The organism is Pseudoclavibacter sp. RFBI5, assembly GCF_002931395.1.
In the GTDB taxonomy this organism is placed as follows: domain Bacteria; phylum Actinomycetota; class Actinomycetes; order Actinomycetales; family Microbacteriaceae; genus Pseudoclavibacter.
Genome location: NZ_PSYA01000003.1, coordinates 1 through 115343 on the forward strand (window position 1 = coordinate 1; position 115343 = coordinate 115343).

The 115343-nt window shown below is 68.3% G+C and carries 100 protein-coding genes and 3 tRNA genes (1 of these 103 running past the window's edge); 58 read left to right on the forward strand and 45 right to left on the reverse strand.

All coding sequences use genetic code 11. The features are described 5' to 3' along the window. Window positions 1-141 precede the first annotated feature (141 nt). From C5E06_RS01960 to C5E06_RS01985, 6 genes are all read right to left on the reverse strand, one after another. Entirely contained in the window at window positions 142-1716 is a 1575-nt protein-coding gene (locus C5E06_RS01960) for an AMP-binding protein (protein ID WP_219820172.1), read from the reverse strand. 156 nt (window positions 1717-1872) lie between these two features. After that, window positions 1873-2286: a RidA family protein gene (locus C5E06_RS01965; protein ID WP_104244985.1), complete on the reverse strand. Its 414-nt coding sequence runs from the start codon at window positions 2284-2286 to the stop codon at window positions 1873-1875. 274 nt (window positions 2287-2560) lie between these two features. Continuing rightward, window positions 2561-3595: an ABC transporter permease gene (locus C5E06_RS01970; RefSeq protein WP_104305845.1), complete on the reverse strand. Its 1035-nt coding sequence runs from the start codon at window positions 3593-3595 to the stop codon at window positions 2561-2563. Beyond that, a complete protein-coding gene (locus C5E06_RS01975) occupies window positions 3592-4611 on the reverse strand; it encodes an ABC transporter permease (protein ID WP_104305846.1) in 1020 nt (339 codons plus the stop codon). The genes C5E06_RS01970 and C5E06_RS01975 overlap by 4 nt, the downstream gene beginning before the upstream one ends. Further along, window positions 4608-6296, reverse strand: coding sequence for a sugar ABC transporter ATP-binding protein (locus tag C5E06_RS01980; RefSeq protein WP_104305847.1), 1689 nt, complete (start codon window positions 6294-6296; stop codon window positions 4608-4610). Before C5E06_RS01980 ends, C5E06_RS01975 begins: the two co-directional genes overlap by 4 nt. A gap of 75 nt (window positions 6297-6371) precedes the next feature. Then, window positions 6372-7454, reverse strand: coding sequence for a substrate-binding domain-containing protein (locus C5E06_RS01985; RefSeq protein WP_104244993.1), 1083 nt, complete (start codon window positions 7452-7454; stop codon window positions 6372-6374). 317 nt (window positions 7455-7771) lie between these two features. Here C5E06_RS01985 and C5E06_RS01990 point away from each other — a divergent pair, with 317 nt between their 5' ends. After that, the gene (locus tag C5E06_RS01990; RefSeq protein ID WP_104305848.1) at window positions 7772-8560 is read left to right on the forward strand and encodes a hypothetical protein; all 789 of its coding nucleotides are present in this window, start codon (window positions 7772-7774) and stop codon (window positions 8558-8560) included. Window positions 8561-8711: 151 nt separating this feature from the next. On the opposite strand, the gene C5E06_RS02000 is transcribed toward C5E06_RS01990, so the two are convergent. Next, window positions 8712-10046: a uracil-xanthine permease family protein gene (locus C5E06_RS02000; RefSeq protein ID WP_104305849.1), complete on the reverse strand. Its 1335-nt coding sequence runs from the start codon at window positions 10044-10046 to the stop codon at window positions 8712-8714. Window positions 10047-10340: 294 nt separating this feature from the next. Here C5E06_RS02000 and C5E06_RS02005 point away from each other — a divergent pair, with 294 nt between their 5' ends. Together C5E06_RS02005 and C5E06_RS02010 are read left to right on the forward strand one after the other, a co-directional pair. Then, window positions 10341-11801: an NCS2 family permease gene (locus C5E06_RS02005; protein ID WP_104240336.1), complete on the forward strand. Its 1461-nt coding sequence runs from the start codon at window positions 10341-10343 to the stop codon at window positions 11799-11801. Window positions 11802-11937: 136 nt separating this feature from the next. Continuing rightward, complete coding sequence (locus tag C5E06_RS02010) at window positions 11938-13527, forward strand: carboxylesterase/lipase family protein (protein WP_104240256.1); 1590 nt, start codon at window positions 11938-11940, stop codon at window positions 13525-13527. 24 nt (window positions 13528-13551) lie between these two features. Here the strand turns inward: C5E06_RS02010 and C5E06_RS02015 are convergent, their stop codons facing one another. Both C5E06_RS02015 and C5E06_RS02020 read right to left on the reverse strand, forming a co-directional pair. After that, the gene (locus tag C5E06_RS02015; RefSeq protein ID WP_104305850.1) at window positions 13552-14085 is read right to left on the reverse strand and encodes an NINE protein; all 534 of its coding nucleotides are present in this window, start codon (window positions 14083-14085) and stop codon (window positions 13552-13554) included. 104 nt (window positions 14086-14189) lie between these two features. Next, complete coding sequence (locus C5E06_RS02020) at window positions 14190-15110, reverse strand: DUF368 domain-containing protein (protein ID WP_104305851.1); 921 nt, start codon at window positions 15108-15110, stop codon at window positions 14190-14192. A 222-nt stretch (window positions 15111-15332) separates the two neighbouring features. On the opposite strand from C5E06_RS02020, the gene C5E06_RS02025 reads away from it, so the two are divergent. Further along, window positions 15333-17015 (forward strand): molybdopterin-dependent oxidoreductase, encoded by a 1683-nt coding sequence (locus tag C5E06_RS02025; protein WP_104305852.1) that lies wholly within the window; start codon window positions 15333-15335, stop codon window positions 17013-17015. A 143-nt stretch (window positions 17016-17158) separates the two neighbouring features. Further along, window positions 17159-17788, forward strand: a complete 630-nt coding sequence (locus C5E06_RS02030; protein WP_146081274.1) for a hypothetical protein — start codon at window positions 17159-17161, stop codon at window positions 17786-17788. A 37-nt stretch (window positions 17789-17825) separates the two neighbouring features. On the opposite strand, the gene C5E06_RS02035 is transcribed toward C5E06_RS02030, so the two are convergent. From C5E06_RS02035 to C5E06_RS02045, 3 genes are all read right to left on the reverse strand, one after another. Continuing rightward, window positions 17826-17898, reverse strand: a tRNA-Phe gene (locus C5E06_RS02035). A gap of 79 nt (window positions 17899-17977) precedes the next feature. Continuing rightward, window positions 17978-18054: transfer RNA gene (locus C5E06_RS02040), tRNA-Asp, on the reverse strand. A 92-nt stretch (window positions 18055-18146) separates the two neighbouring features. After that, window positions 18147-18219, reverse strand: a tRNA-Glu gene (locus C5E06_RS02045). A gap of 360 nt (window positions 18220-18579) precedes the next feature. On the opposite strand from C5E06_RS02045, the gene C5E06_RS02050 reads away from it, so the two are divergent. Continuing rightward, window positions 18580-20364 carry a peptidoglycan DD-metalloendopeptidase family protein gene (locus tag C5E06_RS02050; RefSeq protein WP_104240266.1) on the forward strand — a complete coding sequence of 595 codons (1785 nt, stop codon included), beginning with the start codon at window positions 18580-18582 and terminating at the stop codon, window positions 20362-20364. A 499-nt stretch (window positions 20365-20863) separates the two neighbouring features. On the opposite strand, the gene ppa is transcribed toward C5E06_RS02050, so the two are convergent. Then, on the reverse strand, window positions 20864-21352 hold the full coding sequence (ppa, locus tag C5E06_RS02055) for an inorganic diphosphatase (protein WP_104240267.1): 489 nt from the start codon (window positions 21350-21352) through the stop codon (window positions 20864-20866). Window positions 21353-21588: 236 nt separating this feature from the next. On the opposite strand from ppa, the gene C5E06_RS02060 reads away from it, so the two are divergent. From C5E06_RS02060 to ftsH, 4 genes are all read left to right on the forward strand, one after another. Next, a complete protein-coding gene (locus C5E06_RS02060; RefSeq protein ID WP_104240337.1) occupies window positions 21589-21849 on the forward strand; it encodes a PLDc N-terminal domain-containing protein in 261 nt (86 codons plus the stop codon). A 95-nt stretch (window positions 21850-21944) separates the two neighbouring features. After that, on the forward strand, window positions 21945-22973 hold the full coding sequence (gene tilS, locus C5E06_RS02065) for a tRNA lysidine(34) synthetase TilS (protein WP_104240268.1): 1029 nt from the start codon (window positions 21945-21947) through the stop codon (window positions 22971-22973). Between the two features lie 61 nt (window positions 22974-23034). After that, window positions 23035-23592 (forward strand): hypoxanthine phosphoribosyltransferase, encoded by a 558-nt coding sequence (gene hpt, locus C5E06_RS02070; protein ID WP_104240269.1) that lies wholly within the window; start codon window positions 23035-23037, stop codon window positions 23590-23592. Between the two features lie 154 nt (window positions 23593-23746). Next, the gene (ftsH, locus tag C5E06_RS02075) at window positions 23747-25723 is read left to right on the forward strand and encodes an ATP-dependent zinc metalloprotease FtsH (protein WP_104240270.1); all 1977 of its coding nucleotides are present in this window, start codon (window positions 23747-23749) and stop codon (window positions 25721-25723) included. 117 nt (window positions 25724-25840) lie between these two features. On the opposite strand, the gene C5E06_RS02080 is transcribed toward ftsH, so the two are convergent. Continuing rightward, the gene (locus C5E06_RS02080; RefSeq protein ID WP_104305854.1) at window positions 25841-26047 is read right to left on the reverse strand and encodes a hypothetical protein; all 207 of its coding nucleotides are present in this window, start codon (window positions 26045-26047) and stop codon (window positions 25841-25843) included. A 189-nt stretch (window positions 26048-26236) separates the two neighbouring features. Here C5E06_RS02080 and folP point away from each other — a divergent pair, with 189 nt between their 5' ends. From folP to C5E06_RS02130, 11 genes are all read left to right on the forward strand, one after another. Next, entirely contained in the window at window positions 26237-28111 is a 1875-nt protein-coding gene (gene folP, locus C5E06_RS02085) for a dihydropteroate synthase (protein ID WP_104305855.1), read from the forward strand. Then, the gene (gene folK / locus C5E06_RS19535) at window positions 28104-29333 is read left to right on the forward strand and encodes a 2-amino-4-hydroxy-6-hydroxymethyldihydropteridine diphosphokinase (protein WP_181062861.1); all 1230 of its coding nucleotides are present in this window, start codon (window positions 28104-28106) and stop codon (window positions 29331-29333) included. Before folP ends, folK begins: the two co-directional genes overlap by 8 nt. After that, entirely contained in the window at window positions 29330-29929 is a 600-nt protein-coding gene (locus C5E06_RS02095) for a DUF3180 family protein (RefSeq protein ID WP_104305857.1), read from the forward strand. The genes folK and C5E06_RS02095 overlap by 4 nt, the downstream gene beginning before the upstream one ends. Window positions 29930-30073: 144 nt before the next feature. Further along, window positions 30074-31159, forward strand: a complete 1086-nt coding sequence (locus C5E06_RS02100) for a response regulator (RefSeq protein WP_181059684.1) — start codon at window positions 30074-30076, stop codon at window positions 31157-31159. Beyond that, window positions 31156-32118 carry an ATP-grasp domain-containing protein gene (locus tag C5E06_RS02105; RefSeq protein ID WP_104240276.1) on the forward strand — a complete coding sequence of 321 codons (963 nt, stop codon included), beginning with the start codon at window positions 31156-31158 and terminating at the stop codon, window positions 32116-32118. The genes C5E06_RS02100 and C5E06_RS02105 overlap by 4 nt, the downstream gene beginning before the upstream one ends. Then, complete coding sequence (locus C5E06_RS02110; protein WP_104305931.1) at window positions 32111-32890, forward strand: PHP domain-containing protein; 780 nt, start codon at window positions 32111-32113, stop codon at window positions 32888-32890. The genes C5E06_RS02105 and C5E06_RS02110 overlap by 8 nt, the downstream gene beginning before the upstream one ends. After that, window positions 32887-34386 (forward strand): glycosyltransferase family 2 protein, encoded by a 1500-nt coding sequence (locus tag C5E06_RS02115; RefSeq protein ID WP_258067463.1) that lies wholly within the window; start codon window positions 32887-32889, stop codon window positions 34384-34386. The genes C5E06_RS02110 and C5E06_RS02115 overlap by 4 nt, the downstream gene beginning before the upstream one ends. After that, entirely contained in the window at window positions 34383-34523 is a 141-nt protein-coding gene (locus C5E06_RS19130) for a hypothetical protein (RefSeq protein ID WP_160071101.1), read from the forward strand. The genes C5E06_RS02115 and C5E06_RS19130 overlap by 4 nt, the downstream gene beginning before the upstream one ends. Beyond that, the gene (locus C5E06_RS02120; protein ID WP_104305858.1) at window positions 34520-34879 is read left to right on the forward strand and encodes a response regulator; all 360 of its coding nucleotides are present in this window, start codon (window positions 34520-34522) and stop codon (window positions 34877-34879) included. The genes C5E06_RS19130 and C5E06_RS02120 overlap by 4 nt, the downstream gene beginning before the upstream one ends. A gap of 14 nt (window positions 34880-34893) precedes the next feature. After that, entirely contained in the window at window positions 34894-35247 is a 354-nt protein-coding gene (locus tag C5E06_RS02125; RefSeq protein ID WP_181062863.1) for a response regulator transcription factor, read from the forward strand. Continuing rightward, the gene (locus tag C5E06_RS02130) at window positions 35244-36974 is read left to right on the forward strand and encodes a cell wall metabolism sensor histidine kinase WalK (protein WP_104305859.1); all 1731 of its coding nucleotides are present in this window, start codon (window positions 35244-35246) and stop codon (window positions 36972-36974) included. The genes C5E06_RS02125 and C5E06_RS02130 overlap by 4 nt, the downstream gene beginning before the upstream one ends. A 42-nt stretch (window positions 36975-37016) precedes the next feature. Here the strand turns inward: C5E06_RS02130 and C5E06_RS02135 are convergent, their stop codons facing one another. Further along, window positions 37017-38093 carry a GTP-binding protein gene (locus C5E06_RS02135; protein ID WP_104305860.1) on the reverse strand — a complete coding sequence of 359 codons (1077 nt, stop codon included), beginning with the start codon at window positions 38091-38093 and terminating at the stop codon, window positions 37017-37019. 43 nt (window positions 38094-38136) lie between these two features. Here C5E06_RS02135 and ykgO point away from each other — a divergent pair, with 43 nt between their 5' ends. Together ykgO and galE are read left to right on the forward strand one after the other, a co-directional pair. Then, window positions 38137-38259 (forward strand): type B 50S ribosomal protein L36, encoded by a 123-nt coding sequence (ykgO, locus tag C5E06_RS02140; RefSeq protein ID WP_104240281.1) that lies wholly within the window; start codon window positions 38137-38139, stop codon window positions 38257-38259. Between the two features lie 177 nt (window positions 38260-38436). Then, window positions 38437-39426, forward strand: a complete 990-nt coding sequence (gene galE, locus C5E06_RS02145) for a UDP-glucose 4-epimerase GalE (RefSeq protein WP_104305933.1) — start codon at window positions 38437-38439, stop codon at window positions 39424-39426. On the opposite strand, the gene C5E06_RS02150 is transcribed toward galE, so the two are convergent. After that, entirely contained in the window at window positions 39416-40591 is a 1176-nt protein-coding gene (locus tag C5E06_RS02150) for an acyltransferase (RefSeq protein ID WP_104305861.1), read from the reverse strand. The two genes, galE and C5E06_RS02150, sit on opposite strands and share 11 nt — an antisense overlap. Window positions 40592-40620: 29 nt before the next feature. Continuing rightward, window positions 40621-41706 carry an acyltransferase gene (locus C5E06_RS02155; RefSeq protein ID WP_104305862.1) on the reverse strand — a complete coding sequence of 362 codons (1086 nt, stop codon included), beginning with the start codon at window positions 41704-41706 and terminating at the stop codon, window positions 40621-40623. 355 nt (window positions 41707-42061) lie between these two features. On the opposite strand from C5E06_RS02155, the gene C5E06_RS19135 reads away from it, so the two are divergent. From C5E06_RS19135 to C5E06_RS02185, 6 genes are all read left to right on the forward strand, one after another. Continuing rightward, window positions 42062-42667, forward strand: coding sequence for an SGNH/GDSL hydrolase family protein (locus C5E06_RS19135; RefSeq protein ID WP_181057711.1), 606 nt, complete (start codon window positions 42062-42064; stop codon window positions 42665-42667). A 212-nt stretch (window positions 42668-42879) separates the two neighbouring features. Further along, window positions 42880-44343 (forward strand): polysaccharide biosynthesis tyrosine autokinase, encoded by a 1464-nt coding sequence (locus C5E06_RS02165; protein ID WP_104240285.1) that lies wholly within the window; start codon window positions 42880-42882, stop codon window positions 44341-44343. A gap of 123 nt (window positions 44344-44466) precedes the next feature. Then, window positions 44467-45768, forward strand: a complete 1302-nt coding sequence (locus C5E06_RS02170; protein ID WP_104240341.1) for a UDP-glucose/GDP-mannose dehydrogenase family protein — start codon at window positions 44467-44469, stop codon at window positions 45766-45768. Window positions 45769-46296: 528 nt separating this feature from the next. Next, window positions 46297-48393, forward strand: coding sequence for a hypothetical protein (locus C5E06_RS02175; RefSeq protein ID WP_146081275.1), 2097 nt, complete (start codon window positions 46297-46299; stop codon window positions 48391-48393). Between the two features lie 60 nt (window positions 48394-48453). Further along, a complete protein-coding gene (locus C5E06_RS02180) occupies window positions 48454-49044 on the forward strand; it encodes a YdcF family protein (RefSeq protein ID WP_104240287.1) in 591 nt (196 codons plus the stop codon). A gap of 6 nt (window positions 49045-49050) precedes the next feature. Further along, window positions 49051-49752 (forward strand): PASTA domain-containing protein, encoded by a 702-nt coding sequence (locus C5E06_RS02185; RefSeq protein WP_146081276.1) that lies wholly within the window; start codon window positions 49051-49053, stop codon window positions 49750-49752. Here the strand turns inward: C5E06_RS02185 and C5E06_RS02190 are convergent. Further along, the gene (locus tag C5E06_RS02190; protein ID WP_104240289.1) at window positions 49732-50865 is read right to left on the reverse strand and encodes a glycosyltransferase; all 1134 of its coding nucleotides are present in this window, start codon (window positions 50863-50865) and stop codon (window positions 49732-49734) included. The genes C5E06_RS02185 and C5E06_RS02190 overlap by 21 nt on opposite strands. Before the next feature lie 316 nt (window positions 50866-51181). On the opposite strand from C5E06_RS02190, the gene C5E06_RS02195 reads away from it, so the two are divergent. Then, entirely contained in the window at window positions 51182-52264 is a 1083-nt protein-coding gene (locus C5E06_RS02195; protein ID WP_104240290.1) for a glycosyltransferase family 4 protein, read from the forward strand. Between the two features lie 5 nt (window positions 52265-52269). Continuing rightward, the gene (locus C5E06_RS02200; RefSeq protein ID WP_104240291.1) at window positions 52270-53331 is read left to right on the forward strand and encodes a glycosyltransferase family 4 protein; all 1062 of its coding nucleotides are present in this window, start codon (window positions 52270-52272) and stop codon (window positions 53329-53331) included. Between the two features lie 10 nt (window positions 53332-53341). Here C5E06_RS02200 and C5E06_RS02205 read toward each other — a convergent pair whose 3' ends face one another. From C5E06_RS02205 to C5E06_RS02225, 6 genes are all read right to left on the reverse strand, one after another. Beyond that, window positions 53342-54427: a hypothetical protein gene (locus C5E06_RS02205; protein ID WP_146081277.1), complete on the reverse strand. Its 1086-nt coding sequence runs from the start codon at window positions 54425-54427 to the stop codon at window positions 53342-53344. Window positions 54428-54438: 11 nt separating this feature from the next. Continuing rightward, window positions 54439-55269, reverse strand: coding sequence for a polysaccharide pyruvyl transferase family protein (locus C5E06_RS02210; protein WP_181062864.1), 831 nt, complete (start codon window positions 55267-55269; stop codon window positions 54439-54441). Between the two features lie 35 nt (window positions 55270-55304). Next, window positions 55305-56603 (reverse strand): O-antigen ligase, encoded by a 1299-nt coding sequence (locus C5E06_RS19140; protein ID WP_181062865.1) that lies wholly within the window; start codon window positions 56601-56603, stop codon window positions 55305-55307. 79 nt (window positions 56604-56682) lie between these two features. Then, window positions 56683-57504 (reverse strand): polysaccharide pyruvyl transferase family protein, encoded by an 822-nt coding sequence (locus C5E06_RS02215; RefSeq protein ID WP_104305864.1) that lies wholly within the window; start codon window positions 57502-57504, stop codon window positions 56683-56685. Then, complete coding sequence (locus C5E06_RS02220; RefSeq protein WP_104305865.1) at window positions 57495-58427, reverse strand: hypothetical protein; 933 nt, start codon at window positions 58425-58427, stop codon at window positions 57495-57497. Before C5E06_RS02220 ends, C5E06_RS02215 begins: the two co-directional genes overlap by 10 nt. A gap of 35 nt (window positions 58428-58462) precedes the next feature. Then, window positions 58463-59944: a lipopolysaccharide biosynthesis protein gene (locus C5E06_RS02225; RefSeq protein WP_181062866.1), complete on the reverse strand. Its 1482-nt coding sequence runs from the start codon at window positions 59942-59944 to the stop codon at window positions 58463-58465. Window positions 59945-60245: 301 nt separating this feature from the next. Here C5E06_RS02225 and C5E06_RS02230 point away from each other — a divergent pair, with 301 nt between their 5' ends. The 8 genes from C5E06_RS02230 (at window position 60246) to C5E06_RS02265 (ending at window position 69086) form a co-directional block, all read left to right on the forward strand. After that, complete coding sequence (locus C5E06_RS02230; protein ID WP_181062867.1) at window positions 60246-61199, forward strand: acyltransferase family protein; 954 nt, start codon at window positions 60246-60248, stop codon at window positions 61197-61199. A gap of 76 nt (window positions 61200-61275) precedes the next feature. Next, window positions 61276-63204: a hypothetical protein gene (locus C5E06_RS02235; protein WP_104305866.1), complete on the forward strand. Its 1929-nt coding sequence runs from the start codon at window positions 61276-61278 to the stop codon at window positions 63202-63204. Between the two features lie 81 nt (window positions 63205-63285). Further along, a complete protein-coding gene (locus tag C5E06_RS02240; protein ID WP_104240298.1) occupies window positions 63286-64203 on the forward strand; it encodes a UTP--glucose-1-phosphate uridylyltransferase in 918 nt (305 codons plus the stop codon). A gap of 173 nt (window positions 64204-64376) precedes the next feature. After that, on the forward strand, window positions 64377-65861 hold the full coding sequence (locus C5E06_RS02245; RefSeq protein ID WP_219820173.1) for a phosphatase PAP2 family protein: 1485 nt from the start codon (window positions 64377-64379) through the stop codon (window positions 65859-65861). A 187-nt stretch (window positions 65862-66048) separates the two neighbouring features. Then, window positions 66049-66435 carry a VOC family protein gene (locus tag C5E06_RS02250; protein ID WP_104305867.1) on the forward strand — a complete coding sequence of 129 codons (387 nt, stop codon included), beginning with the start codon at window positions 66049-66051 and terminating at the stop codon, window positions 66433-66435. An 8-nt stretch (window positions 66436-66443) separates the two neighbouring features. Further along, the gene (locus C5E06_RS02255) at window positions 66444-66974 is read left to right on the forward strand and encodes a DUF3995 domain-containing protein (RefSeq protein ID WP_104305868.1); all 531 of its coding nucleotides are present in this window, start codon (window positions 66444-66446) and stop codon (window positions 66972-66974) included. A gap of 10 nt (window positions 66975-66984) precedes the next feature. Further along, window positions 66985-67704 carry a response regulator transcription factor gene (locus C5E06_RS02260; protein WP_104240302.1) on the forward strand — a complete coding sequence of 240 codons (720 nt, stop codon included), beginning with the start codon at window positions 66985-66987 and terminating at the stop codon, window positions 67702-67704. Continuing rightward, complete coding sequence (locus C5E06_RS02265; RefSeq protein WP_104305869.1) at window positions 67704-69086, forward strand: HAMP domain-containing sensor histidine kinase; 1383 nt, start codon at window positions 67704-67706, stop codon at window positions 69084-69086. The genes C5E06_RS02260 and C5E06_RS02265 overlap by 1 nt, the downstream gene beginning before the upstream one ends. A gap of 16 nt (window positions 69087-69102) precedes the next feature. On the opposite strand, the gene C5E06_RS02270 is transcribed toward C5E06_RS02265, so the two are convergent. Genes C5E06_RS02270 through C5E06_RS02280 form a run of 3 tightly spaced genes read right to left on the reverse strand, consistent with a single transcriptional unit; the run spans window position 69103 to window position 70638 of the window. Next, on the reverse strand, window positions 69103-69360 hold the full coding sequence (locus C5E06_RS02270) for a type II toxin-antitoxin system RelE/ParE family toxin (protein WP_104298221.1): 258 nt from the start codon (window positions 69358-69360) through the stop codon (window positions 69103-69105). Further along, the gene (locus C5E06_RS02275) at window positions 69357-69620 is read right to left on the reverse strand and encodes a type II toxin-antitoxin system Phd/YefM family antitoxin (protein WP_104240305.1); all 264 of its coding nucleotides are present in this window, start codon (window positions 69618-69620) and stop codon (window positions 69357-69359) included. Before C5E06_RS02275 ends, C5E06_RS02270 begins: the two co-directional genes overlap by 4 nt. Window positions 69621-69675: 55 nt before the next feature. After that, window positions 69676-70638 (reverse strand): TAXI family TRAP transporter solute-binding subunit, encoded by a 963-nt coding sequence (locus tag C5E06_RS02280; RefSeq protein ID WP_146081278.1) that lies wholly within the window; start codon window positions 70636-70638, stop codon window positions 69676-69678. Between the two features lie 151 nt (window positions 70639-70789). Between C5E06_RS02280 and dctA the strand changes: the two genes are divergently transcribed. After that, the gene (gene dctA / locus C5E06_RS02285) at window positions 70790-72349 is read left to right on the forward strand and encodes a C4-dicarboxylate transporter DctA (protein WP_104305871.1); all 1560 of its coding nucleotides are present in this window, start codon (window positions 70790-70792) and stop codon (window positions 72347-72349) included. Between the two features lie 559 nt (window positions 72350-72908). Here the strand turns inward: dctA and C5E06_RS02290 are convergent. Together C5E06_RS02290 and kduI are read right to left on the reverse strand one after the other, a co-directional pair. After that, window positions 72909-73691 carry an IclR family transcriptional regulator gene (locus tag C5E06_RS02290; RefSeq protein ID WP_104305872.1) on the reverse strand — a complete coding sequence of 261 codons (783 nt, stop codon included), beginning with the start codon at window positions 73689-73691 and terminating at the stop codon, window positions 72909-72911. 26 nt (window positions 73692-73717) lie between these two features. Continuing rightward, a complete protein-coding gene (kduI, locus tag C5E06_RS02295) occupies window positions 73718-74551 on the reverse strand; it encodes a 5-dehydro-4-deoxy-D-glucuronate isomerase (RefSeq protein ID WP_104305873.1) in 834 nt (277 codons plus the stop codon). Window positions 74552-74647: 96 nt separating this feature from the next. Between kduI and C5E06_RS02300 the strand changes: the two genes are divergently transcribed. The 4 genes from C5E06_RS02300 to C5E06_RS02315 all read left to right on the forward strand — a co-directional run bounded on the left by C5E06_RS02300 (window position 74648) and on the right by C5E06_RS02315 (window position 78846). After that, window positions 74648-75397 (forward strand): SDR family oxidoreductase, encoded by a 750-nt coding sequence (locus tag C5E06_RS02300; protein WP_104298226.1) that lies wholly within the window; start codon window positions 74648-74650, stop codon window positions 75395-75397. After that, a complete protein-coding gene (locus tag C5E06_RS02305; protein ID WP_219820174.1) occupies window positions 75394-76035 on the forward strand; it encodes a bifunctional 4-hydroxy-2-oxoglutarate aldolase/2-dehydro-3-deoxy-phosphogluconate aldolase in 642 nt (213 codons plus the stop codon). The genes C5E06_RS02300 and C5E06_RS02305 overlap by 4 nt, the downstream gene beginning before the upstream one ends. Next, a complete protein-coding gene (locus C5E06_RS02310) occupies window positions 76032-76979 on the forward strand; it encodes a sugar kinase (protein WP_104305875.1) in 948 nt (315 codons plus the stop codon). The genes C5E06_RS02305 and C5E06_RS02310 overlap by 4 nt, the downstream gene beginning before the upstream one ends. A 64-nt stretch (window positions 76980-77043) precedes the next feature. Continuing rightward, complete coding sequence (locus C5E06_RS02315; protein ID WP_104305876.1) at window positions 77044-78846, forward strand: beta-galactosidase family protein; 1803 nt, start codon at window positions 77044-77046, stop codon at window positions 78844-78846. A gap of 166 nt (window positions 78847-79012) precedes the next feature. Here C5E06_RS02315 and C5E06_RS02320 read toward each other — a convergent pair whose 3' ends face one another. Both C5E06_RS02320 and C5E06_RS02325 read right to left on the reverse strand, forming a co-directional pair. Beyond that, window positions 79013-81928: a GH32 C-terminal domain-containing protein gene (locus tag C5E06_RS02320; RefSeq protein WP_219820175.1), complete on the reverse strand. Its 2916-nt coding sequence runs from the start codon at window positions 81926-81928 to the stop codon at window positions 79013-79015. A 149-nt stretch (window positions 81929-82077) separates the two neighbouring features. After that, window positions 82078-83130: a LacI family DNA-binding transcriptional regulator gene (locus C5E06_RS02325; protein ID WP_308471349.1), complete on the reverse strand. Its 1053-nt coding sequence runs from the start codon at window positions 83128-83130 to the stop codon at window positions 82078-82080. A gap of 101 nt (window positions 83131-83231) precedes the next feature. Between C5E06_RS02325 and C5E06_RS02330 the strand changes: the two genes are divergently transcribed. The 5 genes from C5E06_RS02330 (at window position 83232) to C5E06_RS02350 (ending at window position 87562) form a co-directional block, all read left to right on the forward strand. After that, window positions 83232-84341, forward strand: a complete 1110-nt coding sequence (locus C5E06_RS02330) for a substrate-binding domain-containing protein (RefSeq protein ID WP_104298231.1) — start codon at window positions 83232-83234, stop codon at window positions 84339-84341. 66 nt (window positions 84342-84407) lie between these two features. After that, window positions 84408-85442 (forward strand): ABC transporter permease, encoded by a 1035-nt coding sequence (locus C5E06_RS02335; RefSeq protein ID WP_104240321.1) that lies wholly within the window; start codon window positions 84408-84410, stop codon window positions 85440-85442. Further along, a complete protein-coding gene (locus C5E06_RS02340; protein WP_104305877.1) occupies window positions 85439-86239 on the forward strand; it encodes an ATP-binding cassette domain-containing protein in 801 nt (266 codons plus the stop codon). Before C5E06_RS02335 ends, C5E06_RS02340 begins: the two co-directional genes overlap by 4 nt. After that, complete coding sequence (locus tag C5E06_RS02345; protein WP_104305878.1) at window positions 86232-86561, forward strand: putative quinol monooxygenase; 330 nt, start codon at window positions 86232-86234, stop codon at window positions 86559-86561. Before C5E06_RS02340 ends, C5E06_RS02345 begins: the two co-directional genes overlap by 8 nt. Window positions 86562-86566: 5 nt before the next feature. Then, entirely contained in the window at window positions 86567-87562 is a 996-nt protein-coding gene (locus C5E06_RS02350) for a PfkB family carbohydrate kinase (protein ID WP_258067464.1), read from the forward strand. A gap of 19 nt (window positions 87563-87581) precedes the next feature. On the opposite strand, the gene C5E06_RS02355 is transcribed toward C5E06_RS02350, so the two are convergent. The 11 genes from C5E06_RS02355 to C5E06_RS02405 form a co-directional block, all read right to left on the reverse strand. Then, entirely contained in the window at window positions 87582-89027 is a 1446-nt protein-coding gene (locus C5E06_RS02355) for a glycoside hydrolase family 32 protein (protein WP_104305879.1), read from the reverse strand. Between the two features lie 32 nt (window positions 89028-89059). Further along, entirely contained in the window at window positions 89060-90562 is a 1503-nt protein-coding gene (locus C5E06_RS02360; protein ID WP_104305880.1) for a glycoside hydrolase family 32 protein, read from the reverse strand. Continuing rightward, complete coding sequence (locus C5E06_RS02365; protein WP_104305881.1) at window positions 90559-91497, reverse strand: ABC transporter ATP-binding protein; 939 nt, start codon at window positions 91495-91497, stop codon at window positions 90559-90561. The genes C5E06_RS02360 and C5E06_RS02365 overlap by 4 nt, the downstream gene beginning before the upstream one ends. Further along, a complete protein-coding gene (locus C5E06_RS02370) occupies window positions 91494-92399 on the reverse strand; it encodes an ABC transporter ATP-binding protein (RefSeq protein ID WP_104298238.1) in 906 nt (301 codons plus the stop codon). The genes C5E06_RS02365 and C5E06_RS02370 overlap by 4 nt, the downstream gene beginning before the upstream one ends. After that, the gene (locus tag C5E06_RS02375; RefSeq protein WP_104240329.1) at window positions 92396-93415 is read right to left on the reverse strand and encodes an ABC transporter permease; all 1020 of its coding nucleotides are present in this window, start codon (window positions 93413-93415) and stop codon (window positions 92396-92398) included. Before C5E06_RS02375 ends, C5E06_RS02370 begins: the two co-directional genes overlap by 4 nt. A 9-nt stretch (window positions 93416-93424) precedes the next feature. Further along, the gene (locus C5E06_RS02380; RefSeq protein WP_104240330.1) at window positions 93425-94402 is read right to left on the reverse strand and encodes an ABC transporter permease; all 978 of its coding nucleotides are present in this window, start codon (window positions 94400-94402) and stop codon (window positions 93425-93427) included. 124 nt (window positions 94403-94526) lie between these two features. Next, complete coding sequence (locus tag C5E06_RS02385; protein WP_104240331.1) at window positions 94527-96176, reverse strand: ABC transporter substrate-binding protein; 1650 nt, start codon at window positions 96174-96176, stop codon at window positions 94527-94529. 52 nt (window positions 96177-96228) lie between these two features. Then, a complete protein-coding gene (locus C5E06_RS02390) occupies window positions 96229-97284 on the reverse strand; it encodes a LacI family DNA-binding transcriptional regulator (RefSeq protein ID WP_104240332.1) in 1056 nt (351 codons plus the stop codon). A gap of 223 nt (window positions 97285-97507) precedes the next feature. Next, window positions 97508-98620, reverse strand: coding sequence for a TerC family protein (locus C5E06_RS02395; protein ID WP_104305882.1), 1113 nt, complete (start codon window positions 98618-98620; stop codon window positions 97508-97510). A gap of 219 nt (window positions 98621-98839) precedes the next feature. Continuing rightward, the gene (locus C5E06_RS02400; protein ID WP_104240334.1) at window positions 98840-99940 is read right to left on the reverse strand and encodes a substrate-binding domain-containing protein; all 1101 of its coding nucleotides are present in this window, start codon (window positions 99938-99940) and stop codon (window positions 98840-98842) included. Then, window positions 99937-102327 (reverse strand): heparinase II/III family protein, encoded by a 2391-nt coding sequence (locus C5E06_RS02405; RefSeq protein WP_258067465.1) that lies wholly within the window; start codon window positions 102325-102327, stop codon window positions 99937-99939. The genes C5E06_RS02400 and C5E06_RS02405 overlap by 4 nt, the downstream gene beginning before the upstream one ends. Window positions 102328-102476: 149 nt before the next feature. Here C5E06_RS02405 and C5E06_RS02410 point away from each other — a divergent pair, with 149 nt between their 5' ends. The 7 genes from C5E06_RS02410 (at window position 102477) to C5E06_RS02440 (ending at window position 110433) form a co-directional block, all read left to right on the forward strand. Further along, a complete protein-coding gene (locus C5E06_RS02410) occupies window positions 102477-104405 on the forward strand; it encodes a DUF2264 domain-containing protein (RefSeq protein ID WP_258067466.1) in 1929 nt (642 codons plus the stop codon). Between the two features lie 63 nt (window positions 104406-104468). After that, window positions 104469-105761: an extracellular solute-binding protein gene (locus C5E06_RS02415; protein ID WP_104305884.1), complete on the forward strand. Its 1293-nt coding sequence runs from the start codon at window positions 104469-104471 to the stop codon at window positions 105759-105761. Between the two features lie 66 nt (window positions 105762-105827). Beyond that, window positions 105828-106775, forward strand: a complete 948-nt coding sequence (locus tag C5E06_RS02420) for a carbohydrate ABC transporter permease (RefSeq protein WP_104240347.1) — start codon at window positions 105828-105830, stop codon at window positions 106773-106775. Continuing rightward, entirely contained in the window at window positions 106775-107692 is a 918-nt protein-coding gene (locus C5E06_RS02425; protein WP_228496633.1) for a carbohydrate ABC transporter permease, read from the forward strand. Before C5E06_RS02420 ends, C5E06_RS02425 begins: the two co-directional genes overlap by 1 nt. 2 nt (window positions 107693-107694) lie before the next feature. Continuing rightward, on the forward strand, window positions 107695-108357 hold the full coding sequence (locus C5E06_RS02430; protein ID WP_104240348.1) for a ferredoxin-NADPH reductase: 663 nt from the start codon (window positions 107695-107697) through the stop codon (window positions 108355-108357). Between the two features lie 32 nt (window positions 108358-108389). Beyond that, window positions 108390-109559: a glycoside hydrolase family 88 protein gene (locus C5E06_RS02435; RefSeq protein WP_104298285.1), complete on the forward strand. Its 1170-nt coding sequence runs from the start codon at window positions 108390-108392 to the stop codon at window positions 109557-109559. Between the two features lie 16 nt (window positions 109560-109575). After that, the gene (locus C5E06_RS02440) at window positions 109576-110433 is read left to right on the forward strand and encodes a fumarylacetoacetate hydrolase family protein (protein WP_104305885.1); all 858 of its coding nucleotides are present in this window, start codon (window positions 109576-109578) and stop codon (window positions 110431-110433) included. A gap of 22 nt (window positions 110434-110455) precedes the next feature. On the opposite strand, the gene C5E06_RS02445 is transcribed toward C5E06_RS02440, so the two are convergent. After that, window positions 110456-110677 carry a hypothetical protein gene (locus tag C5E06_RS02445; RefSeq protein ID WP_104305886.1) on the reverse strand — a complete coding sequence of 74 codons (222 nt, stop codon included), beginning with the start codon at window positions 110675-110677 and terminating at the stop codon, window positions 110456-110458. A gap of 227 nt (window positions 110678-110904) precedes the next feature. Between C5E06_RS02445 and C5E06_RS02450 the strand changes: the two genes are divergently transcribed. Further along, entirely contained in the window at window positions 110905-111753 is an 849-nt protein-coding gene (locus C5E06_RS02450; protein WP_104305936.1) for an endo alpha-1,4 polygalactosaminidase, read from the forward strand. A gap of 44 nt (window positions 111754-111797) precedes the next feature. Here the strand turns inward: C5E06_RS02450 and C5E06_RS02455 are convergent, their stop codons facing one another. Both C5E06_RS02455 and C5E06_RS02460 read right to left on the reverse strand, forming a co-directional pair. Continuing rightward, window positions 111798-112796 (reverse strand): AraC family transcriptional regulator, encoded by a 999-nt coding sequence (locus C5E06_RS02455; protein ID WP_104240352.1) that lies wholly within the window; start codon window positions 112794-112796, stop codon window positions 111798-111800. A 348-nt stretch (window positions 112797-113144) separates the two neighbouring features. After that, window positions 113145-114257, reverse strand: coding sequence for an LCP family protein (locus tag C5E06_RS02460; RefSeq protein WP_104240353.1), 1113 nt, complete (start codon window positions 114255-114257; stop codon window positions 113145-113147). Window positions 114258-114571: 314 nt separating this feature from the next. Between C5E06_RS02460 and C5E06_RS02465 the strand changes: the two genes are divergently transcribed. Further along, window positions 114572-115343: the start of a sugar transferase gene (locus tag C5E06_RS02465; protein ID WP_258063751.1), read on the forward strand. The gene runs 845 nt beyond the window's last position; only the first 772 of its 1617 coding nucleotides appear in the window; it begins with the start codon at window positions 114572-114574; the stop codon falls past the right edge of the window.

The following is a 115343-nucleotide window of genomic DNA, read 5'->3' on the forward strand; positions in this document are numbered from 1 at the left end:
CCTTCCCCCCTCCCCGCCCGCGCACTTCCCCCTCGCGCTGCTCTTCTCGCCGAGGGCTGAGTTGTGGTCGTTTTGCGGCCGTCTTGACGACCACAACTCAGCTCTCGGCGCGCGCGCGGGCGGGCGCGGCGCCCGTGCGCGTCAGCGGCCGCGGAGGTCCTTGCGCAGGATCTTCCCCGAGGCCGACTTCGGGATGACGTCGATGAACGCGACGGCCCGCACCTTCTTGTGGGGCGCGACGTGGCCTGCGACGAAGGCCTCGACGCCCGCCTCGTCGAGGGGTGAGCCCTCGCGGCGCACGACGAATGCCTTCGGGATCTCCTGCCCGTCCGCATCCAGCGCCCCGACGACGGCCGAGTCGGTGATGTCGGGGTGCGTGAGCAGCAGCGCCTCGAGTTCGGCGGGCGCGACCTGGTAGCCCTTGTACTTGATGAGCTCCTTGAGCCGGTCGACGATGGTGAACTCGCCGAGTGGGCCGACCGTGGCGATGTCGCCGGTGTGCAGGAAGCCGTCGCTGTCGACCGCCTCGTGGGTGGCGTCGTCGCGGCCGAGGTAGCCGAGCATGATCTGGGGTCCGCGCACCCAGATCTCGCCCGGCTCGCTCTGCCCGTCTTCGACTGCGTCGATCTCCTTGCCCGTGTCGACCGAGACGAGCTTCACCTCCGTGTTGGCGATGGGCACGCCGACGGACCCGAGCGACATGCCGGTCTCCGTGGGCGGCAGCACGTGCGTGACGGGGCTCGCCTCGCTCATCCCGTAGCCCTGCCTCGTGCGGGTCCCGATGCGGTCGGCGACGGCTTTCATGAGGGCGGCGTCGATGGGGGCTGCTCCGGAGAAGACGGACCGCACGCTCGACAGGTCGAACGTGTCGATGAGCGGATGCTTCGCGAGGGCGACTGCGATGGGCGGCGCGATGAACAGGTACGTGCATCGATGCGTCTCGATGATGCGGAGGAACTCGCCGAGCTCGAACTTCGGCATGGTGACGAGTCTGGCCCGCTTCTTGATGGCGATGTCGAGGAGCACGGTCATGCCGTAGATGTGGAAGAAGGGGAGGAGCGCCAGCACGACGTCGTCGTCCTCGACGTCGAGGACGGGGTAGGTCTGCACGACGTTGGCGACGAGGTTCGTGTGGCTGAGCATGACGCCCTTCGGCTTGCCCGTCGTGCCGGACGAGTAGGGGAGCACGGCGACGTGCGTGGCGGGGTCGAAGCTCACCTCTGGGGCGGGGAGTCCCGCGCCGAGCAGCTCGCGGAGGTCGTGGTAGCCCTCGGCGCCGTCGAGGACGATGATGGCGTCCTGCTCGAGGCCGGCGGCGATGGCGCCGGCGTGCGCCTGCTGGAGGAGGGGGCTCACCGTGAAGAGGAGCTTCGCGCCGGAGTCGCGCAGCTGCGTCTCGATCTCCTCCGCGGTGTAGAGCGCGTTGATGGTGGTGGCTGTCGCGCCGGAGCGGAGGATGCCGTGGAACACCGATGCGAAGGCGGGCACGTTCGGGCAGTGGAGGGCGACGACGTCGCCGAGTCCGAGCCCGCCCCCGGCGAGCGCGCCCGCGATGAGCTCGATGTGCTGCTTGAGGGTCCCGAAGGTCGTCTCGGCGCCGGTGGTGCCGTCGACGATCGCGGTGCGGGCGGCATCCGCTTCGCTGAGCTCGGAGAAGAGGAAGTCGAAGACCGAGACGTTCGGGATCTGCTCGTCTGGGTAGGGGCTCTTGAACACGGCGATCTCCTTTGATCGATACGCGGGCGGCACGGCGGGCGGATTGCGCCCGTCCGCGCCTGTCAGGTGGGTGCACGTCTCGCACCCGCTGCCCATACTGCTGACCGCAGATGGGAGCAACCCCAGCGACCCGCTCAGGAGGACGCCGACGGCGGGTTACTCCGCAGGCGCGACGGCGGCCACGGCTTCGATCTCCACGAGCTGGTGGTCGTAGCCGAGCACGGTGACGCCGAGGAGGGTGCTCGGGACGTCGTGGTCGCCGAACGCGTCGCGGACGACCTCCCACGCGGTGACGAGGTCGGCTTGCGAGGTGGATGCGACGAGCACGCGGGTGCTGGCGACGTCGCTGAGCTCGGCCCCGGCTTCGGCGAGGGCGACGCGCAGGTTCTCGACGCACTTGGCTGCCTGCCCGGCGTAGTCCCCGATCGCGGCGGTCGTGCCGTCGTCGTTGAGCGGGCAGGCGCCGGCGGGGAAGATGAGGCGGGCGCTGGGCTCGACGGCGGAGGCGTAGGCGTACTCGGCGGCGTCGCTGAGTGTGCTGGCTCGGATGAGGGAGACGAAGGTCGACACGGGTGTTCTCCTGCGCTGGATGCTGGTCGGACGGGGGAGACGCTTCGGGTCGGCGGTGCGACGGGGAGGTGCGCTTCGCGGACTTCCGGAGCACAGAGAGCGTACCCACGTTCTGGGGGCGACGCAGCCGGCACGCGAGGTTGGCGAACGGTCAGGGCTGCGGCGAGGGGAGTCCTCGCCGCACCACCCCACGGCAGAGTTGTGGCCTCCTGTCGCTCCCGGGGGCGGGAACAGCAGGAGGCCACAATTCTGCGCCAGCGAGGCGGAATGCGGGCTAGCCGCGCTTGCGCCCGTAGAGGGAGATCACGACGAGGATGATGGCGCCGTAGATGAGCTGCTGCACGTTGGAGCCCAGGTTGAGGACGGTGACGAGCGTCGCGACCTGGCCGAGCACGAGCGCGCCGCCGACCGTGCCGACCACCGATCCTCGGCCGCCGAAGATGGATGCTCCACCCACGACGACTGCGGCGACGGAGGAGAGCAGGTAGCTGTCGCCCATGGTCGCGGACGCCTGCTGGAAGTAGCCGACGATGACCATGCCGGCGAAGGCGGCGAGCATGCCCGAGATGACGTACCCGGTGATGCGGATGCGGTCGACGGGGAGGCCTGCGAGCCTCGCCGTCTCGGGGGCCGCACCGACGAGGAAGAGGGAGCGTCCCCATCCGGTGTAGCTGAGGACGAGCTGCAGCACGACCATGAGCACGAGTCCGAGGGGGAGGACCGCGGCCATGGAGAGGCCGAGGACGCTGATCTGCGCGGAGGTGATCGCCGTGATGAAGTCGGGGATCTGCGTCAGCTCGGAGAAGTTGAACTGCAGCAGGATCACGCCGAACAGGAGGCCGTTCATGGCGATCGTCGTGACGATGGGGGTGAGGCCGAGCTTCGCGATGACGAGACCGTTGAGGAGTCCGATGACGGCGCCTGCGAGGAGCGCGCCGAGGAATGCGCCGAACGGGCCGAGGGGGCCGACCATGGCGAGGAACGACAGCGCGGAGAACGCGATCGTGTTGGGGACGGACAGGTCGATGCCGGCCTGGATGACGGCGAACGTCTGCCCGAACGAGGCGATGGAGAGGATGATCGCGAAGGTCGCCGTGCCGATGAGCGACTCGATCGTGATGAGGTTCGGGCGGATGATGCCGCCGATGAGGAACAGCACGAGGAACGCGACCAGCGGCCACACGCTGCGTGGGACTCGCGCGAGCAGCGACTTGGACGGCGCGTATTCGACCTCGTGGTCGCCGGGGGCGGGGGCTCCCGCGCCTGCCGTCCCGGCATTGCCGACTGCGGCCGGAACTGTTGCGGTCATGACCGTGCTCCCTTCCGAGCGAACGACAGCTTTCGCCAGACGACGGGGATGCCCACGACCGAGACGATGATGAGCGCCGAGATGACGTACTGCCAGTACGAGTTGATGCCTGCGAAGAAGAGCAGGTTGCCGATGAGGCCGAGGGTGATGCCGGCGAGGATGGTGCCGATGATGCTGCCTCGTCCGCCCGTGAAGCTGGCGCCGGCGAGGGCGACGGCGGCGATCGAGGAGAGCAGGTAGGGGTCGCCGCTTCGCGGGTCGCCGGTCATGGTGGAGCCGGCGAGCATGATGGCGCCCGTGGCGGTGAGCACGCCGGCGATGCCGAAGGCGGCGAGCTTCGTGAGGCGGGCGTTGAGGCCCGCGGCGCGGATGCTGTCCATGTTCGATCCGACGCCGTAGATGTGCCTGCCGAGGGCGCTGCGCTGCAGGACGAACCAGAGCAGCACGGCGATGATGGTCAGCCAGACGAGGGCGACGGGCACGAAGGGGATGGCCTCGCCGCTCGTCGCCAGATGGAACTCGGTGGTGATGTTGCCGCCTGGCCTGTCCATGACCTCGCGGGCGAGCGAGCCGAAGATGAAGGCGCTCGCCAGCGTCACCGCGATGGCGGGGAGTCCCCCGTAGGAGACGAGGAATCCGTTGAAGAGGCCGCAGGCGAGGCCCGTCGCGAGGCCGAGGAGCACGGCGATGGGGATGGGCACGACCTCGGTCTGGGCCGCGAAGACCACGTTGGAGAGGCTCATGATGGCGCCGATGGAGATGTCGATGCCGCCGACGAGCACGATGAGCAGCTGGCCGAGCGCGACGAACGCGAGCGGCACGACGAGGTTCGCGGCCGTCTGCAGCTGGAAGCGCGTGAGCAGCTCCGGGTTGATGATGAGGTAGACGACCAGGAACACGACGAACGCCGCGGCGGGGGCGAACGCGCCCTCGCGTCGCAGCCTGACGAGTCCCTGTCGGTGCGCGACGGCCCGGGTGACCGGCTGCGCCGGTGGCGGGGTGACGGTGGCGGTCATCTGCTGCTCCTCGATGTCTTCTCCCGCGCTGCCCTGCCGCGCGTTGGCGTCTTCGCGGCTTCGCTCGCCGCTTCCTCGAGCTCGGCGACCGAGACGGTCTGGATGCTGCCCGTCACGCCGACAGCGGCGCCGACGATGGCATCCGCGGTCAGTCGCTCACCGGCGAGCTCGTCGGTGATCTGCCCGTTGTAGAGCACGAGCACCCGGTGGCACACGTGCACGAGCTCCTCGACCTCGGTGGAGAACCAGAGGACGCCGACGCCCTGCTTCGCGAGGTCGACGATCGCGCCGTACAGCTCCTGCTTGGCCCGCACGTCGATGCCGCGCGTGGGGTCGTGCAGCAGGATGACGGACCGGGAGCGGTTCATCCACCTGCCGAAGACGAGCTTCTGCTGGTTGCCGCCGGAGAGCGAGCCGGCCGCTTCGAGGGGGCCGCGCGTTCGCACGGAGAGGGCGGCGAGCACGCCGTCGAGCCAGCCGCGCTCGCGGGCGAGACGTGGTTTGCCGCCGAGCTGCCAGGCCTTGAACCAGGGCGCGAGGAGGTTCTCTCCGACGCCGAGCTCGAGCGCGAGCCCTTCCTTCTTGCGGTCTTCCGGCACGTAGCCGAGGCCGCGGCGCACGCCGCGGACGGGCGTGAGGCGGGTGACGGAGTCGCCGTCGATCGTCCACGAGTCTGCCGTGGCGGCGGATGCGCCGAACAGCGCGCGCAGCAGCTCAGCCTGCCCGTGCCCCGCGAGTCCGCCGATGCCGACGATCTCGCCCGCGCCGATGGTGAGCGAGATGCCGTGCACGCCTTCGGCTCGCAGCCCTTCCACGTCGAGGACGTCGCCCTCGCGGGTCCGGGCGGGCGGGTCGGGGAAGAACCGCTCGGCCTTGCGGCCGGCCATGAGCGAGATGAGCTCGTCGTCGGTCCAGGAGCCGCGAGAGAACTCTCCGGCGAGGCCGCCGTCGCGCAGCACGATGCCGCGGTCGGCGATCTCGGCGATCTCCCCGAGTCGGTGCGACACGTAGATGACGCTGCCGCCGCGTGCGGTGAGCTCGCGGATGCGGGTGAACAGCCACTCGACACCGGGAGGGGTGAGGGCGGATGACGCTTCGTCGAGGATGAGCAGCTTCGGCTCGCCGGCGAAGGCCCGCGCGATCTCGACGAGCTGCCGGTTGGCGAGCGACAGGTCGGAGACGAGCGCCCGAGGGTCGATCTGGGGGAGGTCGAGCGAATCGAGCAGAGCGCTCGCCGCGCTGATCGCCTTCTTCTGCGAGAAGCCGCGCAGCGGTGCCCCGTCCGGGAGGCTCAGGTTCTCGGCGACGGTCCATTCGGGCACCAGGGCCAGCTCCTGGAACGCGCAGCGCACGCCGGAACGACGCGACAGTCGCACGCTCCCTGAGGCGAGCGGCGCATCCTCGACCGTGATGGTGCCGGACGTGGGGGTGACCGCGCCCGCCAGCATCTTCGCGACGGTGCTCTTTCCCGCGCCGTTCTCGCCCACGAGGGCGAGCACCTCGCCGGGGTGGCAGACGAAGCTCACCCCCTGCACGGCCTTGACCGGGCCGTAGCTCTTCACCAGGTCGGTCGCGACGAGGAGCGCCTCGCCCGACCCCGCGTTCCCGGTGCGTGCCGGCCGGGTGGCTTCCGCCTGCCCGGGCGCCGCGGCGGCGTCCGCGGCGCCCACTTCACTTGCATTCATGACTCGATGTGTCCTCGCTGATCGATTCGAGTGAGAGCTGGCGGCAGCCCTGTTGGTGAGGGCTGCCGCGGTGCCCTAGGACCCGGAGTAGTACTCCATGACGTCCTCGAGCTTCAGGTCGAGGCCGGGGAAGTCGTAGCCGAGCTGGAAGTTCGCGGGGCGATCTTCGAGGCAGTAGTCGGCGGCGTTCTCCGTGGTGATCTCGAGCGGCGGGAAGAACTGCTCGCGTTCGATCTCCTGGCCTTCGAGGAGCAGGACGGCCTGCTCGAGGCCCTTCGCGTAGATCGACGGCTGGCCGAAGATCATGTTGCCCGTGAAGCCTTCCGGGGCGTACTCGACGAGGGCGCAGGCCTCGCCGTTGTAGCCGGAGCCGCCGACGGTGGGGACGAAGGGGATGCCGGCGGCCTTGTAGGCCTCGGCCACGCCCTGGCCTCCCGTGAGGAAGGAGTAGACGCCGCCGATGTCCGGGTTGGAGCGGAGGATGTTGGCCATCGACTCCTGCGCCGTGGCCTCGTTCCAGCCGTTGGTGTCCTGGGCGACGACGGATGCGCCGCCGGCCTCGAGCGCGTCGATGACGCCCGGCATGGAGCCCTCGTTGAGGGGGACGCCGGCGAGGCCCTCGAGCACCGCGACGTCCTTGTTGTCGGTGAGGTTCTCGAGCAGCCATTCGGCGCCGATGGTGCCGGCGCTCGCCCAGTCGGTGGAGACGGTGTAGACGTCCTCGCTCTCGTAGGGCCCGCCGTTGGCGATCACGGGGATGCCCTGCGCGGTCGCCTGCGCGATGGCGGGGTCCGCGCCGCTGGAGGAGGCCGGGTCGAAGAGGATGAGGTCGACGCCGTCGGCGATGAGGTTCTGCATGGCGGCGTTCTGCTGGGCCGCGTCGTTGTCGTCGGTGCGCACGATCTTGAGCTCGACCTTGTCGATGTACTCGGGGGAGTTCGCGAGCGCCTGGAGGGAGGCGAGGCCCATCTCGCGCCAGGCCTGGCCGCCGAGGGGCTGCTGGAAGCCGATGACGAACTTGCCGTCCTCGCCTCCTGCGGAACCGCCGCCACCTTCTGCCGGTGCGCTCGTGCACCCGGCGAGGAGGACCACGGCGGAGGCCGTGGCGACGAGTGCTGTGCCCATCCTGAAGCGCGATTTGGGTCGACGAGTGTGCATGATTTCTCCTTTGAAATCTGGCGGATGCTGCTGGCGGCGTGAGTGGGGTGGAGGGCCTCTGACCGAGATCCGGGGCTGTTCGCCAGCTTGCTTCGTGACACTAGCCCAAAAATGGCAGCGCTACCAGTAGCGCTGCCAAATTGGCTGTGGACAGTTATCCGAATGCGGTCGCCAAGCCGGTGGCGGGTCTCCGTGAGCTGTCTCACGCGTCTTGCCGCCCATGTCTGCTGGGGTGGGGGATGGGGCTGAGCGGATGAGGGGACTGCGGCCGGGCGGGGCTGCGCTGAGTAGTGTGACCAAGGACGAGGGGATGCGACGTGAGATCAGAAGCGGAGATTCCAGAGGCCGTCGGCGCGAAGATGCGAGCGCGGCTCCAGGAGACGCTCGCGCGACGTGCCGAGCTGCTCGGTGGCGGGGCGGATGCACGCGCCGAGTCGAGCGAGAATGCGGGTGCTGCCGCATCCACCGGAGCATCCACCGCGGCACCCACACACCCAGCGCCCGAGCCGACCTCGGGTGCCGCCGAGAGCATCGGCGAGGCGTCCCGGCACGAGTGGGTGGAGCCGCCGATGCACTCCGACGCGGCGATCCGCGCGCAGACCGGGCAGGGATGGGACGACTGGATCGACGCGATCGACGCGGGTGTGGGGCGCGACGCGGCGCATCCGCGCATCGTCGAGTGGGTCATGGCGAACTCGGCGCAGAACGGCTGGTGGAGCCAGGGCATCGCGGTCAGCTTCGAGCGCATGACGGGCCGGCGTCTCGCGGGGCAGATGCCGGACGGCACGTTCACGGCGAACCGCTCGCGAACGCTGCCCGTCGACCGCGAGGTGCTCAGGGCGCTGATCGCCGACGACGCGGCCCGGGATGCGCTGCTCGGCTTCGAGACGGAGTTCCGCTCCAAGGTCGCGTCGAAGACCTACAAGGTGCTCATCGCTCGCGACGCGCAGCCGTTCGGTGGGCTCCTGTTCACGTTCGACGCTGCACCGAACGGGCGCACGAAGCTCGCGATCGCGCACGAGAAGCTGCAGGTGGTCGACGAGATCGAGCTGTGGAAAGCCCACTGGGGCGCATGGCTTGACGCCCTCGAGCTGGCCCTCTCCTAGCCCCCTCCCTCCCTCCCTCCCTCCCTCCCTCCCTCCCTCCCTCCCTCCCTCCCGAACGTCGAAAGCGGACTTGTGGTCGTCAAACTCGAGGTTTGACGACCACAAGTCCGCTTTCGGCAGAGTTGAGGGGTGGGCGTAGCGAGGGATGCGGCTAGCGCGTTGTGCGCTCCGCATCCGCTGCCCCGTCGGCGCCGGCGACGAGGTCGTCACCAGCGTCGTCGGCGTCGGAGCCACGGAGCCGGGCGATGCCGCTCATGAGGTGGTAGACGACGAGCGTCGCCACGGTGCCGAGGACGATGCCGCCGAACGTGACCTGACCGCTGTTGATGGTGAAGTCGCCGATCGCGACGATGAGGCCGACGCCCGCCGTGAACTGGTTGGTCGGTGACGAGAAGTCGACCTTGTTCTCGAGCCAGATGCGCACGCCGATGATGCCGATCAGGCCGTACAGGGCGGTGGTGATGCCGCCGAGCACGCCGCCGGGGACGCTCGCGATGAGCACTCCCACCTTGGGCGAGAGGGCGAGGAGGATGGCGGCGATCGCCGCGACCCAGTATGCGGCCGTCGAGTAGACGCGGGTTGCCGACATGACGCCGATGTTCTCGCCGTACGTGGTCGTGGGCGAGCCGCCGCCGAAGCCGGAGAGCACGGTCGCGAGGCCGTCGGCGAGCAGCGCGCGGCCGGCCATGGGGTCGAGGTTGCGGTTCGTGAGCTGGCCGACGCCCTTCACGTGACCGACGTTCTCGGCGATGAGCGCGAGCACGACGGGCACGAACATGAGGTAAACGAGGAGGTGCTCGGCGGCGAAGACGGGGGCCGTGAACGTGGGGAGCCCGACCCACGCGGCCTCGTCGAGCCCGGCGAGGTCGACCTGGCCCATGAACGCGGCGACGATGTAGCCGACGACCACGCCGATGAGGATCGACAGGCGACCGATCATGCCCTTGAAGGCGACGGCGACGACGATGACCGTCAGCAGCGTGATGGAGGCGACGATCGGGGAGGCCTCGAAGTTGTTCTTCGCGGCGGGTGCCAGGTTGAAGCCGATGAGGGCGACGATCGTTCCTGCCACGACGGGCGGCATGAGCAGGTTGATCCAGCGCGTGCCCGCGAGGTTCACGATGAGGCCGACGACGGCGAGGAGCGCGCCGACGACGATGATGCCGGCGAGGGCGACGCCCTGCCCGTCGGATGCGACGGCGGCGAGGATCGGTGCGATGAACGCGAACGATGAGCCGAGGTAGCTGGGCACCCGGTTGCGGGTGATGAGGAGGAACAGCATCGTGCCGATGCCGGAGAACAGCAGCGTCGTCGAAGGCGGGAAGCCGGTGAGCAGCGGCACCAGGAATGTCGCTCCGAACATCGCGACGACGTGCTGCGCGCCGAGGCCGATGGTGCGCGGCCAGGTGAGCCGCTCCTCGGGGAGCACGATGTCGCTCGCGGGGACGTTCTTGCCGTCTCCGTGCAGTTTCCAGGGCAGTGCCACGGTGGTCTCGCTTCCAGGTCGTTCGGCGGGGTTGGGCCTGCGCGGGGGAGCGGCGCGTGACCTCTACGAGATTAGGGGATCGGGTGAGGGTCGGCGCGCCCGGGGTCGCGGCGGGGTCGGTCGCTGCGTTCGGTGCGCGCCTCGCCGGTCTCGCGCGCTGACTACGCTTGTCCCTGTTAACGCGAGCAGCACGATCAGGGGAGCCGCATGAGCGACAGCCACGAGTCCGCAGGCGATCACGAGCAGGCGGGAGCTGGCGACCTCGGTCACGCGGCGGCTCCGGCCCGCGCGACGATGGTCGCGCCGACGAGACGCGGCAGCGGCTCGACGTTCAAGGAGCGCATCGACACGTTCTTCGAGATCACGCATCGGGGCTCGAGCGTGCCGCGGGAGATCCGCGGCGGGCTCGTCACGTTCATGACGATGGCGTACATCGTCATCCTGAACCCGCTCATCCTCGGCGGCTTCTCGCAGGACCAGGCCACGCTCGACGTGGAGGGCGGTTGGCTGCAGGCCTCGCAGGTGGCGGCGGTCACGGGGCTCACGGCGGGTGTGATGACGATCCTGTTCGGTGTCATCGCGAACCTGCCGTTCGGTCTCGCAGCGGGGCTCGGCATCAACTCCTTCCTGGCCGTCAACGTCGTGCAGCAGGTGACGTGGGCTGAGGCGATGGGGCTCGTCGTCATCAACGGCCTGGTCATCGTGGTGCTCTCGGCGACCCGCCTGCGCGAGATGATCTTCCACGCCGTGCCGCCGCAGCTGAAGACGGCGATCACGGTGGGCATCGGCCTGTTCCTGGCCTTCATCGGGCTCGTGGATGCGGGCTTCGTCACTTCCTCGGGGAACGCGTCGCCGCCCGTCCAGCTGGGTGTCGGCGGCTCGGTCACAACGGTGCCGACGCTCATCTTCGTGGTGGGGCTCATCGTGATGGGCGTGCTCATGGCGCGCCGCGTGAAGGGCGCGCTGCTCATCGGAATCGTCGGCACGACGGTCGTCGCGGTTGTGGTCGAGGCGATCATGAAGCTCGGCCCGGCGTTCGAGAACGAGGGCGGATGGTCGCTCAACGTGCCGGTGCTGCCGACGCAGATCGTCTCGGTCCCGGACCTGGGCCTGATCGGCGCGTTCGATTTCGGCGCGTTCGAGCGCATCGGCGTCCTGGCGGGCGTGATGCTCGTCTTCACGCTCGTGTTCACGAACTTCTTCGACGCGGTCGGCTCCCTGACGGGTCTCACGCGCGAAGCGGGCCTGCAGGACAAGCAGGGCAACTTCCCTCGCCTCAAGTCGTCGCTGGTCGTCGAGGGCATCGGCGCCGTCGCGGGTGGCGCGACGTCGAGCTCGTCGAACACGATCTTCGTCGACTCTGCGGCCGGAGTCGGCGAGGGGGCCCGCACTGGCCTCGCGAGCGTCGTGACGGGCGTCATGTTCCTGCTCGCGATGTTCTTCACCCCGTTGACGCAGATCGTGCCGCTCGAGGTGGCCGCCGCGGCGCTGGTCGTCGTCGGTGTGCTCATGGTGTCTCAGGTGCGCGAGCTGAAGTGGGACGACTTCTCCGTCGCGCTCCCCGTGTTCTTGACGATCGTCATCATGCCGCTCACCTACTCCATCGCGAACGGCATCGGCGCCGGCTTCATCTCGTGGGTGCTCGTGCAGACCCTCACGGGCAAGGCCCGCAAGGTCTCTCCGCTGCTATGGATCGTGGCGGTCGGCTTCCTCATCTACTTCGCCCGCGGCCCCATCGAGGGCATGTTCGAGTAGTCCCGCTCGGCTGGCGGGATGCGTCCATCCCGTGACGTGACGCACTCGAGTCGGCCGGCTCCGCGGCACGCCGCAGCTGGCGTGCGCGGTGGGAAGCTGGCACTCCACTCGTCCCTCCCGAACGCCGGAGCAGCTCATGGACTCAGCCGCTGGACCGAACACGACCCCCCGAGGCCTCTCCGTCTCGGATCCGCTCGTCGAAACGCGAGACGGAACGCTTCGCGGGTCTTCAGGCGGACGCACCGAGCGCTGGCTCGGTGTCCGCTATGCGCAGGCGCCAACAGGTGATCGCCGCTGGCGTGCCCCGGTGCCCGTGGAGTCGTGGGCGGGAGTGCGGGACGCGCGAGCCCTTCCGCCGATCGCCCCGCAGCTTCGCATGAAGGCTGTCGACATGGGGGAGCGAGCGATGACGGATGAGGACTGCCTGTTCGTGAACGTGTGGCGTCCAGCGGCGGCCGGTGAACCTGGTGCGGCCCCGCGGGCCGTCATGGTGTGGGTACACGGCGGCGCGTACGTGATCGGGGGAACCTCGGAGCCGATATACGACGGGGCGGCGCTGGCGGAGCGCGGCGACCTGATCGTCGTGTCGCTGGGCTACCGTCTCGGCGGTCTCGGATTCCTCGAGCTCTCGACGCTCGAGGGAGCAGAGCAGGCGTTCGATTCGAACCTCGCGATGCGGGATGTTCTCTGCGCGCTTGAGTGGGTGCAGACGAACATCGGCGCGTTCGGAGGTGACCCCGAACGGGTGACGGTCTTCGGGGAGTCGGCTGGTGCAGGCATCGTCTCGACGTTGCTCGCGACGCCGTCAGCGCGGGGCCTGCTCTCCGCGGCGATCGTCGAGAGTTCACCGGCGACGAGCATGTACGGCCTTGCACGAGCGAAGATCGTGGCCGAGCGATTCGTCGCCAAGCTGGGCATCGACGATGCTGCCGCGCTGCGTGCGCTCCCGGTCTCGAGCATCATCGAGACCTCGGCCGAGCTGTTCGCTGAGATCCCGACCGAGTTTCCAGGGACGCTTGCGTTCGCGCCTGTCGTCGACGGAGATCTTGTCCCGGAGCATCCAGTGACGGTGCTCAGCGAGGGCCGAGGGTTGCCTGTTCCGCTCATCATCGGAACGAATCGTGATGAGGCGACGTTCTTCAAGGCCTCGAACTCACCACTGCTTCCGGTCGGTGAGCAAGCGCTGACGACCATGATCACCTCCATCGCCGCCGAGAACCCCACCGTCGAGATGCCGGATCGCGAGCACATCCTGGAGGCCTACGAGGGCGTCCGGCAACGGCTTGTGGGCCTCGGCGTGGTGAGGGATGTGGCCTTCCGGATGCCGACGGTCTGGATAGCTGAGGGCCATTCGCGGATCGCCCCCACGTTCCTCTACAGATTCGACTTCTCGACACCGCTGTTGAGAGTGCTCCGACTCGGCGCGACGCATGCGTCTGAGCTTTCGCTCGTCTGGGGCAACCTCGACACGGACCCTCGTGGACTGGCGTACAAACTCGGAGGGCGAAGGCAAGCCGGGGAGGTGTCTGACCGAATGCTCGCTCTCTGGACGTCGTTCGCGCGCGAGGGGAGGCCCACCGACGGGGGCTTGCCGGGCGCGGTGCCGTGGCCCGCGTTTGGGGCGGCCCGCTCGACCCTCGTCATCGACCATGCAGATCGGGTCGTCGACGACCTCGACGCGGACCTCCGTACCGCCTGGGGCGACCGGGCTTTCTCGCTCAGCTGAGCCGGGACCGGCGCCGGACGTGCGCTAGTACTGACCCGGGTACGATCCGCCGCCGGCCGGGCCGTAGCCCTGGTTTGCCGCGTACGCGCCTGCCCCGGCGAGGCGAGCGTTGGCTTCGCGCACGAACTGCGGGATGAGGAAGAGCTCGACGATGACCCAGATCGCGACGCCGAACATGAGCAGGAGCCCGATGCCGAGCCACGAGGTGGCGATTCCGACGAGGTACAGGACGAGCTGCGTGATGGCGATGCCGGTGCGCCCCAGATAGAAGTTGTGGATGCCGAGCCCGCCGAGGAAGATCGCGAGCACGTAGGTGATGCCGACCTCCTTGCCTCCGCTGACCACGACGGTCTGCTGGTAGAGCATGGGAACCCCGGTCGCCTGCGACTGCGCTGGCGCGTACTGGCCCCACTGCGCGCCGTCCCAGTAGCGCTGTCGTCCTGTCGGGTCGGGGTACCAGCCTGCGGCGGGCGAGGATGGTGTGCCGTTCGCCTGCGACGATCGCGATTGGCCGTCGTCGGGCTGCGAGGCGTACGGGTCCGTTGGAACGAGGCTCATCGGGCACTTCCCTGCTGTCGAGTGGATGCGCGTCTCATGCTACCGAGCACCTCCGACATCGCGCGGGCTGGCCTGTGAAATCGTGCCCGGACGCCCGGCGCGAGCTACGAATGCGCTTCGGGAGCGCGACGGAGCGCGCGGCGCACGAGCAAGCCCTCGGCGATGAGGAGGGCGGCGACGATCGCGGCACCGAGGAGGAACCAGAGCACGGGGCCGACGACGTCCCCGGAAGCCCAGAGTAGTTCGCGGTCCTCGGTCTGCCAGGGCCAGAGGGCGCGGAGCGAGCCCGCCATGAGGCCCGTCATGAGGGCCAGCGTCACGCGGCGGTGCTTGGAGAGCAGCCACAGCAGCACCTGGACGAAGAGGGCGAGGCCCGTGATGGCGCCGACGGCGAAGATGGCGACGTACCCGAGGTCGAGCGAGTTGAGGGCCCGCAGCGTCGGCTCGTACATGCCGGTCGTGACGAGCACGAAGGAGCCGGAGACACCGGGCAGGACCAGCGCGCAGACGGCGACGGCGGCGGAGACGAAGATGGCGAGCGCAGATGGGTCGGCGTCGTTGGTCGAGGGGAGCCCCGTGAGCACGAAGCTCAGGACCGCGGCGGGCACCGCGATGGCGTAGTCCCGCAGCTGCCAGCGGGCGCCGAGCATGCGTGCGGGGACGATGAGGGAGACGGCGATGAGTCCCGCGAAGAGCGCCCGCGAGGGGATGGGGTGCGCCTCGATGATCGGGGCGACGAGGCGGGCCGCGACGACGATCGCGACGAGCATCCCGATGCCGATCGGGAGCACCATGCCCCACCTCACCTGCGCGAAGTGCTCGCGAGCCCGGTTCAGGCCTCGGCGGCGCAGCGTGTCGGCGACGGCGCGGACGACACCCCGCACGAGGTGGCCGGCCGAGTCGATGAGGGTCTCGTAGACGCCGATCAGCAGCGCGATGGTTCCACCGCTCACGCCGGGGATGATCTCGGTCACGCCGATGAGCGCGCCCCGAAGCAGATTGGCGAGGACGTTGAGCGCTGACAAACCGGCCCTTCTCGGGCGCCGGGGTCGGAACGGCGCCGGATGCACGTGCGCCGGGTGACGCGGCGCAAAGCCCCCAGTCTGCCAGGCGCGGTGGGTGGCCGCACCCGAGCCGCTCTCGTGCAGGCGGCCCCTGAGGCCCACCTCGGGTCACTATTCACAGGGGATGCACACCATCCGCCCACACTCAGCCCGGCCGGGTTTCGCGCGCGTAGCGTGTCCGCCATGTCCCTCGAAACCAGTCCCGAACAGGTGAGAACGCGCCGTCGTCGCCTCCGCGAGTCCGTTCCGGCGGGCCTCGCCGGGATCGGCGCGGCGGCTCTCGGCGTCGGCCTCGGAGAGCTCGCGGCTGCGTCCCTGCAGACCACCGCGAGCCCCATCGTCGCGGTGGGCGCGCTGCTCATCGACCTCGCCCCGCCGTGGGCGAAGGACACCGCGATCGCCCTGTTCGGAACCGCGGACAAGATCGCGCTCATCGCGCTCGTCGCAGTGGTGCTCGTCCTCCTCGCCGCGGTCGCCGGGGTGCTCGAGTCGCGGCGCCCGCCGTGGGGTCGGGTCGTCCTCGGACTCATCGCCGCCATCGGCGCCGTCGCTGTCGCCACCCGCACTCCCTTCTCTCCGCTCGACACGGTGCCTCCGCTGCTCGCGATGGTCGTCGCCGTGCTGACGCTGCAGTTCCTCGCCAAGACCCTCGACGGTGCTGAGCAGCGCGCGCGTCAGCGGTCCCGCGAGGCGGCCGTCGCGGCGACGCGGAGCTCCGCGGTCGGAGCGACGGGCCGTGCCGCTGCGTCCGACGGGGACGAAGACCTCGACGTTCGCGGGGACGCGACGCCCGCCGGAGTCGATCGCCGCCGCTTCCTGATCTACACCGGTGCCTCCGTCATCGTCGGTGCCATCGCCGCGGCATCCGGTGCCGCACTCTCTGCCGGGACCCGCGCCGTCACGGCGGTGCGTGAGGCCATCGCGCTGCCGCAGGCGGCCGTGCGCGCCGCGGCGGTTCCCGCCGGAGCCCAGTTCGAGATCCCCGGTCTCCCACCGGTCGTCACGCCCAACGAGGACTTCTACCGCATCGACACCGCGCTGAGCGTGCCGCTCGTGAACCCGGAGGGCTGGTCGCTGCGCATCCACGGCCTCGTCGACAACGAGGTCACGATCACCTGGGACGAGCTCCTCGCCCTGCCGCTCGAAGAGAGCATCACGACCCTCATGTGCGTGTCGAACGAGGTCGGCGGCGGCCTCATCGGCAACGCCCTCTGGCTCGGCTACCCGCTGCGCGAGCTGCTGAAGCGCGCTGGACCACAGGCCGACGCCGACATGGTGCTCTCGAAGTCCGTCGACGGCTGGACGGCGAGCACCCCCATCGGCGCCCTCACCGACGACCGCAACGCGATCCTCGCGGTCGGCATGAACGGCGAGACCCTGCCAGCCGAACACGGATTCCCCGTGCGGATGGTCGTGCCAGGCCTCTACGGGTACGTCTCGGCGACGAAGTGGGTCGTCGACCTCGAGGTGACGCGCTTCGACCGCGTCAACGCGTACTGGACCGACCGCGGCTGGAGCGCGGAGGGCCCGATCAAGATCGGCTCCCGCATCGACGTGCCAAGCGGCGGCAGCCTCAACGCGGGCCCCACGACGATCGCCGGCTTCGCCTGGCAGCAGCACACCGGCATCGAAGCGGTGGAGGTGCAGATCGACGACGGCGAGTGGATGCCGACGGAGCTCGCGGCCCCCATCTCGGACGACACGTGGCTGCAGTGGAAGCTCGACTGGGATGCCCCAGCCGGCGAGCACTCCGTGAAGGTCCGCGCCACGTCGAGCGACGGCGAGGTGCAGACGGATGCGCGCGCCAACGTCGTCCCCGACGGCGCGACCGGCCACCACGAGATCACGGTCAACGTCACGGCCTGACGCGTCGCTGTTCTCCTGCCCCTGCTTCCGTCCCCACCCGCACGGAAGTGAGCGAGACGCACCCTCGTCTCGCGAAGAACCTGCATCTGGCTGACGGATGTGCTGCAGCGGGCCGTTGACGGCGCCCGACTAGCCTGGTCGGGATGCCCCCACATTCCGCTCAAGCGCGCCCCCGTCCGTCGACCGTCCGGGATCTGCCGCGTGCCGCGTGGATCTCGGCCCACGCATCCACGCCGAACGTCCCGCTGGCGGTGCTGTCGGTGCCGATCTACGCGTTCTCGATCCTGCCGATGACCCTGCGGGGCGGCCTCTACCTCGACAGGACGCGCACGGGAACCGTGCTGTTCGAGCGCCGGAGGCCCATCCTCGACGGGTTCGTCGTCGCGCTCGTGACGATCGCGGCGTTCGTGCTCTGGGTGACCTGCATTCTCGTCTTCGACGCCACGACCGTGCTGCTGCTCGGCCTCGCCATCTACGCCGTGCTGCTCGCGGGTGCCGTGATCGCGCTGGTGCAGCCGGGTGGGACGACGCTGTCGGCGTCCGGTCCTGAGACCCCGAAAGGGGATCGGTGGATGGTCGCGGCCCTCGCGCAGCATCCTGGCACGCGGCTGACGGCGGTCATGCTCGCGAGGCGACTCATCGAGCACGCGCCTGCCGGTTCCGTGCTGGTCGCGGCGGCGGCGACGGATGCACTGCTCGAGCGCTACGTGCGGGCCGGCTTCACCGCGGGGCGGGCGCGGCGTGTCTACCGCCTGGCGCCTGCGCAGACATAAAGAAACCCCGCCACGTAGAAGCTAGGCGGGGTTTCAGTGGCTCCGACGGGCGTCGATCCCGTGACCTCACGATTTTCAGTCGTGCGCTCTACCAACTGAGCTACAGAGCCGGAGGCCGAAGCCTCGTGGCGACGCACTGATGTTCGTCACCGTTGCAAATTGCCCTCTTCGAGAAGAGGGCAAGATGCTTGGCGACCCTGACGGGACTTGAACCCGCGACCTCCGCCGTGACAGGGCGGCGCGCTAACCAACTGCGCTACAGGGCCTTACTGTGGTGTCTCAGCCTGGGCTGATTCATCCGTATTCGATTGCGACAGTTCAATGTACAGCATCTCAGCACCTGGTGTTGTCACGACCGTGACCCCAACGGGATTCGAACCCGTGTTAACGCCGTGAAAGGGCGCCGTCCTAGGCCGCTAAACGATGGGGCCGAGTGCTTGTAGCTGACTTGACTACCGAGAGAAGAGCATAGGGGCGTTTTTCCTTCGCGGCAAATCGGGTGCCGCATCGGTGCCTCTTCGGCGTGTCGTGGGGTGCTCAGGTGGTGGCGAGCGCAGGCTTCGTCGTGACCGGATGTTCCCCGAGATGCGCGGAATCCCGGTGCAGACGGCGACCCGGTACGTGATTTGTCACCCGGGTCTCTGTGACGCGCTAGGCAGATGTTGACAAACTTGTTACTGTTTCTCGTGTTGTTGGTGTGAAACGAGTGGCTGCAGTGGTAGATGCGGTCTCGCGTTGCCGCAGAGGCGTCCGCCTCGTTCCGCACCCAAGATTCATCACGAGGAGAGCGCATGCCCGCCACCAGGAGCCCGAAGCCCCTGCGACTTCGCAACCGCTGGCGCACACCGCTCGTCGGTGCGGCATCCGCAGCAGTCCTCGCCGCGTTTGCGCTCGCAGCCGGCCCAGCTTTCGCTGCCGATGACGGCTACGCGACCTGGGAGGACGTCGTCGCCGCCGAGGGCAACGTCGACCGCCAGGAAGCGCTCATCAGCGAGATCGAGCAGCAGATCGCAGACCTCGACGCGAAGGTCACCGCAGCCGCCGCGCAGGCGAAGACCGCAGGCGAAGAGCACGGCAAGGCGCAGACCGCGTCGAGCGAGAAGTTCGCCGAGGTCACCATCCTGCAGGACCAGGCCGATGCTGCCGAAGAGAAGGCATCGACCTCTCGTGAGAAGGCGGGCCAGCTCGCCGCCGCCATGAGCACGCGAGGCGCGGGCGACCCCAAGCTGGCGCTCTTCCTCAACCCCGGCGACGCCGACACGCTCCTCTACCAGCTCGGCACCATCAGCAAGCTCTCCGAGCAGACCGACGGCATCTACAACCAGGCCGTGACCGAGAAGAACACAGCGGACGTGCTCGGAACGCAGGCGACCACCGCGCACGACGAGTTGGCGAAGCTCGAGTCCGAGGCGAAGACGAAGTTCGACACGGCGCAGGCCGAGCAGGTCGTCCTCCAGAACGAGAAGTACCTCGCTGACAGCAAGAAGGCCGACCTCCAGGCCATGCTCGCTCCGCTCAAGGAGAAGCGCGATGTCACCGCCACCGACTACGCGGCCGGTGAGAAGCTGCGTCAGGAGCAGGTCGCGCAGACCAACCGCGAGCGTGCCGAGGCGGCCGCCGCGTACCAGGAAGAGGCCTACGCGCAGGCCGTCGCCGAGGCTGAGGCCGCCGGCGTGCAGGCCCCGCCGAAGCCGGACATCTCCAGCGAGGCTCCGGCAGTGAACGCGCCGCTCGCGCCTGCCGACCCGACCGACACCTCCGTCGCGCCCGAGACGCTGCGCCCGCCGCAGCAGGTCACGCCCCCGCGCCAGCCATCGACCCCGCCGACGGCGACGGCCGACCCCACCGCTCCGGTCACGCCCCAGCAGCCGACCACGCCCGCCGAGTCCCCGGCCCCGGCACCGAGCCAGGAACCGGTCACCCCGCAGCCGACGACGGCACCGGAGCCGACAGCTGCACCGGAACCCTCGACCCCCGCTGAGCCACAGCCGACGGCAGCGCCCACGGCGGCTCCCGAGCCGGAGCCCACGAAGCCCGACATCGAGATCCTCCCGGAAGAGCCGCAGAAGCCTGACGTCGAGCTCGAGCCGGAGCCCGAGCCGGAGCCGGAGGTCGTCCCACCGACGACGCCCGAGACCCCGAACGGTGTCCTCGCCGGCTACTACGGCCCGATCAGCAGTGGCGTCGTCACCGATGAGTACGGCATGCGCCTGCACCCGATCTTCGGCACCTACCGCATGCACAACGGCCTCGACCTCGGGGTCAACGGCGGCACGTGCGGCGCCCCGCTCTACGCGGTGCACAGCGGCACGATCACGTACGCCGGCTACAACGGCGGCTTCGGCAACCACGTCGTGCTCGACTTCGGCAACGGCACCGAGGTCTCCTACTCGCACATCATGGACGGCGGCATCAACGTCTACGTCGGCCAGACCGTGAACGCGGGAGACGTGCTCGCCTACGCCGGCACCACCGGTTCGTCCACCGGCTGCCACCTGCACTTCGAGCTGAAGTACTGGGGCACGCTGATGGACCCGAAGCCGTGGCTCGCCTCGGCAGGCATCTACTACTACTGATCCGCACGGACGTCAGCTGACGTCAGCGCGCACGAGAGGGCGGCTCCTCGCTTCGGCGGGGGCCGCCCTTCTGCGTGCTTGCAAGCCTTCTGTGCCCGCCGCCGCCCGTGCCGGCCGCTGTCCGCTGCTGGTTCCTGCCGGCCGCTGGCCGCCGTTGTTCCTGCCCGCCGCTGCGTCGTGTCGGTCGCTGGCCGCCGCTGTCCCCGCCCGCCGCCGCTGCCCAACTTCCGTGACGATTCGGGCACGGGCGGGCTCTGAGGGCCCTTGCGGCTGGTTTCGTCACGGAAGCTGGACAGCGGCGGGATCGGTCGCCCCGGCTGTGACCAACATGAGTGCAGATTCGGGCTGATTCAAGCGGATTGGTGCCGTGAGACCCGGATCTGCACTCATGTTGGTCAAGCGCAGCGCGAAGCTGCGCGCACGACGAAGCCCCGCAGCCACTTCTGCAGTGGATGCGGGGCTTCGTCAGCCGGTCACCGGTCTGGCCGGTGAGCTGCGCCTACTCGGCGGGCTTGTACTGCGCGATGGAGCGCTCGATGATCGCCTCGGCGGCGGCGGCGTCGCCCCACGCCTCGACCTTGACCCACTTGCCGGGCTCGAGGTCCTTGTAGTGCTCGAAGAAGTGCTTGAGCTGGTCCTTGGTGGAGTCGTCGACGTCGCCGAGGTCCTGGATCTTCGCCCAGCGGGGGTCCTTCGCCGGCACGCAGAGGATCTTGTCGTCTCCGCCGGCCTCGTCGGCCATGTTGAGGACGCCGACGGGGCGCACCTTGAGTCCGACACCCGGGAAGAGCGGGTACTCGAGGAGCACGAGTGCGTCGAGGGGGTCGCCGTCGTCGGCGAGGGTGTGCTCGAAGTAGCCGTAGTCGACGGGGTACACGAACGGGGTGAAGAGCACGCGGTCGAGGAAGACGCGGCCGGTCTCGTGGTCGACCTCGTACTTGTTGTGGCTTCCGCGCGGGATTTCGATGACGACGTCGTAGCTGCCCATGGCGCTCCTTCGTTGCGCCTGGTGGCGCTCATTCTGTGTGGCTTGTCGGCGGGCCCGGTGTGGCGCTGCTCGCCGCACGAAACCGTTGGTTTCGTTCGGCTTCAGGGTAGTGGATGCGCCTCGCTCGGGGCTGCGGATGCGCGGTTCGCGTCGCGCGGTTCGGCGTCGGGCACGGCGGGGGTGCTGTGTGACCCCGGAATGATCGCCGGGCGCACGGTCGTGGCATGCTGGTCTCCATGGTTGATCTCAAGGAAGCGCTGCACGTCGATCCGTTCATCCCGCTCCGGGAGGGGACAGGCCAGGCGCTTCCGCACGCGTTGACGTTGGGGACGGCGTTGGCGGCTGGTGTGCAGTTCACGCTGCTCGGGGCCGCGCTGCTGAGCCTGCTGCGCCGCAAGCCGAGCCAGGTGCGGGGTTCGCGACTCGCGTGGGGCGCGTTCTCGCTGGTGAACTTCGTGGGTCCCATCTCCTACTTCCTCTTCGGTCGCAAGCGTTGAGCCGTCTGCCCGTTTCCGCGGCTCGCGGGTTCGTCCTTCTGGGATGTTCCGGCTTCGAGCGTGACGGTTCGCGCGGGCGCGTTTAGGCTGTACCTGTGTCAGATCGCCCTCGCCTCACTCCAGCTGTTGCCGACCTCCGTCGAGCCGTCCGTGGTTCTCTCCTCGGGCGCGTGCAGAAGGGCGACCGCATTCTCGTCGCGCTGAGTGGTGGTCCGGACTCGCTGGCGCTCGCTGCCGCGACGGCGTTCGAGGCGAAGCGCCTCGAGGTCGAGGCTGGCGCGGTCATCATCGACCACGATCTGCAGGAGGGTTCTGCGCGGGTCGCGGAGCGCGCCGCAGAGCAGGCAGCCGAGCTCGGGCTCGCCCCGGTGAGCGTCGTGCGTGTGAGCGTGGAAGACGTCGGAGCCGGTCCCGAGGCATCTGCCCGGGTGGCCCGCTACGAGGCGATCGAGGCGGTGCGCGTCGAGACGGGTGCGCCGTGGGTCCTCCTTGGGCACACACTGGACGACCAGGCGGAGACGGTCCTGCTTGGCCTGGCTCGCGGCTCCGGAGCGAAGAGCCTGCACGGCATGGCGCCGGTCACTGGCGCTCTGCTGCGGCCGCTGCTCGGCATCCACCGCGCGGTGACGGTGCAGGCGTGCGAAGACCAGGGGCTCTCGCCGTGGATCGACCCGCACAACAGCGACCCCGCGTACACGCGTGTGCGCGTTCGCGACACGGTCCTCCCGCTGCTCGAGAAGGAGCTCGGCCCCGGCATCTCGGAGGCGCTCGCTCGCACGGCGACGACGCTCCGCGAGGATTCTGAGACGCTGGATGCGCTTGCGCTCGAGTGGGCGCACGAGATCGTCAACACCGATGCGGACGGCCGCATCTCCCTCGATGTCGGCGGCATCGTCGCGCAGCCTCCGGCGCTGCGTCAGCGCATCTGCCGCATCGTCGCCGAGCAGGGCTTCGGCGTCTCGCTCACTCGTGGGCACACGATGGCGGTCACGGCGCTGGCGACGGAGTGGCGCGGGCAGGGCCCCGTCGATCTGCCTGGCATCCGGGTCGAGCGCGAGAAGGGTCGCATCCTGTTCGGGGCGACGGCCTCCGCGCACGACGACCACCTCGACGAGACCGCCTAGCTTCTACCGTTTCGCACACCGCGCTCGCTTCGTCGAGCGCTGAACCACCCAGGGAGCCAGGATGCGCGCTACTGATATTCCGAACGACGTCCGCGAGGTCCTCATCACGGAGGAGGAGATCCAGGCGAAGCTCGCCGAGATCGCCCGCCGTATCGAGAGCGACTACGCCGAGTGCGAGCCGCTGCTCATCGGTGTGCTGAAGGGCGCGGTCATGGTCGTGTCCGACCTGTCGCGGGAGCTGACGATTCCGCTGAAGATGGACTGGATGGCGGTGAGCTCGTACGGTTCCGGCACGGAGTCGAGCGGTGTGGTGCGCATCCTCAAGGACCTCGACACGGACCTCACGGGTCGCCACGTGCTCATCGTCGAGGACATCATCGACTCGGGGCTGACGCTGTCGTGGCTCAAGCAGAACCTGGAGTCGCGGGGCCCCGCCTCGGTCGAGATCTGCACGCTGCTGCGCAAGCCCGAGCGGCTCAAATCGGATGTCCCCGTGCGCTACGTCGGCTTCGACGTGCCGAACGAGTTCGTGGTGGGCTACGGCCTCGACTACGACGAGCAGTACCGCCACCTGCGCGACATCATCGTGCTCCAGCCGCACGTATACGGCGGCGAGTAGGCGCGCACGCTCGAGCGGATGCGCCGCGCGCCTGCAGCGAACACTGGACGCCGGTGTCGGGGGCCGCGGGTACCATGACTTTCGATTGAGCGCCCTGGTGCGCTGGCGAAGAACCGGCTGAAAGGCACCGAGCACGCCACTCGAGTCTCGACTTATGAAGCAAGTTACCAAGATTTTCAAGAGCCCGATCTTCATCGTGGTGCTCGCCGTGCTGGTCATCGGCCTGGGCTTCAGTCTCATCAACGGCAGCGGCACCCGCGAGGTGACGACGCAGCAGGGCCTTCAGCTTCTTCAGGAGAAGAAGGCCGACAAGGTCGTCATCGTGAACGGCGACAACCGCGTCGACATGGAGCTCGCGCAGGCCGACCCCGAGTACGGCCAGAACGTGCAGTTCTACTTCGTGGATGCGCGCGCCGACGATGTCGTGTCGGCGGTCGACTCGGCTGCTCCCGCTGGCGGCTACGACGACGACGTGCCTCAGCCGAGCTGGCTGCTCTCGGCGGTGAGCATCCTGTTCCCGCTGCTGCTCATCGGCTTCTTCATCTGGATCCTCTTCGCGGGCGGCCTCGGTGGCGGCGGCGGTCGTGGGGTCATGCAGTTCGGCAAGTCGAAGGCGAAGCTGGTCTCGAAGGAGAGCCCGCAGGTCACGTTCGACGACGTCGCTGGCGCGAACGAGGCGCTGGAGGAGCTGCAGGAGATCAAGGAGTTCCTCAAGGAGCCGGCCAAGTTCCAGGCTGTGGGCGCTCGCATCCCGAAGGGCGTGCTGCTGTACGGCCCTCCGGGAACGGGCAAGACGCTGCTGGCCCGTGCGGTCGCCGGTGAGGCTGGCGTGCCGTTCTACTCGATCTCCGGTTCGGACTTCGTCGAGATGTTCGTGGGTGTCGGCGCGAGCCGAGTCCGTGACCTCTTCGAGCAGGCGAAGCAGAACTCGCCCGCCATCATCTTCGTCGACGAGATCGACGCGGTCGGACGCCACCGTGGTGTGGGGATCGGCGGCGGCAACGATGAGCGAGAGCAGACGCTGAACCAGCTCCTCGTGGAGATGGACGGCTTCGATGGGTCGACGAACGTCATCCTCATCGCCGCGACGAACCGCCCCGATGTGCTCGACCCGGCCCTGCTCCGTCCTGGTCGCTTCGACCGGCAGATCGGCGTGGACGCCCCCGACCTCGACGGACGCGCCCGCATCCTCGGCGTGCATGCCAAGGGCAAGCCGCTCTCGCAGGACGTCGACCTCCGTGTCATCGCCCGAAAGACGCCCGGCTTCACGGGTGCAGACCTCGCCAACGTGCTGAACGAGGCGGCCCTGCTCACGGCTCGCTCCAACGCGCAGATCATCGACAACGAGGCGCTGGATGAGGCGGTCGACCGTGTCATCGCCGGCCCGCAGCGTCGCAGCCGCGTCATGAACGACCAGGAGCGCCTCATCACGGCGTACCACGAGGGTGGGCACGCGCTTGCTGCCGCGGCGATGCGCCACACCGACCCGGTGACGAAGATCACGATCCTCCCGCGTGGTCGCGCGCTCGGCTACACGATGGTGCTCCCACTGGAAGACAAGTACTCGGTCACCCGCAACGAGCTCCTCGACCAGCTGTCGTACGCGATGGGCGGACGCGTTGCGGAGGAGATCGTCTTCCACGACCCCACGACGGGCGCGTCGAACGACATCGAGAAGGCCACGAAGACGGCGCGCAAGATGGTCACGGAGTACGGCATGACCGCATCCGTCGGCTCGGTGAAGCTCGGAGAGTCGTCGGCCGAGACGGTGTACGGCCAGCAGGCGGGAGCCGGGCGCAACTACTCGGAGTCGGTTGCGGAGACCGTCGACCGCGAGGTGCGCCTGCTCATCGAGCAGGCCCATGACGAGGCGTGGAAGGTCATCAACGACAACCGCGACATTCTCGACCAGCTGGCGGCGGAGCTGCTCGAGAAGGAGACGCTCGACCACATCCGCCTCGACGAGATCTTCAAGCCCGTTCGGAAGCTCCCGGAGCGCCCGCAGTGGCTGTCGAGCCCCGACCGTCCCGTGAGCGCGCTGCCGCCGGTGCCGCTCAAGCCGCACATCCCGGTCGACCAGATGGACCCGATCGAGCATGCGCAGGATGGCGGAGCCGAGCTCGGCTTCTAGGCCCCGCGCCACGCCGCACGGTGAGCGTACGTCACGCGAGAAGAATGCAGGCTCCCAGATCTGGGAGCCTGCATTCCTCGTCAGCGGGCGGGTCTCACGCGCTGCGCGGGTCGAGGTTCAGCCGGTGCCACCTCTCGTCTTCTTGAGGGCGGAGACGGTGACGGCGACGCTGACGGCCGCGAGGGGCACGATGAGGATGGCCATCTGCAGCAGGTTCCATCCGAGCGCGAGGAAGAGCGCGGTCGCGCCGACGGTGGCGACCCACAGCGCGATGGCGAGTGGGGTGGATGCGAAGCTCCGGAAGCCGGGCCGGTCGCCGGTCATGGTGACTCCTCTGCTCGTCGGTCCATCGACCCTCTCGAGATCCACCGGGTCTTGTCAATCTGGCGGCGCCTCGCACAGGGACCGCTGAGTGTGACGCGCGCGGCGAGGCCGGGGGTGCGCGCGGGGTTCGATTCGCGGGAGGATGGAACCAGACCCGCGCCGCGGGCCACGCGGAGTGAGGACTTGCAGATGAACGACATCGATTCGGGGTCGGTGGGGCGCATCGACCTGGTGCGTGCTCAGGCGGCTGTCCGAGAGTTCCTGTCGGCGATCGGTGAAGATCCTGATCGCCCGGGGCTCGAGCGCACGCCGGTCCGTGTGGCTGAGGCGGCGCTCGAGCTGTTCGGCGGTGTCGGTGTGGATGCGCGCGGGCCGCTCGCGAGTGCGAGGTTCCCGGTGGCGGAGATCGAGTCGCCGTTCGAAGAGGATGCTGGGGTGGCTGTGACCGGGGGAGTGTCGCAGCCTGTCGTGCTGCGCGACCTCGCGTTCCGGTCGGTATGCGAGCATCATCTGCTGCCGTTCTCGGGGCGTGTGCACCTCGCGTATGTGCCGTCTGCGTCGATCGTGGGGTTCGGCCGTCTGCACCGCATGCTCGAGACGCTCTCCGCACGCCCGACGCTGCAGGAGCGGCTCGGCGACGAGCTCGTCGACGTCATGATGTCGGCGCTGGATGCGCGTGGTGCCCTCGCGGTGATCGAGGCGAGTCACGCCTGCGCGGGGCTTCGTGGCTCCCGCCAGCAGGCCGGCACCGTGGTGACGGTGTCGGCGCGCGGGGAGCTGTCGGACCCGGTGGCCCGGGCGGAGATCATGGGGCTGATCGGCTCGCAGTCCCAGGCGCAGGTCACCTCGGCGCCCGAGGTTCCCGAGGGCGCTGCCGGATCCGATCAGCCAGTCGCGGTGCAGGGGCAGGTGCTGCGCGGTGCGCGGTTCGATCCGGTGCGCCGCTCTCGCTCGACGGCGGGCGAGGACGACGCGCCGCTGTTCGTCGAGCAGGAGGCCTCGGGGTCCGAGCAGGCGCTGGCGTTCGAGGCGTCGGCCTCGGCCGCGGAGGCGCAGTCGGGTGCGGGTCTTCCGGCCGCGGAGACGCCGACCGAAGCCGAGACCGAAGCCGCTGGCTCAGCCGCGGTCGCCAGCTCGGTGGATGAGGCCGACGACACTGGCCCGGTGACGACGAACACGAGGCCGTTCGCCCTGCCGCAGCGCTTCACGAACCTGCTGCAGCCGGCTATCCCGAAGCGTCCGCGCATCCTGGGCATCCTGAACATCACGCCTGATTCGTTCAGCGACGGCGGCAGGTTCGAGGACCTGTTCAGCGAGAAGCGCCGCACGAAGCGGGCCATGCGGCGCGCTCGGGAGCTCGTCGACCAGGGCGCAGACATCATCGACGTCGGCGGCGAGTCGACGCGGCCGGGCGCGGTGCGGGTGCCGCAGGAGGAGGAGGCGGCCCGCGTACTGCCGGTCGTCAAGGAGCTGGCGGCGCTCGGTGTGCTGGTGAGCATCGACACGATGTACGCGAAGACGGCCGCGGCTGCGCTCGCACTTGGTGCTGAGTACGTCAACGACGTGTCCGGTGGGCTGGCCGATCCGGCGATGCTCGAGGTGGTCGCCGAGAGCCGGAGCCCGTTCATCCTGAGCCACTGGCGCGGCCATTCGGTGCGCATGAACGAGCTCGCCGACTACCGCGACCCGGCGGCGGAGATCCTGGCCGAGCTGGCCGGTGCGCGAGACCGCGCCGTCGCGGCGGGGCTCGACGAGTCTCAGATCGTCCTGGATCCGGGCCTCGGGTTCGCGAAGCGCAGGGATGACAACTGGGCGGTGCTGCGCGAGCTCGAGCAGTTCGTGGCGCTCGGGCACCCGCTGCTCGTGGGCGCCTCCCGGAAGCGCTTCACGGGCGAGATGCTGCGCTCGGACGCGCAGGTGACGGAGCGTGACCTGCCGACGGCGGTCATCACGGCGCTGGCGGCGAAGGCGGGCATCTGGGGCGTGCGTGTCCACAATGTCGAGGCGAACCGGGTGGCGTTGGATGTCGTCGCCTCCTGGCGTGAAGGAGCACAGGATGACTGACCACATGAGCGGGCACGAGCCGGACCTCGATCGGCGGCGCGGTGCGGAGGTGCGGGCGGCCCAGGCGGTCGCGGCCGGCGGGCAGGCGCACGAGCACGCGTTCACGCGCGAACGGGTCGCGGATGCGAGTGGCGGCGGCGCCGATCTGGCGCCTGGTGCGGTGGCGGCTCTTCGCCCCGGCGCGCCCGAGCCTGAGCTCGACCGCATCCTCATCACGCGCATGCATGCGCGCGGGCATCACGGTGTCTTCGATCACGAGCGCCGCGATGGTCAGGATTTCTATGTCGACGCGGAGGCGTGGGTCGATGCGGCGGCGGCTTCGTCGAGCGACCACATCGGCGACACCCTGCACTACGGGGAGTGGATGCACGCGCTGCACGCGATCGTGACGGGCGAGCCGGTCGATCTCATCGAGACGCTCGCGGAGCGTCTCGCGTCGGCGACGTTCGGCTTCGACGATGCCGTGGCCGTGCGCATCACGGTGCACAAGCCGCAGGCGCCGGTCGCGCTGGACTTCGAGGACGTGGCGGTGAGCATCCTCCGTCACCGGCCGACGCTGCGGGGCGATCATCTCGAGTCGTCGGCGGCCCACGCGGTGTCGGCGAGCGCGGAGGACGACTTCCACGCCCGTGAGGCGGCGGCAGTGGCGGCGGCGCGAACGGCGTCGGACGCGGCGATCGTGATCGGCTCCGGGGGCGCTCCGAACGTCGCACCCGCTGAGCGGGCCCGTCGGGTCCGTCAGGCCGTGATCGCGCTCGGCGCGAACCTCGGCGACCGGGAGGCGACGCTGAGGTCGGCGCTGCGGAGCATCACCGAGCTGCCTGGCACGAAGCTCGTCGCGGCCTCGAGCCTCTACGAGACCCCGGCGCTCACCCTCGAGGGGGTCAGCGAGGAGGCGCCCGCGTACTGCAACGCGGTGGTGCTCGTCGACACCGAGCTGCCGTCGACGGAGCTTCTGCAGGCGCTGCATGCGATCGAGGATGCGCATGGACGCACCCGCGAGACGCGGTGGGGGAGCCGGACGCTGGATCTCGACCTCATCCAGGTGGCTGGCGAGGTCAGCAGCGGCGAGCTGGTGCTGCCGCATCCGCGGGCGCACCAGCGCGCGTTCGTGCTCGCTCCGTGGCTGGAGGTCGATCCGCGCGCGCAGCTCGCCCCTCACGGCAGCGTCGCTGAGCTGCGGGCCGCGGCGGAGGATCGCGTCGAGCGGATCGCTCAGTGAACCTGGCGAGCAGAACGAGGCCGGGCCTGCTCGTCGGGCTCGGCGTCATCGGCGGTGTCCTGGCCTGGTGTGTGGAGACGTGGCTCGTGACCTCAGGGCGCGCCGTCGTGGCGCCCCCGCTGACCATGCCGCTGACGCTTGCTGTTCTCGCGGGGCTGCTGCTGTGGCTCGCGTGGCCGATCCGCGCGTACACGCGCCGTCTGTGGCGTGAGCGTCGCGACGCCGAGTCTCGGCGGCGGGCCCCCGGGCTCGAGCGAGACCGGTCGTCGAACGACGGCGCGCGTCAAGAACATGGCACCAGGGGGCCACAACGTGAGGTGAAGGGGAGGCGTGTCGATCCGCAGTACGCGTTCCGGGTTCTCGCGTTCGCGCGGGCGGCGAGCCTCGCGTCGTCGCTGCTGGCCGGTGCGGCGCTCGGCGTCCTGGCGTTCGCGGTGACTCGCACGGTGCCGCCTGAGGAGCCCATCTGGCACGCGGTCCTCTCGCTTGCCGGGGCGGCGGCTCTGCTTGTGATCGGTCTTATCGCGGAGTCGTGGTGTCGCATTCCTCCGGGGGGAGAGGAGCCGTCGGCATCGCAGGATGCGGTCGCCGCGTAGCGGTCGTCGTTGAGCTGCCGCACCGTCGGAAAGGCGGCAAGTTCATAGGCATTCCTTTTTCGCATTCTCCGGGTATTTCGCTCGCATTCGAGAATCGCCGGAAGCGGGTGCCGCTGGTTGCTTTTCCGATTACTGTTGGCGACTATGCCAGAGGCTTCGTACCGCATTCTCATCATCGAAGACGATGGCGACGTCGCCGAGTTCCTGGAGACGGTGCTCCGGAGGCGCCTCGGGTGCGAGGTCCGCGTGCTTCGGGACGCGGTTGCGGTGCTGATGCACGTGAATGACTTCAACCCCGACCTGGTGCTCACCGATGTCGAGCTGCCGGGGGCGAACGGACTCGAGGTTCTCGGGAGTCTGCGCGAGATCAAGCCAGATCTGCCCGTCGTCGTCATGACGGCACACGCCTCCGTCGAGTACGCGGTTCGCGCCCTGCGCGATCGCGCCGACGAGTTCCTGCAGAAGCCCATCCCTGGGGCGGTGCTGGTGAGCACGGTGCAGCGTCTCGTCGAGGCGGCGAGGGTCAAGCGGGCGCGCAGCCCGCGCCGTCGGGTCCTCGCGATCGGCGCGCATCCGGACGACGTGGAGATCGGCGTCGGCGGCACGCTGGCGGCGCACGCGGCAGCCGGAGATTCGATCGTGATCCTGACGTTGTCTCGCGGCGGCCGCGGCGGTGACGCTGCGGATCGGCAGCACGAGTCGCTTGCCTCTGCGGAGTCGCTCGGTGCTCGTCTCTTCCTCGAGGACCTCACGGATACCGCCATTCCGAACAATGACCCGACGGTGGGCATCATCGAGCGGGTGATCGCGGAGACCGACCCGACGATCGTCTACACGCATTCTCGGAATGACCGGCATCAAGACCACCGTGCCGTGCACGAGGCGACGCTCGTCGCGAGTCGCAGGGTGGCGAGTGTGGCCTGTTATCAGAGCCCGTCGTCCACGATCGACTTCCGTCCGACGCGGTTCGTGACGGTCGACGGATTCACGGATATGAAGCTCGGTCTGCTTGCGCAATTCGCGTCGCAGGCCGACATCCGCGACTACCTGGCGCCGGACTTCGTGCTCTCCGCCGCACGGTATTGGTCGCGCTTCGGCACTGGCACGTACAGCGAGCCGCTCGAGGTGATCCGGGATGCGAGTAGCATCACTGCGGAGCGCGGCGACGGTGAGTTCGCGACGGTGCATAATCTGGGCACGACTGAGACTGAGAAGAAGAACCGCGCATGAGATTTCGAGTCCTGGTCACGGGTGCCGGCGGGCCGGCTGGGGTGGCGGTCATCCGCTCTCTCCTCGGTCGAGACGACCTCGAGGTGTTCGCCGCCGATATGGACGGCTGGGCGAGTGGCCTGTACCTCGTGGATGAGGCGCACCGGAGGCTCGTTCCTCCTGGCCTCTCCGAAGGCTTCTGCGATGCGCTGATCGACCTGGTCGCCGCAGACGGCATCGATGTGCTCGTGTCGACCGTCGACGTGGAGCTCCCGCCGCTCGCGGCGCGACGCGCGGAGCTCGGCGCGGTGCTCGCCGCGCCCTCCGCGGAGGCGCTCGCGACGTGCCTCGACAAGTGGCTGCTGGTGCAGGCGTGCGAGCCGCACGCACTGGTGCCGGCCACGGCTCTGCTCGACGACGAGGGCATCGCGCGCGACTGGGTGTTCCCGGTCATCGTGAAGCCCCGCAGCGGTGCGGGCTCTCGCGGCGTGCACCTCGTGCATTCGCGGGAGGAGCTCGAGGCGAAGACGCGGGATGCTGCGCTGCTCATTCAGGAGAACCTCCCGGGCGACGAGTTCTCCGTGGACGTCGTGATGGGTGCCGACGGCGAGGCGATCGCGGCGGTTCCCCGTCTGCGTGCTCGCGTCGATTCCGGCGTGGCGGTCGCGGGCAGGACGGTGCACCGCGCTGAGCTCGAGGAGACGGCCGCCGCCTGCGCCCGTGCGGCTGGGCTCGTGGGGGTGGCGAACGTGCAGCTGCGGTACAGCACCGATGGTCGCCCCGCGCTGCTGGAGATCAACCCGAGGTTCTCTGGCGCCATGCCGTTGACGATCGCGGCCGGTGTCGATATGCCGTCGCTCGCAGTGGATATCGCGCTCGAACGGCCGGTTCCGTCGCGCGTCGAGTTCCGTGAGGTCGCGAATGTCCGCTTCCTCGAGGATGTGTTCCTGCCCTTTGACGAAGTTCTCGCTCGTGACTGACACGAAGGCGGGTCCCGGTCTCGAAGCGCTGCTGCTCGGCGACTGGCATGTCCATTCCGATTTCTCGGACGACGCGGAGAGTCCCATCTCGGCGAACGTCCGTGCCGCCGAACAGTGCGGCCTGGTGACGATGCGGGCGACCGATCACGTGCGCGGCAGCACGGCCTGGGTGCCGGACTTCGTGGCTGCGGTCGTCGCGGCGAGGCGCACCACCGGGGTCGAGCTGGTGATCGGCGTCGAGGCGAAGATCATGGATGCGCGGGGCACGCTCGACGTGCCGAGCGACTTGCGGGTGGGGGCCGGAGGGGTGGATGGCATCGTCATCGCCGATCATCAGTTCCCTGGTCCGGATGGCCCGTGGTCGCCGCGTGAGACGCGGGAGCGTCTGGCGGCTGGTCTTGCGGTCGAGGATGCACTCGATCTGCTGATCGGGGCGACGATCGGCGCGATGCGGACGGCCGGTGGCGGTGCGCAGCTGGCGCATCCCTTCTCGATCCTTCCCAAGGTGGGCATCGAAGAGTCTCAGCTCTCTGCGGAGCACCTCTCGGCGTGGGCGTCTGCCGCTCGTGAGACGGGAACCTCCATCGAGGTGAACGAGAAGTGGGTATGCCCGAGTTCGCGGGCGATCGAGGCTGCTCTCTCGGAGGGGGCGACGCTGGTCGCCTCGACGGATAGCCACCGTGCGGCCGACGTCGGCGTCTATGCCCGGGTTCGCGAGCTGCTGGCGGAGGTGCCCGCGTTCGGTTCGTCGGACGCCGGGGGGCTCGCGTGAGCGCCGACGCCTGGCTCGATATCGGCGGTGCGGTGCTGGCGACGATCTTCGTCGTGTTCGTCGCCATCGGCGCTATACCGGCCTTCACGATGGCCTACCAGTTCCTCATCGTGCCGCTGCACGCTCGTTTCAACCACTACGAGAAGGCTGCGCCGTACCTGCCGAACGTGGCCGTCGTCGTCCCGGCGTGGAACGAGGGGGCGGTGATCGGCGGGTCCATCGACCGGCTCATGGCCCTGGAGTACCCGCCGGAGCGGCTCAGGGTGTACGTCGTCGACGACGCGTCGACGGACGACACCCCTGACGTCGTCCTCGAGCGTGCCGGTCGGTACCCGGGCCGGGTCTTCCACCTTCGTCGCGAGAAGGGCGGGGAGGGCAAGGCGCACACCTTGAACCACGGGCTCCGTCGCGTGCTCAGCGAGGACTGGATGGAGGCGCTGCTCATCATGGACGCCGACGTCATCTACCTTCCGGATTCGATGCGGAAGATGACGAGGCATCTCGCCGACCCCGAGGTGGGGTCGGTCACGGCGTACATCAGCGAGGGCAGCCTGCGCAAGAACTACCTGACGCGGTTCATCGCGTTCGAGTACGTCCTGTCGCAGGTCGGCAGCCGGCGTGCGCAGAATGTGCTCGGAGCTCTGGCCTGCCTCGCTGGAGGTGCGCAGCTGCATTCGCGCGAGAACCTGCTTGCCATCGGCGGGCAGATCGACACGAGCTCGCTGGCGGAGGACACGGTCACCACGTTCGAGACGCAGCTCTCGGGGCGCAAGGTGGTGTTCGAGCCGCACGCTGTCGTGCTGGCCGAGGAGCCGCGTCACGTCGGGGATCTCTGGAAGCAGCGGCTTCGCTGGGCCAGGGGCAACGTGCAGCTGACGAAGCGGTACAGCCACCTCTGGTTCCGCCCGTCGAAGGAGCACAAGCTCGGCACGATCTCGTTCGGCCTCTTCTGGTTCAGCGTGTTCCTGCTGCCGGTGCTGATGCTGCTCTCGTCGGTGGGCCTCATCGGGTTGTACCTGATGGATTCGCCGCTTGCCATGCTCGTCTTCCGCGCGCTCTGGATCATCGTGGGCTGCGCATACGTGTACATCATGCTGTTCGCGGCGCAGCTCGATCCGAAGGTGGGCAGGGTGGCGTGGCGTGAGGTGCTGCTGTTCCCCGGGCTGATCTCGATGATCGTGCTGCTGGCGGCCTTCTTCCCCGGGCTGTTCGAGCGGCGTATCCCGGCGATGTTCGGGTTGACGCTCACCGACGGTGGATACGACGCGTGGAACCTGGCGATCTTCGCTTGGATCTCGCTGTGCATGGTCGCGGCGTGGGGCATGAAGCTCATCGACTCGACGAAGTTCGGCCGGGTGGTGAATCCGTTCCTCGTCTACCTCATCGGCTATGGACCCATCCTGTGCGCGGTGACGTTCGACTCTTACATCAAGGAGGCGCGCGGCGCCGCGATGACGTGGGACAAGACGGAGAAGAGCGGAGCCGTGCTGGCATGAGCGAGTTGGGTGAACGCCGTCTGACGGAGGAGATCAAGCGGGACGCCAGAGCGGAGAACCGCCTGTACCTGCAGGCGACGCTGGCGTTGGTCGGCGTCGCAGTGCTGGTCGTCGTGAGAGAGGTGTTCTTCCTGTGAGCGCTGACCAGTTGCGGGTGCTGATCGTGGACGACAATGCGGACCAGCGCGAGCTGCTGCGCACGCAGTTCCGGAAGGCGGGGTGCGCCGCGAAGTCGGCGGCAACGCTCGACGAGGCCCTCGCGAGCATCCGCGTGGAAGTTCCGGATGTGGCGGTGATCGACCTGCTGCTGGGGGTCGGGAGCGGCTGGGAGGTGCGGGAGAGGATCTGCGAGCTGGTTCCCGAGGTGGCGATCGTCATCTCCTCGGTGCTCGACGAGACCGACTACCCGAGCTCGGACGATGTGCTCCCGAAGCCGTTCACGGGCAAGCAGGTCAAGGGGCTTGTCGCGCGTCTGCGTGCGAGGCGCACCTGATGGCGGCGAGGGTGGTGATCGCGGATGACGACGACGACATCCGCTTCCTGCTCGAGACTGCCGCGCGGCGGGCCGGCTTCGAGATCGTGGGCTCGTACGGCGATGGGGTGAGCGCGCTGCGGGCCGCCCTCGAGTCGGTGCCGGATCTGCTGCTCCTGGACGTCTCAATGCCTGGGCTGTCGGGGCTCGAGGTGCTGGCGCGTGTGCGCGCCCAGGAGGGCGACGTTCGGGCGCACGCGATCATCGTGTCGGCCAATGCCAATGTCGTGGCGCAGGAGGCTGGTGAGGCGGCGGGGGCGGATGACTATCTGACGAAGCCCTTCTCGCTGGCCAGCCTCGTCGCGAGGCTCAGAGAGGTCCAGTCATGAGTGTCTCGGTGAAGAGTCCGTTCGGCCAGTTCACGGTCGACACGACGTCGCCCGCCATCCGTCAGCTCGCGTCGGTGCTCGGCCTGCTGATAGCGCTCGGGGCCATCCTCCTCGTTCCCGGGGCCCTGATCACGGAGCCCGTTCCGGCGTGGACGGGGGTGGTGATCGTCGTCGCCCTCGCGGGAGCTGCCTTCCTGGTTCCGTGGGACACAGCGCCGCCGTGCACGCGGCTGATCCTCCCCATGGCTTCCATGCTCGCCCTTGGCCTCTTCCGCGTGGGAACCGGTGGGGCGCTGTCGATGTTCACGTCCCTCGTCCTCCTGCCGCTGATCTTCATCGCGACCGAGCCCGGGCGTCGGGCGATCTGGTGTGCCATCGGCACGCTGCTGGTGACGCTCGCGCTTCCCTACCTCATGGGGACGGCGCCGTGGAATGATCCGCAGATCCTGCGGATCGTCTTCACGCCGCTGGTGTTCGCGGTCATCGCGAGCGTCATCAACGAGATGTCCCACCGTGCCAGGGTGCAGGTGGAGAGCGCCAGGCTCTATGCCGAGGAGCGCGAGCGACGCCTGCTGGAGGTGCAGGCGAGCGAGAAGGCGCGAGAGGTGGCCACCCGTGAGCTGCGCGCCTCGGAGGCCTTCAACCTCAGCGTCTGGAACGCGGCGGTCCACGAGATCGCCATCGTGACGGAGCTCGACGGGACGATCGTGGCGTGGGGGCCAGGGGCGCGCAACCTCCTCGGTCCGTCGTCCTCTGCTGTCGTCGGCAAACGAAATGTGACGGACTTCCTCTCGGAGGACTCCGCGTCCGCGATCCGCGGCGAGGGCGATGACGACGAGGACGGAAACCGTCTGCTGCGGCGTCTGGTCGAGACCGCGGGATGCAACGAGCAGGCCGGCACGCTGGTCGAGCTCGTGCGCGCCGAGGACGAACCCATGCCGGCGCTCATGACGTGTGCTCCTCGCAAGACGCCGGATGGTGAGACGGTCGGCCACATCTTCATCGCCTACGACATGACGCCGGTCAACGAGGCGTCTCGGCTCAAGGACGAGTTCGTGGGCACCATCTCGCACGAGCTGCGCACGCCGCTGAGCTCGATCCTCGGTTACCTCGAGCTCGCCCGCGATGAGGAGAGCGGCCCGCTGAACGACGAGCAGCGCCACTACCTGGACGTCGCGGAGCGCAATGCGAACCGCCTGCTGTCGCTGGTCGGCGACCTGCTCTTCGTCGCGCAGGTCGATGCCGGGAAGGTGCCGATGGAGTTCTCGCCGGTGCGTCTGGGGGAGGTCGTGCGGCTTTCCCTGGAGACGGCCCTGCCGACTGCCGCGCAGGCGTCGGTCGAGTTGGTCGGCGAGGCCGGCGGCGAGGACGTCGTCCTCTCCGGGGACGCGATGCGGCTCGGGCAGGCGATCGACAATCTGATCTCGAACGCGGTGAAGTTCACTCCGGAGGGCGGCGTCGTCCGTGTCGGGGTGCGGCGTGACGGCAACGAGGTCGTGGTCTACGTCTCGGACACCGGCATGGGCATTCCCGAGGAGGAGATGCACCGCCTCTTCACGAAGTTCTTCCGCGCGACGACGGCCACGAAGCAGGCGGTCCCCGGTGTGGGTCTCGGCCTGAACATCACGCTCGCGATCGTGAAGGCGCACCGTGGGCGCCTCGAGGCGTCCAGCACGGTCGGCAGCGGCACGACGTTCGAGATCCACCTCCCGCTCTCCGCGCGCTGAGGGCGGCCACGGAGGGTGGGGCGGGCTCGTCTCCTCAGCCGGTCATTCCCACCCGGGGAACGGGTCGGCGTAGTCGCACCAGGCACTGGGGCCCGCGATGAGCTCCTCGTCGGTGAGGGCGCACTCGTGGAGCAGGCTGGCGATGGCGTCGGTGCGGAGCTGGCGCCCGAAGACGGCGATCGAGGTGCCGAGGGGCGCTTCGGGATCAGCGCTCGTGACGCCGGATGCCCCGAGCTGGATGTTGCCTCCCGTGCTCGACCAGTCGCCGACGTGATCTGTCCTGTTGGCGAGGCGGAAGTGGCCGCGTGATCTGGTGATGAGCCCGACCTGCTCGGGGGTGAGGTTCGCGAGACCGGCGGCGAGGCGCTCCGGGTGGAACGGTCGTGGCTCGGTGAAGACGGTGCAGTCGATGTGGCCGCGGGCTGGCGGGAAGTGCATGCGGTCGTCGAGGCGCAGCATCCATCCGGCGGTCGAGGCGAGCTGGTGTGCGAGCCCTGGTCGGATCGGTCTGAGGTGCCTGCCGAGATCCGAGGCCGCGGCCGGGGTGGTGATCACCGCCGTCGGGTTGAGCTGCTGGATGAGCGTGCAGGTCTCGCTGATGAGGCCTGAGGGGTGTGCGTCGGCTCCGGTGAGCACGACGATGGTGGCGAACTCGAGCTGCTCGGCGAGCGTGGCGGAGGTGTTGGCATCCTCGGGTAGCGGCGTGCCTTCTTGGAAGAGGAGGCGTCGGATGTCGCCGATGCTCGCGACGGTGATGAACTCTCTGGCCCCGACGGTGACGTCGGCGGTGTCCGGCGCGGAGGGGTGGCTGCGTGCCTCGGCGATGACGTGGTCTATGGCCAGGCCGACGCTCTGCGTCTCGGCGTCCGAGGAGAGCTCGACGATGATGTTGCCCCTGCGTCCGTCCGCGGCTTGCCGGAGGAGGTCGTCGGCGATGTCGACGCCGAGTTCCAGGGCGTTCGTCTGCTCGTCGCCGAACTCCGTGACGGGTGTCGGTCCGCTCGGTTCTCCGCACATGAGCGCGGTGACGAGCTGTCGGCCCGATGTCTCGAGCCCGCTGACGAGTGTCAGGCCGAGCGAGCTGGTGACGGTCTGGGCGCTTGGTCGATCGGAGGTCATGGGGCTAGTCTAATGAGAAAGATTCTCAAAAAGAAAGGTCCTCGTGAAAGTTCGCAACTCGCTCAAGGCGCTCAAGAAGGTCCCTGGTGCGCAGATCGTACGGCGTCGCGGCCGCGTCTTCGTCATCAACAAGAAGAACCCGCGCATGAAAGCCCGGCAGGGCTGAGTCCGTTCCCATGATCGTTTCGCTTCGTTTAGGCGCGCGATCAGGGAGATCGACCACGGTCGGCCCGGGCGGCTCCGAGAACTGCCAGAATGTCGGAGGGTGCACTTCGGTGGGCTCGACGACATCGGCAACGACGCGCAGGAGCGCGTCGTTGGCGCACCTCTGAGGGGATTCTCCATGACTGTGCTCATCACCGGCGGTGCCGGCTACATCGGCGCTCACGTGCTCGCGGCCCTCGAGGCTCGCGGAGACAAGGTGGTTGTCATCGACGACCTCACGACGGGAACGGCCGAGAAGGTCGGTGCCACGCCGCACTTCGACTTCGACATCTCGACGACGGGTGCGGCGGACGCACTGGCCGACATCATGCAGGCGCTCGAGGTGACGAGCGTCGTGCACTTCGCCGCGAAGAAGCAGGTGGGGGAGTCGGTCGCGAGGCCCGCGTGGTACTACCAGCAGAACATGGGTGGCCTCGCGAACGTGCTCGAGGCGATGCAGCGGGCCAACGTGAAGAGCCTCGTGTTCTCGTCATCGGCGGCGGTGTACGGACTCGGCACGGGCTCGGACGAGCCGATCCGCGAGTCTGACGTGAAGAACCCCATCAACCCGTACGGACAGACGAAGCTCGCCGGCGAGTGGCTCGTGCAGGCGGCGGCGAAGGCGGCGGGCATCAGTGCCGTCTCGCTGCGCTACTTCAACGTGGCCGGTGCTGGCAGCGATGAGCTGGCCGACCGCTTCGCCCTCAACCTCGTGCCGATGATCTTCGAGAAGCTCGCGGAGGACAAGGCGCCGCTGGTGTTCGGCGACGACTACCCGACTCCGGATGGCACGTGCGTGCGCGACTACGTGCACGTCGTCGACCTGGCGGACGCGCACCTGGCGGTGCTCGACGCCATCGCGTCGGGGACGCCGGTGTCTGCCGAGTACAACGTTGGTCGCGGTGAGGGTTACTCGGTGTTCGAGGTGGTGGATGCGGTGCGCCGCGCGAGCGGCCTGTCGTTCGAGCCCGAGGTGGCTCCGCGTCGGCCCGGCGATCCTGCGCTGCTGGTGGCCGATGCATCCCGGATCACGAACGAGCTCGGCTGGACCGCGCAGTACACGCTCGACGACATGGTGACGTCCGCCTGGGCGGGTTTCGTGCACAACGGGGCCCCGCTCAAGGCGTAGCGGGGCGTCCGCTCGTCCGCAGCTTGGGGAAGACGAATGCGGCGTCACCTGCCGGCCACCGCCGCAGCCAGCAGAACAGACAGCTGAGGCCGATCGCGACGACCGTGTTGATGATCAGCATCCAGGTGGGGTCGAGCAGGCCCCAGTCGCCGACCCACGAGGTGATCATGATCTGCGCTGGGTAGTGGACCACGTAGAAGACCACCGAGTTCCGGCCGATGTACTGCAGCCAGCGGGCGCTCTCGCCGTCGCGGCCGCGCGTCGCGCCGGTGAGGCGCCGCGTGATCATGATGATGGCGGCGACGCCGGCGAGCACGACGGGGATCCACACGAGCTCGTAGCGGTCGATGAGGCGCGTTGCGGCGGTGAGGGATCCGTCACTTGGCGCGGTCGAGCTGGTGTCGGAGACCAGGCGGAGTGCTTGGTCGAGGCCGAAGTAGGTGCCGTGGGTCTGGCCGATGAGCAGGGCCCCGAAGCCGACGGCGGTCAGCGTGCAGGCGATGATCACCGGCCACCGCTCGAAGCGCGCGAGCTGGCCGCGGTACTGCGCGATGAGGTGGCCGGCGAAGAAGAAACCACCGTAGTAGGCCAGGTCTCCGAGCGGGACGAGGGGGACGATTCCGCGGGTGGAGAGGATCGCGCTGAGCGCCCAGAGTCCGAGCGGGACGACCGCGAACCAGGGGCCGCGGATGCGCGTGAGCAGGGGAGCGACCAGGTAGTAGATCGCCAGGTAGAAGATGAACCACAGCCAGCTGAGAGCTATCCAGCTGCTGGGCTGCGTCCAGCCGTCCTGCATGGTGACGAGCCAGTAGACCGTGCCCCAGACGAGGTAGGGCCAGAGCAGCGTGCGCAGCTTGCCCGCGAAGTACGCGGGGCCGGTCTTCGCGAGGGAGCGGCCGAGCAGCATGCCGGAGAGCAGCAGCAGCGTGCTCATGCGGTAGGGGGCGAAGAACGTGTTGAGGTCGCTGATGAGGCTCGTCGGCGCGACGTCGATGAGGAAGATGGGGATCGCGCTGGCGTGGAAGGTGACGACCAGCAGGATCGCGGCACCGCGCACGAGGTCCATCCAGTGCTCGCGGCCCGAGGCGGGCGGGGTCGCCTGGCGCGATGGGCCTCGAGGCGACGGCCGCTCGGTGGGTGCGAGTGCGTGGGCTGGTGTGGTCATCGGGCTTTCAGACGGGGCGCGGGCGGGGGTCACCGTGCACGTGCCGGGCTCAGCTGCTCTCGTCTCGGGAAGACGAAGAGCGCATCCACGACGCGGCTGCGGCGGCGGAGTGCGACAGCGGCGAACGCTACGGCAAGTGCGGCCAGGATGCACGCGGTCATCATCATGGGCTGTGCGGTGACGCCCCAGGAATCGAGCAGCTTCACGACCACGATCTGCAGCGGGTAGTGGACGAGGTAGAAGACGATCGAGTTGCGGCCGACATACTGCAGCGCGCGGGACAGCGCGGACTGGCGCGCGCCGTCGAGCGCTCCGCGGACGCGTCTCGCGAGCAGCATGGTGCCCGCGATCCCGGCGAGCACGACGGGAACCCAGATCAGGTCGAAGCGCTCGATGGCGCCCTTGTCGTCGGTTGCCGGTGTCTCCGCGCCGCCGAGGGCCAGGCCGTGCTCCTGGAGCACGAGGAGCACCGCGAAGATCGAGCTGCCGGCGAGGAGCGCGAGCATCGTCGGCGTCGTGTCGAAGCGGCGCAGCCGGTGCCGGTTCTCGGCGATGAGGTAGCCGGCGAAGAAGAAGCCGCCGTAGTAGGCGAGGTCGAAGAGGGTGCCGTCCGGCGCGGCGATGCTCAGCAGCCAGAGGGTCACCGGCACGGAGGCGAACCAGGGGCCAGGGATCCGGGTGAGCAGCGGCGCGGCGAGGTAGGCGAGGAACAGGCAGAGGATGAACCAGAGCCAGCTGCGGGTGATCCAGCCGTCCGGGCGCATCCACTCGGTCGCGTTCTCGGTGGCGATCCAGAAGATGACGAGCCACACCACGTAGGGCCAGGCGAGGGTGCGGAGCTTGCCGGCGTAGTAGCGACCACGCGGTTTGGCGAGGGCGAGGGGGAGGAGAAGTCCAGACAGCAGCATGAGCGAGGTCATGCGGAAGGGCGCGAAGTACAGGGTGAGGTCGTCGATGACGGTGCCCGGGGTGACGTCTGCGATGTGCATGGGCACGTCGATGGCGTGGTTGGCGATGACGAGCAGGATGGCGGCGCCGCGGATGATGTCGATCCACCGTTCGCGGTGGCGGGGGAGGGTCGCCGCGGGCTGTCTCGCCGCGTCGTGTGCTGCCATGAATTCCCCGTCTCGCCGTGTCTCGACGCTACACTTCCCGGTTTTCTGGGCCGGAACATGGCGAATCGAGACAAAGTTCGGACCAATTCCGGGGCTAAATCCCGGGGATTTGAGCGTGTCGGGGCAATCGAAAGTTCCCAGGGGAGTATCAGCTTGGCCGCTGGGCCGGTACGATCACATGGAAATGAAAACACGCAACCAGAGTGCGCGTCGTTGGCCCCAGCTGACACTGCTCGTGGTCGTGGCTCTCGCTGCGGTCGCGTTGGTGGCTTTGGCGTTCATGCCACGTGAGGCCCCCGCGGGGGCTGGCGCAGAACCTATTCTTACGATCTCCAGCTCAGAAGACGCCGGTTCGGTGACGAGCTCCGCTGGTGGTCCATCCGCTTCGGCGCCATCCGCGACCCCTGCGGGCACCGGCCTGACCGTCGCGTTCATCGGCGATTCCTACACCGAGGGTGTCGGCGCGAGCGACCCGTCGCTGCGCTGGACGACCCTGCTGGCTTCAGCCAACGGCTGGGAAGAGCTGAACCTCGGCGTGAGCGGCGCGAGCTACGGCCAGGGCCTCGAGGAGTGGAACTCCTACGCGCTCCAGGTCGAAGAGGCGATCGCGGCCGAGCCGGACGTGGTCATCGTCTCCGGCGGTCTGAACATGTCGGAGCTCGACCAGGAGCTCGGCGTCGAGTCGGTCTTCACCGATCTCCGTGCCGGTCTGCCGGATGCCCGCATCCTCGCGGTCTCGCCGTTCTGGGTCAGCACGGCGTACCCCGCCCAGCTGGCGCTCACGAGCGAGCTCATCGAGGCTGACGTCACTTCCGTCGGCGGCCAGTACCTGGATGTCGGTCACCTCTTCGAGGACGAGTTCCAGTACTTCGAGCTCGACGGCCTGCACCCGGACGACGCCGGCCACCAGCTCATCGCGAACGCGGTCGACGCCGGCCTTCCGGTGGAGATCGGCGGCTGATCGTCGCTCGGCACCGAAGTGTGGTCACTCTGCGACTGATTGATCACATTTCACGAATTTACAGCCCAATAACATCACACCAGTAGTATGAGGCCGGGCTCGCCCCAGCTTGCCTGAGATACCCCCTGCGCTCCGAACCGCGAGCCACCCGTTTCGTGCCAGCCGCGAAAGCGGCAGCGGCACGAGCGCAAGAGACACACGGACGGACCTTTATGGAACTGCGCGACTACCTGCGAATCCTGCACAAAAACTGGATCATCATCTTGATCTGCACGCTTGCGGGGGTCGCTGGCGGTGCTGGCGTCTCGCTGCTGCAGACACCGAAGTACTCCTCGACGGCGGAACTCTACGTCTCGGTGCGCTCCTCTGACGGTGCTGTTGTCCAGGAGCTGAACCAGGGAACCTCGTTCGCCCGGCAGGCAGTGCAGTCGTACACGACAGTCGTCAACAAGGAGATCGTGACCTCACGGGTCATCGCGGAGCTCGGCCTCAACATGACGCCGGCGGAACTCGCCTCCAAGATCACGGCGACCAACGAGCTCAACACGGTTGTCATCGAGATCGCGGTCACTGACGAGGACCCGGTCCAGGCCGCGTCCATCGCGAACTCCGTGGCCACGAACTTCATCGATGTGATCGTCAACGAGCTGGAGAAGCCGGACGGCGCGTCGCCCAGCCTCGTGAAGATCGAACCTGTGCAGTCGGCTCAGCCCTCGGGAACCGCCGTCAGCCCTCGAGTGCCCATGAACGTCGGATTCGGCGCCCTGATCGGGCTCCTGGTCGGTCTGGGAATCGCCTTCCTCCGCCAGTTCGTCGACACGAAGGTCCGGAGCACTCACGACATCGCGCAGATCACTGACCGTCCGATCATCGGCACGATCACGTTCGACCCGGATGCCGGCAAGCGGCCGCTCATCGTGCACGAGGAGCCGAAGAGCCCGAAGGCCGAGTCCTACCGTGCTCTGCGCACGAACCTGCGCTTCATGGACATCGAGAACACTCGCCACAGCTTCGTCGTGACGAGCTCGCTCCCCTCGGAGGGCAAGAGCACCACGTCCGCGAACATCGCGATCGCGCTCGCCGAGCAGGGCGCCAAGGTCGTCCTGGTCGATGGCGACCTCCGCAAGCCGAAGGTCGCGACCACCATGGGCGTCGACGGCTCGGTTGGTCTGACCGACCTCCTGAGCGGCCGCGCAGAGCCCAAGGACGTCCTGCAGCGCTGGGGCCGTGGTCGCCTCTACGTGCTCCCCGCCGGACGCATCCCCCCGAACCCGAGCGAGCTGCTCGGCTCGCACACGATGCAGCAGGTCCACGACCAGCTGCTCGCCGAGCACGACTACGTCATCATCGATGCGCCCCCGCTGCTCCTCGTCACCGATGGTGCGGTGCTGAGCGAGCTCGCCCACGGCACGCTCCTCGTCGTCGCGAGCGGGCAGACCCCGCGTTCGGCGCTCGCCGGTGCGGTCGCCCAGCTCGAGGGCATCGGCTCCGAGGTCTCGGGAATCGTCGTCACGAAGGTTCCGACCAAGGGCCCTGACTCCTACGCCTACGGCTCGTACGGCGCCTACGGCGCCTACTACGGGACCGATGAGGCGGGCAACCCGACGACCGAGTACCGCAAGATCGGCACGGGGCAGATGCCGATCATCAGCGCGAAGTCCAGGCGCAACAACTAGTCCTCGAATGCGTTGCCCAGTGCGCGGACACCTCCGAGCACTGGGCAACGCGCACGTTCCTCAAGAAATCATCCCCCAGCCCGGTCTTCAGTCAGTCGGGTGAGATTCATGGAGAAGAAGCAGATGCGAGTTTCCGTTATCGGATGCGGGTACCTGGGAGCCGTCCACGCCTCGGCGATGGCCGAGCTCGGTCACGAGGTCATCGGCATCGACGTCGACGAGCGGAAGATCGAGGCCCTGGCCGCCGGTCAGCCACCCTTCTTCGAGCCCGGTCTCCCCGAGATCCTGACGTCGGCCACGGCGAGCGGGAACCTCGAGTTCAGCACCGATATCGCAGCGGCGGCCTCCGCCACGGTGCACTTCATCGCGGTGGGCACCCCGCAGGCCAAGGACAGCGCTTCAGCTGACCTCACCTATGTGGATGCGGCGCTCTACGGGCTCCTCCCGCACCTCAAGGCCGGGGACCTCATCGTCGGCAAGTCCACGGTCCCCGTTGGAACCGCGGAGCGTCTCGCCGCGATCGTCGCCGAACACGGAAGCGGCGCCACGCTCGCCTGGAACCCGGAGTTCCTCCGTGAGGGCTTCGCGGTCAAGGACACGCTCGAGCCCGACCGCCTCGTCTACGGCGTCGCTGACCAGACCGCGGCCGACGTCCTCGACGAGGTCTACGCGCAGGCCCTGTCCACCGGCACACCGCGCATCATCACCGACTACGCGACTGCAGAGCTCGTCAAGGTCGCGGCGAACGCGTTCCTCGCCACGAAGATCAGCTTCATCAACGCCATGGCGGAGATCTCCGAGGTCGTCGGTGCCGATGTCAAGGAGCTCGCGGATGCGATCGGACACGATGTGCGCATCGGTCGCAAGTTCTTGAACGCGGGTGTCGGGTTCGGCGGCGGCTGCCTCCCGAAGGACATCCGTGCGTTCACGGCCCGCGCCGAGGAGCTCGGACGTGGCGAGTCGGTCGCCTTCTTGAAGCAGGTGGATGCGATCAACCTGCGGCGTCGCCAGCGGGTCATCGATCTGGCTGTGGACGCGCTCGGCGGATCCGTGAACGGCAAGAAGATCGCCGTGCTCGGCGTGACCTTCAAGCCGGAGTCCGATGACGTGCGTGATTCGCCTGCCCTCGACGTCGCCGTGCAGCTCAAGGGGCTCGGCGCGAACGTCGTCGCGACGGACCCGCAGGGCATCGAGAACGCCCGTCGGCGCCACCCGCAGCTTCAGTACGTCGAGTCGACCGAGGAAGCCCTCCGAGACGCCGAGGTGATCGTGCTGGTGACCGAGTGGGCCGAGTATCGTGCGCTCGACCCGGCCACGGCAGCTCAGCTCGTAGCGAACCGAGCGATCATCGACGGCAGGAACGTGCTCGACCCGGCCGCGTGGCGTGAGGCGGGTTGGAACTTCGTCGGCATGGGACGACGCTAGCGGCGCGTGCTCGGAGATGCAGGTGCGCGGGGAAAGGCTCGAGCATCGAACGGGATCGTCAGACTCCGTTCGTTGACTCGAAACATAACCCGGTTAGGCTTGGAACGGCGCGAAGGGGGTATCCCCAGTTGACTCGGCAAGTCTCGGCGATTTTCGGGGAACACTGACCCGCCAGTCAAAAGCGAGTCTCGCAGGTGTGCGCGTCACGTCCGACTTCGCCTTGATCAGCAAGGAGTGCCGAGCATGACAGAACCGTCCAAGCATGCGTTGAGTAGGCGAGGCCTCCTTCGAGCGGCCATCATCGGCGGCGCTGTTTCTACGGTCGGATTGTTCGCGGCGCAGAACCCCGCACATGCCGCGACCGCGTCGTTGGCGAAAATACGCACGCTCAGTTCGACCTGGTCGCCCGCAAACCGGGCTTTGTACACGGAGACATCAGCGATCGCTGCCTACTACGAGCGCTCCCTGGCAGCGGTGACCAACGCGATGGTCGGCGATGGACCGATGGCGGCGGGAGCCGGTCGACACGTGGCACCAAGAGGGTGGTTCACGGGCAAGTACTGGCGAGCAGCAGCGTCAACATGGTGGAACGCGCGCACTCAGGAGCACATCTCCACGCTCGCCTACTTCCTTGCGAGCGACGAACCGTGGAATGTGGAGTACCGGGGCAACCGTGAGCTGAGGCTTCGACTCCTCGCTGCGATAGAAACCTACGCAGCAACACAGCTCGCGGATGGCTTCTTCCCTGAGGATTCAGGCGCACAGAGCGATGCCGCCGTTCCGAACCCGACGGTTGTGTCTAGTCTTGCTGCCACTGCATTCGGGGTGCAGGCCATGGCTTCCACCTTCGGTCTTCTCACGAAAGATCGCGCGACTGCCCCCGCAGCAGACCATGGTGCAATTGACGCCGCGCTCTCATCGCTGCGAAGCATGATCGGCGAAGCCGTGGCGACTGGTCTCGACCCCAACTCGCAGCTCTGGGGCCGCGCTGAGATCGACGTTGCCAATCAGCCAATCGGCATGATCGCCGCGGCAGTGCTCGCGGCCTTCGAGATACCAGACGATCGAACGGCGCTTTTGGCAAACGTGCCCGCTACGTTGGCCATCATTGCTGAGCGTGGGATCTCGACAAGCGGCCACACCGTGGAGCGAAAGGCCTACGACTACGGGTATACGGCGAACGTTGCAGTTCCGGACCTTGCAGTCATCGCTCGCCTAGCTCGCGAGATGGGGCGAGCAGACGTCGCCACGACGACGGAGGACATCGCCCAGCAGGTGACTAGGTTCGTTACACACACAGTGTTCTTCGAGCCGACGCCAGGACCGGATGGCTCCCCGAACTACGTGGAAGGCTTCCACTACGCCGGCCTTTCCGCCCGCAACACCGTGTTCACCTTCCAGCCCTACGACGCGATTCCCGGAGCCTGGAAGGCGCCCCTCGGAAAGTCGAACCAGACGCAGAGCTCGCTGACCCCGAGTCGCGACCTGCTCGCGGTGACTCCCGAGTTCGCCGCGCTGCACCCCTCTCAGGAAGCGGTGCAGGCCTGGTTCGACAACTGGGTGAGCGACCCCGCCATGTACCCGATCACGGACTGGGCGGCGAGGGTGCTCTCCGGGAGCCGCGAGCTGCTCAGCCCACGTCGCCTTCTCGGGACGGTGCAGACCGTCGCGCCCGCCCCGAGCGATGCTGAGCGTCGCGCCTCCGCCGCCGACTACCCGTACTTCACTGCCGCGTCGAGCAATACACTGCTGGCGGACACCGCACCGACAGCACCTGAAATCTTGCCCCGCTGGTATGGGTTCGTGCAGAGGAAGAACTTCCATCTGGGCTTCCAGTACGGATTGAACAGACTTGAGAACATGGCGTACGAGGGTGATACGAAAGCTCGCCCGCGCTACGGCCCGGGGATCCTCTGGACTCCGACCCGAGGCACAGTCGTCCTGTCCTCCAACGAGCCCGTCGCGAAGCTCTCGGGCTCCAAGGTGGTCAGGGACAACGAGGCCATCGACCGGAGCTGGGGCACCTACGCTGGCAAGACGGCGACCGGGTACGCCGAAGCCCTCACCCCGATGATCGCGACCTCGAGAAGCGCCTCAGGTGCGGTGATGGGCGCCGGGGAATCCACTGGGGCGTTCACCGTGACCGCCGTGAGCTCGGCGAAGTCGCCAGTCATGACGACGACCCTGCGGTTCAACGCCGGCCGGGTCTTCGGCAGCATGCAGGGCGAGCAGGACCGGTTTGTGCGACGCGTTCAGACACCCGGCAGAACCGGATACCACTGCATCCCCCTGCTCCTGGGCCCGGAGGACCATATCGAGTTCTCCGTACAGCCGTCTGCGGTGGTCGGTGCGGTGGTCGACAGCTCGGTGAGTGGACGCCCGCTTGTCGTGAACTCGCAGCTCAAGTCCACGCTCAGAGTCTCGACCGACCGGTTCACCATCGTCACGGGCGCGAACCGGGCGAATCGGCTCACCTTCATGTTCTCCGAGGGCACCAGGGCGTCGGCGTCCGAGCTCTCGTTCCTCGTGTACGAGAAGACGTACCTGTCGACCGCGAAGCGGCGCGTGGTCGTCAAGGTCCCCCACGGGGCCGACTTCACGGAGACGATCGTGTTCGGCGACTGAACTGCTCGTCAGCTCACACGCGAGTCACCAAGAGAGCGGGTATCGTTTCATCATCATTCGGTGGTCACGACGACGTGCTTCCTACTAGCTCTGGAGGTTCTTGTGCGTCGGCTCGTTCTCTGGCTGTCCGTTGGCGCGTTCGTCGTCGTCGCGGCGCTCGTAGCGGCGACGATCGTCTACGTGTTCCCGGCTTCGGACGAGGTCGAGCATGCCAACGCCGTCATCGTCCTCGGGCCAGCGACGCCCGACCGTGTCGCGCTCGGCCAGCAGCTCGTCGACGAAGGCCGCGCCGATCGCATGATCATCTCGGCGGGGAGGCCCGGCTGGGCCTACGACAAGGCCTCCATTCCCGAGTGCCGTGATCGCACAGCTGACTGCTTCATGCCGGTGCCCGCCACCACTGCGGGTGAGGCTCTGAAAATTGCGGAGATTGCTGAACGCGACAGTTGGACCTCGGTCGCTGTCGTTACTGCGACGCCACACGTCGCCCGCGCGCGAACCATCTTCGAGTCCTGCAGCGGGATCGCCGTAGACGTCGTCGCACCCCCAGCAGTACTTGAGCCTGCGGGGTGGCTCTACGAGTTCGCGTACCAAACAGGTGGCTATGCGAAATTTGCCATCGTCGGCTGCGCACAACCTGACGCGGCGTAGAAGCTCGTGACGGCGCCAGAAACTGGTGGGTCGAAATCGCCGCTCAAGACAGCACTCCTCCTTCTGTGCGGGGTGCTGCTTGTCGCTCTCTCCGGGGTGCTCGTCTTCTCGGTCAGCGACTGCACCCAGCCGAAGCCGCCCCCGACGTCCAGCGAGGCCCTTCCGCCGACGAGCGCCGTGGCGACCCAGGTGCCGGTCGTCGTGGGCCTCAGCGTGGACGAGGCGGCCGCGCGGCTCGCTGAGGCAGGCCTTGCGCCGATCTACATCTCGGAGCGTGACATCGACTGGGATCCGGAGGACCGGATCGTCGTGACTGCCTGGCCCCAGTCCGGTGAGATCACGGAGGATGGGACGGTCGCCCTCCGCGTGTCGGCACCGGTGCGATCACCGCAGGGCAGCGGCTCGGGGAGCGATGCCCAGGCGCTTCTCGAACGGCTCTGGCAGGTGCAGGACTTCGCAGACGGGTTCGATCGACCGCACGATGGCGGCGCCGCGAGCTGGTACGTGGGCGAGGTCAGCGGCTCAGTCAGTGACGGGCTCCAGGTCGAGCTCCGCGCAGACTCGGGCTCGGTGAGCGACACCGACCGGCGGCGCTTGGTCGCTGAGATCGGCACCCTGGTCAAGGGCACGTACCCCGATCTCGAGAAGGTCGTGCTGACCACCTCGGACGGAGTGCCGGTCGAGTGGTCAGCGGCGTCCGGCGGCTGACTTCTTCCCAGACCGCCCTCGCGCCAGCTTGTCGAGGCTCTCCTCGTAGCGCGCGCACACGCCTTCCCACGAGTATTCCGCTCGGCCGCGAGCGAACGCACGAGCGCTCAGGTCCTCCTGCAGAGCTGGGTCGCCCAGGAGGCGGAGGACACCGTCCGCGATGGCTGACGGTGTGGGCTCGACGAAGACCGCCGCGTCGTCGAGCACCTCTCGGTTGTAGACGGTGTTCCGCGCCACGGTCGGTGCGGCGCACGACATCGCCTGAACGAGCGCCGGGTTCGTGCCGCCAACGCTGTGTCCATGGAAATAGGCTCCAGCGTGCTGCCAGAGCGAGTGCAACCGGTCGTCATCGCTGACGTGGCCGAGCCAGTGCACCCTGGCGTTCGCGTCTGCGAGCTTCTGCGCCTTGTCGTCGAGCTCGCCACCGTAGCCGGTTGAGCCGACGATGACCACGTGGTGCGTCTTCGCGACGGTCTCCGCCGCTTCGAGGAACTCGCCCACCGTGTTCTCCGGCACGAATCTCGCGACCGCCAGGGCGTATCCGCGGTGGGTCAGGCCGGGCTCGATGGGGAGGTCCTCCGGCACATCGCCACCGTAGGGAATGAAGACACCGTCACGACGGAAGTCCCTGCGCCAACGATCGCCGATGGCGTGCGCGTCGAAGACGAGCTCGTCCGCCCACCACGCGGTCGCCTTGGCTCCTCCACGGAACATGGCCTTCGCCAGGCGCCCCCACTTGGCGCGATCCCACTCGATGCCGTCGACGTTGAGCAGCGTCGGGACCCCGCGTGCGCGGAGGAAGGGGAGCCAGAACCCATTGGCGACGTTCATCACGAGCGCGACGTCAGGGCGGCGCCTGGACGCGTCGAACATGGCCGTCGCGCCATACGACAGCGTGCTGAGGGACTTCGACTCGATGCCTCGAGTCACGGGAGTGTGCACGCGTGGGTCGCGCGTCGGGTCGCCCTCTTTCGTGGAGCCATCCCTGCCGTAGACAGTCACGTCCCAGCCCTGGTCGACGAGGTACGGAGCAAGGCGCCGAACGGCTGTCTCGAAGCCGCCGTAGTAGCTCGGGTAACCGCGAGTACCGATGATCGCGACTGATCGATTCATCAGGTCAGGCCTCTTTCGCGTTGAGGTGGGAAGGGGGTGAACGTCAGTCCTGCGACTCGCAGGGCTGAGGTCGACCGACCTCCAGCGCAGGTGGGGGATGCGCTAACGGGGGAAACGAGCGCGACGCGATGCGATAGCTCGATCACGCTACACTCTATGGCATCCCCGATGACGGTCCTGTTTCGTGCGAAGACTCTTGCTTCTGCGAGTCAGGACCGAGCTGTTTGCACGTGCCTGAACCTACCGAAAGGCCCAGCCGATCGTGACTCGCGTCCTCCTTACCCATCCTGGTGCGGAGCTGTACGGAAGTGATCGCATGGCCGTAGCCTCGGTGCGTGCGCTCGTCGAAGCCGGCGACCAGGTGGATGTGGTGCTGCCGTCTGACGGACCGCTCGTGCCGCTCCTCACGGAGGCGGGTGCCCGGGTGCTCGTTCTCCCTCTTCCCGTGCTGCGCAAGGCGATGCTGCGCCCCCTCAAGCTGCTGCAGCTCGCAGCCACGATGCCGCGCACGATCGTTCGGTCGATGAGAGTCCTGCGTCGCCTCGAAACCGACGTGGTCTACGTCAACACGATCACGCAGCCGTGGTGGCTCCTCGCGGCGGCCTTGGCGAAGAAGCCGAGGCTCGTGCACGTGCGCGAAGCGGAATCAGAGCAGCCGGCGATCGTCCGCAAGGTGCTGCTCGCTCCGCTGGCACTCGCGACCCGAGTGGTCTGCAACAGCAAGGCCACTGAGCGATACGTGCTCGACGATGCGTCCGGCGTCACGGGCAAGACCTCCGTCCTGTACAACGGCAAGGACTGGGCCCCGTACGAGGCTCCGGTGTTCGAAGGGTTCGCGGAGCCCGTTCGCCTGCTCCTGGTGGGGCGCATCAGCCCTCGCAAGGGCACCGACACCGCGATCGAGGCTGTTCACCTCCTCAGGCAGCGAGGCATCGACACGAAGCTGACGCTCATCGGTGACGTGTTCGACGGGTACGAGTGGTACCGGGACGAGCTCGGCGCGCAGATCGCGAAGCACGGTCTCGAGGATGCCGTCGTCTTCGCCGGCTTCGACCCGGAGCCAGCGGAGCGCTTCGGGGAAGCGGACCTGGTGCTCGTCCCATCGCGGCTCGAGCCCTTCGGAACCGTGGCGGCCGAAGGCATGGCCGCGGGTCGGTGCACGATCGTTGCTCGCACGCAGGGTCTGGTGGAGATCGTCGACTCGGCAGAGGTCGGGCTGACCTTCGAGGCCGAGAACGCTGGGGAGCTGGCCGAGGCCTGCGCGCAGCTCATCGCCGACCCGGATCGGGCTGTGGCCATGGCTGCCGCGGGACGCGCCCGAGTCCTCGAGCGGTTCTCGACTGAGCAGTACGCGGCAGGGACGCGTTCCATCGTCGCCGAACTCGAGAAGAGCGTCTGAGCGATATGAAGGTCTGCATCGTCTCCGTCCCACTCACCACGAGGAGCGGCGTCTACCGCTCCACCTACGACCTCGTGACCGCCGCGCGGGAAGCCGGCCTCGACTGGTCCGGGATCATCGCCATGAGGCCGAGCGCACTCGGCTCCCCGCCGCAGGGCGATCTCGGAGTGCACGAGACCACGATCGACGTGCACGGCATGAAGCTGATCCCGGCGATCAGGCGGCTTCTGCTGAGCCGTGCCGAGTTCCGCGAGGCCGATGTCGTCATCACGATGATCGGCCAGAGCGACATCGCGGTGAGCGGCCTGGGGAGCAACCGGCCGAGCACGTGGGTCTCGTTCGTCCGCGGACTGCCGTGGCCGGCGCACGGTGAGGCGAAGGCGCTGCGCCGAGTGCTCCAGCGAGTTCTCGTGACCCGTGCCATGCGGAAAGCCGACGAGGTCTGGGCGACGACGACGGTGCTCGCCGACGGAGTCCGCTCTGCGGTCGATCCGGTGATCGTGCCGGCTGGGGTTCCCTCGGTCGAGCGCATCGCTGACGGGTCACTGGGACGGGACGGGCACCTCGTGTTCGCCGGTCGCCTCGACCGCGACAAGCGCCCACTCTTCTTCGCTGAGATCGTGCGCCGGACGGGGGCGCTGGCCAAGGCGTTCGGGGCTGGCCCCTTGCAGGGCGAGCTCGAGCAGTCACGGCCCGAGACGCTCGACATCTCCGGCTGGGTTGACCCGGCCGCCCTCTGGCAGGGAGCGACGGCCTTCCTCGGCACGTCGAGCCGTGAGGCGTTCGGCAGGAGCGCGGTCGAGGCCGCGCAGCACGGCGTCCCCGTGATCCTCTCGCGGGACTACGGTGCCGCACCGTTCCTCATCACGGACCCCGTGCTCGTGGATGCCTTCGTGCTGCCGAGCGAGCCCGTCGAGCTGTGGGTTGACGCGGTTGAACGACTCCTCGACGACGAGGTGCTGCGGCGACGGCTCTCGGACCACCTCGTGGAGAACGCACGCGAGATCACCATCGAGCGGTCGGTTGCACGCGTCGACGCTCGCCTCCGGGAGTTGGCGGCCGGCTGAGAGCCTGCCCTCAGGCGGCTTGATCCGGAGCGGCGACTGCTGCGGCAACCCGCGCACGCATGTCCGCGGCTCGGGCGGCTCGGGCTCCGCGCAGCGCCCGGTACAGGCGCACGTGTGCGAGGCCGGTGGTCGCCCACGAGCGACGCTCGGAGAAGGCGGAGGCTGACGTGCGCCGTGCCGGGGCATCCCGGTAGGCGGCTTCCAGCACCTCGCCCGTGAGAGGTCCCTGGTAGAGCGTGAGGAGTTCCGACCCCACCTCTCGCTGGAGCGCGAGGTTGGAGGAGCTGACCGGCGCGAGCACGGGGCACCCGAAGCTCAGCGCGTAGATGAGGGCGCCCGAGTTGTACATCTGGAGGTACGGGAGCACCACGAGTCTGCTCTCGGCGAGCTGATCGAGAAGCTCGGGGTCTTCGACGAAGCGCGCATCGAACGCCGTGCCGGGATGCGCATCCGCGAGCTGCTGGATCGTGTGACGGTACTGCGCGTTCTTCGCGGCACCGAGGATGACCAGGCTCGACCCAGGCAGCCGCTGCTGCTCGTAGCTCTCGATGAGGGACTCGATGCCCTTGTAAGGGCGAACGAGGCCGAAGTGGAGGATCTGGTGCACCACGCGTTCCTGAGACGCCCAGCCCCCCTCCTTGTGCTGACGCAGAAGTGGGACGTAGTCCCCGTGGGGCACGGTGACCCCCAGCGAGAGGTCGTTGTCTTCTGAGCTGTTGAGGTAGATGCGCACGTCGACGGCCCGGATCAGGAGGTCGATCGCGAACGCTGTGGTCCGCCGCCCTGCTTCGTGGGGCTTGAGATTGTGCACCGTCCACACCAGCGTCTTGCGGGTGAGCCGGATGCGCAGGACCAGGGCGACCAGGAGGAAGGACTTCAGGAGCTCACGCGCGGCGGAGGGGGCGACGACAAGAGCGTCGGGCCAGTGCAGGTGGAAGATGTCCCAGCGTCCGATGAGCGCCGTCTTCCACGAGAAGAACTGCAGGTCGACGTCGTCGGCGAGCGCTTGTGCGAGAAATGCCGTGTACGGGTTCCCACCTCCGGGCGGCCGGTTGTAGGACATCAGCACTCTGGGCTTCGGGGGAACGCTCGACATGTTCAGTGCCCTCAGCTCGCCGTGGTCCACAGATCGGTGGGGAAGGCTGCCTCGAGGGGCGCGGGGTCCCAGGCGGCAAGCGGGGCCTCTGTCGAGGCAGTCCGGGCAGGAAGCAGCTGCAGAGCCTCGTCGAGGTTCGAGGCGATCATCCAACTGCTCCTCCCAGTGCCGCGGAAGTAGTCCTCGTACTTGAAGACCGGCTCGACGGGAGAGGCGATGAGCACGACCGGCACGCCGAGCATCTCGGCGAAGACGAGCGCGTGGAGTGAGCTTGTGACGAGTGCTTCGCTGCCGGCGATGCGGGCTGCGATCTCGTCCACGGAGCGCCTGGGGCTGAAGAAGTCCGGGTGGCTGCGGTACTCCCGCGCGTCGTTGAGGTTCGGGATGACGCTCAAGCGCCGGGACGGGAGGAGCGGGTGCCGCGCGCGCAATCGGTCGCCCAGCAGCAGAGCCGGGTCGCCGTAGACCTCGGGGGCGTCGATGCCGCGCTCGCGGCGAAGCCATTCCCGGGTGAGTGGCCCCCGCACAGCGCGCACGTCGAGTCGAGTGAAGCGGTGGGCTTGCTCGACCGTCTTGCCGTTGACGCCGGTTCCCCAGATCACGTCGTTGTCGCCGGCGAAGTGCATGACGGATCCGACGGAGAAGAGCGTTCGCGTCGAGTCCACCGCCTGGTGGGGGGCCGAGCCGAGTCGGGACTCGGCGACCTGCGCGACGACCTGCGGGCCGATCAGGTCACCGAAGTTGTTCTTCCGGGGCCCGAACATGCGACCCGCGAGTCGCAGACGACGGTACCGGTGGGGGTTCCACATGAATGCGGGCACACCGTGGACGTGCTTGAGCACAGGCTTCTCCTGGAATGTTCGTTGGGAGGGAGTCGTCAGCGCAAGCGCAGACCCTTGGCAGCGGGACGGATCGGCAGGGCGGCGACCGGCGGCGGCAGTTCGACGGGCTTCTTCGCGAGCTTCCCGCTGAAGTAGCCGAATGTGAAGAACCAGATGTGGAGGACGAAACCTCCCGCGAATCCCCATCCGGTCAATCCGACGACAACCATCGCCATGGTTAGCGTAAAGAGCGCCAAACCAGAATCTGAGTGCTGATTCTTCCTGTTGTAATCGCGGAGGCCCTTGATGACCAGCGCAACCATCGGTCCGAAGAAGAGTAGTGCCCCTACGACGCCCTGTTCCGCGGTGATGTAGTAGAACACATTGTGCACGGGCCACCCGCGGGCGGTGAGCGCATCGAACTGGCCGAAGTAGGTGATGTAGTTTCCTGGCCCGATGCCGAGCATGAGATTTCTACCGATGTGCTCCTGCGCGACGGCAAGAAGGTGCTCTCGTTCTCCACCGAGTGGGTCCTGCTGGAAGCGGGCGAGGATGGCATCGAGAGAGAGCGCGCCCACGAGCGCGATCGCGCCGCCAAACCAGATTCGTCGCTTCATGACGCCCTTGCCACGCTGAAGAATGATCCAGAGACCGAGCATGCCGATCAGCGCGATGAAGTTCGTGCGGCTCGCGGAGAGGCCCACGCCCAGCAGGCCGGCGAGCATCGCGAACGTCGCTGCGCGAGCGACGACCTTGTCGGTGGACGTGCTCAGCGGCAGCGCGATCGCAGTCAGGCAGATGACGATCTTCCCCAGGTTCCCGGGGTGCCCAGCCGTGCCCGCCGAGCGTCCGGATTCGAGGATCGAAGCTTCAGAGACGGCCGCGAACCAGGAGAGGCCGAAGCTCTGGCCCAGCGCGATGAGCGCTTGGAAGCCGAGGATGGCGAGGATGGCGAAAGCAAGCCAACGTTCGAGATGAGGAGCTGTCTCGGCCCGTCCGACGAACGTCCCGACAAACCAGGCGAGAATCGCGACGAGGATGAGTGTTAGAGCGTCTCCCGAGACGTGCGGATTCGTCCAGCCGGTGGTCACCATGAGGATCAGGTAGGCCACCAACGGGATGAAGACGACAGGAATCGGTAGCCGCGGCTTGGCGAAGATGGCGATGATGACGCAGATGAAGAGGCTCACTGTGGACAACGGCACCGGGTCGAACCCGAACAGGTACACCTGGCTGCGTGGGAAGAGCGCAAGGCCCACGAGCGCGACAAGCGCGACGGTGGTCGTGGCTCCCGTGACGCGAAGGCCAATCAGTGTCGCGACGACGATGAGGATCGGCAGGAGGACTTCGGTCATCGAACCAATTCCTTTCTCGGTGCGTCAGCGCTCTGCTGACTTTCGGGTTCCTTCATACTCACAGGTCAGCGCCGCGCCGTCACGCGGAGGATGCGGATGCGATGCCGCGTTCGACGAGTTCGGCTCGAGTGGGGAACGCGAAGTCGTCGAGGGTCTTCTGAATGTGGACCGGGGAGCCGAGGCGAGGCTCGCGCAGGGCCTCGTCGATGGAGACGGGGGTCGACCAGGGGAGGTCGACTGATGCGAAGTAGTCCTGGTACTTGAGTTCAGGCTCGCCGTTGACCGGTGCCACGAGCTTGACGGGGCGTCCGAGCGCATGCGCGAAGATCAGCCCGTGGAGCGACGAGGTGTAGACGAACTCCGCGCGGAGGATCTCGCGAACCAGGTCCTCAGGCTCGCAGTCGATGCTGACGAGGGAGAACTCGCGGCGGCGGCGGAAGAGCGGCAGGTCGCGGTAGTGGGGGATGAAGATGACCCGACCCGCCTCGGCCTGAGTCTCGGAGCAGGTCTTGGCGTAGATGGACTCGACTGCGAGACCGGGGTCGAGCTGAGACGTGACGTTCGAGGTGTCGTACCCGGCTTCGTCGAGGGCTCGCATCGTCAGCGGGCCACGCACGGCGCGGATGTCGGAAGGCCCCTCAGCCACAGCAGGCAGCTCACGCCCCTTCGTCCCGACCCCGCACACGATGTCACCAGGCAACGCGCGATGGATGACGGAACCGACGAGCAGCAGGCGCCCGCCGATGTCGGTCAGGTTGTCCGGCTCGTCGTCGTAGAGGAAGCGCACGAGGTCTCGATTGAAGAGGTCGCCGGCGTTGCCGACCCGAAGCTTGCCTCGTCGGGGGATCGAGAAGCGACGGGTCCGGTCGACCGGGTCCCAGTAGAACGTCTTTACTGCCACAGTGCCTGCTCCTCGATTTCCGCGATGCCGAATTTCACGTCATTGACTCCGTAGCTGAGCCGAACCGTCGACCCGAGGACATCGGCCCCGGCGAAGTAGCTTGCGCTCAGCAGATTGCGATTGTGGACGCCTCGCCGTGGGAGAGCGCTTGCGACCGAGTGCACCAGGCGGTGCTTGGAGAACTCCACCGTCGGTGTCGTCGTGTCGAGCCGAGAGATGCGCACGGGGCGTCCGACGTAGGCGCGCTTGGACCGGATGGAGAAGCGCTCGTGCGCCATGAGCACGAGCGAGCCATCTGCGGTCAGGCAGGGCTGAGAGCCGATGGTGGTCGCTCGAGGAACCCTCACCGGGTACTGGGCGTCGTGCCGCGTGAGCTCGAAGGTGATGTCCGGCGTCTCGCCGACCTGCCCGTCGACGCGGAGGAGCGTCATGAGCGGTTGCAGGCTGTAGATGCCGCCAAGCTCCCCGTCGGAGAGCTGGTGGAACGCCCAGTTCTTCTCGATGCGCTGCCGTTCGGCGTTGGCGAGCTGCACCCGGCTCGGTGCGGACAGCAGGGGGGCGACCCTCATGATGAAGATGTCGTTCTGAGCTCCGCTCGGCCATCCCGTGTTGAAGGTCGCGAACACCCCGTCCTTCGTCGCGAAGAGCTTCGGGTCGGCGACCGGGGCGACCCCGTGCGAGCCTGCGTGGGCGGTGAGATCGACGACCGTCCAGTCGTCGCTCCCGACCGGGGCCGAGGCGAGATATGCCCGGAACGGCTTCTGGCCGCTCTCGTCGAGCGCTCGGAAGGAGACATGCAGTGCGTTGTCGCGCTCGAGGACGCACACGTTGAAGACGTCGCTCAGGCCAGCGTCGTGTGCTGCCGAACGCAGACTTGTCGACAGCGCCAGGTTCTGGCGTCTGACCAGCGTGCGAAAGACCATTCGAACGTGACTCCTCGTAGCACTGCGGGGGGATGTCACGCGGACCGGCGACGCAGTTTTCGTACCAGTCCGATGATCGTCGTCCGCTGCTCACGACCGGCGACGAACCACAGGACGCCGAGATACAGTGCGAACGCGGTGATGGCCGCTGGCACGGTGTACCCGACGACGCGGGGCTCAACCGCAGCCCACGGTGTCAGGTCGAGGATCAGCAGCAACGCGACCATCGGGACGGCGGCAATTGTACATCGGATGAGCTGCCCCATGTAGGGGCCGATGGCGATCGAGGCCTGCTTCGCAAGCAGCACGAGGCGCAGCGGCCAGAGCAGGATCACGCGGACGCTGCGGGAGAGCGCCACCCCCTGGATGCCGAACGGCAAGGCGACGAACAGCAGAATGACGCCCACGATGTTCTGGGCGAGCGCGAGTCCGAAGGCGGATTTCGCTCGACCTGCTGCGATGAGCACGCTTCCATCGAAGTAGGTCACGGAAACCAGGATGATCGACGGGATCAGGAGCTGGAACACCGGAATCGAGGCCACCCATTCCTCGCCGAAGAGGTAGGGGATGAAGTCCGGCGCGAGCAGCCCCAGGATGAGGAAGACCGGGATCGCGACTGCGGACGAGGCGAAGGTGAGGCTGCGCATGACCACGTTGGTCTTCGCGACGTCTCCCTGTGTTCGGGAGAAGGTGGTCAGCGAGACGCGGCCGACCACCGAGGTCACGAGCTCCGAGGTGATCGTGAGGATCCGCTGCGCGAAGAAGTAATAGCCGAGCGCGGTGGGATTGATGGCAGCGCCGATGACGAGCTTGTCGATGTTCGCCTGCGTCGCGCTGAGCAGCTCCACGCCGAGGACGCTGAAACCGATCGAGGCCATGGAGCGCAGCGAGGTCCAGGAGAACTCGAACTTGGGACGCCAGCGCGAGGCCGCCCAGAGCGTCACGAATCCGACGAAGCTCTGCACTAGGGCCTGCCCGACGAGCGCCCAGACGCCGTAGCCCATGATCGCCATGGGGACCGCGACGCCGGCGCCGGCCACCGTGCCCGCGAGCTTGCGGATGGAGAGCTGCTTGAAGTGGAAGTCGCGTTCGAGCAGTGCCGCCGGGGTGCTGCTCAGTGCGGCGAGCACGATCGCGATCGACTGCACACGCAGGACATCGCCAAGCTCCGGTTCGCCGAGCAGGAGCGCGATGAGCGGCGCGCTGAAGAAGAGGGCGACGTAGATGACGACGGAGATGCCGAGGCTGGTCCAGAAAGTCGTCGACGCGTCTTTGGGTTCCAGGGTGAGCCGCTGGACGAGCACCTTGTTGAAGCTCGAGTCGACGAACACCTGCAGGATCGCGGTGAAGACCGTGGAGAGGGCGAGGAGCCCGAAGTCTCCCGGTGCGATGAACCGAGCCAGGAGCGCGAAGACGCCGAGCGCGATGAACCGCGAGGCCCATCGCTCGAGGACGATCCATCCGATGCCGCGGACAGCTTTCGCGCCGATTCCGTCGTCGTCGGGTGCAACGGTCATGGTCTGGTGGCCTCCAACTGCTGGTAGCGCGAACCAAGCGGCCCGCATGACATTATCAGGGGCGTGCGGGCTTGGGTCCTACCTTCCCCGCCGTTGCGCTTCTGCTGGCTGGGCCGTCTGCGAGGCTCATCCCGCGAGAGTTGGACTGACGGCATTCTGTGCTCGTGGAAATTTCTCGCCCATATATCTCTTAGGCTCGTTTCCAAAGCGAGGTGCTTCGCACACCACCTGCTGCGGACCAAAGCGTCCGACTCGAGCAACCGCCCGAGAATCTGCCCTGTCGTGCACGAAAGTTGGTACCATGCGCGAATCGTGGATGGACGCGATGCGAGGGATCGCGATGCTGCTTGTGGTTCTCTTTCATGCTGGTACTGGTGTCGCCTACTTCGGGGATTTTTATCCGCGTGGAATTGATGTCTTCAACCAAGTGGTCGAGCCGTACCGAATGCCGGCGCTCATGTTCTTGTCCGGTATGTTGTTGCACAGATCGCTCTCCAAGTCGGCATCGCTGTACTTCGGGGGTAAAGCACGCAAGATCGCGTGGCCATACGTGCTTTGGAGCCTGATCGGCTTGATGTTAGCTGGCGACGTCACTTTCGCGTATATTGCGCAGATTGCGTACAATCCCGCCGAAACGCACCTCTGGTATCTTTGGTTCCTCTTGATCTTCTATGTGATCGCGTGGTTGCTGAAAAGTATGCCGGCCTGGATTCCAGCTCTGCTAGCTCTCGTGGTGTCTCATTTCCTTCCCGAAGCATTTCGAATGGAGAAAGGTGCATTCCTGTTTGCCTTCTTCATGCTGGGGCACTGGTACGCGCAGTACCGATCAGTGGTGGATGTGTGGATGCGACGCCCCTTTGTCTGGATTATCGCTGTCGCTTCAGCTGCGACCTCGTCATGGTTCAACGTGGTCGGATTTAAAGTCGTGTACGAACCAATTTTCGTACTTGGGGTAATTGGGTCCATCTACTTGGCGATGCGCTTGGTCCCGCTCATCCCAGCTGGGAAGCCTAGGCAATTTCTAGAGTATCTTGGTGTGAATTCGATTGTCTTGTACATCGTCCACCTCTTTGCGATTAGAGTTGCGGGAACACTGCTGGCGATGGTGGATGTGACTGACCCGTATGTGCAGTATCCGATATTCGTGATCTTTGGGCTTGGGTCAGGGATGCTCCTCATGCGGATAATCACGAGGCAACCGTGGCTGAATGGACTGTTTGTGTGGCCGTTTAGCCGCCGTGTTTCTGCGGTGTAGAGGTCGCAATTCAAGTGTGATCGCCAATAGCGATTCATCCACTAGGCTCCTGGTATCCCCCGACGTTGGAGCCCCTATGAAGAAGTTCCACGCCCTTGTCTGCGCGATGCTCGCCGGACTCCTCGTCGGAGGCCTCGCCGCAGCCCCCGCAGCGGCAGAGCCTGCCCTGGTGGCGCAGGTTGCCAGCGAGGAGCCCGAGCTGCTCTCCCTCGAGATCGTGTCCTCCCTCAAGGTCAAGGGAGGCGAAGAGATCCGATTCAACTGGACCGTTCGCAGCAAAGCGGACATCGACTCCTCTTACGTGAGCCTGCAAGCTGTAACCCCGAAGAGAGGAGAGCAGGACTATCAGGACGTTGGCTTCGACGTCACGGAGCCGACCACGCGGGACGGGGACATCGTCTCCGGAACGGACTCGCTCGTCGTGGGCGGGTCGTCTTGGGGTGCGCGCACGTGGTACGTCTCCGTCTTCCGGTTCGTTGATGTCGAAGGCAACCTCCTCTTCGCGTACCACGGCGACAACGACACAGTCGCGAATGTCCCGAGGATCCACGTCGATGGCAGGAATGGTGACAAGGACGGCCCCGAGCTCCTGTCCGTGTCCATGGACCCGCCTGGCGACCTGGTGCTGGGCGACCAGTTCACCATCGACTACACCGCACGGGACCCAGCCGGGGTTGCGAGCGTCGGCTTCACCGTCTCTACTCCCGATGGGTCCGAGCGGGCAGCGGGGTCCGCGCCGGACCGCGTCGACGGGGACATCGTCTCTGGAACGGTCACCTTCACGGTCGATCGACCGTATTGGAGGATCAGCGAGTACACAGTGGTGAGTTCACGGCTGCGCGACTCGTTCGACAACGCGCGGGTGATCAACGCGACAGACAACGCGATGCTCACCGCGCTGCCGTCCTTCAACGTGACCTACATCGGGGGGCCTGACAACACGCCTCCCGAGTTCGTGACCGCGAGGTTCCTCTCGCCTCAGATCATCTGGGGTCAGCAGGAAGTGCTCGTCGAATGGCGGGCTCGAGACGACAGCGAGATCCAGGACATGGTGGTCATCCTCGAAGGTCCGGATGGCGAGGAGTACGTGATGTACAACCGTGGTCTGATTCCCCGGACGAAGGACGCAGACGGCCTGTTCACCAGCATTGCGTTCACCCACTTCGAGCCTCCCGCTGGCCCGGACGGAACCTACACGGTCACCGGCATCGCTTTCAGGGACATCTACTACAACATCAGCGTCGTGAACGCGGAAGACAACTGCATCCTCGCGTCCCTGCCCACCTTCACCTTCCTCGGCTACGAGGTCACCGAGCCCCCGACGCCCACGGCTGCCCCGACGCCCAGCGAAACCGAGGTGCCGGCGGTGTGCCAGACGGCCGCCCCCACCGAGTCGCCGGTTCCGACGGAGACGGCGCTTCCGACGGAGACTGCGCTTCCGACGGAGACTGCTGTTCCGACCGAGACGGCGGTTCCGACGGGGACTGCTGTTCCGACGGCGACGGCGCTCCCGACCGAGACGACGCCTCCGACGGAGACGGCGCTTCCGACGGAGACGGCGCTTCCGACGGAGACTGCGGTTCCGACGGAGACTGCGGTTCCGACGGAGACGGCCGTTCCGACGGAGACGACGACAGCGACCGCCGCGCCCACTTCAACCCAGGCGCCGACCGCCTCGGCTCCGCCGGAGACGGCTCCTCCCACCCAGTCCACGGAACCGGTGCCCGGTGAAACCGAGCCCGAGCCCACCTGGTGGGCAACGCCGACCGTGCATCCAGTGCCGTCCGAATCCGCGACCCAACCAGCGGCCCCTGGATCTCCGTCCGCATCATCGACCGCTGGCGTGCCGGCGGCGACCGCAGCACCGACGGATGGCGGAACAGGCCTCGCGACGACCGGAACCGACGGAGGCGGCCCTTGGCCGATCTTCCTCGCCGGGAGCGCCCTGCTCCTCGGGGCTGCCTTGTTCCTCGGGCGGCGGATGCCCACGAAGTCGCAGAAGTAGCGGACCTGCCGCGAAACGCGCAGGACCTCGCGGACCGGGTCGCGAAACCTCCCGGATACCGAATTCCAATACGCTAGCTCCATGCGCGCACCAATAACCAAGGCTGTCATCCCCGCGGCAGGCCTCGGGACTCGCTTCCTGCCTGCCACGAAGGCCATCCCGAAAGAGATGCTCCCCGTCGTCGACCGCCCCGCGATCCAGTACGTCGTGGAGGAGGCTGTCGAGGCCGGCCTCTCCGACGTGCTCATGATCACCGGCAGACACAAGGCGTCGCTCGAGAACCACTTCGACCGCGTGGCCGAACTCGAGACGCTCCTCGCGGCTCGCGGTGAGCACGAGAAGCTCGCCCGCGTGAACGCGGCGACCAACCTCGCCGATGTGCACTACCTCCGTCAGGGCGACCCGCTCGGCCTCGGCCACGCCGTGCTGCGCGCCAAGCAGCACATCGGCCACGAGCCGTTCGCCGTGCTCCTCGGCGACGACATCATGTCCTCCGGCGGATCACTGCTCAAGCGCATGATCGAGGTGCACGAGCAGACCGGCGCCAGCGTCGTCGCGCTCCAGGAGATCGACCTCGATCAGATCTCTGCGTATGGAGTCGCCGCCTACGACACGAGCATTCCGCGTGAACAGGGCGTCGTCGGCCCCGACACGATCCAGCTGACCGGGCTCGTCGAGAAGCCTGCCCGTGAAGACGCGCCGTCGAACCTCGCCGTCATCGGGCGCTACCTGCTGCGTCCCGAGGTCTTCGAGGTCCTCGAGCGCACAGCCCCCGGCCGCGGCGGGGAGATCCAGCTCACCGACGCCCTCGAGGTGCTCGCCGGCGACCCCGAGGCGTTCGGCGGAGTCGTGGGCGTCGTCTACGGCGGACGCCGCTACGACACCGGCAACAAGCTCGAGTACATCAAGGCGACCGTCGAGCTCGCGAGCCAGGACCCGAAGCTCGGCCCCGAGCTCCGCCCTTGGCTGCAGTCCTTCGCGGCGCAGATCGCCGACTGAGCCGAGACGATCACGAGACGGGGACCCCGCGCAGGACGCGCCGGGTCCCCGTTCTGCTTCTCGCCGATCTCCGCGCCCTCGTTCACTAGCCGGTCACCTAGTGGACATCGGCTGATTTCCCCGGGCCTCTACGCTCGCCGGGTTCATCCCCCGACCGTTAGGCCGAACCCCGCATGCGCATCACGACGTCACGACGACGCCTCGCTTCAACCATCGCTGTGACGACCGGGCTGGGGGTGCTCCTCTCCGGCTTCGGCGCGGGGGCAGCATCCGCCGCCGAGCCGTTCACCGACGACCAGCTCGCCTACGACTACCCGTCGAACGCCGAGTACGACTACGTGCCGATCATGGACCAGTTCTCCTGGCTCGTCACCGACCGCGCCGACATCATCGCGCTCAACGACAGCCAGACCGTCGACATCAACACCTCGGCCACCCCCGAGCAGGTCGAGCGCGCGATCGTCGACCAGTACGACGACATGTCGGTCTCCATGGCCGACGGCCTCGGCGAGAACCTCGGCGCGATCTACACCGAGGCGCGCCTCGCGGGTGAGCTGCCGAAGATCGACGCGCTCCTCGCGAAGAGCGGCGGCCTCGTCGGGTACTACTCCTCGTCGAACCCGTCGAAGAACTACTTCGACTACGACCGCCCTTACATCCGCTTCCCCGAGCTGCTCCAATACCGCGACAAGGAGGGCGGCGACGCCTGGGACTCCACGAGCGGTGCCTACCCCAGCGGTCACACCTCGCAGGCGTACTGGCAGGGCACGTCGCTCTCGATGATGCTGCCAGAGCTCGCCCCGCAGATCCTCGCGCGCACCTCCGAAGCCGGGAACAACCGCATCGTCATGGCAGCGCACTACCCGCTCGACGTGATGAGCGGACGCATGATGGGACAGCACATCGTCGAGCGCCGCATGAGCGACCCCGCGTTCCGCGAGCTCTTCGCCGAGGCCGAGGCCGAGCTGCGCGGCGTGCTCGAGGCCGGATGCGGCGCCGCCCTCGCCGACTGCATCGAAGCCGACACCCCGTACCTCTCCGACGACGACGCCCTCGCGCTCTACGAGCAGCGCATGTCCTACGACTTCCCGCAGATCGCGCCCGCCGGGGAAGCCGTGACGATCCCCGCGAACGCCGAGTCGCTGCTCATCACGAGCCACCCCGACCTCACGCCCGAGCAGCGCCGCCAGGTGCTCGAGCTCACCGCGCTCGACTCCGGCTACCCGCTCGATGAGGGTGCAGAAGGCAGCTGGCAGCGCCTCAACCTGGCCGCCGCCATGGCAGCTCAGGTCGAGGTCGACGCCGACGGGAGCATCAGCCTCGTCGACGCCGGAGCCGAGCAGCCCGAGCCCAGTACGCCGGGCACCGCCGAGCCCACCGTGACCCCAGCCCCGACGGTGGCGCCCACCGCCACCACGGAGCCCACCGCGTCCGCGACTGCGGCGCCTACCGCGTCGGCGACGACCATGCCCCCCGCCTCCGCCACGTCGACGACCGCACCGGTCGCTGGCGGCGACAACGCCGACAACGGCTCGGACGCGCTCGCGACAACCGGCGCCGAGAACGTCGGCGCTGGCATCCTCGCCGCATTCGCGCTGCTCGCGACCGGCCTGACAGCACTCGTCGTGCGCAAGCGCTCCGCGAAGACGAACAGCTAGCAGACGGCGAGAACACGAGGCCCGCAGGCCCGCCGCGCCCGGAGCATCCACCAGATGTCGGGGGCGGCGACCTGCGGGTTTCGTCTACCGCTGATCGACTCGAGGCCGGCCCGTCCGCCCCACCGAACTTCCTGCGCATCCACGCCAACCACTGGCGTCGTCGTTCACCCCGAGGTGGACTTGACCCATGGCAAAGACAACACGCGTGCTCAGCGTCTCGGTTCCCGTCTCCGATGTGGACGCGGCGCTCGCCTTCTATACGGACGTGCTCGGCTGCGAGCTCGTCATGGACGTCGAAGCATGGCCAGGCGCCCGCTACGTCGAGGTGCTCCCGCCTGGCTCGAGCGTCGGCATCGTCCTGCTCCCGCACGACAGCGAGATCCCCATCGCCGTGCGCCTCGGCACCACCGACGCGCAAGAGGCGCACGACCGGATCAAGGCCAGCGGCGTCGAGCTCCACAACGCCGAAGTGCTGCGCTGGGAGAGCGTTGCACCCATGTTCTCGTTCGAAGACCCAGACGGCAACGGGCTCGTCTACCTGGAGGACCAGCCCGGCCAGACACTGGGGGAGTAGGGGCGCGGATGCGCGAAGACACCGCCCGCACCCGCCGCTCGCGCAACGCCGCACGCATCCTCGTGCTGGCCGCTGCCGTCATCGGCGTCGTGCACGCCGCCTTCAGCGCCTCCTGGGCGCTCGGTGGAACCTGGCTGCTGTCGACCATCGGGGCGATCGCCGTCGAGTTCTCGAGGCGAGAACCACTGGAGTCCGGCCTCCTGCTGGGCACCGTCGCGCTGGTCAAGCTGCTCGCCGCCCTCATTCCCGTCGCTCTCGACGCGCAGCGGATGCCGTGGCCGAGAGTGTGGCGCGCCATCTGCTGGGTGGGCGGCCCCGGCATCGTGCTCTACGGGCTCGTCAACATCGTCGCGAGCGGCGCCGTGCTGCTCGGGGTACTCGTGCCCGAAGGCGGCTACGACCGGGATGCCATGATCGGGCACGCCCTCCTCTGGGACCCGCTCTTCCTCCTCTGGGGGCTCGCCCTCACCGGCTGGCTCTGGCTCACGAGGCCAGTGGCCCGGAGAGTGCCACCGACCCCCGAGGGACGCGTCAAATAAACTCGGTCCCATGCGCGTGCTGCTCTGCGAAGACGACGACCAGTTGGCAAGGGGGCTGAGCCGCGCTCTCAAGCACGCCGGACACCGCGTCACGCGGGCCGCCGACGTCGCCGAAGCCCTCGCCTGCATCCGCGACGAAGTGCCCGAGCTGGCACTCGTCGACATGTCCCTCCCCGACGGGCTCGGCACGCAGATCATCGCGAAGCTGCGCCAACATCCGGCCGTCGGCATCATCGTCGTCAGCGCGCACGGCCGCGAGCAGGACCGCATCGCGGGGCTCCGCGCCGGCGCCGACGACTACGTCACCAAGCCCTTCAGCGTCGCCGAGCTGCTCGTCCGCATCGAAGGCCTCGCCCGGCGCACCCGCGAGATGCGCCGCTCCACGAGCATCCCCGAGTCTTCCGTCATCGAAGTCGGGATGCTGCGCCTCGACACCGAGACGCGCACCGCGACCATCACCCCAGACGACGGCGCCACCCCCACCGCTCAGGCGCTCACGCAGAAGGAGTTCGAGATCCTCCGGCTCCTCGCGGCGCGGGCAGGACAGCCGGTGACGCGCGAGGACCTCCTCGACCGCGTCTGGGAGAGCAGCGTCGAGACCGGCACCCGCTCGCTCGACACCCACATGGCCACACTGCGCAGCAAGCTCGGCGACACCGTCACCATCACCACCCTCCGGGGCGTCGGCTACAGCCTGACGGCACCCGCCAACCCGGACGGGCCCACCTGATGCACCGGCGACTCGTGCTGTGCGCCGTCCCGCTGCTCGTGCTGCTGCTCATCATGATCGCCGTGCCCACCGCCGTCACGATCGCCGACCGCCACTCGGCGGAGCTCACCAACGACCGCCTCAACGATGCCGCCCGCTTCTCGACCGCCGCCTACACGGCCATCGGCACCGATCCCGTCCGCCTCCAGGCCGAGCTCGACGACTACGCCGAGCTCTTCGACACCCCCACCTGGCTCCTCAACCGCGACGGGCAGATCATCCACTCGGCAGGCCTGCCCTACGCGGTCGACGACGCAGACCTCGCGCTCGTCGACGCCGCCCTCTCCGGGCAATCGCCAGACATCACCACCACCGTCTGGCCGTGGGGGCCCGAGCGGCTCACGATCGTCGCCCCCGTCGGCCGCGACTCGCAGGTCGTCGGCGCCCTCGTCTTCGACGTGCCCACCGAAACGGCTCGCACCACGATCCTCACCGAGTGGCTCATCCTCGCCGCAGGGCTGCTCGTTCCCGGCGCCGTCGCCTTCTGGCTGCTCTGGCCCATGTCTCGGTGGATCCTCCGCCCCGTGCAAGAACTCGAACGCTCCGTCGACGCCGTCGCGCGCGGCGACCTCGACGCGAAGGCCGGCACCGACGCGGGCCCGAGCGAACTGCGGCTCCTCGCGTCCACCTTCAACTCCATGGTCGGCACCGTCTCCGCGACCGTCACGAGGCAGCAGGAGTTCGTGTCGGATGCGTCGCACCAGCTGCGCACGCCCCTCGCCTCCACGCGCATCTCGGTCGAGAACCTCGAGCCGTACCTCCGCGACGACGTCGAAGCCCGAGAGGTGCACGCCGAAGCCATCGAGACCATCGACCGCATGACCGGCACCGTCGCGGGACTGCTCGACGCGACCCAGTTCCAGAGCCGGCCGCCGCGCATCTCGGCGATCGGCGACGCGCTCGCCGGGGCGGCGTTCCGGTGGGCAGAAGCCGGAGCGCGAGCCGGCATCGCCGTGCAGACCGTGCACCTCCAGGGGGAGACGCTGGAAGTGCAGGAGCCGGCCGGCGGCCTCGACGCCGTCGTGAGCGAGCTCGTCACCAACGCCATCAAGCTCTCCGGCGGCACCGAGGTGCGTGTCGCTGGCAGGCCGGACATCGGCTCGCGCAGCTACGTGGTCACGGTCGACGACAACGGCATCGGGCTCGCATCTGACGACCGCGAGCATGCCACGCAGCGCTTCTGGCGCTCACCCCGCACCAGCAACCTGCCGGGAACCGGCCTCGGCCTGAGCATCGTCGCGCAAGCCCTGCGAGATATCGGGGGCGGGCTGACGCTCGCGGATGCGCCCGGCGGCGGCCTCCGCGTCGAAGCCGCGGTGCCCCTGGCGGAATCTCAGTCCTAGCCGAGCGGAGCATCTGCTAGCGATAGACCTCGCGACGGTGCGCGGCACGCACGATCGTGATGACGAGTTCCTCGTCGTAGATGTCGTAGATGACGCGGTAGTCGCCGATGCGAAGTCGCCACGCGGTCTCCTCGCCCACCAGCTTGCGAGCCCCTTGCGGGCGTGGTGTTTCCGACAGCGACTGGATCGCATCCAGCACGCGCAGTTGGACTGGGCGAGTCAGTTTGCGGACCTGTTTTGCGGCGGCCGAGGTGAACTCGACGCGGTAGGTCACGCGCCGAGCTCACCGCGAAGCTCATCGAGGGAAACCCGGTCGCCATCATCTGCCGCTTTCGCATGGCGATACGACTCAACATCGCCATGCATCTCGAACGACTCCAGAGCTTCGAGGTCCGCGACGCTGACGACGACTGCGGCGAGCTTGCCGTTCCGAGTCACTCCTACCCGTTCACCGGCATACATGGCCCGACCGAGCACGTCGGAGAGCTGCTCGCGAAGTTCTCGGGTGCTGATCTCACGCGTTACGGAGTCCATGTGTCAAGAGTAGACGTTGTGTACACAGTTGTCACCGGTTGCTGGCGAGTGGCCCCTATGGCTTGTTCGCCGTGAACCAGCCGGCGGCCCCGGGATGCAGCGCGATGGGAGTCGTCCCCGCGCCCGTCCGAGGGTTGATCTGTCCCGCCTCAGGGCGCACGTGCGACAACGCATCCGAGTTCTCGAACAGGCAGGCGGTGAGGAACTCGGCCAGCGAATCCGCCATGCCAGGCCTCACCGCGAGCACCGTCGGCACCGCGAGCGTCGTCGCCGCCTGCAGGCCCTCGTACATCGTCGACGGGATCGTGACCGGGAAGTACACGAGCGAGAAGCGGTCGATGAGATGCTCCGCGTTCGCGCCGAGGTCGATGAAGCGCACCCGCTGCCCGGCGCCGATCTCGCTGATCGCAGGGGTGGGCATGCCCGTGAGGCTCGCCGCCGCCTCGACCGCGCCGCCCGCGAGCGCCGCCACGGAATCGGCCTGCGAAAGGCTCACGTAGTCCGCCTCGACGCCCAACTCGTCCAGGATCGCCGACGTCGTGAAGCGGGTGCCAGACAGCTCGAGTCCCCCCGCGATGGTCTTGCCATGCAGGCCCCGCAGGTCGGTGATGTCCGAGTCCTCCGGAACCACGAGGTGCAGCACCGAATCGAAGACACGCGCAAGCGCTACGATCTCGCCCTCGAACTCCGCAGCGACATCGACGTTGATGAGCGCCGCATCCACCTCGCCCGAGCTCAGCAGCTGCGCGTTCTCGAGCGACGAGGCGGTGTCGCGCACCAGCATCTCGCCGGCCGGCCACGAGGCGTTCACCGCGTCGGCGTAGGCCGCCCCGATCTCCCGGAACACCGCCCCCTCTGGCCCGGTCGCGAGCGTCAGCACCTGCCCGGAAGGCTTCGGCGAGGCGCACGCCGCGAGCGCAAGCGAAGACAGCGTGGCCGCCGCGCCTCCCAAGAACGCTCGCCGCGTGAGGCCGCCTGCTGGCAGCTCAACCGACGACATCCACGGTGCAAACGCCACGGTTCGAGCCTAACAAGCGGGCATCCGCGACCGAATGTCAAGAACACCTTAAGGATGCGCCGAGCCCCTGGGCTCCTGGCTTGTGGGCGCCCACCCTTGGACGACGAGCCGTCACCGATGACGCACACGCTGGAGTTCAAAGGAGAACACCGTGACACACGACTCGAGCCCCGACAAGGGCAAAGCGGTCAAGACCACCCCGAGCTCACCAGGCCGGGCAGCAGGCAGCACCCCTCCCGTCAAGAAGAAGAAGCCGTTCTGGCACCACCTCTACGTGTGGGTGCTTGTCGGCATCGCGCTCGGTGTCGCCGTCGGCCTGATCTTCCCGGCCTTCGCCTCCGAGCTGCGCTGGCTCGCGACGCTCTTCATCAACCTGGTCAAGGTCGTCATCGCGCCGACCATCTTCGCGACCGTCGTCGTCGGCATCGCTGGCCTCGGCAACCTCGCGAAAGCGGGCGGCCTCGCCCTGCGCACCGCCGTCTACTTCAACATCACCACCGTCGTCGCCCTGGGCCTCGGCCTCATCGCCATCAACGTGTTCCAGCCGGGCGCCGGCCTGAACTACGACGTCGCGAGCTTCGACGGATCCGCCGCCGACGCCACCATCGCCGACGCGGGCGACGCCGGGGGAGAGGGCCTGCCCGGCTTCATCCTCGGCCTCATCCCCACCTCGTTCATGTCGGCGTTCGTCGATGGCCAGCTCCTCCAGGTGCTGCTGCTCGCCATCCTGACCGCCATCGCGATCGCCATGCTCGGCAAGCGTGGCGAGAAGGTCGTGCGCGCCATGGACTCGCTCGCGAAGGTCATGTTCGGCATCATCAAGATCGTCATGTGGGTCGCCCCCATCGGCGCCTTCGGCGGCATCGCCTTCACGATCGGCAAGCACGGCGCCGAGATCCTCGGCAACCTCGCCTTCTTCATGGGCTCCTTCTGGCTCACCTGCCTCATCTTCGTCTTCCTGGTGCTCGGCCCCATCTGCCACTGGGCCGGCTTCAGCATCTTCAAGTACCTCCGCTACATCAAGGATGAGCTGCTTATCGTGCTCGGCACCTCCTCCTCCGAGACGGTGCTGCCGCGCATGATGACGAAGCTCGAGGCGGCCGGCGTGCCCAAGCACGTCGTCGGCCTCACCATCCCGACTGGCTACTCGTTCAACCTCGACGGCACCGCCATCTACATGTCCATGGGTGCCATCTTTATCGCGCAGGCGTTCGGAGTGGACGTGCCCATCGGCACCCAGATCGCGCTCCTCGCGTTCATGCTCATCTCCTCGAACGGAGCAGCGGGCGTCTCCGGAGCGGGTCTCGTGACCCTCGCCGCATCCATCGCCGCGTTCGACCACATCATCCCCATGGTGGGGCTCGCGCTCATCGTCGGCATCGACCGGTTCATGTCAGAGGGCCGCGCGCTCACGAACCTGACGGGCAATGGCATCGGCACACTCGTCATCGCCCGCTGGACGAAGGCGCTCGACCGCGAGCGACTCCAGGAAGTGCTCGACAACCCCAACGACATCGACGTCGAGCACCTCATGAGCCTCGACGGCGAAGAGGAAGCCGAAGCGCGCGCCGAGGGGGAGCGCAACCTGGAGCTGGCATCCGACAGCATCGACCGGAAGACGGGGTTCGCGGTCGACGGGCCGGCTGCGGACTCAGCTGAGGGGGCCTCGGACCGCAGGAGCTCCTCCAGCGAGTCGAACGCCCGCGGCTGACCGGAAAACGGCGGGGGCCCGCGGCGTCGATGTGACGCCCCGGGCCCCTTTCGCCGTCGCGCCGTCGCCGCCACCTTCTCCGCCGCCGCTGACCAACTTCAGTGCTGATCCGGCCGCTTTCTGCCCGAACTGGCGGGAAACGGCCGTCTGAGCACTGAAGTTGGTCAGGGGTGCCGGATGGGGCGATGGTGTGAGGCTCCGCCACTCCGCCACTCCGCCACTTCGCCGCCTCGGCCACCACCTCGGCCACCACTACCGCCCCCACCTCGGACCAACTTCAGTGCTGATCCGGCCGGTTTTGGTCTGGATCGGCGGGAAACGGCCGTCTGAGCACTGAAGTTGGTCAGCGGTTCCGGTTGGGGGCGATGGTGTGACGCTCCGCCACTTCGCCGCCTCGGCCACCACCTCGGCCGCCACTACCGCCCCCACCTCGGACCAACTTCAGTGCTGATCCGGCCGGTTTCGTCTTCGAGCGGCGGGAAACGGCCGTCTGAGCACTGAAGTTGGTCAGGCAGCAGCGGCGGGTGTCTCCGAGAGTCGGCGGCTCGGCGCTACGCCCCTACGCCCCGGGCGCTCCGGGGGCGCCGAGCTCGCGGGAGATGCGGTCGGCTGCGGCGATCGCGGCAGGCGCGAGGGCTTCGATGCTGAGGCCCGGGTACTCGAGCTCGATCGAGGACACCGAGAGGCCGTGCGTCACGGCGCCGGTGTGGTCGCGGATGGGTGCCGAGACACACACGGTGCCCGTCTCGTTCTCGCCCAGGTCCGTCGAGTAGCCGCGCTCGCGGACGCGGGCGAGCTCCTCGTGCAGCAGGCCGAGGTCGGTGATCGTGAGGTCGGTGCGCCGGGGCAGGCCGACGCGTTCGGCAAGCGCATCCACTCGCTCGGGCGCCCAGTCGGCGAGCACGACCTTGCCCATGCCGGAGCTGTGCAGGGGCACGCCGAGGCCGACGCGCGAGCGCATGCGGTACGGCTTCGCCGAGTCGCGGCGGATGAGGTAGACCATCTCGCTCTCCGTCGCGACGCCCACGTGGATGGTGCAGTCGACGGAGGCGGCGAGCTCGTCGACGATGGGGCCCGCGACCTGCGAGATGTCGACGCTCGCGAGCGCCCGGCCCGCGAGGGCGAGCAGGTTGGGCCCGGCCCGGTAGCCCTGCTCGGAGTTGCCCCCGAGGTAGTGCTGCGCGACGAGGGTGCCCAGGATGCGGTGGACGGTGGCCTTCGCGAGTCCGGCTTCGGCGACGATGTCCGTGAAGCGCGGATGCGCGAGGGCCGCCGCGAGCACAAGCAGCGTCTTCTCGCTTGCGCCCGCGGGCGGGGTCGGCGACTGGCCTGCGTCGTCCATCCTGACCACCCTCGTTGTTGGAGTCGTCACCGCATCGCAGTGATCGGGACAGAGTCCATGTCGTCGAACGACTGGTTCTCGCCGGCCATCGCCCACACGAACGAGTAGCTGGAAGATCCTACTCCCGAGTGCAGCGACCAGCTCGGGGAGAGCACGATGTCGCCGTTCGCGACCATGAGGTGGCGCGTCTCCTTGGGGTCGCCCATGAGGTGCACGACCCGCTGGTCCTCTTCGAGGTCGAAGTAGTGGTACACCTCGGTGCGACGGTCGTGGGTGTGCGCCGGCATGGTGTTCCACATGCTGCCGGCGTGGAGGCTCGTGACGCCCATGACGATCTGGCAGCTCTTGACGCCGTTCTCGTGGATGCACTGGCGCAGCGTGCGGCGGTTCGACGTGACCTGGTCGCCGAGCTCGCGGATCGTGCCCTCTTCGGGGGTGACGAGGGTGTTCGGGTAGGCCGTGTGCGCGGGGGCGCTGAAGCCGTAGAACTTGGCGGGGTCGGCGGCGTCGTTGCTCTCGAAGGTGACGTCGACGGTGCCGCGGCCGAGGTAGAGCACGGCGGTCTTCGCGAGCTCGTAGCGCTCGCCGTCGGCGACGACGGCGCCGGCGCCGCCCGTGTTGACGATGCCGAGCTCGCGGCGGTCGAGGAAGTTGTCGCTGCGAAGCTCGTCGACGGTCTGAAGCGTGAGGGGGCTGTCGGTGGGGACGGCGCCGACGGTGACGACGCGGTCGAAGTGCGTCGCGACGACGCGGATCTCACCTGGCGTGAGGAGCTGCTCGACGAGGTAGCGGTCACGGAGTGCCTGCTGGTCGAGGGTGGGGATGTCTTCCGGGCGACCCGGGCGGTACTGCTGGGACAAGGGAGTTCCTCTCGTGATTCGTTCGTGGCACGTCTATAGTAGGTGAATGAAACCGAGTTCCGCCAGGTGGACCTGGCCTCACGCGAAAGGGTCGCTATGACCAGCTTCGACCTCACTGGAAAGACCGCGGTCGTCACCGGCGCCCGCCGCGGCATCGGCCTCGGCATCGCCACGGCACTCGCTGAGGCAGGGGCGGACATCATCGCCGCGTCCTCCCAGCAGGAAGCCGACGGCGGGGAAGTCGGGGCACGTGTCCGCTCGCTCGGCCGCAGCTTCGAGGGCCACGGCGTCGACTTCACCGACCGTGCCGCCGTCGAGCAGTTCGGCGCATCCGTGAAGCACGCCGACATCCTCGTCAACAACGCAGGCACCATCCGCCGCGCGCCCGCCGCCGAGCACTCGCTCGACTGGTGGGACGAGGTCATCCAGGTGAACCTCTCGAGCCAGTTCGTGCTCAGCCAGATCGTCGGCGCGGCAATGGTCGAACGCGGCAACGGGCGCATCATCTTCACCGCCAGCCTGCTCAGCTTCCAGGGCGGCATCAACGTGCCCGGGTACACGGCGTCGAAGTCGGCCATTGCGGGCCTCGTCCACGCCCTCAGCAACGAGTGGGCATCCCGCGGCGTGACCGTCAACGCGATCGCCCCCGGCTACATCGCGACCGACAACACCGAGGCGCTGCGCGAAGACAGCGACCGCTCGCGGTCCATCCTCGAGCGCATCCCCGCGGGTCGCTGGGGCGAGGCAGAAGACCTCGGCGGTGCCGCCGTGTTCCTCGCGAGCCCGGCCGCTGCCTATGTCACGGGCGTCGTCCTCCCCGTCGACGGCGGATGGCTCGCACGATGAGCGCCCTGTTCGAGGGCCACTCCGTCGTTCCCCTCTCAACGCCGAGCACGCAGGCGCAGGCCGAGGCGCTCGCCGACGGTCTCGTCGCGGGCGGCATCGGCATCGTCGAGATCGCACTGCGCGGCGACGGGGCACTGGATGCACTGCGCCACATCGCGGGGCGCCCCGACCTCATCGTGGGTGCGGGCACCGTGCTCGACACCGAGCAGGCCAAGCAGGCGCTGGATGCGGGTGCACAGTTCCTCGTCTCGCCCGGCCTGTCGGCGGAGGTCGTCCGAGTCGCCCAGTACGCCGACGTTCCGATCCTCCCGGGAACGCTCACGCCGAGCGACATCACGGCGGCCCGCGACCTCGGGCTGACGCAGCTCAAGCTCTTCCCGGCGGGCAACTTCGGCGGGCTGTCCCTGCTCACCACGTACGCCTCCGTGTTCCGCGGCATCACGTTCATGCCGAGCGGCGGCATCAGCATCGCCAACCTCGCCGAGCACCTCGAGCACCCGGCGGTCTTCGCCGCGAGCGGAAGCTGGCTCGGCAGCTCGAAGCTGCTCGACCAGGGTGCAGACGCGGTCGCCGAGGCAGCCCGCGCGGCGGCCGACATCGCGACCCGCGTGAGCGCCGCCAAGGTCGGCCGCACGTGAGCGGCATCGTCACGATCGGGGAGGCGCTCGGGCTGGTGATCGCGCGCCGGGCCGGCGGCTTCGACCTGCAGTCCGACGCCGAGATGAGTTTCGGCGGTGCAGAGAGCAACGTCGCGATCGCCGCCGCCCGACTCGGCGTCGAGGCCGCGTGGATCGGCCGGGTCGGCGATGACGCCGTCGGCAGGCGCATCCTCCGGGCACTCAGGGCCGAACAGGTGCAGCTGCACGAGACGGTCGATGCGGATGCACCCACCGCGATCATGCTCAAGGACCGGCCCCGTCCGGGCCGCAGCCGCGTCACCTATTACCGCGGCGGACTCGCCGGCAGCCGCATCACGCCGGCCGACGTCCCAAGCGAGGCCATCGTTGGCGCCCAGGTCCTGCACGTCACGGGCATCAGCCTCGCCCTCAGCGACAGCGCCGCCGAGACGGTGCTGAGCGCCGTCCGCCTCGCTCGCGAGCACGGCGTGATCGTGTCGTTCGACGTCAACCACCGCAGCAAGCTGTGGTCGGCCGAGGCCGCGGCTCCCCGCTACCGCGAGCTCGCCGCGCTCAGCGACATCGTCTTCGCCGGAGATGACGAGGCCGCCATGCTCGTCGGCGAGGCATCCCCGATCGAGCAGGCCCGCGCCCTGCAGGCCCTCGGCCCCAGGCAGGCCGTCATCAAGCGCGGCGAGCACGGCGCGTCCGGCGTCGACGGCGACCTCGAGGTCGAGGTGCCGGCCTTCGCGGTCGACGTCGTCGACACGGTCGGCGCCGGCGACGCCTTCGCGGCCGGTTACCTCGTCGAGCTCACGCGTGGGGCGCCCCTCGAGCAGCGCATGCTGACGGCCGCCGCGTGCGGAGCCAGCGCGTGCCGCAGCGACGGCGACTGGGAGTCGCTGCCGAGCTGGGGTGACCTGCGCGAGCTCGTGGACGGCGTCGGCGACGCCGTCCAACGCTGATCCACCCCGGTTCCTCTCAACACCCCCCGATGTCAGCGAAGATAGAAGACAGGAGTCTGCTCACATGACCTTCGAGATCGGCGAAGAGCACTTCCTCCTCGACGGCGAACCCCACCGCGTGCTCTCCGGGGCGCTGCACTACTTCCGCGTGCATCCCGAGCAGTGGGCCGACCGCATTCACAAGGCCAAGCTCATGGGCCTCAACACGATCGAGACCTACGTCGCCTGGAACGCCCACGAGCCCCGCAAGGGGGAGTGGGATGCGACCGGCTGGAACGACCTCGGCCGGTTCCTCGACCTGATCGCGGCCGAAGGGATGCACGCCATCGTGCGCCCAGGCCCCTACATCTGCGCGGAATGGCACAACGGCGGGCTCCCGACGTGGCTCACCGCGATGCCCGGGGTGGGGCTGCGACGCTCGGAACCCAGCTACCTGCACGAGGTCGAGACCTACCTGCAGCGCGTCTACGACATCGTCGCGCCGCGGCAGATCGACGTCGGCGGCCCCGTGGTGCTCGTGCAGATCGAGAACGAGTACGGCGCCTACGGCAACGACACTGCCTACCTCGAGCGGCTCGTCGAGGTCACCCGCGAGGCTGGCATCACGGTGCCGCTCACGACGATCGATCAGCCCACCGACCAGATGCTGAGCGACGGCAGCGTCGACGGCGTGCACCTCACCGGCTCGTTCGGGTCGCGCGCCGAGGAGCGCCTCGCCACCCTGCGGCGCCACCAGCCGACCGGCCCGCTCATGTGCGCCGAGTTCTGGGACGGCTGGTTCGACTGGTGGGGCGCCTTCCATCACACGACGAGCGTCGAGGATGCGGCTCGCGAGCTCGACGCGCTGCTCGCCGCAGGCGCCTCCGTGAACTTCTACATGGTCCACGGTGGCACCAACTTCGGCCTCACCAACGGGGCGAACCACAAGGGCAGGTACCTGCCCATCACGACCTCCTACGACTACGACGCGCCGCTCGACGAGGCAGGGAACCCCACCCCGAAGTTCTTCGCGTTCAGGGACGTCATCGCGAAGTACGCCGATGTGCCGGCGGAGACCCCCGCGCTCGCGGTCCCAGCTTCCGAGTTCGAGGTGCCGCTCTCCGTCGTGGCTCCGGATGCGTGGCTCCCGCCCGTCAGTCCCGAACGCCACACGACGCCCCCGACCTTCGATGCCCTGCAGCATCTGAGCGCCCTGGTCGCCTACGAGACCGAGCTGCCGCGCGCATCCGCACCCCGCCTGCTGGAGTTCGAGGACGTGCGCGACTTCGCGTGGCTCTCCATCGATGGCGTCCCCTTCGGCACGCTATCGCGCACCCTCCACGAGACGTCGATCGTCGTGCCCGCCGGGACGCGGCTGCGCGTGCTCGTGGAGGAGCAGGGTCGCGTCAACTACGCCGAGCGCATCGGCGAGGAGAAGGGCATCATCGGCACGCCGCTCCTCGACGGGGCTCCCCTCGAAGGCTGGACGGCGACGCCCATCGACGTCGCAGAGGCCGGAATCGCGATCGGCTCGGCGCTCACCAGCGCACCCGGCGCCGGTGGTGCTGCTCTTGCTGCGGCCGACGCATCCGCACCACTGGCTCATCCCGAGACGCCGCTCGGGCTCACCGGGTTTCGCGGCGAGTTCGAGCTCGAAGCGCCGAGCGACCTCTACCTCGACACCGCCAAGTGGGGCAAGGGGTACGCCCTGGTGAACGGCTTCCTGCTCGGGCGCTATTGGCGCAGCGGACCGCAGCAGACGCTCTACGTGCCGGGCTCGGTGCTCCGCGCCGGCGTCAACACGGTCGCGATCGTCGAGCTCGAGGTGACGGCGTCTCCCGTCGCTCGCTTCGTCGCGCAGGCCACGCTCGGCCCCCTCGAGGAGTAACCGGGGTCCGCGCCGCGCCCCGCGCCCCGCACACCCGCCGGCCGCCCACCCGTTCCGCGGCATCGCTGCCCGGCGTTTCGCCCTCTGAGAGTGGTCTCAGAGGTCGAAACGTCGGGCAGCGGTCAGCGATCAGGCCCGTTAGGCCCGCCTCGCCGGGAGGCTCTTGCTACTGACCTCGGCGACCGAGTCGTCGAGCACCCAGCACTGCTCCGCCGCCGACAAGCGCCAGGCCGAAGAGGACCGCCGCCAGGGGGAAGTCCGCGCCGGTCGACGCCAGCCCCTCCGGAGTCGGCGTCCCGGTGTCCGATCCACCCTGAGGCGTGGATGTGGCTGCGGACGTGGACGTGGGTGCGGATGTGGATGCGGAGGTGGCTGACGGCGAGGGCGTGGCGCCCCCGGTCGGAGCTGCCGTGGCCGTCGCGGTCGGCGGGGTGACGACGGGTCCGGGCTCCTGCCACATCGTCGGCGTGACCGGCGTGACGGTGATGCGTCGTAGCGTCGCCGCTCCGCCCTCGGACCAGGCGGTGATGGCGTCCGCGCCCTCGTTCGGGAACACCTGATCGGTGATGGTCACCATCCCGTCCGCCGTGAAGAGCTCGACGGATGCGCGATCCAGGTAGAGGGAGAAGGTAACCGAGCCGTCGTCGTCGAGGGCGACCGGCGCATCCTCCACCGATGCGAAGGCGGGGTGGAAGTCCACGTTGCCGGAGTTCGTCCGGTCGACGAACAGGCGTCCCTGCGCGGCGTCGTAGCCGATGCGGGTTCCCGACTCGGCGTCCCCGAAGACCGTGATTCCCGCCCGCTGCGCCTCGCCCGGTTCCAGGGTCACCTCGAGTTTCACGACGTCTCCCGAGAGCCCGAGATCCACCGCGCCATTGAGGGCGACGTCCGTGCGCGTGGCCGCGCCTGCCACGTCGAGCTGCTCATCGACCTGGGGGACGACCTGCTGCTTGAGGCGCGGTCCCGCTGGAGTCGAGGTCAGGACGACCTCGCGCGGGAGCGTCATCGAGCTGCGCCACGTCGAGGTGGGAATGTCGTTGGCGTAGTCCCAGTTGTTCATCCAGCCCTGCATGATCCGGCTCCCGTCCGGGGTGCCGAAGTACGAGACCGTCGCGTAGTAGTCGCGGCCCCAGTCGAGCCAGTCGTAGCTCTCGAGCGTCGATGGGACGCTCGTGTCGGCGAACATGATCTGGTCCAGCATCAGGTGGCCCCAGCCCGACCTGTTCTGATCGACCGCCTGAATCGTGGCCTGCTGCCCGCGGAGGTCGGAGACGTCCCAGCTCGACCAGTCGAGCGTCTCGCTGTTCCTGCCGGTCGCCGTGCGCACGACTTCGCCGTCGACGATGAGGTTGACCGCGGTCTCCTCCGAGCGAAGCTGCGAGGGCTCGTCGCCGATCACGAGGTGATCGAAGGTGAGGTGCCCCCAGCCTCCTGTCGCCTCGTCTCGAACGCGGAGCTGCGCATCCTTGCCGGCGAACTCGCTGATGTCCCACGACTGCCACGTCATCTGCCCGGCGTTGGCACCGGTCTGCGTGCGCACGACGCTGCCATCGACGAGCAGCTCGACCTGGAGGGTGCCGTCGGTGCGGTTGCCCCCGCCGACGAGGAAGGAAGCGAAATCGCCGTCGAGCGTGAAGGAGGGCGACGTGATCGTGCCCGTGTTGTCGTCTCCGAGCGGCCCGCCCTCCCACGTGTTGACGCGCTTGTCGCCGAGCGCGTACTCGCCGCTCGTCGTCGAGGGACTGCGTGCCGGGTCGAGGGCGAAGTCGCCCGTCGCCTCCCAGCCTGAGCCGAGGAGGTTCTCGCCATCGGCGAGCTCGAAGTCGAAGACGGTGGTGCCCGCCGGCGGTTCGTTCCCGAGCTGCGAGCCGTCCACGTGCGGGTGGTTGCCTCCGCCGACGAGCAGGTTGATGACGTCGGATTCGATCGTGAACTGCGGGGACTCGAGCGAGCCCACCGGCCAGTCCCCGCCGTGGAAGCCGTTCGCGAAGCCGGCTCCGATGGTGCCCTTGACGGGGCCCTGGCCTGGCAGCGTCCCGGCCGCCGGTGCAAGCCCCCACGGGCCATCGGCCTCGTTACCGGACTCGTTGGTGACGGTCCACCCGCTGAAGTCTCCGCCGTCGAAGGTCGCGAACGGGGTTCCTTCTGCCGTGGTGCCTGGCTCGACGGTGGTCTCGCTCGTGAACTCGGTGCCGTCGAAGTCGCCGACGAAGTACTGGCCCCCGCTGCCGCCAGCCACAGCACCCGGGTTGAGATTGACGACCATGACCCATTTCGTCTCATCCGGGTTGCCGTCGACGGGCAGCTCGAAGAGCTCCGGGCACTCCCAGATGCCCTCCGTGGAGTTCGCGGGCCCGAACTCCGAGAGGTGCTCCCAGGAGCGCAGGTCGGTGCTCTTCGCGAGGATCACCTTGTGGTCGACCGCCTCGACGGCCGCCATGACCCAGTACGCACCGGCCGGACCGTCGTGCCAGAAGACCTTCGGGTCTCGGAAGTTGGCGGAGCCGCGGTCGTAGACGGGGTTGCCCTCGTGCTTCGTCCAGGTGTATCCGCCGTCATTGCTGTAGGCGAGCGACTGGGCCTGGATCCCGGGGTGCGTCGGATGATCCTGGGTGTACGCGCTCGTGTAGATGGCGACGAGCGGGGGCTTGTCTCCGGTGCCGAAACCGGAGCTGTTGGTCTCGTCGACGACGATGGAGCCAGAGAAGATGTCCTCGATCGCGACTCCGGAATCGTCGAAGGTCTGGGGGAGTGCGAGCGGCTGCTCCTCCCAGTGCATGAGGTCGGTGGAGGTCGCGTGGCCCCAGCTCATGTTCCCCCAGCGTGTGCCCTCTGGGTTGTGCTGGTAGTAGAGGTGATAGACGCCGTCGACGTACACCATGCCGTTGGGGTCGTTCATCCAGTTCTTCTCGGGGGAGAAGTGGAACTGCGGGCGGAACTGCTCCTGTCCCGCCTCGGCCGACTCCTCGGCGGTGGCCGTGGCGGCTGTCCCGGTGAGGACGGCGAACGCGATGCTGGTCGCTGCCAGCGCGGCGAGAGCCTTCCGCTTCGTTCTCGGGTGTCTCGGTGACGTCGATGTCATGGATTCGCTCGATTTCTTCTCAGTGCGTCGAATGCAACGGACTGGATTGACAACGATGTCAATCCACTTCGAGCGATGCTAGAGACTGTCCACCGGACAAAGCAAGAGTCGATTGGCGTCGACCTCGATGGGAGGGGGTGATGGCCTCGTCAGGAGGTGGGGGCGAGGATCTCGCCGCTGCCGCGCTCGATGAGGCGGGTTGGGACGGTGACGCGCTGGGCGGGGCCACGGTCGCCGCCGAGGCGGTCGAAGAGCAGCTCGGCGGCGCGCTGCCCGATCTGCTGTGGGTCCTGGGCGATCACGGTGACGCCGGGAACCAGCAGGTCTGCAAGTGGGAGGTCATCGAAGCCGACCAGCGCGATCTCGTTCTGCAGGCCCCGCTCCCGGAGGGCGCGCAGGGCCCCGATGGTGACGAGGTTCTGGGCGCTGAAGACCGCCGTCGGTGGCGTCTCGGAGTCGAGCAGTCGGCCGAGCGCCGCGCGCGAGGTCTCCTCGTCGTGGAGCTCCGTGACGATCGTGGCGAGCCGTGTGGGGATGCCGGCCTCACCCAGGGCTTCGAGGAAGCCTCGACGGCGCTCTTCGGCCGTCTGGATCGAGAGTCGGTCGGTGAGGAGCGCGATCCGCTGGTGGCCGTGCTCGATCAGGTGCGCCGTCGCCCGTGCTGCCGCGGCCTGGTTGTCGCTCGAGACGACGTCGAGGTCGAGCCCCTGGGGGACACGGTCGACGAACACGGCCGGGATGTCCCGGTCGCGGAGGGTGGTGAGGTAGGTGGGCTGCTGGGTCGTCGTCAGGATCAGGCCGTCCACGCGCCGTCGCATGAATGCGCTGACGGCACCCTCCTCGCGGGTGGCGTCGTCGTCGAGCGACGATGCGAACACGGCCACGCTGTGGTGCAATGCCGCGTCCTCCACCGCGCGGTGGATCGCGGCCGCGAACGGGTTGTCGACGCTGCCGACCAGGAGGCCGATCGTCCGGCTGCGTCCGTCGGCTCTGCGGAGGTTCCCGGCGGCGAGGTCCACGTGGTAGTTCAGGGCCCTGACGGCGTTCCACACTCGCTCGGTGGTGGTCGCGGACACGTTCGGCTCGTTGTTGACGACGCGGGAGACGGTCTTCACTCCGACGCCTGCGAGGGAGGCGACCTGCTTCATGGTCGTGCGCGAGCGCCCGCTCGCGGGGTCGTCTCGCCGAGGTGCTGTTGTCACGATCGACCTTTCTTTCGACGGCCTGTTGACTCTACTCGGCGCATGGAGTACAAACGTCGTTGACAACGTTGTCAATCAACGCAGACGATCAGGGGAATTCAATGAAGAACCGCAATCCAATCGCTCGGAAGCCATTTCTCGCCGCCTCCTCGGTGCTCGCCATCGCAGCGCTGACGCTGACGGGATGCGCCGGAGCCGACCAGGGCGCGCAGGGTGGGGGAGAGGGCGACATCGGCGTCTCGCTCATCGTCAAGACCAACTCGAACCCGTTCTTCATCGCGATGCAGGACGGCGCGCAGACGGCAGCGGATGCGAACGGGGTGACGCTCACCCTCGCAGCAGGCAAGGAGGACGGCGACGAGGACACGCAGATCCAGGCCATCGAGGCGGCCATCTCCAAGGGCGACGCGGGAATCCTCATCACCCCGAACGGGCCTGCCGTGCTCGACGCCGTCCAGAAGGCTCGCGACGCCGGCCTGTTCGTCATCGCCCTCGACACCGTGCCGGACCCGGCGGACTCCGTCGACATCACCTTCGCGACCGACAACTTCCTCGCCGGGCAGTACGTCGGCGAGTGGGCAGCGGACTCGCTTGCTGGCAAGGATGCCGTCATCGGCCTCATCGACCTCTTCGACGACAAGGCGGTCTCGGTCGACTACAACCGGAACCAGGGGTTCCTCCAGGGCATGGGCATCGAGCTCGGCAGTGACACGGTCAACGGCGACGAAGCCCCGCAGGGGAACTACTCCGGCGGACAGGGCGGCAAGTACACGATCGTCGGGAACGAGGCATCCCAGGGTGCCGAGGACGGTGGGCGCACGGCGATGGAGAACCTCCTCGCCAAGAACCCGGACATCAACGTCGTCTACACCATCAACGAACCCGCCGCCTACGGCGCCTACCAGGCTCTCGAGGCAGCGGGGAAGAGCAAGGACGATGTCACGATCGTCTCGATCGACGGCGGATGCGCCGGTGTCGGCCAGGTCGCCGACGGCATCATCGACGCCACGAGCCAGCAGTACCCGGTGAAGATGGCGGAGCTCGGCGTCGAGGCGATCGCTGAGCTCGTCGGAACGGGCAGCACCCCGGAGACCAGCGAAGGCCTGGACTTCTTCAACACGGGTGTCTCGCTGGTGACCGACCAGCCCGCTGACGGTGTGGAGTCCATCGACACGACCGAGGGTGCGGAGCTCTGCTGGGGCACGAAGTAGTCCAGCACCCGTCGCGACAGCCACACGGCGCCGCGACGCCTCTCGCCACTGCAAGGAAGTGAACTCGTGACTCAGACCTCTCCTCCCACCTCATCTCTCGACCTCGCCGCCGAATTCCTCGACCGGCGGACCCCGCTCGATCGGGTCCGCGGCGTCCTCCACCGCTATCCGGCCATCAGCCCGGCCGTCGTGCTCGTGATCGCCATCATCGTCTTCGGCACGATCAACCCCAGGTTCTTCGCCCCGGGAAACCTGTCGCTCATCCTCGACCAGGTCTCGGTCGTGGGCACGGTCGCGATCGCCCAGACGCTCATCATCCTGACCGCAGGCATCGACCTGTCGGTCGGGGCTGCCATGATCCTGGCCTCGATGGTCACCGCGCAGACCGCGGTCCAGAACGGGTTCCCCGCCCCGCTGGCGCTGCTCGCTGGCCTACTCGCCGCGCTGGCCGCCGGCACCCTCAACGGGTTCCTGGTCACGAGGGTCAAGCTGCCGCCCTTCATCGCGACGCTCGGCACGCTGAACGTCTTCGTCGCGCTGACGCTGCTGTACAGCGGCGGGCAGACGATCCGCAAGGCGGAGATGCCAGAGCTGCTCACGTGGACGGCCACGGCCTTCCCGGTCGGCGACGTCATGCTCACCGTCGGCGTCATCATCATGTTCGCGCTCTACGTGCTCGTCGCGTACGTGCTCGGGCGGACCGCGTGGGGGAGGCACGTCTACGCGGTCGGCGACGATGCCGAGGCTGCGCGACTGGCTGGCATCTCCACGACGAAGGTGCTCATGAGCGTCTACGTCGTCGCCGGTGCCGTCCTCGCGGTCGCCGCGTGGATCCAGATCGGCCGATCGGGTGCCGCCAGCCCCAACGCCGGCGCCGACCTCAACCTGGACTCGATCACCGCCGTCGTCATCGGCGGAACCTCGCTCTTCGGCGGGCGGGGAATCATCTGGGGAACGCTGCTCGGGGCGATCATCGTGGGCGTCTTCCGAAACGGCCTCTTCCTTGCAGGCGTCGACGGTCTCTATCAGACCCTCGCCATCGGAATTCTCGTCATCGTCGCGGTCTCCGTCGACCAGTGGATCAGGAAGGTACGCAAATGAGCCTCGTAGCAGACGCGGTCGAGCCCACGACAGCACCGAAGGGGGTCCCGGTCCTCGAGGCGAAGCGGCTGGTCAAGACCTTCGGCAAGGTCGTGGGGCTGGATGGGGTGAGCCTTCAGCTGCACGCCGGAGAGGTGCTCGCGATCATCGGCGACAACGGCGCCGGGAAGTCGACGCTCATCAAGTGCCTCACCGGCGCCTACGTGCCGGACCAGGGGGAGCTGCTGCTGGACGGCGAGCCGGTCCACTTCAAGCGACCGCAGGATGCACGCGACGCTGGCATCGAGACCGTGTACCAGAACCTCGCGGTGTCGCCTGCGCTCGACGTGGCATCCAACCTCTTCCTCGGGCGTGAACGGCGCAAGCCTGGCATCGCGGGCACGGTGTTCCGTGCCCTCGACACCTCGGGGATGCGCAAGGAGGCCCGCGAGCAGGTCCAGCGCCTCGGCATCTCGACGCTGCAGGACGTCACGGTCGCCGTCGAGAACCTGTCGGGCGGTCAGCGGCAGGCGGTCGCGGTCGCCCGGGCGGCGGCGTTCGGATCGAAGGTCGTCGTGCTCGACGAGCCGACGGCGGCGCTTGGCGTCCGGGAGTCGAAGCAGGTGCTCGAGCTCATCGAGCGGCTCCGCGAGCAGGGCGTTCCCGTCATCCTGATCTCGCACAACATGCCGCACGTCTTCCAGGTCGCCGACCGGATCCACATCCAGCGCCTCGGGAAGCGAGCGGCGACCATAACGCCGCAGTCGCACAGCATGACCGACGCCGTCGCGATCATGACGGGGGCCGCTGATGCGTGAGGGCGAGGACGGCGCATCGGGCGCTGAGCAGACGACGCTCTACGCGGAGTTCACGGCCAGGCCCGGCACCGAGGCCGCAGTCCTGGAGCTGATCCTCGCCTACGCCGAGGTCGTGCGAGCCGAGCCAGGCAATCTGGAGTTCCAGGTCTACCGCAGGCAGGAGGCGCCTGCCCGATTCCTGGTCTTCGAGATCTACGCGGACGACGCCGCGTTCCAGGCCCACCTGGCGCATCCTGCTGGGCAGGCCTTCAACGTCCGGCTCACCCCGCTCATCGAAGAGGCGCAGAGCGAGCTGAGCTTCCTGCGCTCGACGGAGCGTTGATCGGGATGCGAGGCACCGCAGACACCGCAGGCATGGCGCCCGGCCTGTCAACCGCCAGCGTCCTCGTCATCGGCGAGGCGCTCGTCGATGTCGTCCACCGGGTGGACGGGAGCATCGACGAGAGCCCAGGGGGAAGCCCCGCGAACGTGGCGCTCGCGCTCGGACGACTCGGCTGTCGCCCCCGCCTGCTGACGCGGATCGGCGACGACCGGCGCGGCGAGAGCGTCCGCGCGTGGCTGCAGGCGTCCGGCGTCGAGATCCTGACCGGAGGGGGATCGAGCACAGGCACCACGTCGACGGCGACCGCATTCCTCGACGAGTCGGGGTCGGCGAGCTACGACTTCCAGCTCGACTGGGACGTCCGAGTCGATGACGCCGTGACTGCCGGCATCGTGCACACCGGGTCCATCGCGGCGCTGCTCGAGCCGGGCGCACGCGAGGTGCTCCAGGCGATCCGGCGACTGCGCGGAGGCGCGCTCGTCACCTACGACCCGAACATCAGGCCTGCACTCCTCGGCGATCACCGCGAGGTCCGTGGGCGCGTCGAGGAGATCGTGGCGCTCGCGGATGTCGTGAAGGCCAGCGACGAGGACCTCGCCTGGCTCTACCCCGGGGAACGCCTCGTCGACGTCGCCAGCGCCTGGCGCGCGATGGGCCCCTCGGTCGTCGTCGTGACCGCAGGGGGCAACGGTGCAACCGCAGTGACCGAGGCCGGAACGACGGACGTCGCCGCGGCCTCGGTGGCGGTGGCCGACACGGTGGGCGCCGGTGACACGTTCATGTCGGCGATCATCGAGGGCATGCTCCGGCTCGGCTTCAGGGACGGCGCGGCCCGCGGGGCCCTCCGCCGCATCGATCGCGCAGACCTGAGCAGCCTGCTGGAACGAGCGGCCAGGGCGGCGGCGATCACCGTCTCCCGTCCCGGCGCGGACCCGCCCTCATCCGCCGAGCTGGCTGAAGAGCCCCGGCCACGCGTGCCCGTCTCGGCCGCGCTGGACTGAGCACACGGGCGAATGCGCCTCAGCGGACCTCGAGCTCGATGATCTCGAGGTCCGCGAAGGTCATCTGGCCGCCCGCGGCGAGCAGCCGGATGCCGTCGTCGGCTGGCAGCGGGAACACACGATGCGAGTGCACCTCGAACCCCTCGCCGACGAAGACCTCGATGCTGGACCGGTCGACGAGGATCCGAAGGTGGAGCGATCCCGTCGACGCGTCGATGCTCGTCGTCGTCGCGCCGCCGCTCGGGCTCCACGTCTCACCGCGGTCCACGGAGATCGAGGCATCCGCGAACGACAGCCCTACCCCGATGCGCCGAGCACCCCCGCTCGCGCGACGGAGCTCCAGCCCGGCACCGGTGGGTGGCGAGCTCGGATCCCAGCGCAGTTCGCAGCGCAGCTCGTACGCCACCGCCCGCACCTCGAGGTCCGAGAACCCGGCGACGGCGACGGTCCCCAGCGAATGGCGGCGAGTGGCGTGCTCCAGGAGCGCGGCCGGTGGCTGAGCGCTCAGCGCGTAGCCGCTGCCGCGTCGGTGCAGGCGAAGCTCCCGCACGATCATGTCGTCGCCGTTGTACCCGTCGGTCACCATCGATGGCGCATTGTGCGGGTAGTCCCAGAAGTTCGCCCAGCCGATGGCGCGGCGCAGCGACTCGTCGACGTCTCCGCCCGCGTCATGCGCGTCGTAGGTGACGGCGCCGTAGAAGTCGAACCCGTGGTCGAGCCACAGGGCCTCCCGCTCGTCGCAGGTGAAGGCCGAGCCATCGAACTCGCCGACCCAGTAGGCGTACGTCGCGGGCAGGCCCCTAGCCTTGCCGTTCGCACTCGTGCCGAGGACCCAGTGCCGCGTGCCGTCGCTCGCGCGCATCCGGAACAGGTCGGGGCATTCGAGGAGGCCGATGCCCTCGATGCGATGCTCGCCGACCCGCCGCCAACCGTGCAGGTCAGCCGACACGTAGAAGCCGATCGTGTCGCCCTCCGCGTGGAGCATGCACCAGCGCGCACGGTCGTCATCCCACACGACCTTCGGGTCGCGGAAGTCGACGACCCCGGGGTTCGCGAGGACGGGGTCGGGCGGGCCAGGCGTGAAGGTGCGCCCGCCATCCGTCGAGACCCAGAGGTACACCGCCTGCACGCCAGCCGGCGCCTGCGTGACCAGCCCGACAACCGCGTCACGTCCGTACCCGGCCGTGTTGTGCGCATCGACGACGACGGAGCCCGACCAGCAGTCCCCGTTCCCGTTCGCGAACTTGGGGATCGCCGTTCCCTGATCGCTGAAGCGAACGTGGTCCCGCGTGGTCGCGAGCCGCCACGAAGTTCCGATCCCGCCCTCGACGTAGTCGTCGTTCGCCAGGTAGTAGGAGAGGTACTCGTCGCCCACGCGGATGGGGCGCTGCGGATCGTTCTTCCACCCGCGGGGCACGCTCATGTGGAACGCGGGACGGAAGGTGGTCGGTGCGGTGCTCGTCATCAGGTTCCCTCGGGGGTGGGTCGGTGCCGTGTTCAGTGCAGCTGGATCCGGTTGTGCTCCTCGGCGCCTGCCATGTGCCACGCGGTCGCGCGCGTGACCGCCGCGTTCCCCTCGACTCTCGCGCCGAGCGCATCGGTGCGGGTGGGGTAGACACGAGCCGTCAGGGCGATGCCATCGCAGAACACCTCGATCGAGGACCGATCGACGACGATGCGGAGACGCGAGGGGCGCTCGCGGTCGTCGGCGGTGCCCGGCTCCGGCACCGTGCCGGCGAGGCGCGAACGGTCCGCGGTCGTGTCGGCGGAGGACCGGGATCGGTCGAGGCTCAGGTGCAGCGCTCCGTCCCGGCGAGCGAGCTCGACGACACACGCCTCCTCGCCGTCCGGGGTGGCGAGAACGGTCACGGCGAGCCGCTGACCGTCCCCGACGAGCGCATCCACCTCGATGTCGAGGGTGTCGCCAGACCAGTCGCCGGCGAGCTCGTGCGTTCGCAGGGCGGCGAACTCCGGAACCGGCTCCTGTCGGACGACGCCGTCACGGTCGAGCCACAGGGTCCGGGGGAGGGCCATGGCCCCCGACCAGCCCGAGGCGATCATGGCCTCGTCGGTGCGCCCCTCCTGCATCCACGACCAGAGGATGCGTCGGCCCGCCTCGTCGCGGTACGTCTGCGGGGCGTAGGCGTGGCGCCTCCCGAGATCGAGCCGCTGGACACGGTCGATCTGGAACCGGTCACCCCGATAGCTCCCGAGGGCGATCAGCGGATGCAGGGTCGCGCCCTCGTGCCATGCGGAGAAGATGAGCGCGTGCGGGTCGCCGCTCGCGGCGTCCGGCGCTGCCGTCGCCGCGGTTCCAGCTGAGTCGCCGGGGAGCAGCCGGAAGAAGTCGACGCACTCCCACATCGTTCCCGTCCAGTCCGGGTCGTCGAGGGCGATCTGGCCAGCGGGGAGCGACGCGAGCGGGCCGATGAGCCGCCACTCGCGGAGGTCAGTGGACTCGTAGAGGAATGCGCACCCACCGTCCCCGCGCACCCCCGAGCCGATGAGCTGGCGCCACACGTCGCCCTCGCGCCACACGCAGTGGTCGCGGTACGCCGTGAGGTCACCTTCGGGAGGGGTCGAGATGACCGGCTCAGGCAGCGGCGACCACTCCTCGAGATCGGCCGAGCCGACGGCGAGGCACGGCAGCTCGCGGAGCCCCTGGCGGCCAGAGTAGACGAGTGTCGGCGTGCCAGCGTCGTCGACGAGCACGCCGGACCAGCAGCCGTCGCCGTCGGCGCCCTCTCCGGGGCGGAGCGCGATCGGACGATCGCGCCAGTGCACGAGATCGTCGCTGACGGCGTGACCCCAGTGGATGCGGTTGTGCACCGGAGCTTCCGGGTTGTGCTGGTAGAAGAGGTGGTGGAGGCCGTCGATCTGCGCGACCCCGTTCGGGTCGTTGAGCCAGCCGGCCGGCGAGGTGAAGTGGAAGGCGGGGCGAAGCCGGTCCGATTGAGCCCTTACGAGCTGCTCGTCGGCGCGGACGGTGGTGTCGGTCATTCGTTCTCCTCGGGTGCGAGCACCCAGTGGTCGTTGTCGGCGTCGACGATGCGGCGCGAGAGCGCTGGCGCGGAGGTCCACGCGGCGATCTCCTCCCGCAGGCGGGCGCGAACGCCGACATCCGGCGCGGAGCTCCGATTGGGGTCGGGGACGGCGCCGACGAGCAGGCGCGTGTAGGGGTGGCTGGGGTTGGCGAGCAGCGTGGTCGACTCGCCGCCCTCGACGATCCGTCCGCGGTGCATGACCAGGATCCGATCGGCGAGGTACCTCGCCGAGGCGAGGTCGTGCGTGACGTAGAGCATGGCGATGCCGCGTTCGTCCCTGAGCCCGGCGAGCAGGTTCAGCACGCCGATGCGCACGGAGACGTCGAGCATCGACGTCGGTTCGTCGGCGAGGATGACATCGGGCTCAACGGCCAGCACGCGTGCGATGGCGATGCGCTGCCGTTGGCCGCCCGAGAGCTCGTGCGGGAATGCGCTCAGGACCTGGCGATCCAGGCCCACCGACTCGACGAGCTGGGCGCAGCGTTCGTGCACGTCGCCCTGGCCCATGCCGTGCAGCTGGAAGTTCCGCTCGAGGACCGCCCCGACGCGGTGGGCCGGGTTGAGCGATCCGAAGGGGTCCTGGAACACCATCTGCACGCGGTTCCGGTAGGCGCGGGAGGCTGAGCGGCGCTCGGAGCGCAGGACATCCACTCCGTCGAGCTCGACGGTTCCCGACGTCGGCTGCTCGAGGCGCGCGACGCACCGCGCCAGCGTCGACTTGCCCGACCCGGACTCGCCGACGAGCGCGACGATCTCACCGCGGCCGATCGACAGGTCGACGTCGGACAGGGCATCCACCGCGCCGCGGCGGCCGAAGAGGCCGGCACCGGGGAACCGCTTGGAGAGGCCCCGCACGCGCAGGACGGGTTCGTGCTCGGTGACGACGCTCATCGCGTCTCCTCCTCGATCAGTGCGCCGCTCGGAGCGACGAGGTGGCCAGGGGCGACCTCGACGAGGTCGGGGACATCGGTGAAGCGCACACCCTCAGCCAGGCCGGAGAGCTTCGTCCTCGGGCCGCTGATCGGTGGGAACGCCCCGAGCAGCGCCCGGGTGTACGGATGACGCGCGCCGTCCCGGATGACCGCGGCGGGCGCGACCTCCACGATGCGGCCGGCGACCATGATGCCGATGCGATCGGACAGCTCGAGCATGAGCGACATGTCGTGGGTGATGAACAGCACGGCGAAGTCGAGCTCCTGCTGGAGGTCCCGGATCTGCTGCAGGATGTCCTGCTGCACCACGACATCGAGGGCCGTCGTGGGCTCATCGAGGATCAGCAGGCGGGGGCGGAGCGAGCAGGCCATCGCGATGACCACCCGCTGTCGCTGGCCACCGGAGAGCTGGTGCGGGTACGAGCGGAGACGGTCCGCGCCCACCCTGACCATCTCGAGGAGCTCCCCTGCGCGGCGCCATGCGTCGCGCTTCGAGATGCGCTCGTGAGCCCGCAGCGTGTCGACGAGCTGGTCGCCGATGCGCATCACCGGGTTGAGCGAGCTCATCGCCGATTGGAAGACCATGGCCACCTCCCGCCAGCGCCAATCGCGAAGGCGCCCGGCGTCCATGCTCAGCACATCCTGGCCGTCGAAGAGGATGCTGCCGCCCGTGATCCGGGCCGGCTCCTTCAGCAGCCGCATGATGGCGTTCGCGCACGTCGACTTCCCGCAGCCGGACTCCCCGGCGAGGCCGAGGATCTCACCCTGCGCGATCGAGAAGGACACGCGGTCGGCGCCGCGGACGGACCGCTCGTCGCTGACGTAGTCGACCGTGAGGTCGCGGACTTCGAGGACGCTCATCGTGCCTGCTCCTTGCGGTCGACGGTCGTGGGTGCCGTTGCGGTCCGCGCGGTGCGCGGCCTCCGGAGCCGTGGGTTGGTGACCTCGTCGACCGCGTAGTTGCAGAGGGCGAGGGCGAAGGCGACGAGCGCGATCGCGAGACCGGAGGGGACGAAGATCCACCACTGGCCGATCATGAGCGCGCCGTCGCTGGACGCCCAGAACAGGTTGGTGCCCCACGAGAGGGTGTTCGGGTCGCCGAGCCCGAGGAATTCGAGGCCGGCCTGCGCTCCGATCGCCCCGATGATGCAGGCGAGGAGCGTGGTCATCACGATCGATGCCACGTTGGGCAGCATCTCCCGCAGGATGATCGACAGCGGTCGCTCTCCGGAGGTGATGGCGGCGCCGATGTAGTCCTTGCCGCGGATCGAGAGGCCCTGAGCGCGGAGCACCCGAGCGCTGCCAGCCCAGCCCGTGATGACCAGCACAGCGATGACCGTGCCGAGTCCCGGCGGGAGGAACGCGGCGAGCAGCACCAGCAGCGGGAGGCCGGGAATCAGGAGGAAGACGTTCGTCACCAGCGAGAGCGCGTCGTCGACGCGCTTGCCGAAGAAGGCGCTCGTGAGCCCGACGACGATGCCGACGAGCGTCGAGAGCACACCCGCGACGAACCCGACGAGCAGGCTCGAGCGAGCTCCCCAGACGGTGAGCGCGAGCACATCCTGCCCCTTCGCGGTCGTGCCCAGCAGGTGATCCGCGCTGGGTGGCGTTGCTCCGCCCGACCCGATCCGAGACGGGTCACCTGGGAAGATCACGGGTGCGGTGAGCGCAAGCACCACGAAGACCAGCAGGATGATGAGCCCGGACAGCGCCTTCTTGTTGCGCAGCAGGGCGCGGAGCAGGCGCGTCAGCTGACGTCCGCGCGAGCGGTTCTGCGCATCCGGCTCACGGGTGGCGATCGAGCTGGTGCTCGGCGGTTGGCTCGCGTCGCGGACGGCTGAGGCGTGCGCGAGCGACTCGGGGCTTTGGATCGACATGGGTACCTCTCAGCGCACGCGAACGCGCGGGTCGAGTCGGACGTAGATGAGGTCGACGAGGAAGTTCGCGAGGAGCACCGCGGCGGTGATCGTGAGGAACAGGCCCTGCATGAGCGGGTAGTCGAGGCCCTGGACGGCAGCGAGCAGCTGGTAGCCGACGCCCGGGTAGGCGAAGACGACCTCGGTGAGCAGAGCCCCGCCGACGATGAAGCCGAGGCTCATCCCGATGGAGGTGACGCTTGGGAGCAGCGCGTTCCTGGCCCCGTACCGGAGCATGACGCGCGACGAGCTGAGCCCCTTCGCTTCCGCCATGAGGATGTAGTCCTCCGAGTTCGTGGCGATCATCGTGTTGCGCATGCCGAGCATCCACCCGCCGATCGACACCAGCACGATGGAGAGCGCAGGCAGGACCAGGTGTGCCGCGACGTCGCTGATGAACACCGGATCCCACGACGGGGTGAGGCCGACGCTGAACGCGTGCCGCAGCGGGGCCCACCCGAGCATGACTCCGAAGACGTAGAGCGCGCCCATCGCGAGCCAGAAGTAGGGGAACGAGCCGATGAAGACCAGTAGGGGCGGGACGATCGAGTCGAGCACGCCGCCCCGACGCCACGCGGCCAGGATGCCGAGGAGGTTGCCGATGATCACGGCGATGAACAGGGACACGGCGCCGAGGAGCAGCGTCCACGGCAGCTGCTGGGCGATGACCTCCGTGACGGGGGTCGGGAACCTCGAGATGGAGACGCCGAAGTCGCCGGTGAGGATGCGCACCAGGTACTCGGGGTACTCCTGCCACCATGGGCCGCCGTTGACGCCGAGCATCTCGCGAAGGGAATCGACCTGCTCAGGGTCGAGCCGCTGCTGAGAACGCGAGAGCATGCGCGTCACGGGGTCTCCCGGCATGAGACGCGGGAGGAGAAAATTGAGGGTTATGGAGACCCAGAAGGCCAGCAGGTAGAACCCGAGCCTGCGCAGAATGAAGCTCACGACATCCTCCTCGATGGATGGAGCGGGTGGAGTAGATGGGATGGCGGCGCGGCCCCTTCAGGGCAGGCGGCGGCTGGGCCGCCGACCGGGGTATGGCCCGGCCGGCGGCGAGAGAAGGCGGCTGCTACTCGGCGGGTGTCAGCTTCGTGAGCACGAGCACGGTGGTGGAGGAACGGGTCGCGAGGGTCGCGTACGGGTCCTCCTCCGTCGGCCAGCCGACGAAGCGCTCGGTCGTGTACGCACCCCATTCAGGGCCCGAGAATAGGGGGACGACCGGGGTCTGCTCCGCGAAGAGCTGCTGCAGGCCCGAGGTCGCGGCTGCCTGCTGCTCCGGCTCGGACGCGCTGGCCAGCTCGGCGAGCAGCGCATCGGCGTCCGCACTGCCGAAGCGGTGGTAGTTGTCGAAGGTCTGCTCGCCGACGGGAACGACGGTCTCCGTCGACATCGTGTTGCGGTAGTACTGGTACGGAGTCGGCGCGGCGGCGCTCCAGACGATGCCGGTCTCGAAGTCGCCGGTCTCGTATCCGGCGACGACCGAGGCCCAGTCTGGCGAATCGACGGTCGCCTGGATGCCGAGCTCGCCCAGGTTCTGCGCGATGATGTTCGCGACCGAGAGCCAGTCGCTCGACGTCGAGCCGACCGAGATGGTGAAGGAGAACGGCTGGCCGTCCGGGGTGGTCCGCGTCCCGTCTGCGCCCTCCGGGTATCCAGCCGCGTCGAGGAGGTCTGCCGCCGCTGCGAGGTCGAGCGAGGCCCAGCCGCAGGAGCTCGCGACCGCCTCGTCGCGCCAGGTGTCATACGCGCCAGAGAGCCCGGTGCAGTCCGCCGCCTTCGTGTAGCCGGACATGCCGACGTCGACGATCTGCTCGCGGTCGAGTGCCATGGACAGCGCCTGCCGGACGCGGACGTCGGAGAACATCGGGAGCGTCGTGTTGAGCTGCCAGTTGATCATCGATCCCGTCGGCGGGAACCAGTAGTGCCGCTTCTCGGGGTCGCGGTCGACGAACGCGGTCTGGATGTTCGGAATGTACTGCGGGGCCCAATCGACATCGCCGTTGATGGCCGCCAGGTTGGCCCCGTCGTTTCCGGCGAACGCCAGCATCCGGATGCCGGGGATGTTCTGGGCGCCCTCCTGCCAGTAGTTCGGGTTCGGCAGGAGGTCGAACGACTGCGCCTGGAAGTTCGTGACCTCCGTGTAGGGGCCGGTGCCGACGGGTAGAGGGTTCTCGAAGTTGCCGGGATCTTCCTCGGCCGCCCAGATGTGCTCGGGGACGAGCGTCAGCTGGCCCAGCTCGTAGAGCGCCGGGCTGTACGGCTTCGAGAGCGTGAACTCGACTGTGTCCGCATCGACGGCCTTGGCGTCGGCGAGGTAGTCGAATCCGCCGAGCAGCTCGCGCTGCAGGTCGACGGTGAACACGACGTCGTCGGCGGTGAACGCCTCGCCGTCGGACCACAGCACGCCGTCGCGGAGGTCGAAGGTCTGCGTGAGGCCGTCACCGCTCGTCTCCCAGGACTCGGCGAGCCACGGCACGGTGTCCCCAGCGGCGGGGTTGTAGATGAGCATCGACTCGTAGATCGCCTGCTGCGTCATCGGGGCGGCGGTCGGCGAGAACGGGTTGAAGTTCTGGCTGAACGTCCCCATGTCCTCGCGAGGGATCGTCAGGAGTGCTTCACCGGCGCCGGAAGCGGACGCAGTGCAGCCGGACATGGCGACCGCGGCAACGGCGCCCATGCCGACCACGGTGACGACGCGCTGTCTGATGGATAGGGTCATGGTGTCTCTTTCTTCGCGTGCGTAGGAGTTCGCAGGGGAGGGATTTGCTCGATCATCGGATTCGACCTCCGATGGACGAGCGCGAGCGCAGCGGGCAGGCGATCTCGATCTGTCGATCGGTGATCGTCTCGCCCGCTGCCAGCGAGGTGAGCATGGTCACCCCTGCCGCGCCCATCTCCTCGAAGGGAAGGGCGACGGTGGTCAGGCCGGGTCGCAGGTAGCCGGCCAGGATCTCTTGGTCGTCGAAGCCCACGACGGAGATGTCCTCGGGAATCCGGAGCCCGCGTTCCTTGATGGCGTCATAGGCGCCCATCGCGACGCGGTCGTTGCCGCAGAAGATCGCGGTCGGTCGCTCGGGCAGATCGAGGAGTCTGGTGGCCGCGGCGTAGCCACCATCCGCTGTCCCGTCGCTCGACTCGATGAGCTCGTCGCCGAGGGGGAGCCCCGCCAGGCGCATCTCGTCGCGGAGGCCCGCGAGGCGGCCGACCGTCGCCGCGATACCGGGGGAGAGCGTGATGTGGCCGATGCGCTCGTGTCCGGCGTCGAGGAGCGCGCGAGCGGCCGTGCGCCCGCCCTGGCGTTCATCGGGGACGATGCTCGGCACTCGGTTGTCGAGGTCGTAGCAGTTCACCAGCACGCAGGGCACGTCGTGCGCGTTGTCCGGGACGCGGATGCCGCGGTGCCAGGTCGCGGCGATGATGATGCCCTCGACCCGCTGCTCGAGCAGCTTCTCGATCGCGAGCGACTCCATGGTCGGCTCCTCGTCGCTCGGGGCGATGAGGAGGAAGCTGCCGAGCTCCCACGCGGCGGCCTGGGCGCCCTTCACGATGTCGACGGCGAACGGGGCCGTCACGATCTCCGTGACGAGGCCATACCATCCGGTGCGCTGGACGGCGAGTGCTCTGGCTGCCGCGTTCGGGCGGTACCCGAGCTCGGCTGCGGCATCGCGGATGCGGCGCCTGGTGCCCTCCGGGATGGCCGCGTCCGTTCCGTTCAGAGCGAAGGAGACTGCCGTCCGGCTGACGCCCGCGTGGCGTGCCACGTCGGCCATCGTGACTGCCTTCGCACGCACGGGACCCCCGTGTGCCGACGCATTCTGACCGCTCATTGGAATCCTGTCTTCGTTGACTAACTCGCGTTAATGCGAGCGATAGGAGCACAGTACGACACTGACTAACGCGCGTCAACTGGAGCGCTGGGCCTGTCCTCGCCGAGGCGTCGCATCGTAGCTTTCGCCCCATCTGCGACGCTGCCCGGCGTTTCGCCCTCTGAGAGTGGTCTCAGAGGGCGAAACGCCGGGCAGCGTTTGCGGTGTCTGGGTTCTGCGGCGGCTAGGCGTCGCGGGAGTCGCCGCCGGGGACGGGGGACCCGCTCGAGGTCGCGTCGCTCGCGGCGCGGCCCGCGCTGGCGGCGCGGGGCGCATCCGCAGCGTCGGCCGCCGTCTCGATGGGCTCGTCCTGCACCGTGGAGCGCTCGGACTTGCTGCGGTCGTTCCGCGTCTTGAGGAGGCTCGCGATCGTGGCGACCGCGATGGTCGCGCCGATGAACGTGAGCGAGAACCAGATCGGGATCTCCGGCACCCACAGCAGCGGCTCGCCGCCGTTGATGAACGGAACCTCGTTGACGTGCAGGGCGTGGAAGACGAGCTTCACGGCGATGAAGCCGAGGATCACGGCGAGGCCCTGGCTGAGGTAGACGAGGCGCTCGAGCAGTCCGCCGATGAGGAAGAACAGCTGGCGCAGGCCCATGAGCGCGAAGGCGTTCGCGGTGAACACGATGTACGCCTCGTTGGTGAGCCCGTAGATCGCGGGGATCGAGTCGAGCGCGAAGACCAGGTCGATGAAGCCGATCGCGACGATCGTGAGGAGCATCGGGGTGACGAAGCGCTTGCCATCCTTCTTCACGGTCATCTTGTCGCCGTGGTACTCATCCGTGACGGGCAGGATGCGGCGTACGAAGCGCATGAAGGCGTTGTTCGAGGGGTCTCCGTGGTCGCCCTTGATCTGCTGGTAGGCGAGCACGAACAGCAGCGCGCCGAACAGGTAGAAGACCCAGGAGAAGTTCTCGATGAGGGCGGCCCCCACGGCGATGAAGCCACCGCGCATGATGAGCGCGATGACGATGCCGATCATCAGCACCTTCTGCTGGTAGATCTTGGGCACCGCGAAGCCGGTCATGATGATGAGGAACAGGAAGAGGTTGTCCAGCGACAGCGCCTTCTCGGTCAGGTAGCCGGCGAAGTACTCGCCGCCGTAGCGCCAGTCGGTAACGAAGCCGATGCCGACGCCGAATAGCAGCGCGAGGCCGATGTAGAACGCCGACCAGCGAGCGGATTCGCGGATGGTCGGCTCGTGCGGCTTCCGCACGTGCGCGAAGAACTCGTAGACGAAGAATCCGATCGTCACCGCGATCGTGATCAGCCAGACAGAGGTCGTGACCTGCATGGGGGTACTCCAAAGGGGGATTGGTGTTCGACAACGACACCAAGGTCTCCTCCGCTCCGGCCGGCTTCCCTCTCGGGTGGTGCTGGCGGAACCGGTGCCCCGGAACGTGGAATCACGCTCGTATTGACGGGCACACCGCAGACGGGAGTACTCCCCTTGCTTCGGAAGAGCTTAGGGGGATGCCCGGGCGGGAAGGCTGGGAGAACGCCCGCAAACGCCTCAGCTGTCGCGAGGCGGTGCCGTGGAGAGTCGCGAGTTGAAGCTCGGGCTGAGCACGGTGCGGTGCACGGGGCGCGTCGGGTCGGCGATGCGCGCGAGCAGGGTCGTCACGGCGGCCCGCCCGAGCGAGGAGCGGGGCGGCGTGACCGCGGTCAGCGCCGGCGTGAAGAGGTCGGCGACCTCGTCGTCGTAGGCGACCACCGACAGGTCCTCCGGCACGCTCAGCCCGCGGGCGAGGGCGACGTCGATGATCGCCATCGCCTCCCGGTCGGAGTGCACGAGGAGGGCCGTGACGCCCGCCTCGAGGACTGCATCGAGCACGGCATCCACTGCCCCCGAGAATCGCGGATCGCGGCGGTCGGGCAGGATGCGCTCGACGTGCTCGCCCGGGGTGAGGCCAAGCTCGCGGCAGGCGGCCGACCAGCCCGCGATGATCTTGCGCGAGGTGGGGGAGTTCCGCGAGATGAAGAGGCCGACCTTGCGGTGCCCGAGCTGCGCAAGGTGCCGGGCCGCGAGCACGGCGCCCAGCGCGTGGTCGGTGGTGACCGATTCGGCCGGGGTGCGGTCGGGGCCGACGACGGCGTCGCGTTCGGCGAGCACAAACGGCAGGCCGGATTCGTGCAGCCACTCCATGACCTCGCGCGCGTGGTCGGTGTCGGTGTTGGGCGCGACGACAAGGCCGGTGACGCCCTCGTGCTCGACCATGCGCTCGAGCACGGGCCGCTCATCCTGCATCTCGTAGGACGTGCCGCGGAGCAGGAGCTTCGCGCCCTGCTCGCGGGCCGCCTGCTCCATGCCGCGGATGACGCGCGGCCAGTAGAAGTCGAGTGACGGCACGAGCACGCCGATGGTCTGCTGCGCGCCGTTGTTCGCCTGGCGCGCCTGCAGGGCCGGTGCGCCGTCGGGCGGGAGCACCGCGCCGCCGTGCACGCGCACGAGCAGCCCCTCCGCTTCCAGCTGCTGCAGGTCGCGTCGGAGCGTGACGGGCGTGACATCCAGAGCGTCGGTGAGCTCGGCGACCCGCACCGCGCCGGACGCGAGTAGCCGCTCGAGGATGAGGTCCCGCCGCTCGGTCGCGAGTCGTGATCCCTGTTCCATCATTCTGTGACCCCCACAGCTTCTGTCTGCCCGAGGGGCAGTGTCGAGTGCTCTTGTCGCGCGGTGACGGTCAGCGTTGACCGGTGTGCGACGTCGAGGTCGAGTCGCACGAGTCTAGGGCCCCACACGTCCGTGAGCATCGGATCCTCGAGCTCGATGGGCGTCAGGCTCGCGTGCACGCCCTCGTCCCATGTGATGCGGATGCGCGGAGCGCCGGCGAGCGGGGTCACCGTCGCGCCGCGGCGAGCGGGGCCGGCATTGGCGCTGGCGCTGGCGCTGTCCTCGTCGCCGTCGAGCGCGACCTCCCCGGCGAGCAGAAGCCGCAGCTGCGTCGCACCGGCGGCTTCCGCTGCGGAGAGTTGTGGCGAAGTCCGGTTCGCGTCGCGCCCGATCGCGTTTGCCCACAACTTTTTGCCCGCCGCGGGCTCTTCGGCCACGGCCGCGGGCTCTGCGGGGGCAGCTGCGGGCGCGGGGGAGCTGGTGGATTCTGCGGGTGGGGCGGCCGGATCGGGCGCGGGGGATGTGGCGGGCGTGGGTGCGTGGGGCGCGGGTGCGGCTTCCGTGGCGGAGAGTTGTGGCGAAGTGCGGTTCGTGTCGCGGGCGATCGCGTTTGGCCACAACTCTGCGGGCGCGGAGGGCTCGGCGGGCGCGGCGAGAGCGGGGCCCGCGTGGGGTGCGGGGGACGGGGCGGCCGCCGCAGCGGCCGGCGCAGGGCCGGGCTGCGCGAAGCGCCAGGCGTCGTGGATGCGGACCTCGGCACGCTCGCGGTCGAGGCGCACCTCGCGGCGCCAGGACTCGAGCTCGGCGACGTCGTAGGCGCCGGCGAGCTCAAGCTCGAGCGAGGGGGCATCCCCCGTCTGCACGTCGATGACGGTGGCGGCATGCTCGCGGCCGGTCGGCTGGCCGCGCCCGGCGACGAACGGCACGTTGTGCCACTCGCTCTGCATCGGCCACAGCTCGTAGCGGCGCTCGCTGAAGGTGCGGGCGTCGTAGCTCGGGCGGCCGGCGTCGACGATGACGGGCACCCCGTCGGAGGCGAGCAGGAAGCTGCCGACGTCGTTGTGGTTGTGGTGCTCGTTGTTGTGCCCGCCCTTGACCGCGACCGACAAGCCAGAAGACGAGCCCTCGAGCTGGCGGGCGACGAGCATCTGGGTGGACGGGAGCCAGGTCGCGGCGGGCGTCGGGGGAGTTGACGCCCTCGCCTGCAGCCAGGCCGCATCCGTCATGCCGCGCAGTACCCGGCCGAGCCCCTCGGCCTCGACGACCGCTGGCGAATCCGGACGCCGATGGGAGGCGGCGAACCGCTGCGCGTCGGGGTCGCCGGCGCGCACCGCGGCGCGGTGGAGGGAGTGCCAAGGCTGGTCGGCGCTCGGCTTCGCCTGTCCGTCTGCGGCGTTCACGAACCAGCCGACGCCGAGGTGCATGCGGTGGGGGAAGGCCACGGTCTCGCGGAGCGCCCGGATGCTCGGCACAGGGTCGAGGCGGCCGCCGGTCGCGGAGGTGAGCAGGTCGAGGGCCTCGAGAAGGCGGCAGGCGCCGTTCCACCAGTAGGCGTAGCCCTCGTCGATGGCGCCGTCTTCTGGGAGCACGGCGACGTACCGGTCGAGTCCCTCGATGACGAGCGCGAGGATGCGGGCGCGCTCGTCGGCCTCCGTCGGGTCGTCGAGCAGGCGCAGCGCGGCGACGAGCACGTTGCCGTGGATCCACGGGTTCCAGTTGTGGGCGTCGCCGTCGAGGCCGAGCCAGTGCCAGTCGCGGCGGCGCGTGAACGGCTCGAAGACCCGCACGCGCGCCTCGTGGCGGATGCGGGCTCGCACACCCGGGTACTGGGCGTCGAGCTGGTCGCCGAGCAGCTGGTCGATCCAGGCGAGCTGGCCCACGACCTCGCCTGCTCCGAGGTCGAGGTACGGGTCGGTGACGGTGGCGAGGACCGAGCCGTGGCGCTGGAGCGTGTCGTCGTGGGCGGGCCAGCACCAGGAGCTCTGCTCGCAGAGGAGGGTGATGCCGTCGACGACGTCACCGAGCATCGCCGGGTCGGCGGTGGCGGCGACGGCGACGCGGGTGAGGCGCTCCTGCCGCGCGAAGGCGGGCGTCTCCCAGGCGAGGCGGTCGCCGTCGCCGTGGTAGCGGGCGGCGTCGCTGGCGAGCGGCTGCGGCCAGGGGGTGCCCCGCTCAGTGCGGGCGCGCGCGCTCAGGGCGGCGAGTGTCATCGGGTCTGGTCCGTCCGGCTCCCACGAGGATGCGGGTGGCACGGGCAGGGCGTCGTTCGGGTCGGCGAGTATCGCGCGGAGGGCGGCTGCGAGATCGAGGTCGCCTCGAAGCCCGAGCTGCGCCGTGAAGGCGTGCAGCAGGGGAGCGCGAAGCGTCGGCTTAGGCCTGGTGTCTGTCATCGTTGACCTCTTTCACAAATCGATCGTAAACGATCATGCACGATCATAACCGCATTGTTGTGATCGAGAATGATTGCTACGCTCGGAAATGTCACCACCCCCGAGGAGACGGTTCACCCTCCCTCGGACGGCAATTCAAAGGAGAATCCGTGTCCACTGCATTCACGCCCGCGTCGCCCGCCACCGCGGCGCAGTCAGCGTCGCAGTCGGCATGGACCCGCGACGACTGGACCGGCTACGCCGACCGCCTTCTTGCCGGAGCCATGGCCTGGGCCTCACCGGGCAAGGCGCGCATCACGCCTCCCGGCGCCGAGGGCGGCTACGGCCACGACATCGACGGCCTCGAGGGCTTCGCACGCACCTTCCTCCTCGCAGGATTCCGCATCGCCGGGGAGCGCGGTCAGGGCGTCGACGAGCTGATCTCCTTCTTCTCCGAGGGCATCCGAACCGGTGTCGACCCCGAGGCCGCGGACCGATGGGTGCGGCTCGAGGAGCACCCCCAGGCGAAGGTCGAGGCGGCGTCGCTCGCCCTCATCCTCGACCTCACCCGTCCCTGGATCTGGGACTCGCTCGACGAGCTCACGCAGCAGCGTGTCGTCGACTACTTCGCTCCCGCCGTCGGCGACGACACCTACCCGCGCACCAACTGGCTGTGGTTCCGCCTCGTCGTCCAGACCTTCCTCCGCTCGGTCGGCGGCCCGTGGTCGCCCGAGGACGTCACCGCGGACCTCGCTCTGCACGACTCGTTCGTGCGTGCCGACGGGTGGCTGTCCGACGGGGAAGAGCGCTCCTACGACCACTACGTCGGCTGGGCGCTGCACATCTACCCGGTGCTCTGGGCCCGGATGCGCGGCGCCGACGAGCTCGCAGGCGACCGCCTCGAGGGCGACGTCGCCGCGCTCGACCGCTTCCTGCAGGACGCCGTGCACCTCATCGGCGGCGACGGCTCGCCGCTCCTGCAGGGCCGCAGCCTCATCTACCGCTTCGCGGCGGCTGCCCCGTTCTGGGTCGGCGCGCTCGCGGAGGTCCCTTCCGTGTCGCTCGGCGCCCTTCGGCACGCGGCCGAGAAGGTCGTCACCCACTTCGACGAGCGCGGTGTTCCCGATGAGCGCGGCCTCCTCACGATGGGCTGGCACGGTGAATGGCGGCAGCTCGCGCAGGCCTACTCCGGGCCAGCCTCACCGTACTGGGCCTCCAAGGGACTCCTGGGTGTGCTGCTTCCCGCCGACCACCCCGTCTGGGCCGCCGAGGCCGAGCCACTCCCGGTTGAACAGGGCGACTTCGTGCGCACGATCGCGGCCCCCGGCTGGGTGGTCACCGGCACGAGCCGCGACGGCATCGTTCGCATCGCCAACCACGGCACCGACCACGCGAAGCCGAACACCCTCGTCGGCGACTCGCCCCTCTACGCCCGCCTCGCCTACTCGAGCGCAACGAGCCCGCTGCTCGACGACCTCGCCTGGCACGCGCCCCTCGAGCAGTCGGTGGCGCTCGTCGACGGAACCGGCACGGCCACCCACCGCGCCGCGATGGAGCTCCTCAGCACGAGCGAGGACGGCGCCGCCGGAGTGGCCGCATCCACCTGGCTCGCCCACACGCTGCAGCCAGCACTGCAGCAGCAGCGTCACGGTTCGGGCCTCGACGGCGACGCGAGCGTCATCGCGCGGCTCACGGTCGTCTCCGTCGTCCGCGGCGCCGAGGAAGTGCGCCTCGCCCGGGTCACCGACACCGAGGCAGGGGTCGACGGGGCCGACTGGCGGCTCCGCTGGGGCGGCTGGCCCGTCACGAGCCGACAGGACGCGCAGGTCACGAGCGCGCTCCGCGGGCTGACGGCCGGCACGACGGCCCGGACCGTGACGAGGACGGATGCGAGCCCGCTCGGCGCATCCACCCGGGTCCCGATCCTCGACGCCCCCGTCGAACCGGACACCTGGGTCGCCGCGCACCTCACCCTCGCGGGCGCAGACCACACCCCCAGCAGCACCACCGGCGTCGAGCTCACCGAAGAGCGAGCCGCCATCACCTGGTCAGACGGAGCCCACAGCGCCGTCGACCTCACCAACTACCGCCTCTCGTAGCCCGGGCGTCGGTTCTCAGAGATTCGAAGCGGATCTCGTTCATTGCAGCAAAGGAGCAGCACCATGAAGAAGCGCACCATGATCGCCACTGCGGGCCTCGCCGCCGCCGCACTGGCCCTCACCGGATGCAGCGGCGGCGGGAGCGTCGACCCAGACGGCCCCATCACGCTGTCGGTGTCGGGCTGGAGCGTCGCATCCACCCCCGAGTTCCAGCTGCTCGCAGACGGCTTCACGGAGAAGTACCCCGACGTGACCGTGGAGGTCGTCGACTACGACCCCGCCGAGTACAACACCCTCATCACCGCCGACCTCGCGGCGGGCTCCGGGCCGGACATCATCACCCAGAAGGAGATCAAGTTCGTCACGACCTTCCAGGAGGGCGGACAGCTCCTCGACGTCTCCGACGTCGCGCTCCCCGAGGGCATCAGCGGTGCCGAGTCGTACAACATCGACGGCACGACGTGGGCGGTTCCCTACCGCCAGGACTCGTGGGTGCTCTACTACAACAAGGCCCTCTTCGACGCGGCAGGTGTCGCCTACCCCGACGGCAGCTGGACCTGGGATGACTACGTCGAGAACGCCGACCTCCTGACCACGAACCTCGCCGGTGCGGGTTCGACCGCCAAGGGTGCTCACCAGCACAGCTGGCAGTCGACCGTGCAGGGCTTCGCGAACGCGCAGGCCGGCGGCGACATCTTCAGCGGCGAGTACGACTACTTCGCGCCCTACTACGACAAGTCGCTCAAGCTCCAGGACGACGGCGCGCAGGCCTCCTTCAACACGGTCACGGCCAACAAGCTCACCTACCAGGGCGAGTTCGGCAAGCAGAAGGCCGCGATGATCCCCATGGGCTCGTGGTTCGTCGCGACCCTCATCTCGCAGCAGGCCTCCGGCGAAGCCGACGACTTCGAGTGGGGCATCGCACCCGTCCCGCAGATGGATGCATCCACCACCGGCATGGACAACACTCCCGTCACGTTCGGTGACCCGGCAGGGTTCGGCATCAACGCCAACATCGACGAGGGCAAGACGCAGGCCGCCAAGGACTTCCTCGCCTACGCCGCGAGCGAAGAGGCGGCAACCAAGCTCGCTGGCATCGGCATCACGCCGGCGCTCCTGAGCGACCCCGTCGTCGAGGCGTACTTCGCCGTCGATGGCGCCCCGCAGGACGAGCTCTCCGCGTTCGCCGTGCAGACGCACGAGACGCTCCCCGAGAGCCCGACCAACTCGAAGACCGCAGCCGTCCAGAACATCCTGAACGACATGCACTCCTCGATCCTCTCCGGTTCCAAGTCGGTGCAGGACTCCATCGCTGAAGCCGAAGGCCGAGTGGCCAACGAAGTCGGCCTCGACTAACCCCCTTGCCGTCGGTCGGCCGGTGCTCTCTCACCGGCCGACCGGCACCCTCTCTCCAGGAGAATCATGACCACCACCACGGAACCGACGCCGCCGTCGGCAGCCCCGCCGGAGTTGACAGCCGAGGCGCGCAAGCAGCGCAACCGCCTGCGAAGGAAGACAACCCTCGTCGGGTGGAGCTTCATCCTGCCGAACTTCATCGGGTTCGCGACGCTGACGCTCGTGCCCGTCATCGTGATGTTCTACATGTCTCTCACGAACTGGAACATCTTCGGCACGTCCACGTTCATCGGCTTCGACAACTTCACCCGACTCTTCAACGACGGCAGCTTCCAGGTCGCCTTCGGCAACACCATCTACTACTCGGTGCTGCACATCCCACTCACGATCGTCGTGTCGCTGAGCCTCGCCCTGCTGCTCAACAACAAGCTCCGCGGCGTCGCGTTCTTCCGCACCGCCGCGTTCTTCCCCTACATCACGTCGATCGTCGCGATCGCGCTCGTCTGGAACCTGCTCTTCAGCCCGGACTTCGGCCCCATCAACGAGGGCCTGCGCCTCATCGGCATCGACAACCCGCCAGGCTGGCTCACCTCCACGGAGTGGGCGATGCCGGCGGTGGTCATCATCAGCACGTGGCGCGACATGGGCTACTACATGGTGCTCTTCCTCGCGGCCCTCCAGACGGTGCCTCCCGAGCTGCACGAGGCCGCCCGAGTCGACGGCGCCAACGCCTGGCAGCGCTTCTGGAACGTGACCCTCCCGTGCCTGCGCCCGACCATGTTCTTCGTCACCGTCATGCTGACGATCAACTCCTTCAAGATCTTCGACCTCATCCTCGTGCTCACCGAGGGCGGGCCGGGACAGTCCACGACTGTCATCTCACAGTTCATCTACCGCAAGGGCTTCGAGGAGAACGAGTTCGGATACGCGTCAGCGGCCTCCGTCGTGCTGTTCTTCCTCTGCATCGTCGTGACGATCATCCAGTTCCTGTGGAACAAGCGGAAGGACAACTGATGTCCCAGACCATGGCAGTCGTCCTCCCGGAAGAGGACTCACGTCGCCTCCTCATCGACCCGCCCGCGCACCCCGCGGCAGCCGGCAAGAAGAAGAAGGCCGGGCTCGCGAAGGCGCTGCTCTACATCGCGCTGATCATCGCCGCGGCAGCCATGCTCACGCCGTTCTTCTGGATGATCATGAGCTCCCTCAAAGACGCGAACGCGGTCTTCTCGGTGCCGGTCAGATGGATCCCCGAGGTCTTCGTCTGGCAGAACTACGTCGACATCTGGACCAAGTCGGACATCATGACCTGGATCGGCAACACGCTGTTCCTGTCGGTCACCGTCACGGCGCTGCAGGTGCTCACCGGCTCGTTCGCCGCCTACGGCTTCTCGCGAGTGAAGTTCCCCGGCCGCGATGCGCTGTTCCTGCTCTACGTCGGAACGATCGCCGTGCCGTGGCAGTCGTACATGATCCCGCAGTTCATCATGCTCTCGAACGCGAACCTCTCGAACACGCTCTGGGCGATCATCCTGCTGCAGGCCTTCGGCGCCTTCGGCGTGTTCCTCATGAAGCAGTTCTACGAGTCCATCCCCATGGAGCTCTCCGAGGCAGCACGCCTCGACGGCCTCAGCGAGTACGGCATCTGGCGGCGCATCATGCTGCCGCTCTCGATTCCCGCCATCGCCAGCCTCTCGCTGCTCACCTTCGTGAACACGTGGAACGACTACCTCGGACCGCTCATCTACCTGCGCGACCCGAGCCTCTGGACCATGCAGCTCGGTCTGAAGAACTTCGTCTCCAGCTTGTACGACGTCGACTACGGCGTGCTCTTCGCGGGGCTCACGATCTCGGTCATCCCGATCGCCATCGTCTTCCTCCTCGGCCAGCGGTACTTCGTCGAAGGCGTCGCCACGAGCGGACTGAAGGGCTGATCATGAAGCGCATCCCGCACAGCATCTACTCGACGGCGTTCAACGTCGCGTACCTCGCCCTCGGCGTGAACGCCATGCTCGCCATCATGAGCCTGCCGTTCCTCGTGCTGCTCGTGACGACGGACCCATCGCTGTCGTGGCCGCTGCTCGCGGCGAGCGCGGCACTCACGGGCCCGGGCATCGCCGGTGCATTCGCGACCTTCCGCGCGCATGCCGAGGGCGACAGCGACGTGATCCGCGCGTTCCTCCGCGGTGTTCGCCGCACCTGGAAGCGTGCACTCGTGATCTCGGCGGTCACCTCCGCCGTCGTCACGGTCGCGCTCGTGGACGTGTTCGTCCTCGTTCCCACCGGCATCGGCGTCCTCATCGTCCCGCTGCTGGCCGTCGTCGCGATCCTGACGCTCGCGACCGCAGCGGTGTCGCTCGTCGCCATCACGCAGGCCGACGACACGCGCCTGCTCGTGCTGGTGCGCGCATCCCTCTTCCTCGCCGTGCGCCGCTGGCCGATGACCTTCGCGTCCTTCGCGATCGTCGCCGTCCAGGCCGCGGTGCTCACCGCGGCCCCGGCCATCGCCATCGGGCTCTCGGCCGCCGCCTGCCTCTACGTCGTCTGGGCTGGCGGCCGCTACACCCTGCAGCAGACCCCGGCACACGCCGCGGCCTGACGGACACCACGAACTCACTCGAAGGAATTCCCATGACTTTCGCGCCCGCATCCACGACCGTGGAGAACGCGCTGGCAGCGGCCACCGAAACCGTCCGACGCAACATCGTCGCGTTCGGCGCCGCCTACCCTGACGACACGACCACCGACGGCCGCTACCTGCTGCGACCCGCGACCGAGGCATTCGCCGAGGGAGCCAACCGTGGTTGGACCACGAGCTTCTGGCCGGGCATGATGTGGCTCGCCGGCGATGTCACCGGCGACGCGGCCTTCCACGAAGCCGCCCTCGCGCACGCCGCCGACTTCGAGCGCCGCCTCTACGGGGACGAGGACCTCGAGACCCACGACCTCGGATTCCTCTACTCGCTCTCGGTCGTCACCGCGTGGAAGCAGACCGGCGATGAGCGCTGGCGCACCGCCGGGATCAAGGCGGGGGAGCGGCTCATGACGCGCTTCCTCGAGCCTGCCGGGATCCTGCAGGCCTGGGGGGACCTCAGCGACCCAGCGCAGCGTGGCCGCGCCATCATCGACAGCCTCATGAACATGCCGCTGCTCACGTGGGTCGGCGAGCAGACGGGCGACCCCCGATACGCGGATGCGGTCCGCCGCCACACGGAGCAGCTGCGCACGCAGATCTTCCGCGCCGACGACTCCACGTTCCACACGTTCTACTGGGACGCGGAGACCGGCGAGCCCCTGCGCGGGGGCACCGAGCAGGGCGCGTTCGACGAGTCGTGCTGGGCGCGCGGGGAAGCCTGGGGCATCTACGGCTTCGCGCTCAACTCGCAGGCCGTTGGCGACCCGAGGCAGCTCGAGGCTGCCTGGAGGTGCGCCGACTACTACCTCGCGCACCTGCCGAGCGACGGCATCCCCTACTGGGACCTCGTCTACACCGAGGGCAGCGACGCTCCCCGCGACAGCTCTGCCGCCGCGATCGCCGCCTGCGGGTTCTTCGAGCTCGCCGCGGTCGAGCCGGACCCCGAGCGGTCGGCGCGCGCCCGCGCAGCCGCGTACGCGCAGCTCGACGCGCTCATCGCCGAGGCCACGCCGCGGCCGGCCGAGTCCTCTGACGCGCTCCTCCTGCACGGGGTGTATGACATGCCGAAGCTCGTGGGCGTCGACGAGGGAACACTCTGGGGCGACTACTTCTTCCTGGAGGCGCTGACGCGCGCGTCGCGTCCCGACTGGCAGCGGTACTGGTGAGCGGGGGAGCAGGCGCATGAGAATCGTCACCTGGGATCGTGCCGGGCAGAGCGTGCCCGCGGCCCTCGTCGAGTCGCCAGAGGGTGATCGGCTCCTCGACCTGGCCGGTCTCGTCGCATCGACACTCGAGCTGCTCTCCGACGAGCAGCTGCTCGCGGATGCACGCGCCGCGGTCGCGTCGGCCGACGTCAGTGGCCTGCCGCTGCGCGACGGGGAGCGACTGCTCGCGCCCGTGACGCCGCGGGTGCTGCTCTGCGTCGGCTACAACTACCGCGGCCATGTGGTCGCGGGCGGGGAGGGACAGCCCGACCCCGAACGCCCCGACGTGTTCGTGAAGACCGCGAACACGCTGCTCGGACCAGACGACGCCGTGAGGCTGCCCCCACAGAGCAGCGACGTGGACTATGAGGGCGAGATCGGTCTGGTCATCGGACGGGCGGCGCACGCCGTATCCGCCGAGGACGCGCTGGCGCACGTCGCCGGCTACACCCTCGTCAACGACGTGTCTGCCCGTGACTGGCAGAACCGCACCAGCCAGTGGACGCTCGGAAAGTGCTTCGACGGCTTCGCGCCGCTCGGGCCCGCCATCGTGACGGCGGACGAGATCGACGACCCCGCAGACCTGCTCGTCGAGGTCATCCGGGACGGCGAGACGACCGTGTCGCAGAGCACGTCGACCCTCATCTTCCCGTTCGCGGAGCTCGTCTCGTACATCTCGCAGTCCATCACGCTCCAGCCGGGTGACGTCATCGCGACAGGCACCCCGCAGAAGCTGCCAGATGCACTCCGCGACCACCGCGCCGTCGCCGACGGCGACTCGGTGCGCATCCGAGTCGAGGGGATCGGCGAGCTCACGACGGTGTTCGCGAGCTAGGTCGTCTCGGCGGCACGGGAGATCACGCGAAGGTCCCGGCAGCGAGGCTCACGCCGCCGATGACGACGCTCAGGCTGCCCAGCGTCGCCAGGATCACGCTGAGCGCCTGCAGCCTGCGCTTCGAGGAGTCCTGCCGTCGAGCTGCGAGCACCGCCGCCAGGATCATGAGCGCGAAGAGCGCAGCACCGCAGGCGAGGAGCATCCACCCGACGAGCTGCAGGACCGTGTCTGGCTGGTGAACCACGCAGCGACCGTCGCCTGTCCGGCCTACGCCGACGCCGGGCGGTCGGCGGCGCGTGCATCGGGGGATGGGCCGCGGGGCGTGGTGGGGGACACCGGCACTCCTTCGTGGTGAGGCCAACAAGCCTAGGCGCGGCCCTCTTCTCGAGAGAGGTTCTCGAGGTGAAAGGCGAGGTGAAATCGACGTGGATGCACACAGAACCGAGATCTGCCGTGGAGCATGATGACGTCATGCGCGTCTCTCCAGCAGTTCTGCTCCTCGTCGTGAGTGTGTTCGTCCTCAGCGGATGCGCGCAGGGCGGGGTGGTGGAATACACCGGGTCGTACGTGCCCCTCCCGCCGACAAACGGCACCTTCGACTACCAGCTCGGCGAGCCGTACGAGATCGACGGTGGCCTCGACGTCGTCGCCCGAGACTCCACTGCCGCCCCCGACTCCGGGGCGTACAGCATCTGCTACGTGAACGGCTTCCAGACGCAGCCCGGGGAATCTGCCACCTGGCTCGACGAACGCAGCGAGCTGCTGCTCCACGACGACGCCGGTCAGCCGGTCGTCGACCCGGACTGGCCCGACGAGTACATCCTCGACCCGTCGACGGCCGAGCAGCGCGACGGCATCCTCGCCGTGATGGCCCCGATCATCACGGGCTGCGCCGAGTCGGGCTTCGACGCCGTCGAGATCGACAACCTCGACACCTTCACGCGCTTCGACGCGTCCACGAGCGGTGGGGGAGCCGGCATCGACGAGAGAGGGGCACTCGAGCTCGCGGCGGCCTACGTCGAAGCCGCCCACACTGCTGGCCTCGCGATCGGGCAGAAGAACGCGGCAGAGCTCGCCGATCGCGGCCGAGCCGAGCTGGGCTTCGACTTCGCCGTCGCGGAGGAGTGCGGTGTGTACGGGGAATGCGCCGCGTACTCGAGCGCCTACGGCGATCTCGTCCTGCAGATCGAGTACACCGATGCTCTCGCAGGAACACCTGAGGAGGTCTGCGCTGACGACAGCCGCGCTCCGCTCACGGTCATCCGCGACCGTGATCTCGTGGCACCGGACGTGCCGGACTACTTCCGGATGCAGTGCTGAGTCCTCCTCCGCGCCTGGAGGTCACTCCCCGTCGGGGGAGTCCCTCAGACCAGGGCCGACCCCGACGCGTTCTCGGAAGCGTCCTCAGACGAGCTCTCCGGCCCATCCTCCGAGGTCGGCTGTGCGCCCTGGACTCCTCCGGTCTGCGCCTCGGCCTGACCTGACTCTTCTGCGCTTGCCCGGCGGAACATGCGGAGATTCCTGAACCCGCTGTAGGCGGCTGCGGCCTTCAGGTCCTGCACCGTCGGGTCGCCTGTTCCGAGGAAGTCCTCCGCCAACGCGAGACGGGTCTCGCGCAGGAGCCTCGCGGGCGTCGTGCCCGTCTCCCTGAACACCCTGTGCAGGTGCGACTGCGAGATGCCCAGCTGCTGGCCGAGATCGACCACCGAGAAGTTCGCGTCGTGGGCCTGCTCCGCGATCAGCCGGTGCGCGCGCATCAGCAGGGTCTTCGAGGGGCCGGCCACGGTGCTCTCGCGAATCGACGAGCGCAGCACGGCGATCACCAGGTTCTCGATCGCGGTCCGCCAGGCGGGGAACCCCGGGTTGTCCTCGTCGATCGAGCCGTCAAGCGATGCCATGGCGGCGCTGGTCAGGACCTTGCGCAGGTGCGCGTTCGGTGTGCGCGGGCCGGTGTAGTTGAGCTCGTTCCCGAGCACCGCCTTGATCTTCGACCGTCGGATCCCGAACAGAAGTCGAGTCGAGGCGTCCGAGGATTCGACGCGCATGGGCTCCGAGGACTCGTGGACGTAGAACGGCGACGGCACGGAACCCTCGGACTCGTTCTGACCGTTCAGCCTCGACGTGCCGCGCATCGCGAAGCTCAGGAAGACCAAGCCGTTGTCGTCCTGGGGGCGCGGCTTGATCTGGACCACCATCGGGGTCACCCAGATGCGGCCGATGACGATCGTGGGGCACGTCGCGAGGTCGGCGAAGATCTTCACTTCGCCGTCCGCTGAGACGACCTGGAGGCCACGTGACTGGAGCCAATCGACGGCCCTCTCACCACGAAGTGCGACATCGAGCTCCGAGATCACGCCTGTCATCTCCTTTCCGACTCACATCACGGCGGGCTTCGGTGGAACGGGGAGAACCCCTGCTGTGACCGCGGAAGGATCTGCGGGTTGAACGAAGCTGTATCGAGTCTCACTCTTTGCCGCATCACCAGAAAATACGTCGCACTTTTCGGCGGGAGATGCCATGTTCTGGCGATTGTCGTGGACTGCTGCTCGGGTCTCGCGACGGAGACGTGCTTCAGTCCCGAGCATGTGCCTCGGACATGTTGGTGTTCGCAGACTCGGGCGGATTCGGTGATGCGTGGATCCGGATGCGGAGACGCAGATCGCCCCGCGCATCCAGTCGGATGCGCGGGGCGAGGAGGCGGAGCGGCCCTGTTATCGCCCGGTGGGCTGGTACTCGCTGACGGTGTCGGTCACGAGGTGCTTCTTGAGCTCCCCGATGCTGACCGTGTCGAGGAATACGACCGACTGGTCGCCGACCATGCCGGTGCCGTTGGTCGGCAGGGTGAAGCTGCGCACGTTGCTCCCGCGGATGTCCCGCATCGAGAGGCCGAGGTTGAGCATGGTCTGCAGGTCGAAGGTGCTGTCGACCGCGATGAAGGGGGAGAACTTCGTGATGATCTCCTGCACCTTGCCCGGGTTCGTCAGGGTCTCCGCCGTGAGCATCTTGTCGAGCACCGCCTTGACCCAGGCCTGCTGGTTCCGCACGCGCTGGTAGTCGCCGTCGGTGAAGGCGTAGCGCTCTCGCACGAAGGCGAGCGCTTCATCGCCCGTCAGCGTGATGGGCCCGGCCTCGAAGGTCTTGCCCTGCATGTGCGACGAGTTGAAGGCGACGTCGTTGTTGATGGTGACGCCACCGAGCGCATCCGTGATGCCCGCGAAGCCGTCGAAGTCGACCACCCCGACGTGGTCGATGCGGAGTCCGAGCAGGCCCTCGACCGTCTGGACGACGAGCGGCACGCCACCGAAGGACAGCGCCGCGTTGATCTTGGCCTCGCCGTGGCCCGGGATCGCGAGCCAGCTGTCGCGCATGATGGAGATGACCTGCACGTCGCTGCGATCGGCGGGGATGTGCACGAGCATCATCGTGTCGCTGCGGCTGCCGAGGTCGGTCATGATCGATGTGCTCCCGCTGACGCGCGAGTCACTTCCGAGCAGGAGGATGTTCATGGGCGAGCCCGCCTCGGTGACGACCTGCTCCGGGCGTCCCTCGTAGTCTCCGGGGAGGGCGTCATCGATCTTCTCGATGTTGTTGAACGCCTGGTTCACGTTCCACCAGATGATGCCGGCACCTGCCACTGCGACGATGAGGACGCCCACGAGTGTCCACAGCAGGATCTTCGGCCCACGACGCTTCTTCTTGCCGTGCTCGCGTGCCGCGCGGCGTGTGCCGCCGGAACCGCTATCAGCCTCGTGCTCGAAGAGATCTGTGAGGGCGTCGTCGTCGCTTCGAGGGCGCGACGAAGGCTGTCCTGGGGTCTGCTCCATGCAGGCGAGTATGACACGGCGCAAGTTTCGAGCACGAGTCGGGCCGAGCGATGTCTCGCTTCCCTGAAATGAAACCCAAATGCACAACAAGTGTGTTTCGGTCAGGAAAACACGCCAGAGATGCGGAAAAAATACCTGGGTGACCCTTTTGTTATGCGGGAACGTTGAGATAGTCTCAGCTAGCACCCAGGATCTCTACGATGAGCCCACAGGCCCATACAGAGCGTGGCCCGTGGCCACGGAGACCCGAAGCGCATTCCCGGAACCGACGCGGTCTGCGCACCAAGAAGTACTCATCTCTTATTGGAGCACACGTGACGCCACCCACCTCAGGGCCCGCTACCTCGCAGATCCCAGTCGCAACCGCGACTGACGATTCGCGAGACAGCGACATGCTGCCCTCGGTCGAACCGCACTTCGCGCAGACCTCCTCAGAACAGAACGCTCGGGTCCAGCGAAGCAACAAACGCCGCGCCAACTGGCGCCAGGGGTACGCGCAGCTCCTCGTTCTGACCGACCTCGCCATTCTGGCGGTCGTCATGGTGGGAGCCCAGCTCGTCTGGCTCGGCGGCGGCAACGCGGCCGTTCCCGCCGGCGGCAGCGGCTTCATCAGCAGCGAAGTGTCCTACTGGCTCGTCTCAACCGTCATCGTCGTCGGCTGGGCCTGGATGCTCTCCCTCTTCGACACCCGTGACTACCGCATCCTGGGCTCAGGGTTCGAGGAGTACCGCGGCATCTTCAACGCCTCGCTCATGCTCGCGGGAATCGTCTCGATCTTCGCCTACCTCTCGGCATTCGAGCTTGCCCGTGGATACGTGCTCATCGCCTTCCCGGTCGGCACCGTCGCGCTCCTCCTCTCCCGCTGGATCGGTCGCCAGTGGCTCGTCCGCCAGCGCAAGGGCGGAAACCTGCAGGCACGTGTGCTGCTCGTCGGCTCGCGCTACTCGGTGCTCGACCTCAACCGCGACCTCTCGCGTCGTGAAGCCGCCGGCTACAACGTCGTCGGCGCCTGCCTCATCGACGGCAAGAGCGGCGAGCTCGACCCCAACTCTCCCGACTTCCTGCCGGGAACGGATGTCCCCATCG

Excerpts from the sequence above, each read along its gene's own strand:
- C5E06_RS02235 (WP_104305866.1), top strand. The coding sequence starts at position 61,276 with ATGAAGAAGTTCCACGCCCTTGTCTGCGCGATGCTCGCCGGACTCCTC.
- C5E06_RS02190 (WP_104240289.1), bottom strand. The coding sequence starts at position 50,865 with ATGAATCGATCAGTCGCGATCATCGGTACTCGCGGTTACCCGAGCTAC.
- C5E06_RS02245 (WP_219820173.1), top strand. The coding sequence starts at position 64,377 with ATGCGCATCACGACGTCACGACGACGCCTCGCTTCAACCATCGCTGTG.
- C5E06_RS02265 (WP_104305869.1), top strand. The coding sequence starts at position 67,704 with ATGCACCGGCGACTCGTGCTGTGCGCCGTCCCGCTGCTCGTGCTGCTG.
- C5E06_RS02015 (WP_104305850.1), bottom strand. The coding sequence starts at position 14,085 with ATGAGCCTCGTTCCAACGGACCCGTACGCCTCGCAGCCCGACGACGGC.
- C5E06_RS02080 (WP_104305854.1), bottom strand. The coding sequence starts at position 26,047 with ATGACCGGCGACCGGCCCGGCTTCCGGAGCTTCGCATCCACCCCACTC.
- C5E06_RS02255 (WP_104305868.1), top strand. The coding sequence starts at position 66,444 with ATGCGCGAAGACACCGCCCGCACCCGCCGCTCGCGCAACGCCGCACGC.
- C5E06_RS02355 (WP_104305879.1), bottom strand. The coding sequence starts at position 89,027 with ATGACGAGCACCGCACCGACCACCTTCCGTCCCGCGTTCCACATGAGC.
- C5E06_RS02370 (WP_104298238.1), bottom strand. The coding sequence starts at position 92,399 with ATGAGCGTCCTCGAAGTCCGCGACCTCACGGTCGACTACGTCAGCGAC.
- C5E06_RS02100 (WP_181059684.1), top strand. The coding sequence starts at position 30,074 with ATGCCAGAGGCTTCGTACCGCATTCTCATCATCGAAGACGATGGCGAC.
- C5E06_RS02390 (WP_104240332.1), bottom strand. The coding sequence starts at position 97,284 with ATGAGCGGTCAGAATGCGTCGGCACACGGGGGTCCCGTGCGTGCGAAG.
- C5E06_RS02315 (WP_104305876.1), top strand. The coding sequence starts at position 77,044 with ATGACCTTCGAGATCGGCGAAGAGCACTTCCTCCTCGACGGCGAACCC.
- C5E06_RS02060 (WP_104240337.1), top strand. The coding sequence starts at position 21,589 with ATGGTTGATCTCAAGGAAGCGCTGCACGTCGATCCGTTCATCCCGCTC.
- folK (WP_181062861.1), top strand. The coding sequence starts at position 28,104 with ATGACTGACCACATGAGCGGGCACGAGCCGGACCTCGATCGGCGGCGC.
- C5E06_RS02435 (WP_104298285.1), top strand. The coding sequence starts at position 108,390 with ATGACTTTCGCGCCCGCATCCACGACCGTGGAGAACGCGCTGGCAGCG.
- C5E06_RS02320 (WP_219820175.1), bottom strand. The coding sequence starts at position 81,928 with ATGACATCGACGTCACCGAGACACCCGAGAACGAAGCGGAAGGCTCTC.
- C5E06_RS02200 (WP_104240291.1), top strand. The coding sequence starts at position 52,270 with ATGAAGGTCTGCATCGTCTCCGTCCCACTCACCACGAGGAGCGGCGTC.
- C5E06_RS02250 (WP_104305867.1), top strand. The coding sequence starts at position 66,049 with ATGGCAAAGACAACACGCGTGCTCAGCGTCTCGGTTCCCGTCTCCGAT.
- C5E06_RS02400 (WP_104240334.1), bottom strand. The coding sequence starts at position 99,940 with ATGATGGAACAGGGATCACGACTCGCGACCGAGCGGCGGGACCTCATC.
- C5E06_RS02240 (WP_104240298.1), top strand. The coding sequence starts at position 63,286 with ATGCGCGCACCAATAACCAAGGCTGTCATCCCCGCGGCAGGCCTCGGG.
- C5E06_RS02290 (WP_104305872.1), bottom strand. The coding sequence starts at position 73,691 with ATGGACGACGCAGGCCAGTCGCCGACCCCGCCCGCGGGCGCAAGCGAG.
- C5E06_RS01975 (WP_104305846.1), bottom strand. The coding sequence starts at position 4,611 with ATGACCGCCACCGTCACCCCGCCACCGGCGCAGCCGGTCACCCGGGCC.
- C5E06_RS02135 (WP_104305860.1), bottom strand. The coding sequence starts at position 38,093 with ATGACCTCCGATCGACCAAGCGCCCAGACCGTCACCAGCTCGCTCGGC.
- C5E06_RS02440 (WP_104305885.1), top strand. The coding sequence starts at position 109,576 with ATGAGAATCGTCACCTGGGATCGTGCCGGGCAGAGCGTGCCCGCGGCC.
- C5E06_RS02150 (WP_104305861.1), bottom strand. The coding sequence starts at position 40,591 with ATGACCACACCAGCCCACGCACTCGCACCCACCGAGCGGCCGTCGCCT.
- C5E06_RS02275 (WP_104240305.1), bottom strand. The coding sequence starts at position 69,620 with ATGGACTCCGTAACGCGTGAGATCAGCACCCGAGAACTTCGCGAGCAG.
- C5E06_RS02205 (WP_146081277.1), bottom strand. The coding sequence starts at position 54,427 with ATGTCGAGCGTTCCCCCGAAGCCCAGAGTGCTGATGTCCTACAACCGG.
- C5E06_RS02425 (WP_228496633.1), top strand. The coding sequence starts at position 106,775 with ATGTCCCAGACCATGGCAGTCGTCCTCCCGGAAGAGGACTCACGTCGC.
- C5E06_RS02305 (WP_219820174.1), top strand. The coding sequence starts at position 75,394 with ATGAGCGCCCTGTTCGAGGGCCACTCCGTCGTTCCCCTCTCAACGCCG.
- C5E06_RS02345 (WP_104305878.1), top strand. The coding sequence starts at position 86,232 with ATGCGTGAGGGCGAGGACGGCGCATCGGGCGCTGAGCAGACGACGCTC.
- C5E06_RS02340 (WP_104305877.1), top strand. The coding sequence starts at position 85,439 with ATGAGCCTCGTAGCAGACGCGGTCGAGCCCACGACAGCACCGAAGGGG.
- C5E06_RS02350 (WP_258067464.1), top strand. The coding sequence starts at position 86,567 with ATGCGAGGCACCGCAGACACCGCAGGCATGGCGCCCGGCCTGTCAACC.
- C5E06_RS01970 (WP_104305845.1), bottom strand. The coding sequence starts at position 3,595 with ATGACCGCAACAGTTCCGGCCGCAGTCGGCAATGCCGGGACGGCAGGC.
- C5E06_RS02385 (WP_104240331.1), bottom strand. The coding sequence starts at position 96,176 with ATGACCCTATCCATCAGACAGCGCGTCGTCACCGTGGTCGGCATGGGC.
- C5E06_RS02395 (WP_104305882.1), bottom strand. The coding sequence starts at position 98,620 with ATGCAGGTCACGACCTCTGTCTGGCTGATCACGATCGCGGTGACGATC.
- C5E06_RS19140 (WP_181062865.1), bottom strand. The coding sequence starts at position 56,603 with ATGACCGAAGTCCTCCTGCCGATCCTCATCGTCGTCGCGACACTGATT.
- C5E06_RS02300 (WP_104298226.1), top strand. The coding sequence starts at position 74,648 with ATGACCAGCTTCGACCTCACTGGAAAGACCGCGGTCGTCACCGGCGCC.
- C5E06_RS02260 (WP_104240302.1), top strand. The coding sequence starts at position 66,985 with ATGCGCGTGCTGCTCTGCGAAGACGACGACCAGTTGGCAAGGGGGCTG.
- C5E06_RS02220 (WP_104305865.1), bottom strand. The coding sequence starts at position 58,427 with ATGGTCTTTCGCACGCTGGTCAGACGCCAGAACCTGGCGCTGTCGACA.
- C5E06_RS02025 (WP_104305852.1), top strand. The coding sequence starts at position 15,333 with ATGTCCCTCGAAACCAGTCCCGAACAGGTGAGAACGCGCCGTCGTCGC.
- C5E06_RS02170 (WP_104240341.1), top strand. The coding sequence starts at position 44,467 with ATGCGAGTTTCCGTTATCGGATGCGGGTACCTGGGAGCCGTCCACGCC.
- C5E06_RS02195 (WP_104240290.1), top strand. The coding sequence starts at position 51,182 with ATGGCCGTAGCCTCGGTGCGTGCGCTCGTCGAAGCCGGCGACCAGGTG.
- galE (WP_104305933.1), top strand. The coding sequence starts at position 38,437 with ATGACTGTGCTCATCACCGGCGGTGCCGGCTACATCGGCGCTCACGTG.
- ppa (WP_104240267.1), bottom strand. The coding sequence starts at position 21,352 with ATGGGCAGCTACGACGTCGTCATCGAAATCCCGCGCGGAAGCCACAAC.
- C5E06_RS02030 (WP_146081274.1), top strand. The coding sequence starts at position 17,159 with ATGCCCCCACATTCCGCTCAAGCGCGCCCCCGTCCGTCGACCGTCCGG.
- C5E06_RS02165 (WP_104240285.1), top strand. The coding sequence starts at position 42,880 with ATGGAACTGCGCGACTACCTGCGAATCCTGCACAAAAACTGGATCATC.
- C5E06_RS02420 (WP_104240347.1), top strand. The coding sequence starts at position 105,828 with ATGACCACCACCACGGAACCGACGCCGCCGTCGGCAGCCCCGCCGGAG.
- C5E06_RS02155 (WP_104305862.1), bottom strand. The coding sequence starts at position 41,706 with ATGGCAGCACACGACGCGGCGAGACAGCCCGCGGCGACCCTCCCCCGC.
- C5E06_RS02415 (WP_104305884.1), top strand. The coding sequence starts at position 104,469 with ATGAAGAAGCGCACCATGATCGCCACTGCGGGCCTCGCCGCCGCCGCA.
- C5E06_RS02005 (WP_104240336.1), top strand. The coding sequence starts at position 10,341 with ATGGTCGCGCCGACGAGACGCGGCAGCGGCTCGACGTTCAAGGAGCGC.
- C5E06_RS02455 (WP_104240352.1), bottom strand. The coding sequence starts at position 112,796 with ATGACAGGCGTGATCTCGGAGCTCGATGTCGCACTTCGTGGTGAGAGG.
- C5E06_RS19130 (WP_160071101.1), top strand. The coding sequence starts at position 34,383 with ATGAGCGAGTTGGGTGAACGCCGTCTGACGGAGGAGATCAAGCGGGAC.
- C5E06_RS02430 (WP_104240348.1), top strand. The coding sequence starts at position 107,695 with ATGAAGCGCATCCCGCACAGCATCTACTCGACGGCGTTCAACGTCGCG.
- C5E06_RS02230 (WP_181062867.1), top strand. The coding sequence starts at position 60,246 with ATGCGCGAATCGTGGATGGACGCGATGCGAGGGATCGCGATGCTGCTT.
- C5E06_RS02365 (WP_104305881.1), bottom strand. The coding sequence starts at position 91,497 with ATGAGCGTCGTCACCGAGCACGAACCCGTCCTGCGCGTGCGGGGCCTC.
- ftsH (WP_104240270.1), top strand. The coding sequence starts at position 23,747 with ATGAAGCAAGTTACCAAGATTTTCAAGAGCCCGATCTTCATCGTGGTG.
- C5E06_RS02405 (WP_258067465.1), bottom strand. The coding sequence starts at position 102,327 with ATGACAGACACCAGGCCTAAGCCGACGCTTCGCGCTCCCCTGCTGCAC.
- hpt (WP_104240269.1), top strand. The coding sequence starts at position 23,035 with ATGCGCGCTACTGATATTCCGAACGACGTCCGCGAGGTCCTCATCACG.
- C5E06_RS02375 (WP_104240329.1), bottom strand. The coding sequence starts at position 93,415 with ATGTCGATCCAAAGCCCCGAGTCGCTCGCGCACGCCTCAGCCGTCCGC.
- folP (WP_104305855.1), top strand. The coding sequence starts at position 26,237 with ATGAACGACATCGATTCGGGGTCGGTGGGGCGCATCGACCTGGTGCGT.
- C5E06_RS02330 (WP_104298231.1), top strand. The coding sequence starts at position 83,232 with ATGAAGAACCGCAATCCAATCGCTCGGAAGCCATTTCTCGCCGCCTCC.
- C5E06_RS02105 (WP_104240276.1), top strand. The coding sequence starts at position 31,156 with ATGAGATTTCGAGTCCTGGTCACGGGTGCCGGCGGGCCGGCTGGGGTG.
- C5E06_RS02010 (WP_104240256.1), top strand. The coding sequence starts at position 11,938 with ATGGACTCAGCCGCTGGACCGAACACGACCCCCCGAGGCCTCTCCGTC.
- C5E06_RS02050 (WP_104240266.1), top strand. The coding sequence starts at position 18,580 with ATGCCCGCCACCAGGAGCCCGAAGCCCCTGCGACTTCGCAACCGCTGG.
- C5E06_RS02360 (WP_104305880.1), bottom strand. The coding sequence starts at position 90,562 with ATGACCGACACCACCGTCCGCGCCGACGAGCAGCTCGTAAGGGCTCAA.
- C5E06_RS02450 (WP_104305936.1), top strand. The coding sequence starts at position 110,905 with ATGCGCGTCTCTCCAGCAGTTCTGCTCCTCGTCGTGAGTGTGTTCGTC.
- C5E06_RS02225 (WP_181062866.1), bottom strand. The coding sequence starts at position 59,944 with ATGACCGTTGCACCCGACGACGACGGAATCGGCGCGAAAGCTGTCCGC.
- C5E06_RS01980 (WP_104305847.1), bottom strand. The coding sequence starts at position 6,296 with ATGAATGCAAGTGAAGTGGGCGCCGCGGACGCCGCCGCGGCGCCCGGG.
- C5E06_RS02460 (WP_104240353.1), bottom strand. The coding sequence starts at position 114,257 with ATGGAGCAGACCCCAGGACAGCCTTCGTCGCGCCCTCGAAGCGACGAC.
- C5E06_RS01985 (WP_104244993.1), bottom strand. The coding sequence starts at position 7,454 with ATGCACACTCGTCGACCCAAATCGCGCTTCAGGATGGGCACAGCACTC.
- C5E06_RS02130 (WP_104305859.1), top strand. The coding sequence starts at position 35,244 with ATGAGTGTCTCGGTGAAGAGTCCGTTCGGCCAGTTCACGGTCGACACG.